Origin of the sequence: Aquimarina sp. TRL1 (genome assembly GCF_013365535.1) — a bacterium.
Taxonomy (GTDB): Bacteria; Bacteroidota; Bacteroidia; order Flavobacteriales; family Flavobacteriaceae; genus Aquimarina; species Aquimarina hainanensis.
Genome location: NZ_CP053590.1, coordinates 40001 through 155343, shown reverse-complemented (window position 1 = coordinate 155343; position 115343 = coordinate 40001). Strand labels below are relative to the sequence as shown.

Here is a 115343-nt window from a genome sequence, read left to right as displayed (position 1 = left end):
AAATTGTGTGTCAAAACTACCATAAACCCAATATAGCAGGTTGCTTTCTGGTGTATTTTTAACGATTATCAGGAAGTGGTAACATTATAAAATGATTGAAGAAAAGAATAGTTAGATTTCCTGGCTAATGTTTTGTGTGTTTGAATCAAGGGGATTTAATTATGAAGTGATTTAAACTTTTTCCAGCTTGCTAAAAAAATGTCTTCTTACGCTCATATTTCATAATTTTTGACTTCGTAGCCCTGCTGTACAACTAAAAAAATACTTCATCTGAACACAAAACCATTATTTTTTCACTTAACTCAAAAAAGTTTAAACCATTTCTATAAAAAAGAACTTCTGCTAGTTGTTTTATAGACTTCCAAGTTTTAGTATCTTCAACAATTCATTTGCAGAAAAAAGAAGTACATATGCAACGATGTATCACAGCACTGGATTGGATTAATAAAAAAATAGGAGTTTACGTAAGCTGGTTGGCAGTGGCTCTGGCTATTGTGATGACCATAGATGTTATTATCCGTTTTGTTTTTCAGACCACTTTTATCTGGGTTATTGAAATAGAAGTATATCTGTTTGGGATGTTATTTTTAATCGCTTCTGGCTATACTTTTTCAGAAAACAAACACGTTCGGGTTGATGTTTTTTATAGTCGCTTATCCGAAAAAGGAAAAGCCTGGATTGATTTATTAGGAGGTGTTTGTTTACTAATTCCCTGGTGTTATGTCGTGATCGTTACCTCCTGGTATTACGGGCTTACTTCCTGGATGATTGGCGAGCAATCTCCGCAACCGGGAGGATTACCAGCCTTGTATATTCTCAAGTTTTGTATCACAGTAGGTTTTACTTTTTTACTATTACAGGGGATTTCTCATATCCTCAAATGTCTTCATACTTTATTGACACCGTCAAAGGGTATAAAACCTAGAGGCTTGCCTTGAAATTTAAAATTTGTTTCTAACGAATGCTTTGTGGGTTTGTCCCGAGGTAGTTTACTTAATAAAAAATACTAATGGAATTTTTAGCAATTATCCTTTTTGTGGTCGTATTCATCCTTATTCTCAAAGGGTATCCGGTAGCATTTACACTGGGCGGAATATCAGTAGCTTTTGCTTTTGGGGTTTCCATATTTGCCCCTTCTCAATTCGATATGTCTACATTCTATTTATTGCCTTCTCGTATTATGGGAGTAGTCAATAACTATGTACTAATGGCAGTTCCCTTATTTATCTTTATGGGGATTATGCTCGAGAAATCAGGATTGGCACAAAGCCTGTTAGAGACCATGGCGATGATGTTTGGTCGTATCCGGGGAGGATTGGCGATTTCTGTAGTTGTCGTAGGTGCTCTTTTGGCAGCTTCTACAGGAATCGTAGGAGCTACAGTGGTAACGATGGGGCTGATCAGCCTTCCTACGATGCTTAAACGCGGATATAAAACAGAATTAGCAACAGGAGTTATAGCCTCCTCAGGAACCCTGGGGCAGATCATTCCTCCTTCTATTGTATTAGTGTTATTAGCTGATACAATTAATTCTTCTTCCAGAGGATCAGGAGCTGTAGATGTAGGGGCGCTCTTCTCAGCAGCTTTATATCCAGGTTTGTTACTGGTAGGATTGTATATAGCATACATCTTGATCCGTTCCTATTTGAAAAAAGAAGAAGCTCCTAGTATTCCGGCAGAAGAAATTGCTGAGTTTAAAGGAACAGATTATGGAAAAAAAGTCATAAAAGTATTACTGTTACCAGTTTTACTGATCTTATTGGTCTTGGGATCGATATTTGCAGGAGTTGCTTCACCTACTGAAGCTTCGGGAATAGGTGCTGTCGGAGCGGTTATTCTCAGTGTTATACAGAAGAAGTTTTCTTTTTCTGTCTTAAAAGAAGTTGCTAAAGAAACTACCAAATTGACTTCCATGGTCTTTTTTATCCTTTTAGGAGCGACTACTTTTACCTTGGTTTTTAGAACCCTGGGAGGGGATGGGTATTTACAGGAGCTGATCGTGTCTTCCAGACTGACGCCTATGTTATTTTTAGTATTGGTAATGGCTGTTATTTTTGTCGCTGGTTTTTTTATTGATTTTATAGAAATTATATTTATCATTGTTCCGGTAGTTACTCCGATTTTTAATGCTTTCCATATGGATATGTTGTGGGTAGGGGTATTAATGGCGTTGAATCTGCAAACCTCTTTTCTAACTCCGCCTTTTGGGTTTGCTTTATTTTATCTCAAAGGAGTGGCACCTCCCTCGGTACAAACGAACCAGATTTATAGAGGTATTATTCCTTTTATTATCATTCAGATAGGAATTGTAGGGCTTATTTTGTTTTTCCCGGAAGTTGTATTCCTATCTAAATAAATGAATTTATATACACAAATCAGTACATATTAAAAAATAAGCATATTATTATGAGACAGTATCATGAGCTAAGAAAGAATATAGGGTTCCTGATCGGAATGCTATGCATAGGATTATGTAGTTCCTGTTTAGGAGATCCCCCGGGGACGATGCGTGAAGTCTCCTATGATGTTACCAAACCAAAAAAAGTATATCATTGGAAAATGACTACTACCTGGCCTCCTAATTTCCCTGTATTGGGGGAAGTAGCAGAGAAATATGCACAATGGGTAGAGGAGTTATCCAATGGGCAATTAAAAATCAAAGTATATGGAGGAGGAGAACTGGTTCCTCCACTGGAAGCATTTGATGCAGTATCCAATGGTACTATAGAAATGGGGTGTGGGGCTGCGTATTATTGGGCAGGAAAAACACCAGCAGCTCAATTTTTTGCAGCAGTTCCGTTTGGGATGAATAGCCAGCAATTAACCGCTTGGATGGAAACAGGAGGGGGGTATGAATTATGGCGAAAAGCGTATGCTCAATTTAATCTGGTTCCTTTTTTAGGAGGAAATACCGGGGTGCAAATGGGCGGATGGTTTAATAAGGAAGTAAACAGTGTCGAAGACCTGAAAGGATTAAAGATGCGATTACCAGGAATTGGGGGCAAGGTATTGGAAAAAGCAGGAGGAGCTGCTATTCTGGTTGCAGGGGGAGAGATCTATACCAGTCTGGAACGAGGAGTAATTGATGCTACGGAGTGGATAGGTCCCTATCACGATTATAAAATGGGTTTCCATAAAATCGCCAAATATTATTACACCCCAGGGTGGCATGAACCAGGAACTCAGATGGAGTTTTTTATCAATAAACGATTATATGATGGATTGCCTCCGCACTTACAGGCAGCTATGGAAGCGGCTTCCAGGAGGGCACATTTATGGGTGTTGGCAGAGTTTGATAAACAAAATGGAATTTTTCTGGATAAACTGATCCATGAAGAAGGTGTGGAGATCAGAGAATTTTCCAAAGAAACGTTGGATGCATTACGGGGATATACAGATGAAGCAATAAAAGAATTGATAGGAGATGACCCTCTGTCTAGAGAAGTGTATGAAAGTTATGCTGCTTTCCAGAAACGCCTTGCTCCCTGGTCTGCTGTAACCGAAAAAGCGTATTATAATAAGATTCAGCAACAAAAGTAAATGAATATTTGATGTGTTTTGTAAGAGCACAAGAAGATTAGTAGTGCAAACAGCTGGGAAAATTTTTAATACAGGGGAGGAAGTGTATTTTTTGTTAATAATTTCTTAAATTTACTATGAGAATTTAATGAGATATTATGTCAAAAAAAATACCCCTTCTTCTTCTTCTTTTTATAAGCCATCTTACTGCCCAGATTGATAGGGATGCCGTATTAGGATTACCAACAGCAACGACGGCAGAGATGTTGAGTATCGTTAGTCCCTATACAGGTAGTGTTCTTTATAATACGACTGATGATTTGATCTATCGATATACAGGAACAGAATGGAGAGCAACAGAAGTTGCTATTTCTAGTGCAGAGCAATTGCGATTTGTTCGAGGAAATGTAAATGCCAATGGAACCATTGCTCAGGGAGCTGGATTTACAGTTACTAAACTTACATCGAGTAGGTATCAAATTGATTTTACAACCTCTTTTGGAGGGTTGCCAAGTGTAACCTTTACAACAGGAGACTTAGCTGCTTTAAACTCGTATGAGGATAACTTCGCTAATATCATTTTTCTATCTAATAGCAGAGTGGTGATTGTTACTGCGGATAACACAGGAGAAAATGCCCGGGAAGATTCCTGGTTTTCTTTTATTGCAGTAGGACCGGAATAATAACTAAACAGTCTTGTTCTGTATTCTGATCTTGAGATAGAAGGTCAGAACAATGATTGTATCTTCTAATGAGTTGTAGAAAGGGCAGGATTCGTTATTTTTACCTGGTATGTGAATAAAAACAAATTATATGCTAGAGGTGAAAATTGCCTTTTTTGTGATAGGTGCCTTTTTTGGCATGCAAAATGCTCGTATAGTAGCAGAAAAAACCGTAGTAACCCTTCATCCAGAGCAGCAGCTGATCGAGTTCGAACAGCAAAATTTATATGCAGTTTTAATGCGTAAAGAAGATAGTTTGCTTCTCAATGAAGAATGGAAAATATTAAATACTCCGGAAAATCGTAGTTGGGTTAAGGAAGTTTCTGATAAGGATACAGCTGTTTTGGAATTTAGAAAAGAAGATAAGTCGATTACAGCTTACATCGCATTTACCTATTCAGAGGAGAAAGTACTACAGCCTTTTGGACTCTATAAGAATAAAGAAGGGAAGTGGTGTATAAAAAACATTCCGGATTGGAATATAGAATCAAAAGAAGGAACCTTAAAAGGGGGGTATTGGGTGTTTGATGCTCAACAAAAGATCAGGTTTTCTGTTCGTCCCTATTTTGAAACGATTGAGAAGCAGGGGTATACAAAGCAGGATATATACAGTTATATCGTTCGTTCTCAATAAAAAAGTTTAGGGAGATATTTGAACTTGCTATCTCCAAAAAGCAAAGGTTACACTATAGAAATTCCATAATATCATCTATTACTGTAGATAGAAAACAAGGAAGACTCCCTTTTGGGAATAGGTTTTAGCCCGTAGAAAAGCAGCTCGAAACATTAAAATACGATTTCACAATAATACCTTATGGGCTAACAACCTAGATGATAAGAGTTGGTTGCCCAAAATAATAGAAAAAAGGTTTATAAGATGAGGTATCCAAATTTATGGGGTAAGGAGCCATTAATTTAATGTTTTGAATGCGAATATGTTGATGGGATGTAAAATTAATAATGGAGCCAGTAAACTATTGCAATATAAATGACGTTATACGAGATTAGAGAACAATACCCCGGAATAGAGATGAAAAATTACTGATTTAAGTTTTTTTTAACCCTTATCACACGGATTACGATATAATTAGCAGTAGATTTACCAGATGAGTATGATATAAATATGGCAAAGTTTTCTTGGTAGGTGCTCCAAAATAATTTACTGACACAATACGTATATGTATTATATTGGGTATATTTATATCGGAAATTGGATATGTGAAAACTCTTAAAAACCATCAATATGGATGATTTTTCTTCTGGCGATCTGATCAGGCGCATGGAAAAAGTGCTTAAAAGAGCCATTAAAAATGTATTAGAAAACATGGATCCTGATCATCAGGATTTCAAACGTGAACTGGTAAAAAGTGTAAACAAAAAAATGAGGGTGTTAACCAGTCAATTATCGTTTCACTATACACCTTTTAGCACGATAGCGATTAATAATTTTTCATATACTCCCGGTAGGTGTAATGAAGAGGGAGTGATGATAGGAGAATTGGTAGCGACCTATACTCAGAAACCGGATCACACTAAATATGGAGGTCCTGGTTACCCGGGAAAAGAAAATGGACAACTCTGTGAACATCCAAAAGGCAGTAAGAAATTCTATAAGTGGAATGCTTTTTTATGTCGTTGGGAAGATGTGTATAAAGATATTCCCCGCACAAGTCAGGAACCAGACTGGTATGATAAACTGACCAACAATGCAGCTTTTGAACCCTGGTGGGGTAATAATACTTCTGGAGGGAATTATCTAAGGAGCGATCGCAAACGAAATGGAGCTGATAATCTATGGGGTGATCCCGGTGTAGGAAGTAGAATGGGGACTTTTAAACAAATATCAGGAAATGTAATGCAATCTATTTACAGGTTTACCTTAAACTTAAAATCAGCCATCGGGCATTATGAAAAACTAAGCAACGCTTTTGGATTTGAAAATGAAATAGAGGAAAAATCAGAAAAAAAGAGAAAAAGTGGTGAAGAAGATACAATTACTCATATTCTGGAAGCAGATAAATTTAAACTGAAAACAGATAAGAAACTTAATGGATTTATTAGTGAAATTAAGGGGTATAAAAATGCACAAAGAGATTCTGCTTACCACGTTAGCCAAGCCAGGCTGCAAGGAGATATTAGGATAGAAATCACGATAAAAAAGAAATATGAATAAGCTTTTTTTTGTAGTAGGGATTATTTTATTGGTCATAACCGGGTGCCAACAACCTAGAAAAATAACAAAATACTATGAGGATGGGCAGCTAAAAGAAACCTATTATATAGATCGTAAGTATAGAAAACAAGGAGCGAATATAGAATATTATCCTAGTGGAAATATTTCTTTTGAGAGTTATTATACAAATGGAAAGTTTTTAGATACTCTATATTTTTATTTTGATAATATTGAAAAGCAAATTGAAGAAACTCAATTTTATTTAATGAATAACTCAATTTTTTATAAAAAATATCACAAAAGTGGGAAATTACATAGAGTAGGGGTATTTGATAAAAATGATCAAAAAACAGGTGTCTGGAAAAATTATGATAAGGATGGGCATCATACATTTACCAAAGAGTATAAAATTATTGACGGGAAGGAATATACGAACCAAATGTGGGTAACACTCCCAGGGGGCGATACGCTTACAGAAAGTGTAAGTATTCACTATCATTTTGATAAAAAAAGAGTACAACTTACGGATTCTATCTATTGTTTTTTTCAGATAGAGAATTCTGCCTTTAGCAAGGAAGAAGCCAAAACGGCAACAGTCAGTGTCACACTTCCTAAAGACTATACACAGGAGAATTTTACTGCCGATTTTTCTAATCGCCCTAAAAGTTCTTTCGGAACAACGGAAAAGAATGATACTACAGTAATCAATATTCCAAGTTTAGATAAGCAACAGATGATTCCTATAAAAGCGGCAGGAACTCCAAAAGAAGCCCTTCATCAAACAGTGGCTTTTTACTGGAGGCCTAAACGAATGGGCAGGGATACGATACGCGGATATGTTAGAGAAATGATTTCTTTTATAGATAAAAATGACCCTGAAAATAAAGAAGAAGATAATATCAGGACAGAGCTAAGTAAAATTATTTACTTCGATACTCCTATTGAAGTTATAAAATAAGACTAAGGTGATGAAGAGAGGTGATGCATCCATCTTGTAAATGAATTATAATATGCTGAAATAATTTACAAATCTGATATTATGGATACCATAGAATTATCACAAAAAGATCTTAGAATGGTAACCTTTCACTTTGGAATATTTAAAAAAATCTTATGAAATCCAAGAATTACAAGGAAAAATAACTGAATCTTATGGGGATCAAAAGGCAGTATAATCCCTTTTGAAATTCAGATAAATGAAATAGGAGATTTTGCTATTGATGGTTAAATAGAAGAAATTGTCTATTTAGATAATTATTAGAAGAATGAGAAGTTAAGAGTACTTACCGATCAAGTTAAGATACGTAAAAAACAAGAGTGGTTGACAAGTAAGCTTTTTCGTTGTATATAGTGATGTAGAAAGGTTTTAAATCCACAATTTCAGATTACACAATAAAGAATCTCACAAAATATTAATTGATGACAAATGAAATAGTATTAGAGAGTAGATTTACTATTCACCAAAAAATTCATATAATTTTATCAATAGGAGCTCCATTTATAATTATAATATTCCTCCTAATAGTTAATATGCCCTTAAACTTTTTAGGATACCTGGTCTTGCTAGGGTTTATGAGCCTTTATACATTATTAGTTTGCTTAGCCTTGACTAAAAGAGGGCTGTTAAAAGTAAATGATAATTTATATCGTGGATTATACTTTAGAAAAAAATTGATTTTAAAAAAGAAAATTGATTTAACTCATAAAACGAAAGTATCAATACTTAAATTCAAACGAAGCCAAAAAATGGCTTGGTTTACGGTTGCTAATCCTGATTTAAGTACTGTTTTTAATAGTTTTGATGTGACCTTGTTAAATGATAAACACACTATAAAAGATCCATTAGTCTCATTAAATAGTAATGATCTAGCAGAAAAATCTATTGAATTCCTAGAACAAAATTTTGATTTAAAATTTGAAATATACAGTCCAGACTTCTCATGAGCAACGTTGAAAAACGTCATATAAAAATATAGGAGGCAATGCTGTTATGTCTCCAACTATAAAATTTGCATTTCAAAGCATGAGATAAACATAAAATAGTTTATTGGCTTAATTACAAACGTGGAATTATAACTTTTTTATGCCCTGCAATTTTTATACTCAACAATATAAATAAGGTGTTTTTTATAGTAGAGGGCATGCTACATAGAAAGTGATTTGTAATTAGACCCTGACTCTAAAGAATTGGAACTGTAGAAGATATTAATATGATCTATGTAAAAGAATAACGAAATACTACATAACTACGGACTAATATGATGGCAGGTAGTTATGTAGTAAAGTAATCAGTTTTTGTACTGAACAATTTATGGATGTTTAACCTCTTGTATAATTTTTTTGTTCAGGCGGATAAAATCTTTATTGTTAGCTTTTTCAGAGAGCATTAATCCTCGTTTAGCAGCTGTCAGGGCTTCTTTATTTTTATCTAGATCTTTTAGTATCATTGCTTCTCTTGTTACCTGAAAAAATAAGGCATCCGTAGAAGCAGTAACCTTTTGTATGTATTCCAGTGCTTTGTGGAGATCTTTTTTAGATTCATGCAGGTAGACAGCAGCATTAAAATATGCTATCGGTGCAGGACCGGTTAGTGTTTTTTTGATGGAGGTCATAATTTGTTCATGATCGTTTACCTGAATAGGGATGGTTAGTAAAGTGTATTCCCATTCTAGTAGTAAGGAGGCTCCCTGAAGTGTTATGTCCTGAAAATGAATTTCAAAAGTCTCTTTATAAGAGGTGTTTTTTTGTACAGGGAGTTCCAGTGTGAGTATAGGAGTTTGTTTTCGATAAGATGTCCAATTGCGTTTTGAATAGGGGTACCAAAGCAATTGCCAGGTAGTGATTCCGGGAATACTGATTAGTGTATAACTTCCTTTCTCTAATAGATGACCGTTAATAAGAATCGTGTTGGATATGGTAAGCTTTGTTGCAGAATTAGCTCCGGTACGCCACATTTCGTTATAAGGGAGTAATCCTTTTTCACCAAAAATCGTTCGTCCTTTGGCACTGGGTCGGGAATACTCTACGGTAATATCCGTAATGCCTACAGTTTGCTTAATCATAGCTGCAGGGCTCAAGGAAGGAGTTTTTAATTGAGAATGTCCCAGAATAGGAATGATAAATATCAAAGCGAATAACGCTATTTTTAAGTATTGCGAGCTCGTAACTATATTTTCTCCATGATCAATTTTTGGAATGGAATTCGAAAATTTCTCCCAGATATGATGATAAGGAATAAAGCCATAAAAATGTACAACGGTTCTTGTAATAGTGTGAGGTTTAGAAGCAGTGCTTCCTTTTTTTACAAGGTTGTTTAATTGTCGATAGTATCTAGAAATAACAATTAAGAATAGTATATATAGAATATTAATTTTCATCGTATGTGTTTTGATTAAAATAAGCAGAGGGAGAGGTTCCCGTTAGCTTTTTAAATGATTTATTAAAGGTGGTTTTGGAATTAAAACCAGCTTCCTGAGCTAATCCAAAAAAAGTAAGTTGTTTGGCTTTTTCTGTTTTTGCCAGATTGATAAACTCTTTTATTCGGTAATAATTAACGTATTCAAAAAAATTCATGCCTATATTCTCATTGAGTAAGCGGGCTAGTTCAGGGTTGTTGATTCCCAGCATCTGAGCGACTTCGGCTTTTAGTAATTTGCTGTTCAGATAGGGCTTTTTTTCCTGCATCAACGTATCTAATTCTTGTTTTAATCGCTCCATATCGGATACGGTCAATTTGGATTGCGCATATTTTTTGGAGGTAATATCTGGTACAAAATGAAAAACCTGTGGCGAAATGATACCGTAGTAATTGATAAAAAGGATGATCAGCGTAAGAATTCCCCAGATATAAGGTCGGGCATTACGCTCAATCATATCATAACCTAGTAAACTGGTAATATAGAGAATCGTCCATATAAGTAAACAAGCACCGACTACATATAAGAACCGAACAATAAAAGCGGTATGTAGCTCATAAGAAACCTCATTTCTGATGCGTTTATAAAAATCTTGTAATACCTTCCAGCTGAGGTACCAGTATATACCATTAACCAGCACTCCTATGGCATGACAGGCAAAAATAGCACGTTTGATTTCTCCTGTAGCTGCACGGGCTCTGGATATTTCATCGCTGGGTAGCATGAAATATACTAAAATAAAGAGCGAATAAGCAAGCCCGGGGATGTAATGAATCAAATCTTGCCTGGAGATTTTTCTTTTATTCAAAACAGATCGGGTAAATAAATAGACAGTAGAACCAAATAATAAAGCCGAGAACTCAGAAAAAGCGATAAGCCTGAAATTTTGATTCCATACTCCCATACTGTGTAATACTTTTCCTGATAATCCAATTAGAAGCACAAAGATGAGAAAGGCCATATACGGATTGACATTCTTTCGCTTTGCAGGCGATAGTATGTAAATAAGAAAAAAGAATAGTCCTTGCGAAAAACCAAAGTACGTAAGTTGATTCAGGATTGTTTGCATCATTTTTAGGAGCATATAGAATTAACAGTATTATTTAATAGCGAATTGGTGTACATGTCGTAAGGAATCATACATAGATAAAGAGTTGTTTTTGGCAAATTCCCTAAAATTAGATTGATGATTCCATGTGATGATATAAAGCATATCAGGGTTGTAATAATATCCTGTAGGGGATTGTCCATTTTTTAATTGTAAAATAACTTTTCCTCCGGCATTTGTCACTTTTTCTTTCCATCTTTTTAGAAAATTAATGAATTTTTTGTTGTCTTTTTTCCAAAAAGCAGTAACACTGGTATATTTTTTTGTGTTAATGCTGAATTGAATATCTTCAGAAATCTGATAATAGGTAAGACTAAAATATTGAAATATATTTCTCCGCTGTTCATGGAAGTCAGGAACACGGGATGTGATAGCAGTTAAAAAACCTTCTCTTTTTTCTTTGGTTGCCCACTTGCCAAAAATAAAACTACTGGGAGTGTGATTTCCTAATGTCAGTTCCTGTATGGCAAAACCCGGTTGCGGTTGAAAGGAGTATTCAAATGCTACGGGAAAAGCGGTTTTTCTATACCGGTCAAATAACGTATCGACAGCTGCATTCTGACGCAGCAGGATAATATCCATAATTTCTCCTTTCTTAAAGGAAAAAGATTTTGTCGACCCCTGAGCAAATAACATAGGGGTAAAGAGTAAGAAACATATATACGGGAATATTTTTTTCATAAAAATCATTTTTTTTAAAGTGAGTGACAAAAGAAAAAAACAGAACATCCTCAGACAAGAAAATAAGCAGAATAGAAGTACGCATACGGTATATGGTCCCTGTTTATAGCGGTTTTGAGATTTCTTTCCCTTAGAAAATATTTGCGAACACACATTGTTTTTGGTAGAATATTACGTGTATTAGTATCGAGGAGGTAGTAGTTTTTAGACAAATATGGTCAATAAGAGAATAGCAAATAGAAAGATATCACACTTCAGGATACGGAATTGTATTACGGTTTTTGAGTATCGATAAAATGATATGGTTTTAGAGAAATGGTAATTTTTGGCAAAAGGTCAAAAGTAAATAAAACAAAGAGTAAGTATATGTTATATAATTAACAAAAAAATATTAGTAATTACAGTGTTTTATTGTTAATAGTTTAATGAATAGGTATATTAGCGAGGATTTTTTATAAAAAATTCAATTTTGAATAATGAATAGCAACATTTTTATAAACAAACATAAAACACGCCATCATAAAAACAATAGGAACCATTTGGTAGGTTTTATGTGATATCTAAAGCAATATTGTAAACACATGAAAATTAAAAAAGTTTTAGTCGCCAATAGGGGTGAAATCGCGATTCGAATTTTTAGGGCTTGTACAGAGATCGGACTGGAAACCGTAGGGATTTATACCTACGAAGACCGATACTCCCTTCATCGTTACAAAGCAGATGAAGCCTATCAGATAGGAAAGGATAATGAACCGTTAAAACCTTATCTGAATATTGAAGAAATCATTAAGGTAGCCAAAAAAAATCATGTAGATGCCATTCATCCGGGATATGGATTCTTGTCGGAGAATGCAAATTTTGCACAACGCTGTCTCGATAACGGAATTATTTTTATAGGACCTGATGTATCAGTGTTACAATCGTTAGGGGATAAAATTACGGCAAAACAGGTCGCTATAGCAAATGATATTCCAATTATAGAAAGTAATAAAGAATCTCTGGATACTATCGATATTGCGATACAAGAGGCAGAACGGATAGGGTACCCTGTAATGCTCAAAGCAGCTTCTGGAGGAGGAGGAAGAGGAATGCGAGTGATTAGAAAAGAAGAAGAATTGCGAAAAGCGTATCCTGAATCCAGAAGAGAAGCATTAAATGCTTTTGGAGATGATACTGTTTTTCTTGAGAAATTTGTAGAAAATCCCAAGCATATAGAAATCCAGATTGTAGCCGATCATCATGGGAATATGGTGCACCTGTTCGAACGAGACTGTTCTGTACAGAGAAGATATCAAAAAGTAATTGAATACGCACCTTCCTATGGATTAGCGACACAGATCAAAGAAGATTTATATAGATATGCTCTTTCTATCTGTAAGGCAGTGAATTATAATAATATTGGAACTGTAGAGTTTCTGGTAGATGAAGATGGAAGTATTTACTTTATAGAGGTAAATCCACGGGTACAGGTAGAACATACCGTTACTGAGATTGTAACGGGAATTGATCTGATTAAGGCCCAGATTTTTATTGCAGGAGGTTATAAATTATCAGATCAGCAGATCAAAATAGAAAATCAGGAGAGCCTGAAAACAACAGGATATGCACTACAGTGTAGAATTACAACAGAAGATCCGGAAAATGATTTCAAGCCGGACTATGGAACCATTACTACCTATAGAAGTGCGTCTGGTTTTGGAATTCGACTTGATGCCGGGAGTGTATATCAAGGAGTGACGATTTCTCCGTTTTTTGATTCAATGTTGGTAAAGGTATCTGCTAATAGTAGAACTTTAGATGGAGCTTGCAGGAAAATGAGAAGAGCGCTTTCTGAATTTAGAATTAGAGGAGTAAAAACCAATATGCCCTTTCTGGACAATATACTGAATCACGATACATTTAGAAAAGGAGCGGTAACCGTCAATTTTATTCAAAATACTAAAGAGTTATTTGCTATAAAAGAGCCTAAAAACCGGGCAACTAAATTGGCAAACTTCTTAGGCGATATAATTGTCAATGGAAACCCAGACGTAAAGAAAGTAGATCCAACCAGGAAATTTGTAATACCTAAAGTACCTGCTTTTGATACTTCATTAGAATATCCTAAAGGAACAAAGGATCTGTTGACAGAGTTAGGTCCTGAACAATTTGCACAGTGGTTAAAAAAAGAACAAAAGATTCAGTATACAGATACTACGATGCGGGATGCGCATCAGAGTTTACTGGCTACCAGAATGCGGACATTTGACATGCTAAAAGTTGCAGAAGGATATGCCAAAAACCATCCCGAAATATTCAGTATGGAAGTCTGGGGAGGAGCAACTTTTGATGTGTGTTTGCGTTTTTTGAGAGAAAACCCATGGGAACGTCTTCGCTCCTTGCGCAAAGCGATTCCTAATATTCTGCTACAAATGTTAATTAGGGGATCCAACGGGGTTGGGTATACTGCCTATCCGGATAACCTGATCGGAGCTTTTGTAGAACAATCCTGGGAAAATGGGGTCGATGTATTCCGGGTTTTTGACTCTCTCAACTGGATGGAGTCTATTGCTCCATGCATAGAACATGTACGTACCAGAACTAAAGGATTGGCAGAAGGTTCGCTGTGTTATACAGGAGATATTCTGGATACCTCCCGAACGAAGTATACATTGTCTTATTATATCCAGCTGGCAAAAGATATAGAAAATGCCGGGGCACATATTCTGGGGATAAAAGATATGGCAGGATTATTAAAACCTTATGCTGCATATGAATTGATCAGTGCTTTGAAATCAGAAATAAAAATTCCGATACACCTGCATACACATGATACTTCTTCTGTACAGTCGGCTACCTATCTCAAAGCAATAGAAGCGGGAGTTGATGTGGTTGATGTAGCATTAGGAGGGTTATCAGGTTTGACCTCACAGCCTAATTTTAATGCGGTTCATGAAATGCTAAAGTTTCACGAAAGAGAAAATCCATTGGATATTAGTAAGCTTAATGAGTATTCAAACTATTGGGAGGCTGTTAGAGAATACTATTACCCATTCGAATCCGGTCTGAAAGCTGGAACCGGGGAAGTCTATCAACATGAAATTCCGGGAGGACAATACTCGAATCTAAAACCGCAGGCAGCAGGTCTGGGATTATCAGATCGTTTTCATGAAATTACCAAAATGTATGGAGAAGTAAATGAACTATTCGGAGATATTGTCAAAGTAACTCCTAGCTCAAAAGTAGTAGGGGATATGGCGCAGTATCTGGTAAGTAATGATTTGACAATAGCAGATGTTAAGGAGCGGGGAGAAACGCTTTCTTTTCCACAGTCAGTAGTTAATTTGTTTAAAGGAGAATTAGGACAACCAGCCGGCGGATTCCCAAAAGACCTGCAGGTAGCTGTATTAAAAGATCAGCAACCATTTACCAATCGACCTAATGCCCATTTGGAGCCAATCGATTTTGAAGCTGAGTATGAGGAATTTGTAAAACTCTTCAAAAAAGGAATGGGGCGTTCGTTGGATATCACTGATTTTATTTCGTATAAATTATATCCGAAAGTTTTTACCGGAGCTTATAATCATCACCTGAAATACGGAAATGTCGTAACGATACCGACAAAAAACTTCTTTTATGGAATGAGCCCGGGAGAAGAAATTATCGTGCAGTTGGATAAAGGGAAAATACTACTGATAGAATTAATATCGGTAGGAGAAGCAAATGAAGAAGGAAAGGTAACTGTCTTTTTTAAAGTCAATGGGCAAACCCGAAATGTAGAAATTCAGGATGCTTCGATTAAAGTTGCTAAGAAAGTACATGAAAAAGCAGACAAATCTGATAGCAAACAAATTGGGGCTCCACTACAGGGATCATTATCTTCGGTGCTGGTCAAAAAAGGACAAGAAGTACAGAAGAATACCCCTCTTTTTATTATCGAAGCGATGAAAATGGAAACGACAATTACAGCAAATGAAACAGGTGTTGTTGATAGTATTGTACTAAAATCAGGAACAATGGTGCAGGCAGATGATTTAGTACTGAAAATGAAGTAGGAAGGGGAGTTGTATCACAAAAAATAAAACCTGTTAGGGAATTACTGACCTGACAGGTTTTTTTATGGAGTATAAGTTTCTGTAAAGGAAAGCCAGGGATTGTGGTGGCAGTTTCTAAAAACTTTCTATTTTTACATAAAACACTAAAAATCCAAATCAACTTTGAATAGTAAACCCATACAGATAGCTCTTTTTATTATTGTAGTACTGGGCATTTTATTCGGTCTTACCTTTTTAAGTGAAAAAGGAGGGATTCAGAAAGGCATAACTGAAGAAGATGGGTTTTCTTTTTCAGGGTTCTCGATTAAGTATCCGACTGAGGAGCAATTTCTGGGACTCGAAGTAGATTCAACCATCACGAAAGAAGAAGTCTTGGAAGTAACCCAAACAGTTACCCCTGTAGCCGATGAGGTTACAGACGAACCAGAAGGCTTGTCTATGGCATTTATGAAGAACGATAGTCTGCAACGTCCCGATTTTTCAAAGATTGATACTACTAAAATTGTACGGATTCAATATCCTCCTGATAGTCTTGATTTGATAGGTACCTTACAGAAAAAAATAGCATCAGGTGCTTGTCGAATTATTCATTATGGAGATTCTCAGATAGAAGGAGATCGGATTTCAGCTTATCTAAGAAACCGCTTGCAAGGAATTTATGGAGGCGGAGGTCCTGGTTTTATACCGATTAAACAGGTATATGATCAGGTGAGTGCCGTAGTAATTCCCAGTGATAACTGGAAACGATATGCCTTGTTTGATCCGACACAATCGAAATTCCCGCATAGGAAATATGGAGCTTATATGTCGGTGTCTCGTTTTACAGAATACCGGGACCCTAAAAAAGATAGTACGATTGTAGATTCATTACCACTAACCAAAGCGACCATTACGATTGGTAAATCTAAGAAAACATATTTTAAGTTCAGACGATTTAACTCCATAGGACTTCACTATGGAAATGCGACAACTCCCATACAAATAAAAGTGTATAATGACGGAGCATTATTGCAGCAAGGAACATTGATAGCAGATGAGAACTATCATATATATACTATTAAAACAGCAGTAGCACCTACAAATCTTACAATAGAGCTGGAAGGAAGAGAAAGTGCTGATTTTTATGGAGTCACCCTGGATGCACCTTCGGGGATACAGATTGATAATGTAGCCATGAGAGGAGCTTCAGGAACGGTATTTACTACGTCTAATGCAGCTTCATATGCGCGAATGGCTCGTGTATTAAAACCTAAAATAGTGATTATGCAGTATGGAGGGAATACCATGCCATATCTAAAAGATTCTACCAAAGTCGATAATTATGCCAAAAGGATTTTAGGGCAGATCAACTGGATTCGAAGACGAACAAAAAATGTGAGTTTTATCTTTATTGGTCCGACAGATATGTGCCTTCCTGTTAATGGAAAAATGGAGACCTATCCGCTGTTACCATACCTAAACCAAAAGTTAATGGAAACCTGTACACAGAACAATGTTGCATATTGGAGTATGTACGATGCTATGGGAGGAAAAGGATCTATGAAATTTTGGGTAGAAGAAAAACTAACAGGAAGTGATTATATGCACTTTACACATAAAGGAACAAAAATTATATCTGAGCTGTTTTTTACAGCCTTATACCTGGATTTAATGGAAAAAAAGGAGAATGTTCCGGAGCTATAATGAAATGATTTTTAGTAATTGGTATACCCCTTGCAATAGTACAAACCAACAATTAACATTAGATACGTGAATTTTAGAAACCTGCTTATTATGATTTTGATGTATAGTATCCCTGCCTTATCTCAGGAGTATATGCTGGATACGATACAAGATGATTATCCCTTTATAAACTGGGAGGCGAATAGCCTGAAGTTTGCAGAGGAATCCCCTGCTTTTCAGAAACTATACCAAAAACTACAAACGATTGCGGAAGGAAAGAAAGAAGATGTACATATTTTTCATATCGGAGGTTCCCACATTCAGGCAGATATTTACTCTAACAGAGTACGCTCATATTTACAGCGGATGAATCCAACAGCCAAGGGACAACGAGGATTTTTATTCCCGTACCGAATGGCTAGAACTAATAACCCTTCGAATTATAAAGTAACCTTTGATGGAGCATGGAAAGGGTATCGATGTTCTATTCGTAAAGATAGTATCGCCTGGGGATTATCAGGAGTTACTGCAGTTTTTAAAGATTCGGTTTCGAATATAAAAGTAAAAGCTAATCATAATAATTACCACAATGATATGTATGATTTTAACGCCATGCGGGTATTTTATGATGCCTGGGATGGAGATGATTATGATATCAGTTTTAAAAATGATTCACTGGTAGTAGGAGTAGAAGAGAATAAAGAAGCTCATTTTATACAATTTCAATTTAATAAAACACTAGAGGAAGTTGAGTTTTGTATACAACGTAAAGATAGTACAGCTACCTCGGAATTTTTAATGATGGGTATCGAATTAATGAATGATAATAACGGGATTGAGTATACGTCTATAGGAGTTAATGGAGGGAGTTTTGCATACTATGACAGATGCAGGTATTTTCAGGAGCAGTTATCTCTGTATTCTCCCGATCTGTTTATTATATCGATTGGTACGAATGATACCTATACAACAGATTTTAAGCCAGAAGAGTTTAGAACTTATTACAAGAATATGATTGAAAATATTCAGAAAGTGAATCCTGATTGTGCGGTTTTACTAACGGTACCAAATGATTCCTATTATAAGAAACAGTATGCAAACCCTAATACGAAGGTAGCCAGAGACGTGATTTATGAATTGGCGAAAGAATACAAAATGGCTGTTTGGGATTTTTATGAGATTATGGGAGGGTTTAATGCTTCTATGAAGTGGTACCGTCATAAACTCATGCCCAGAGATCGGGTACATTTTACAGTAAAAGGGTATCGTATCAAAGCGGATTTAATGGTGCAGGCACTAGCTGATTCCTGGGAAAAAAGCTTAGGATTGACACCAAATAGTATTCTGAATCAGATTATTAATGAATAGATTAAAAAATATATTTTCTTTTTCAGAGGACTTCCCTCTGATCTTTACACAGGCAGATTTCTGGATCTTTTTTGCTGTTATCTATTTTGTATATGCGTTACTTTATAAAAACAAGCATGTCCGAAGCGCCTACCTCTTTGCCATTAGCTTACTGTTTTACTACAAAACGAGCGGTTTTTTTATAGGAATCCTTCTGTTTAGTACCATTAATGACTTTTTTCTGGGGAAAGCCATTTATAAGAGCACTTCTGATATAAAAAAGAAGTTGCTGGTAACGATAAGTGTGGTGATCAACCTGGGGACTCTATGTTACTTTAAATATGCGTATTTCTTTACGGATTCATACAATGCAATATTCGATACGGATTATAAGGTGTTTAATTACCTGGCACACTGGTCGAATAGCTGGGCACAAATGGATTATTTTACAGTCGATTCTATTATTCTGCCCGTAGGGATTTCGTTTTATACATTTCAGACCATTAGTTATAGTGTCGATATTTATAGAAAGCAATTAAAACCTCTGGATTCTATTATAGATTTTGGCTTTTTTGTCAGCTTTTTTCCGCAATTGGTGGCAGGTCCTATCGTTAGGGCTTCTGACTTTGTTCCTCAGATCAGGAAAAAAATTGAGATTAGCAGAGAACAGTTTGGATCTGCATCTTTTATGATTCTCAAAGGGTTGATAAAGAAAATGCTTTTTGCAGATTATATAGCCATGAATTTTATGGATCGTGTTTTTGATATTCCCGAGATGTTTTCAGGTTTCACCAATATTATGGCATTGTTTGGGTATTCACTACAGATCTACGGGGATTTTTCCGGATATACAGATATTGCGATAGGATTAGCACTACTCTTGGGGTATCAATTACCTAAAAATTTTAATTCACCCTATAAAGCAATTCATTGTGGGGATTTCTGGAAACGGTGGCATATTTCTTTATCAAGTTGGTTAAAAGACTATCTGTATATTCCCATAGGAGGAAATCGTAACGGGAGTTTGTTTTCCTATATTTTTGTGATGGCATTTACATTTTTAGGGGTCTATGCAGCGTTTAGAAATTATGCAATAGCACTACTGAGTATTTCATTGATAGGAGGATTGTTAATCATTACGTTGTTTTCATCAAAACTAGCCAAACATTTTAATACGAATGTCAATATTTTGATCACTATGTTGATCGGGGGATTATGGCATGGAGCTTCCTGGAAGTTTGTTGTTTGGGGAGGTCTTAATGGAATTGGGATCGTATTTTATAAATACTGGAGAAAAATAAGTCCATATGAATCCTCTACAGCCTGGTATACGATGATATGGAAAATCGGAATTACATTTTTGTTTATTACGTTTACACGTATCTATTTTAGAGGAAATAGCATGGAACATATTGCGCAGTTCTACCATCAGGTAATGACGAATATGGATTGGGGGAATGCATTGGCTGTTTTATGGGAATATAGAATGGTATTTTTTATTATGTTATTGGGCTATATCACTCATTGGCTACCATATGCTGCAAAAGATAAAATAGAAAACCTATTTATAAATAGTCATATTGTTGTAAAAGGAGGTATTGCCGTTATTGTCGGAATTATTTGTTATCAGACATATGCGGCGGATTTTCAGCCCTTCATTTATTTTCAATTCTAAAAAAAAGTAACCTGTATCCAGCTCTCTAGCATAAAGAGATCGATAAAGGTTACTTTGGCATAATTCTCAATCCGAAGTTAGTATAGGGATGCGTATAAATGCTCCCCTTTTTTACTTTACTTGGTAAACGTAGAGAATATGTTTTTATTTTGTGTAATTTGTTGTCAATATGAATGTTACGGTTTATGCGTAATTTAATTATAGTGTTAATATATGTTTATACATACACATCCATATGAACCTTTTATTCCAGAAGGAACTACTAAGTTGATCGTAGGGACATTACCGCCTCCACGGTTCACCACTGGTGATTTGAATGATAAAGATGTGGATTTTTGTTATGGGAGTAGTAATGGGCTGTTGTGGCCGGTACTGGATCGAATTTTTCAGTTGGGATTGCGATATGAAACAACAGAAGCGGCAGCTATGCAGCGCAAGCAATTTTTACTTTCCAAAAATATTGGGGTATGTGATATCGTACAAAGTTGTAAACGGGATAAAGTTGATGCATCTGATCTAGGAATGCAGGAAGTAATCCTACGTGATCTAATTGGATATCTGAAAAAACACAAGACGATTGATACCTTGATTTTTACAGGAGGAAATAGTAAAAACGGACCGGAATATTTTTTTAGGAAACATTTAAAAACATATGGAATTCCTTTAACAGTGGTTTCTGATATTGTGCCGAGAATTCACCGTTTTCAATTAGGAAGAGCCTCAAAAAAACAGGGAAACAATAGATATATTAAAACGGTATCCCTAACAGCGCCTTCAGGTGCAGCAAATCGATCTATTGGAAGTCTGCCTCTGTATAAGATGCTTAAAAAAGAAAATCCGAATTTTAATACACTTGATTTTAGAGTAATGCAATACAGGGAGTTTTTTTAAGATATTGTCAAATAGTTTTACCATAAAAAAGTATAGTTACAAAGATTTTTCCCCTGTTGTTTTAGCTCTAAAAAAAGAAATGAATCTAAGGGTTTTGTTATTAGTTGTTTATGTTTTTTTAGCACCATGATAAAACTGCTGCAAAACCAATATTTGGAAAAACCCCTAAACAGCACATTTTTTTCACTTATTTTTATATAGAACTTTTCAATTAGAGATGTTACTTTTTACGAAGTCTTCCTTTATAATTTTGCCCCTTCAAAAAAAGTAACATTTAAAATAATCTCATTTGGAAAAAAAATTACTTCTACTATTAATTGTATGTATAGGTATTCGATCGATTGCCCAGGAAGCAAAAAGATATACGGTAAGCGCTAATGGGGGTGCATTCCCCATAACCATCGCTAATAAGAAATACATACTTCATCAAAGTATAGGACAATCAGGAAACCTGGGAACAGCATCATCAGCAGACTTAATATTCCGACAAGGATATATTCAGCCAGAAAATATGTATATGAATCTGGTATCTTTTCCAGATCCGAAGTTTCCCAAAGCAAACGTATATCCAAATACGTTTGATAATAAACTATTTATAGATATAAAAGACAAAGAGAGAATCCCTGTGTTGATTATAATATCTGAGATTTCAGGAAAACGGGTGTATAAAAAACAAAAGACTTCCGGGGGGATAATTACCCTTGATACTTCATTTTTATCTGGAGGGAATTATGTATTGCAACTCTTTTATAAAAATGTCGCCTCCAGTCATATTGTAATTAAGAAAAAATAATTTTCAACTTTTATTCGATAATCGAGCTATAAATGCTCCGGGACTTATCTCGGAATCTAAATCATTTTCAGCTTAATACCTCGTAGATGTACTCCGAGGACAACTTACTTTAACCCCTCTATTTTATGAAAAAAAAATACTATTATCTTTTCTTTTTTTGTCTATTTATTTCTTCGAAAATTAGTAGCCAAAATAGATTTAATTCGACATTTCTAGGTCAAAATTTTTATATGGAAACCGGTTCCTCCGTAGCAACTTTTGAGTTTAAAAATTCTATGGGAACATCATTGGACAATTTATTGCCAAAAACGAACACCTATATAGCTATTGGATATAAACATTCTTTTATGACAAACGCTATAAGAAGTTATAAGAAGTCTAGCTTTTTTGATAAAGGAGTTAATATTGTATTTGGGGTTAGTTATACCCCTTATGGAGCATCAGGAAGTGATACAAACAACAGTTTTGAATGGGATGTTAACTACCTGGGAGCAAATCTGGGAGTGGAATACGGTGTTTTTTCAGTTAATGATTTTACTTTTTATATAAAAGCGGCTACTTCGTTTGAATACCTCCTTAATGGAACACAGCGAATCAATAATCAAGTGTTTAATGTATTTAGAGAGGAAGAGTTTAAAAGTTTAGCTGTATTCATACGAACAGGTGTAGGGATAAACTATCCTATTTCCAATAAATCTAACCTGTTTGCTCAATATACCTATGGAAAAAGCTTCGCTCTGAAAGATAGAGGGAGCAGTAGTGATGAGCAACTACACATAAAGAATCATATGATCGGTATAGGAATTACCATCAATATTCTGAAATACTAATTAATTAGGCTTTTTCCTTTTAACTATTTATATGCTATTATGAAAAAAAATATTCTTTTTATACTTTTTTATTTTCTTATTTGTCAGGTGTTTTCCCAAACAGATGGATTTACATATCAGGCAGTGATTCTAAATTCAACTCCGCAGGAATTGCCGGGAAAAGATAATGTTAGTTCCAGTAATGTATTATCTAATAAAAGTATTACGGTTCGTTTTTCTATTATTTCTGAACAGGTAGAAACCCTTTATCAGGAAACACAGCAAACGATGACAGACCCTTACGGAATGATTCACCTGACGGTAGGGCAGGGAATACCAACCATTGGGACGTTTGAAGCAATTCATTGGGATGGCAGTGATAAAAATCTCAAAGTAGAAATTAATGTGGATGGGAGTTTTAAAGAATTAAGTAATCAACCTTTATTCTTTATTCCTTATGAGTTTCATAGAGATATTACAGCTACAGGTAATCTTTCGGTTGATGGAACTTTTTTATTGGGAAGTGATCTGACTGTTGATGGTTCTACACAATTGAATAATACGCTTACAGTAGAAGAAGCTGTTACTTTACGTAATTCTTTATCGGTAACGAATCAGAGTCCTGTAGATTTATCAGGGGACTTGACTGTTGATGGTCATACACAATTGAATAATACACTTACAGTAGGTGATGCTACTACTTTGCATAATTCTTTATCGGTAACGAATCAGAGCCCTGTGGACTTATCAGGGGACTTGACTGTTGATGGTCATACACAATTGAATAATACGCTTACAGTAGGTGATGCTACTACTTTGCATAATTCTTTATCGGTAACGAATCAGAGTCCTGTGGACTTGTCAGGAGACCTGACTGTTGATGGTCATACGCAATTGAATAATACGCTTACAGTAGGTGATGCTACTACTTTGCATAATTCTTTATCGGTAACGAATCAAAGTCCAGTAGACTTATCAGGAGACCTGACTGTTGATGGTCATACGCAATTGAATAATACGCTTACAGTAGGTGATGCTACTACTTTGCATAATTCTTTATCGGTAACGAATCAGAGTCCTGTAGACTTGTCAGGAGACCTGACTGTTGACGGTCATACGCAATTGAATAATACACTTACAGTAGAAGAGGCTACTACTTTGCATAATTCTTTATCGGTAACGAATCAGAGTCCTGTAGACTTGTCAGGAGACCTGACTGTTGACGGTCATACGCAATTGAATAATACACTTACAGTAGAAGAGGCTACTACTTTGCATAATTCTTTATCGGTAACGAATCAAAGTCCTGTAGACTTATCAGGCAGCCTACTCGTCGAAGGACAAACGACAATTAATGATATCCTAAATGCAAATGGACAGGTCACCATTAATGCATCAGGATTAACAGGAGGAGAAGAAAATTATAATGCATATCCACTACGGGTCGAAGGAGGAGACCAGGGAATCGTCATAAAGGTCACTAATACAACTCCTGATAATAGTAATGATTTTATTACTTTTCTTGATAGTAATGATGAAGCAAGAGGAAGGATAGAAGGGCAGACGCAAGGAGAATTATCAAATGATCCAGAATATGCATATGAGATTGCTGCTTTTATTGCAGAAGCAGCCATAGCAGGAGCAGCTGTTGGGCTTGCAGCTATTCCAGACCCAATTCCAGATGCAAGTGAAATAGCGATTGCTTCAGCGGATCTAGCTGGGATTTTAGCCAATAGAGTAGCTTATGAGAGTTTTACAAGAACAAGTATTGGAGTAACCTATGAATCTGGAGCTGCTGATTATGCCGAATGGCTGGAGCGTATGGAAAATTCAGAGAAGATGAACCCGGGGGATATTGTAGGAGTGATTGGAGGAAAAATAACTAAAAACACTGAAACAACCAATCATTACTTAGTGATTTCTACCAATCCGGCGATGTTGGGAAATATGCCGGAAACGAATAGAGAAGCTGCTTATGAAAAAGTAGCATTTTTAGGGCAGATTCCTGTAAAAGTACGCGGAAAGGTTCAAATAGGGGATTTTATTATTCCTTCTGGATTCAATGACGGGACCGGAAAAGCGGTTTCTCCGGATGCAATGCAGGCAGAAACCTATGATCAGGTAGTAGGAATTGCATGGAGTAGTTCAAAAAACAATACCCTTTCTTATATTAATATGGCAATAGGGTTAAATAATAAGGATATCATTCCTTTAGTAATCAAACAACAGCAACGGATACAACAGCTAGAAACTTCATTAGCTTCATTAGACCAGAGGATTTCTCTTCTCGAAGAACACCTTAGTATACCAAAAACTGAAGAAATTCCTGTGGTAGATATAGAAGCGGTAACTACAGAACCAACTATCAGAACAGCAGAGATTCCAGATTTTGATAGGGCGTTCTTTGAAAAACAATTAATGAAATCCGAAAAGATTATGAAATCCAGAGGGATTGATATTGAGAAAGTTCCTTTTCTTAAAAAGATTTATGGAGATGAGAAGGCAAGGAAAACCTTTATTGAACAAATAGAAAAGGAATATGAAGTGATGATGGAGATGGAGTAGAAGCATAAAAAAGTAACCTTCATTTTTGAAGGTTACTTTTTATCTCATAGATAGAGAGATACCCCCAGAGCTTCTGATTCGACAATGGATTGATTATGTATAGAATGGTTGGGGGTCGTGATTTCTGATTACATTTTTGAATGCAAGCCAATTGTATTTCCTTCTGTATCTTGTATTAAAGAGATGAAACCAAATTCTCCGATAGATGTTTTGGATTGGATGATTTTTCCTCCGGCATTTTCAACTCTGGTTTCTTCTGTAATGCAATCTTCAGAAGAAAAATAGACAACAGTATTATTGTTATTTGCTACATGTGCTTCTTTTTCGACCAAAGCTCCTGTAGCGTTTACTCCGTTATTATCAAAAGGAAAAGTGGCTTGTTTCCCCCATTCCAAAGGCAAATCAACCAAGGAAATAGTAAAAACAGTTTCATAAAATTTTTTGGCACGTTCTAAGTCTGCTACGTGAATATCAAACCAACAAACAGGATTAATACTTTTCATCTCTTTTTTTATTTTAAGTTTGATGGCAAAATTGCAAAGCAATTAGTTCTTAAAATTGTAAAAATGGGACAAGGCTATTTTTGCGAATCAAAAATTAATGACATTTTTAAACTATTACCATAAAACTCTTTGGGGGTTACTCCTGTAAATTCTTTAAAATCTTTTATAAAGTGAGCTTGATCAAAGTAGCTGTTTTCAAGAGCTACTTGGGTTAGTTTTGTTTCTTTTTTGTGTAAAAGTGTTTTTAAGGTTGCTTGTAACCGAACAATTTTAGAGAGTTGCTTTGGGCTTAAACCAACTGATGAAGAAAATTTTCGAGATAGGATTCTTCGGTTTAGATTGCGTTGTTTGGAAAGTTCATGTATAGAAATGTGACCATTAGTTGTTGCGATCGTTTCGATAGCGGCTTTCACAATTCGATCGGCGACTTCTTCCGTGTTTAATTGGGTACGTAAAAAAGATTCAATATGATGTATTCTTTCAGAGTTGCTACTTGCAGTTAATATATCGTTTTCAATTTCCATTCCCTTTTCTCCAAACAATTTGTGTAATGGAACAGCTGTGTTTTCCATTTGATGTATCGGAATACTGGTAAATGGGAGAAAACCATTAGGGTGAAAACGGACGATAAACGTTCCTGTGATTCCTGTAGGTTCTACGATATAGGGTTGTGTAAGTTGCCCTATAAGAAAACATCTGGGGAGTAAAAAACTGTTCCCGGTTTTTGGGTGGTGTTTATACAGATCCCCAAAGTGAAAAATCAATTTCATGGTTCCATCAGGGATAATCGTATTTTTTGTTGGAGTAAGGTCTTGCGAACTTTCTAAGATCCAGTAAGACATTACAAAATCGACTAAATCGCTGCTGGGACTATGTATTGTTGGCTTCATTTTATTCCGGGGATAGGATCTTTCTTAATCTAGTATCCACCTGACTTATATTTAATCCAATATTCATATCAGGATGATACAATAATCGAATCACATCTTTATCAATAGGAGCATATTCGGTAGTAGTTGTCCATGCAGACTGAAAAATACTTTCCATATATTTTGGAGAATCTCTAGCCAGCCCCAGAGATTGAGTTAATTCTTCACGTAATAAGTGTTTTTGAGCAGTAGTATCTGCTCGTTCGATATCGACATACATGTGCCCAGAAGTAAGTTGATTTTGATTATTCCAAAATACGGAAAATAAGCCCCAGTTAGAAGTAACTAAATTAGATTGACTCGGAAATAAGCTCGCGTATGTGTCTCCGGAACCAAAAAAGATATAATAATTAGATTGTAACGAATCATTCACAATGTTCATGCTGAAACCATCGGTGGCTAATTCATTTATTTCTCCTTTTACAGTTTCTAGTTCATTTAATATTTCAGAAGTAGGGTTCCCTCCAATATAGATGTTTAATTCATTTTCCCATTTTCGTGTTATCTTACTCGCATTCCCAAATTCAAACCCTAGTGCAATACTTTTAAAATAATCGATAAGACTTACTTCATATTCACTTAATGTTGATTTTGGAATGGTGATGTCTTCATCATCATTAGAACATGAAGATACCAGTACTAGTGTTATAAGCAACAATAAAAATCGATTTGCCATATTTTCTTGAATTTACAGTTCATATTTAGTAATCTCGAAATAAGATATTTTTATGGTGTATGCTTTGTCTCTATAGTTTAAAAAAAGACGATAGGGAATGCATTTTTACAAATTTAATATTTTCCTGAACAGGATATACAGATCGAAGTATATCTAAAGAAAATTATAAGGTGTAAAAGGCTATGATGAAAGGTTATATATAACCCCCCTCCGGATGATTTACTAATTTTAGCGATATCATCCGAAGAGAGAAATAATTTTGAACCAAGTTTACTTTCTGTTGGTTAGTGTACAGTTTCAAGAGCGTACAATCGTTAATGTTATCAGACAGGAGCTATTTTATATTAATTTTCTACCTGTTGAGGTATAATACCTGCCACAAATTGATCAATAGCTTGTATCCCATGTTTATTGAGATGTTTAATAAAAGCAGAACCGATAATAGCACCTTTAGTCATAGCGGTAGCCTGTGTGAATGTTTCTTGGTTACTGATTCCAAAACCGACAATTTGAGGATTTTTTAATTGCAGATTTTTTACACGTGTAAAATAGGTTTTTTGTTCAGTTCCAAAGGAGTTTTTAGCTCCGGTGGTACTGGCTGAACTAACCATATAGATAAAACCATTAGAAACACTATCGATAAATCGAATGCGTTCATCAGAGGTTTGAGGTGTTATTAAAAATACATTGACCAGTCCATATTTCTCAAAAATCTCTTGATAATGTTCGTGATATTCTGCTACGGGAAGATCCGGGATAATTAATCCATCGATTCCAATATCAGCACATTTAGCACAGAAAGCCTCTACTCCATATTGGAGCATAGGGTTAAAATATCCCATGATGATTAATGGGATTTTTACGGATTGGCGAATGTCCTGTAATTGATTAAACAAAAGCTCTGTAGTCATTCCGTTTTTTAAAGCCTGGGTAGAACTCTCCTGGATAGTTGGTCCATCGGCAAGCGGATCGCTAAAAGGCAATCCGATTTCTATCATATCAACTCCGTTTTTTTCTAGTTCCCGGATGATGGTAGTGGTATCATTAATTGCAGGAAAGCCTGCTGTAAAATAAACAGATAATATCTTTTTGTCTTCGCTTAGTTTTTGTTGAATACGGTTCATGTTATTAGCGTATTTTTGAATCTTTGGTAAAAGATGATGATTATAATTGAAAGTAATCGATATAGGTATTTAGATCTTTATCTCCTCGTCCTGATAAGTTGACAACAACGATATCTTCCGGAGTGAATGTTCGTTTTTCAAAAATTGCCAGCGCATGCGAAGATTCTATTGCAGGGATAATTCCTTCTAGTTTACAGAGTTCCAGACCTGCCTTCATTGCATCCTCATCGGTAATAGAAATAAACTCTCCTCTCCCTGTACGGAACAAGTTCGCGTGCATAGGACCAACCCCTGGATAATCCAGTCCGGCTGAGATGGAATAGGGTTCTGTGATTTGTCCATCAGGAGTTTGCATTAACAAGGTTTTACTACCGTGGATAATTCCTTCTTTTCCCAATGCAGAAGTTGCAGCACTTTCTCCTGTATCAATTCCTTTTCCGGCAGCTTCTACAGCTATAATCCCTACATCAGGTTGATCGAGGTAATGATAAAAAGCCCCAGCTGCATTACTTCCTCCTCCAACACAAGCAACAACATAATCAGGATTTTCTCTTCCTTCTTTTTCTTGTAATTGAGATTTGATTTCTTCTGATATTACGGACTGGAATCGGGCTACCATATCCGGATAAGGATGTGGTCCTACCACAGAACCTATAATATAATGCGTATCTACCGGGTTATTGATCCAATCCCTGATAGCTTCATTGGTTGCATCTTTTAAGGTTCGGCTTCCTGACATGGCAGGAATAACAGTTGCCCCCAACATTTTCATACGGGCTACATTAGGAGCCTGGCGCTGGATATCAATGGCTCCCATATAAACAACGCACTCAATTCCCATCAAGGCGCACACGGTAGCTGTGGCAACACCATGCTGTCCAGCTCCAGTTTCTGCGATAATTCTATTTTTCCCCAGTTTTTTAGCCATAAGGATTTGCCCAATGGTGTTATTGACCTTATGGGCTCCGGTATGATTCAGATCTTCTCTTTTTAGGTAGATATTGGTCGAGTATTTTTCCGAAAGACGTTTTGCATAGTAGAGAGGAGTGGGGCGCCCTACATAATCTCTCAATAATTGATCGAATTCTTCCCGGAAAGAAGGTTCGTTCATAATTTGTATATATTGTTGGCGTAGTTCTTCTACGTTAGGATATAACATTTCGGGGATATAAGCTCCTCCAAAATCTCCGTAATATCCTTTTTCGTCTGCTTGATAACTGATCATGTTTTTAGTTTTAACGGTTTTTAGATGTGGTGTTAGAAGGGGATGTGATTTTTTTGATTTCGGTTATAAATTCAGCAACTAGTGCGTGGTCTTTGATTCCCGGTTGTATTTCGAACTTACTGTTGACATCCAATGCGTGTAACAAAGCTGCCTGTGGCTCTCTTAAAAAATCTTTGATAGCAGAGATTTCCATAATTCCAATACCTCCACTTAATATAAATGGAATGGAAGCAGTATATCCTTTTAAAACATTCCAGTCAAAGGTGTACCCGTTACCTCCTTTTTCTTTGCCCTTGGTGTCAAATAGAAAATAGTCCACACTCTTTTCATAAGGAGTCAGCACACTAAAATCAAATTGATCCTTGATAGAAAACACCTTGAATATTTCGATTGTAGGGTGATGTTCTTTGAGTTGATGACAGAGTACCGGACTTTCTGTTCCGTGAAGCTGAACTGCTTGAAAATCAAATTGCTTGATTTTATCGAGAATAAAAGCAATTGGAGCATCTACAAAGACTCCTGTTTTTTTTATAGATTTTGGTATTTCGGGAATGGAGCCTGTAAAATTTCTCGGAGATTTTTCATAAAAGATAAATCCGAGATAAGCAGGGGCTAATTGAGCCACTTCTTTTATGTTTTCAGGGGTTGTCATCCCGCAGACCTTAATATTCATTGTTGTAACTCATTTATGAAATTCACAGCACTATCTCCCGGAACTTCTGTTTTCATAAAGTTTTCTCCAATTAAAAATCCTTTATATCCATAGGGTTGCAATTCTTTTATAGCCTCAATGGTACTGATACCACTTTCTGATACTTTTACGAAGTCATCAGGGATCGCAGTACTCAATTCTTTACTTACCTGAATACTGACATCGAAGGTTTTTAAGTTTCTGTTATTGACTCCCAGCATATCTATAGAAGGCATGATGGATTTTTCTAATTCTTCGCTATTGTGAACCTCCAATAAGACATCGAGATCCAGACTTTTGGCTAGTTGAGATAAAGAGGTAATCTCTTCCCGGGTTAATACAGCTGCAATTAATAAGATAACATCAGCTCCATAGGCTTTAGCTTCGATTACCTGATAGGGATCAATGATAAACTCTTTGCGTAACAAAGGAATATCAGTAGTTGCTCTGGCAAGTAATAAGTCATCTAATGATCCTCCAAAGTATTTTCCATCGGTAAGAACAGACATTCCGCAAGCTCCTGCGATGGTATATCCATTAGCTACGTCCTGAACACTTACTTTTTGATTAATAACAGCCTTAGATGGAGACCTTCTTTTATGTTCTGCTATAATCCCGGTAGGGCTGTTTTTTAAAGCAATAGCCAGCGAGTTGCCAGGACGATCAAACAGTACGGATTGTTCTAACTGTGATACGGGAATGATTTCTTTTTTTAAACGCACTTCGATACGCTTATCAGCAATTATTTTGTCTAATATATTCATAGATGATAAATTATGCGATCACACTGCTTAGTTCTTGTACTTTTCGTAATGCCTGTAACCCTTTTCCGGATTGTAAGGATTCTTTAGCTTTTTCGAAACCTTCGAGAGGGCTACTATTTTCCACAGTAGCAATTGCCATTCCTGCATTGGCACATACAACGTTGTTTTGCGCTTCAGTTCCTTTTCCTTCTAAAATATTCATAAAGATATTAGCAGATGCTTCGATAGATTCTCCTCCCTGTATTTCTGTTTGTGATAAGGTATGTACTCCAAAGTCTTTAGGACTGAGCATCCCCTCGGTACGATTAGAAATTGTTTTGGTACTTCCGGTTAATGATATTTCATCATATCCATCCAATGCATGAATGATGGTAAAGTTTTTATCGGTATTCTGATAGAGATACCCGTACATTCTGGCGAGTTCTAGGTTAAAAACTCCTACAATTTGATTTTTAGGAAATGCAGGATTAACCATTGGTCCTAACATATTAAAAAATGTTTTTACTCCCAGTTCTCTTCTGATTGGTGCTACATTTTTCATAGCGGGGTGGAATAGGGGAGCGTGTAACACACAGATACCTGCTTCGTCAATACTACGCTTTAAAAAATCCTTGTCATTACTGAATTTTATTCCCAGATGCTCCATTACATTGGAACTTCCGCATTTAGAAGAAACTCCATAATTGCCATGTTTGGTGACCTTGATCCCCGCTCCAGCCGCTACAAAAGAAGAAAGTGTAGAGATATTGAAGGTGTCTTTTCCGTCTCCTCCGGTTCCACAGAGATCAATAGGATTGTATTCGCTGAGGTCTACGGCAATGCATAGCTCCAGAAGTGCGTCCCTAAAGCCTTCAAGTTCTTCGATGGTAATACTTCTCATCATATATACCGTGAGAAAGGCAGCGATTTGACTTTGATTATAAAGTCCCTGAGAGATATTAACCAACACATTTTTAGCCTCTTCTTTGCTAATGGTTTCATGGTTGATTAAGCGATTTAATATCTTTTTCATGAGTGAATATTTTTTGTTGATATCAGGGAATCTACCTGATAATCATATTTTTGTGTTGCAACATTCTTGTGCTAGTTATTCATTTTTTATTTGATACTTCCTGTATTTTTACAGTGATAGTATTGTGTAAAAACATTAATTGTTAACCCAGTTTTGCAGCATTTTTTTTCCATCAGGAGTCAGGACAGACTCTGGATGAAATTGAACACCTCTAACATCGAGTTCTTTATGACGTAGAGACATGATTTGCCCGTTTTCATCGTATGAAGTGGCTTCTAAACATGCGGGTAAATTTTTATCTGTAACAACCCAGGAATGGTATCTTCCTACTTCAAAAGAGGTTTCTAATCCCTGAAACAGCACTTCATCATCTACGGATACTGTTACGGGAGTCGCAACACCATGATATACTTGATCCAGGTTAGTAAGTGCTCCTCCAAATACTTCTCCGATAGCTTGCTGTCCTAGGCATACTCCAAAGATACTTTTGGTATCGGCATATTTTTCGATAATTTTTTTTAGTAAGCCTGCTTCATCCGGAATACCTGGACCGGGAGATAACAATATTTTTTGATAAGGGGCTATTTCTTCAAGTGCTAACTGATCATTTCGTTTTACTGTGACTTCACATCCAAGGTCTTCCAGGTAATGAACAAGGTTATAGACAAAGGAGTCGTAATTGTCGATGACTAATATCTTTTGCATGTTATTTCTTTTTTGTGTTCAAAGGTTGTACTTGATTATATGCTTTCTGCGAGTTTTAATGCTTTTGTCAAAGCACCAAGTTTATTATAGACTTCTTGTAGTTCACTTTCTTCGTTGGATTCATTTACTAATCCGGCTCCTGCCTGCCAGTGAAGCTTATGGTTTTTACTTAAAAAAGTTCGGATCATAATGGCGTGATTAAAGTTTCCTGAGAAGTCCATAAATCCTATAGCACCTCCGTAAAAGTCGCGATTAACGGTTTCATATTTTTCAATCAATTGCATAGCTCTGTGTTTCGGAGCACCACTGAGTGTTCCTGCCGGAAAGGTATCTGCTACGACTTGCATGGTGGTTGTATCAGCATGTTTTTTTCCGGTTACTTTGCTGACTAAGTGGATCACATGCGAATAGAATTGGACTTCTCTGTAGGTTTCTACGGTAACATTATTTCCATTTCTACTCAGGTCATTTCTGGCTAGATCTACAAGCATAACGTGTTCTGCGTTTTCTTTTTCGTCAGCAGCTAGTTTTTTTGCTAATTCGGCATCTTGCTCATCATTTCCAGTTCGTTTAAAAGTTCCTGCTATTGGGTGAATTTCGGCGATATCGTCTTTAACAACTAATTGTGCTTCGGGAGAACTCCCGAAAATTTTAAAATCACCATAATCAAAGTAGAACAAGTATGGAGAAGGATTTACACTTCGCAATGCTCTATATACATTAAATTCATCTCCTTTGAATTCTTGTGTAAAACGTTTGGATAATACCAATTGGAATACATCTCCGCGCTGACAGTGTTTTTTAGCCAGGGCTACATGTTTTTTGTACTCCTCATCATTTAGATTAGAGACGGTTTCTCCCTGAGTGGTAAAATTATAGGATGCGAAATTCTTAACCTGGAGAAGGGATTCGATTTCGGCAATATTACTATCAGTATGATAGCAATGAGAGAAGATATATGCTTCATTATTAAAGTGATTGATGGCTATAATGTTTTGATATACATTATAGATCATATCAGGGATTTCGAGAGAACCTTCCTTTTTGGTAATCGATATATTTTCGAAATAGCGAACAGCATCATAAGAAATATATCCAAAAAGACCATTATTTATGAATTTAAAATCACTTTCAGAAACCTCAAAATTGTTTCCAAACTGTTCTATAAGTTGAGGAACATTTGTAGTTTCTGTTATCGGTAATTCTTTGGTGGTTTTATCAGGGAATGATTGGTAGATGGTTTCATTTTCTATTTTAATAGAGGCAATTGGATTAAAGCAGATATATGAAAAACTATTCTCAGTTCCCCTGTAATCACTACTTTCCAGCAATAAACTATTAGGGAACCGGTCTCTGATTTTTAAATAAACACTTACTGGGGTTATGGTATCAGCCAGAATTTGCTTGTAATCAGTTATTAATTTATACATAATTTATTTTTTTGTCAGAATAATATTGTTCCTCGATCATCGAGTTTTTTTGGAATTAAAAAACTATTTTTTATTTAGATATAGCCAATAAAAAAAGGCTTGTCGTGATTGACAAGCCTTTTTATTATTGTTACTTAACTTTAGGGTATAGGGCTATCTCACGACATTTTCGTTTTGATAACTCCACCACCACTTATTTGTTAAAATTATTTTCATTTCTAAATTTGTTCCGCCAAATATATGAAAATATTATAATTAGAAAAAAAATAAATTATATTTTTAAGCTAATCGCTAATTCGAATTTGTCGTGTATTGCTTTGTCTCCTAGATTGTCAAAGAAACTTCCTGATCCGTATTTAATATCGTATTTTGTTCTATCTACAGCCAGATTAGATGTAGCAGTTGATCCATTAACGACCAGATCAAAAGTTACAGGGTTTGTTTTTCCCTTGATTGTCAGATCTGCAGTAACGGTGTACTTATCTCCTTTTTTAGTAGCATTTTTGATAACTAATGTAGCTGTTTTATGAGTAGTGATTCCAAAGAAATCATCAGAAGATAAGTGTCCCTCTAGATCTTCTTTTCCTTTTCCTGCTTTTAAGTCAGTTACGGCAAGACTACTCATATCTACAGTAAATTCTCCTCCGGTTAATTCATTGTTTTTGAATTGAAGGAATCCTTTAGAGAAGGAAAGAGTTCCTGTATGTGATCCTGTTACTTTTTTTCCTGTCCATATAATAGAACTCTCAGTAGTATTAATCGTTTTTTTCTGAGCAAAAGAAATTGATGTAATGCTTATCGCAAGGATCAAGGTTAGTGTTCTTAATTTGTTTTTCATTTTTGCAAATTTTAATTGAATATTTATAGTTATTGAGTTTTTAATTTATCTAATAAAAGATTTAGGGTTTCTTGTTCTTTTTTAGTCAACTTACTCGTTAGTCGTTTTTCTGTGGCAATTATTATAGGGTGTATAATTTCCAAAAGAGAAAGCCCTTCTCTGGTGATGGTAATCTCTATTTTTCTTCTGTTAGTAGGACACGTTATTCGGGTTACTAGTCCTTTTGTTACAAGTTTATCAATAAGTCGTGTCGTATTAGACATTTTGCTGATCATTCGCTCTTGTATGGTTGAGAGGTTTGCAGCCTTTCCATTTTGCCCTTTTAGTATACGCAGTACATTGAATTGCTGAATAGAAATATCGAAGGCTTTTAAGGTATTGCTGATATTTTCATTTGCCCAGTTTCCTGTATATAAAAGATTGACAATTACTTTTTGTTCGATAGGGAATTCTCCTTTGACTTTTAATAGTTCTTCGATTTTCACTTGTATGTACGATATTTGTATATACAAATGTATAACTTTTTGATAATACAGATATTAATTCTTTGTTAAAGTTGAAGGCAAGACCAGCTTAAATAGTAATATTGTCCCATTGAATTATTATTTTTTATGTAGGAAACTATATACCAGGTTTATTCCATGTGTTGTTTGTATGCGATGAAAATAATTTTGATAAAGATAGGAGTCTTAGCATCTCACGCAGTGAATAAAGGACTTCAATAAATTGCTTTTAGCATTATAAATGTGATTAATAAAGATTGTACGTATAATTATATGAAGAGGAGCGTATTACTTATTGCGATAATACTATTGTTTTCCGGATGTAAAGGAGAACAACAATTGACTATGACTCCTAAAGAAGTGCTTGTCAAAGGAGGAGTAGAGATCCCTATATATGATTTTAAGAGTTTTGAATCGTTATTGCATATTGATGATGGAAAAGTAAGATTGATTAATTTTTGGGCAACATGGTGTAAACCATGTATAGCTGAGCTCCCTTATTTTGAATTGATTAATAGTGAGTATAAAGAAAAAGGGGTAGAGGTATTATTAGTAAGTTTGGATTTGCCAACAGATGTAGAATCTAAGCTGATTCCTTTTTTGAAAAAACAACAGATAAAAAGTAAAGTGGTATTACTTGATGATCCGGATGCCAATACCTGGATTCCGAAGGTTAGTGAGGAATGGTCAGGTTCTATTCCTGCAACAATCATTTATAAGGGGAAGACGCGTTATTTTTATGAACGGTCTTTTACTTATAACGAGTTAAAAACAGAATTGAGAAAAATGATGTAGTAAATATAGGATATACTGTATTTTAAACATTATATTAACCAAAAAAAGCATTGATATGAAAACACTTAAGTTTCTTGTGGTTGTTGCAGCAATTATTGCAATTGGTGCCTTTGCTTGGGGAAAGGTACAAAAAAGACAAAATAAAAGAGGATACACAGTAGGGGATGTAGCTACTGATTTTAGTTTAAAGAATATTGATGATTCAATGGTCTCTTTACAAGATTATAAAGAAGCAAAGGGCTTTATTGTCATTTTTACGTGTAATCACTGTCCGTATTCGGTGGCTTATGAAGATCGAATTATAGCATTGGATGGAAAGTTTAAAGAAAAAGGATACCCGGTGATTGCTATTAATCCTAATAATTCCAAAGCATACCCTGAGGATAGTTTCGAAAATATGAAAATAAGAGCAAAAGAAAAAGGGTTTACTTTTCCTTATTTATATGATAACGGACAACAAATTTATCCTCTTTATGGAGCTAAGAAAACACCTCATGTATACGTTTTGCAAAAAACGGCTAAAGGAAATATTGTTCAATACATAGGAGCTATTGATAATAACTATAAAGATGCCTCATTGGCAAATGAGAAGTACGTCGAAGACGCAATTACAGCTTTGCTCAAAGGAGAGGAAATAAAAATAAAAACTACAAAAGCAATTGGTTGTAGTATAAAAGTATGATATGGGACGATAAAGTTTTAAAATAACAAATCGACTGTAGTATATTTGTATAGTAATAAATTTATAGTAAATTAAAATTAAATAGAATGGCAGATTATACACAAGAAGAATGGCAGGAAGGTATCGCTACCGATACAGATGTTGTAATCTTGGATGTAAGAACAGAAGATGAGGTGGAGGAAGGACATATTCCAAATATGATTAATATTGATATTAGACAAGGACAAGGATTTTTGGATGAAATCGAAAAACTGGATAAATCCAAAAAGTATTACGTTTATTGTCGTTCCGGAGCTCGAAGCGCACAAGCATGTGCATTAATGAATCAAATGGGATTTGAAACTACGTACAATCTTCTAGGAGGTTTTATGGAGTGGGAAGGAGAAATTGTAGAAGAGTAGTTATATTGGCTTTTTTAATAAATCATACCTACCTTTCCTAAATTTAATTTAGTCCCTATGAACCTTAGATTTTTTCCTACTATATTGTTGTGCCTCTTATTGGTAAATTGTAATACTACACCTCAGAAAGATACTGCAGTTATAAAAGTAATCTCTGTTGAAGAAATGACCTCTTTATTAGAAGCAGAAAAAGTACAGTTAATAGATGTTAGAACTCCGAGAGAATATGCCTCTGGACATATAGAAGGAGCTATTAATATTGATGTTAATGATAAGGATTTTGAGAAAAAAATTCAGCAAATTGATAAATCAAAACCCGTAGCTGTATATTGTAAACGAGGAAGAAGAAGTAATAAGTGTGCTACGTATATGGAAAAAGCTGGTTATACTAAAGTGTATGATCTGAAAGGTGGATTAACTAAATGGACATACGAAGGGAAACCAGTTCTGATGAAAGAATAAAAAGATAAGTGCTGTAAATAATACAGATAGTCAATAAAAAAACACAGCCTAGAAGCTGTGTTTTTTATTTTTTTAATTATTATGTGTATATTTACGTAACTGATTACGTAAATATATTTATACTATGAATTTTTTTGAAAGAGTAGGTAAAATGGCATTAGGAACAAGGTTGAGGATGCTAAGCGAGCTTTTGATGGATGATGCAAAACTGGTTTATGATATGTATGGGGTTTCTCTAAAACCAAAATGGTTTCCTGTTTTTTATGTTATTTCTCAGGAAGAGAGTGCATCAATAACAGAAATAGCCAAAGAAATAGGACATTCTCACCCTTCTGTTAGTAAGACCGTAAAGGAAATGATCAAAGAGGGGATCCTAAAAGAAAAAAAAGATCAGGAAGATGGAAGGCGAACTATTTTACTGTTGTCAGAAAAAGGAAAAGAAATAGCTATAACAATTAAGGATCAGTATATAGATGTAGAGAATGCAGTAGAGGAAATGCTAAAAGATACCAGACATAATATCTGGAAGGCTATTGAGGAATTAGAATATTTAGTAGAACAACAATCAATGGTATCAAGAGTCATGAAACAAAAGAAAATCAGGGAATCAAAAAATGTAAAGATCATTCCGTATGAGGGGAAGTATAAAGAAGATTTCAAGGCACTTAATAAATCCTGGATAGAGAAATATTTCAAAATGGAGGAGATGGATTATAAGTCTCTGGATAATCCAGAGTCGTATATATTGAATAGGGGAGGAGCTATTTTAGTTGCATTGTATAAAGACAAGCCTGTAGGAGTTTGCGCATTGATAAAGCCAGATGATGAATATTATGATTTTGAATTGGCCAAAATGGCAGTATCTTCTGAAGTACAGGGGATGGGAATTGGTAAGTTATTAGGGCAAGCTGTTATAGAACATGCAAAGTCACTGGGAGCTAAAAAAATATATTTAGAGAGTAATACAGTTCTAAAAGCAGCTATTTCCTTGTATCAAAAATTAAACTTTAAGAAAATACCAGGGAGAGTAACTCCTTATGAACGGAGTAATATCCAAATGGAGTTAGAGATAACTTAAAATGGTTCTAATAGGAACCACTTTAAGTTATTATTTTTTTTAATGATTGTATTTGTTTAGAAATTTACTGCTGTTAGACATTTCTAGTCGAGAACCAGTGTTCCCTTTTACAGACCATTCTACAGCATATATATCAGCCGCAGTAGAAAAAACAGCATATATAATAGTTTCTCCACTTTTCTTTTCAATAAAAGAAATTCTGCGCTTCGTTCCTTCATTTATTTGCTCTCCTACCCAAGGATTATAGATATTAGAACAAGCTAGATCAATTGTATTCCCCTGATGGGTTACATAGGCTTTTTCTAATGTATAGGTAGGTTCACTTCCTTTTAAAAGTTCTTTAGCTGTAATATCTAGCTTTTCTCCTTTATACTTCTTTCGTATTAAAAAAAGAGTCATGTCCTTATGTGTCACTTTTAGCGTGTCAGAAGGATTACTAATACGTTTGGTAACGGGGGCATTCATGTTATTTTTCGCATTTCCTTGATAGGATAGGAAAAATGTAGCGATAACTAAGATAGATAGGTATTTCATATCATTTTGTTTTGTTCGGGGATTTCTATAGTTCTTATGCTTTGAATTCTCTTTATTATTAAAAAAGAAAGCTTTTGCATAAGTTTTAACAGAACTAAAATAAAAAATAAAAATTAAAACGAGGCTAAAAAGGAGCTTTGTCTATTATATATTGAGTTAATTGGTGTTGTCTACGCTTAATTTAATAATCAATTTATCAGAAATAATAAAGTCTCTTAATTGGATAATATATCCATTACAATCATAACTGTCGTATCTTTCTTCCTCGGTGAGACCATCTTCTTCTTTTGTTTTTCCTTGTATTCCGTGAACAGATAACTCAGTAAATTCAAAAAAAGAATCAGCTTCTATTAATAAATGAATTCTGGATTGAATAGGTTCTCCATCTTTTTTCCGTTTATGAGAAACTCCCATAAACTTGATTGAAAAACAATCAGGAAAGATCGCTTTTTCCAATAAGTCGAGAGAGGTCACCTCACAGTATACAGCAGTTGATTCTGTTGATTTAATGAGATGGTTGTTCTTTTGACTATAAAGGGTTAACGAAGTCAATACAACTGAAAAAAACAACAAAACACGAATGTTTTTTAATGTAGTATCGGGAGCTTTCTTTTTCAATGATATACTTTCTCAGGTTAATGTTTCCTAGTACTGCAAAAGAACTAAAATATATACATTTTTACTATTTAATCAGAGGCTTTATTTTCACGGATCATTTTTATAGAGAACCAACCCAGAATAAGAATGATACCTCCCATTATACTCCATAACCATAATTTGTTTTGGAATAGAGGAGTAGCGGTTGTCGTCGTTGATCGCGGGATTTTTTTCTCTTCATTTGCAGTGATGGCAACTAAAGAGTCCGGAATAGTGTGTTTAAATTGCAAAATATCATACCGTGGAGCTGCTATTTTTGTATTTCCGTAGACGAGATAATAGTTCGCCTCTTTATCATAAGCAGGAAATCTCGGGATTATTTCATGGTGATATCCTTGGGCAATTATTTTAGCAATTGTTATCGGCGTATTATCATGATTGTTAATAGTAATTCTTATTTTTTGCGTGGTGACAGAGGGAAAAGAGAAACGGTTTGGCTCTACAGAGCTTAATGTTCCTGTCTGTATATTCTTAAAATTATATATATAGCCTTTTTCTGTTTGCACACTATCTGCCAAATAGGCTATAGTAATTGGCCTGTAGTAATCCAATGTATCTTTTATAGCTACACTTAGTAGGCTGACAGGAAGAGGTTTTTGTAACGATAGAAGTGCTGTAGTCGTTTTTGAAGAAGCATGTTCACTAATCTTGATTGAGGAGATAGCAAAAGTGTCATAAATAGCTTTCTTCTCTCTACGGCTCAAAACTGTTGCTTCCTTTAGTATGGGTTTTTCTTTGCTGGCAATTTTTAATCGTAAAAAAGTAAAATTGACAGGAGGGAAAGTAAGCGTAGAGAAGTGGTAATTTGTTTGTTTATTTTTTATAGATACAATTCTATAATCTTCAAGAATAGAAAACCATTCTTTTTGATCATGACTTCCTTCCAAAACTACTTTCCAGTCATAGTTTACTTGTCGAAAGGACAATTGAATTTGATTACTTTGTTGCTTGTTGGGTGTTTTTAATGTAATGTAATGATTATTTCCTTGACTTACAGTGTTTAAGATAGAAGAAGGCAAGGTTTGGATTGTGGTTTTTCTTTTGGCAATTTTTGTGATATAAGGGATTTCTGTTGTATCTGTATTTTTAAGAACTTTATATATTCTAATATCAGACAAATCCTTTTTTGTTTTTGCAAAAATATCATTAGGAATTTTTAGTGTATGCCAGGTGTCATTTATTCCATTTAATGTTCTCGAATATTCAAAAGACTCCATTTGTGCTTTCCCTGAAAAAGGAAGAAGCGCAGTAATAATTAGTGAAATAAAAACTGAATTAATCTTCATTTTCTTCGGATATAATGTGTTTGTATTTATTGTATAAGAAAGAAATAATGAGCAATAGAATTCCCAGAGAGACAAAGACAATTGTTTTGGCGATGGTTCCCAGGTGTGAGATGTCATATAGAAATAGTTTGATGAGTGTAATCCCAAATAATACGATAGCTCCAATACGGAGGTGTTTTTTCTTTTTCCAAATTCCCAGCGTTATGAGAAATAGTGAATATATCCCCCATAAAATACTCAGTCCTAATTTATAAGATTGCTCTGCAGATGACATATCCAGCCAATGAATAAGTTCACTGCTAGCAACCCAAATAATCACAAAATGAATAAAAAGCTCTGTTAAAGGGCGTAGGAATCCGATATTGAATTCAGAGATCAAATGTTGTGTTTGTTTGTATAGCGCATATATTGCCCCTCCAAGGATAACAAGAGCGATGTATCGAATCAATATAGTGAAGTAACTAATAGTGTAATACTCCGAGATCTCTTTATTCAGATAGCTTTCTCGTAATTCACTAATAGTATACAGTCCTATTGTCAAAAATAGGAAAATACATAACCCATTAAAAAGGGTGTTTACAATAGAGAGATACTTATTCTTTATTATATAGGTATTTAATAAAGAAAGCAGGGATATAAAGATGAGAGAATATAAAATACTCCAAATATTTTTAAATAAAATAAGGGTTTCATTGGTTTTATACAGATCCCCTTTATGAATATGAGAATCTTGATATAATTGATCCCAATATGCATTGATTTCTAATAAGAATGAATTGTAGCAAATAATAATGAGGATCGCAGGGATTAAAAAGGAAGCAATTTTAGGGATTAGGCTTCCTTTTTTTAAAGGTGATGTATCGTTTTTGTATTGGTCTAAGAATGATATAAATCCATAACCAGCCATACAGATAATTGCCGTTAGGAAACAACTGTTCAGAATAGGAGTAATCTTCTTTTCTGGAGCGTGTAAAGAATAATGACCATAGAAATTCCCCCAATCATGAAGTAAACTAAAGAAACCAATCAACATGAGGATATATGATAAGATTTCATAAAAAGAAATCTGTTTTGTTCTTCCAATCCAGAAAAGTAAAGCAGCTTCAGTAATCCATAATAATGTTACCCAGTTTCCATCGAGTTGTACAGGTATGGCAATTGTGATAAAAACCAAAACAAGACCTAAGACAAAATATAATAAGCTTTTGTTTCCTAGTTTGAGTCTATGGATAATAACTCCAGGGATAAAGTGTAAAACAGCATTTCCTAAGGTAAAAAGTCCTAATAAATGTTTCCCGGTAGGATGATCAACCAGGATAGCATATCCTACTCCGTAGAATATAAAGGAATTGAGAAAAGGAAGAATAGCATCTCTGTTTTTATAGGCTTCTTTTTGTAAGAGTTTATATCCGAGAAAAGTAGTGTAGAAAATAACAAAAAATAGCAACGCAAAAATAAGGGCGATACTGAAATTTTTTTCTACTGAGAATTCGCTTATATGCCAACTGAGGTAAATTAACCAGGTAAAACCAAAAGAAACATAATAAAGTGGTTTCCAGTATTTCTTAAAAGAGATTATGAGAATACCTATATTGACAATCGCCATATAACTAAACAAAATTTCTACCTTACCAGATCCGTCACTAAGAAGAAAAGGAACCGCATATGCTCCTACTAATCCAATATGCGCAATAAGTTGTTTGTTATATTGAATAGCAGTAATAACAGCAAAGGCAGTAAAAATAAGCATCAATATAAAAGCTAAAATCTGAGGAAATAATTGATACAAATCATAGGCAGCATAGGTGATAAAATAAAGAACAGCAATGGCTCCACTGACTAAAACTGCACTATAATTTTTATATTTTTTCTTTAGTTTGATTCCAAAGAAGAGCAATCCCGCACCAGCAAGATATCCTAATATGATTCGGGTTATCGGATTGATCAGGTTATTTTCAATAGAATACTTTGCTCCGATACCTACTCCGATAATGGTAATTAAAATACCGATTTTACTAATGAGGTTTTCGCCTATGAATTTTTCAAGATTAGATTTCTTTTTTACCCGGGGAGTTTTTCTAATTGTATGAGGAGTAGCAGGTTGTTGCTGTATTTGTTTTTTAGGAGGTGTTTCCGTTTTTACAGGAGTAGTGCGTATACTTTGTGTAGTATGCGTACTTTTGGGTTCTTTCTGAACAGCTGATTTTAATTCTTTTAATTCATCTCTGAGCTGAATAATTTCCTTAGTAAAAACCTGATGTTTTTTTATGAGTGCATTCATCTTTTCAGAAAGAATGGCTATTTTCTCTTGATTTGTATTCATAGTATATCCGCTTGAGAAGTTATAGAGGGTTTATAGCTATATACAATATACATAAATACTTCTTATCTCATGAATAGTACTCACAAGGTAAGATGTTAATGTCTCAAAGCTTTCCTTAATGTGTAATACGTTTTATTTCGAATAGATCTCCTTTTGCTAATTAATCGGAGTTGACATTGATAAAAAACTACATTTTCTAAATACCTATTTATAAATATTCCCGGTTAACTTCTCTTATTTTGGTAAAGATGATGAATTTTATAAAGAATCATTACCCTGTTTATAGGGAAAAGTAATAAATACTATTATCCTTTTTGTTGTTGTATTTTGCTTTGTAACATCTTTATTTCATCGCGTAATCTGGCAGCAGTCAAAAAGTCTAATTCTTTGGCAGCTTTTTCCATTTCTTTTCGGACTTCTCTGATTCTGCTTTCTAATTGATCAACCGTGAAATAAGCAACTTCTTCTTCGGCTGCCTGTAAGCTAGGGGCTCTTTCAATAGTATATGAGTCCTCCTTTTTTCCAACTAAGGCGCTGTCTTTGGATTTTTTTATTGCCTTAGGTGTAATTCCGTTCTCTGTATTGTATGCAATTTGTTTGCTTCTTCTGTAATTGGTTTCATCAATTGTTTTTTGCATACTGTCAGTGATTTTATCAGCATACATAATGGCTTTTCCATTGATATTTCGAGCAGCTCTCCCTACTGTTTGCGTCAGCGATCGAGTACTTCGTAAAAAACCTTCTTTGTCTGCATCTAAAATTGCAACTAGAGAAACTTCCGGAAGGTCTAATCCTTCTCGTAATAAGTTTACACCAATAAGTACATCAAAAATTCCTTTGCGCAGATCCTGCATAATCTCTACACGTTCTAAGGTGTCCACATCACTATGGATATAACGACAACGGATATCGATTCTAGATAGATATTTTGTGAGTTCTTCTGCCATTCTCTTGGTCAATGTAGTTACCAGTACTCGTTCGTCTTTGTCGATTCTTTTTTGCATTTCTTCAATCAGATCATCAATCTGGTTGAGGCTGGGGCGTACTTCTATTTCAGGGTCTAATAAACCTGTAGGTCTTATAAGCTGTTCTATATAGATTCCTTCTGTTTTCTGTAATTCATAATCGGCAGGAGTAGCACTTACATAGATTACCTGATTTTGTAAAGATTCAAATTCCTCGAATTTTAGTGGACGATTATCCATTGCTGCGGGAAGGCGGAATCCGTATTCTACTAGGTTTTCTTTTCTCGAGCGATCTCCTCCATACATGGCATGCACCTGTGATACAGTAACATGACTTTCATCGATAACCATCAGGTAATCATCCGGGAAATAATCTAGCAGGCAGAAAGGCCTGGTACCGGGATCTCTCCCGTCCAGATAGCGGGAATAATTTTCAATCCCTGAACAGTATCCCAATTCACGGATCATTTCCAGATCAAAATTAGTACGTTCTTCCAATCTTTTTGCTTCCAGAGGTTTTCCTATTTCTTGAAAATAAGACACCTGTTTTCCTAAGTCCAGGCTAATTTGTGTAATAGCATTGTTCAGAACATCCGGAGAGGTAACAAACATATTAGCTGGATAGATGGTCAACCGATCGTATTTTTCGATAATCTCATTTGTTTTGACATCAAAAGCTTCAATTTCTTCGATTTCATCTCCAAAAAAATGAATTCTAAAAGCATCATCTGCATATCCAGGATAGATGTCGACAGTATCTCCTTTAATTCTGAAATTACCTCTGAGGAATTCCGCTTCTGTTCTGGAGTATAAACTTTGAACCAAGCGGTGTAATAGTTTTGTTCTTGAGATTTCCTGTCCTTGCTGTAAACTAATAACATTTTTTTGAAACTCAATAGGGTTTCCGATTCCATATAAGCAGGAAACAGAAGCTACAACAAGTACATCTCGTCGTCCAGAAAGTAAGGAAGAGGTAGTACTTAATCGCAATTTTTCTATTTCATCATTGATAGATAAATCCTTTTCGATATAGGTGCCGGAGGTAGGAATATATGCTTCCGGTTGATAGTAATCATAGTATGAGACGAAGTATTCTACCGCATTATCAGGGAAAAACTGTTTAAACTCTGAATACAACTGGGCAGCAAGGGTTTTGTTATGTGCTAATACCAGTGTTGGTCGTTGCACTTCTGCAATAACATTAGCGGTAGTAAATGTCTTTCCGGAACCGGTCACTCCGAGTAAAGTATGATACCTTTCTCCAGATTCAATACCGGTGACTAATTGCTTTATTGCTTGTGGTTGATCTCCTGTGGGGTTAAATTCTGATTGCAGTGAAAACTTCATGAATCGCTCTTTCTTTTTGGCTAAATATACATAGAAAACAAATATAGATTAGTGAGTTTTTATTCGTTTTTTTAATGTTCAAGACAGAATGTTGTTTTCAGTCAAAAAAGAATTACAATTTTTATAATTGCAGGGATTACCATAAGTAGTTATTTATCGGATCAGCGAAAAACTTCCTGTAATTACTCTTCCGTCATCTAATTTGGTTTTGAACCAATACTCACTGGAGGGAAGTGTTTTTCCTCCATAAGTTCCATCCCAGCCATTTCCTCCGGGGCGTATTTGTTTTAAGAGTTTTCCATGACGGTTAAATATAAAAATCAAAGCATTGGATGTAAATTCATCAGAAACCCCTTCCATAGTCCACTTATCATGAAAGCCATCCCCATTCGGTGTAAAATATGAGGGAAAGCCCACAACTGCTATTTTTTGTTTGGTAACAGGGAGGCAACCATTTTTATCGCGAACCAATACGGTATGAATTCCAGAGGGGACATTTGTAAACAGAGGATCATCCTGATATGTTGCGATATTGTCCGTTCCCAAGATTGCATATTCGTAATTCCCTTTGCCTTCAGCAAAAACAAGAACAGTGTTATTGGTCTGTGCGTCTTTGATTTCTATGGATTGAATTGTAGCTGTATTGGAGGGGATTACAATGACGGTCCTTTCTTTAGAACATCCTGTAGTATTATTTGTCACAGTCACTCGGTAGCTCCCGGCATTTGTTACTGCTATGGTTTCGGTTGTTTCTCCTGTAGACCAGTTATAGGAATAATTTGTAGTAAGTTCTCCAGGGGCTAAACCCGCTCCAACCTGTATGTTTATTTGGTGATCACAAAGAAAAAAATCTTCTTCAACTGTAATGTCTGGCAGAGGATATAATTGCAAGGAGACTCGATTAATTCCATAACATTGGTTTCTGTTATCTTCTATTCTTGCATAAATAGTTTCATCTTCAATCGTCAATGGACTTTCGTTAATGAATGTTGTTATTTCATTGATCTCAGCTAATGCTTCTTCATGGGTTTCATAATATTTTACAGTAAGGTTAGGGCTACTAATTCCATTTAGAATTAAGCTATTCGCCTCTGAAAGTATGAATTCTTTATAGCCATCTTCAATTCCATCGTCATCACAGTTTTCTAAGATCACATCATTAGCAGAGGTGTTACTAACTTCCAGGTTTAAAGTAGCTATTCTGTAGCATTCGGTATGGGTATCGATTACTCGTACAAAAAGTTGTTGATTGGGAGAAGTATTGGTATAGGTGATAGGGTTGCTAATGGGAAAAGTTCCTGAAATTGCAGCTGTGGCACTTGTATAGAATTCAGCTCTTCGGTTTTCGGTAGTGCCGGCTAGTTGTTCTAAGGCTTGATTTAAATTAAAAACAGAAGTAGTAGCATCACTGGTAGTATCATTACATTGAACTAATTTTTCATTTGTGACAGTAGGTAATGCATTCACGACAAGATTAAAGGATACTGTACTATAGCAGATACTGTTTGTTTTGTTTTCTACCCGGGCATAGATCCTTTGAGGGTTTACTGTATTCGTATAAGAAACTGTTTTGTCAATAGGAGCTGTATTAGTATCAGCATCTGTCTCATCTAAGTGGTATGTTATTGTATATTCAGAAGGAGAAAGGTTGTTGAGAATTTCTTGATCTTTGTTTTGTAAAATAAAAGAAGCAATTCCATTTGTATCACTCCCATCGGTGGTATCATCACAGATTTCATAAGCATCAGGTGTTGTTATAGCAGGTCCTTCTGTTGTTGTAAGTGTAAAACTATCCAGGATAAAACAATTGGTGATGGTGTTTTCTATACGAATGTAAATCGTTTCTATGGTTTGTTGACTAAGATAAGGGCTTGAAAGTGGGTTTTCTCCCAGACTGGCATCTTGCTCCGAATTGTGATATGTAATAGCAGTATTAGATTGAGATCCTAAAATAATAGCGGTATTTTGTTCTAGATTATAATGGGTCATACCATCTGTAGTGTCTCCTGTAACATCACATTCGGTAAGGTTTATAGCTGTAGAGTTTGTTGTTTGATTCGTTGGAGCATCCGGGAAGGTAGCGGTACCGGTAAATTCGATATCAAATCCTCCGTTTTGAGAAAAGTTATCGACAAGAATGTAATATTCTTCCCCTGCCTGAGCATCAATAGATTTTACAAATCCATTCCCTTGTCCACCAGGTCCTTCGGTAAGGTCATTTTCAGAATCTGATAATCCTGTTCTGGTTGATATTCCTGCTGCTGTTGGATTGGAGGACGAACACCTGATAGAACTTCCTAATGCATCACAGGTTACATTAGGACCATATACTGCAAAATCATAATCCTCATCAGGATTAGAGGATTCTGGAGTAATAACAAACGCTAGAGTTCCTGCCTGAACAATATTTACTTTTAACCAAAGACTTTGACTTTCATTAAAAGAACAAGCAGGAGGGTTGCTGTTTGGAGAGGCAAAATCATTTATCCCTGTACCATTAGAATTGAGCTCCAGGTTAATATTACCACATACGATTACTGAATTTACACAATCTGTCGGTCTGTTTTGAGAAAATCCGTGAAATGAACATATAAGTGTAAGGAGAAGTGTAAAAGGGTAAAAGAATTTCATGGTTATATAAATAGATCATTGCTACTGTATGGGGTTACTAAGTGACATTAAAAAACGGAACTCATATTTTCAAGGAGGGGTTGATGAGAGTTTTACTTTTTGTCATAGTATAAAAAATAAAAGTAATCTGATGTTTATGATTTTTTTGTGAATATACTCAAAATTATGGTTTTACAGTAGAGATAGAAAAAAGAGACACTAAAAATTATACCTTTATAGTGTCTCTTTTTTTACTCGATAAACGAGATGTGTATGCTTGTAATGCCTACCAGGAAATAAATGTTTATTTCCTATATAGCGTATTTATCCCGAAGTTTTTTTGATGTTTTCTTCCTTATAAATCTCTTCTTTTTAGGAGTTGGTAAGAAAGAAAAACAAACAAACTAGTCCATCCCAATACAATAAGACATTGATACCAATGTACAGAATAGTCTTTAGATAGTTCGGTTCCAAGCTGATTAGCTGCGGATTGTATGAAATTAAGTCTGCTAAACGGTTCGATAATCAGATTACTCATTGATTCCAGTGGAAAAAATTGAACAATTTTTTCAGCGATGTCTTGTCCTTTGAAAACTTTAAATTTTAGAATAAGAAAAGTAATATTTTCCAATCCCCACCATATAAATAAGAAACCAAGGGCAAAAGCAGATCTTTTTATTAGTATTCCAAGAAACATACAGAAAGCAAAGAAACCAGTTAGTTTTAGAAAATAAGCTATGATATATTGTAAGTATTGCTGATCCTTAAATATAGCATAAGGCTCCAGGAAATCAGAAAATGAGAGTCCCAGAATCATTGTCAGAATAATGAGGAAAATGGTGGATATAGTAGAAAATGCCATTACTGTAAGAAACTTAGAAGCTATAAACTCTTTTTTACTCAATCCATCAATGAGATTTTGCTTTAAAGTTCGGTTACTATATTCATTTGCCATCATAGAGACAATCACAATTGCCAGGAATAATTTAGCCCATGCTGCGATATAGGTGTTAAAATGCCAGATATACGGGAAGTTGAATATTCCCTGATCGGCAATTCTGAATTTAGAACCAGCGAAATTGAATTCTATAGAAGCAATTAAAGCTATGAATGAGATAAGTACAAAATAAGCAATGGAAATCACCTTAGATGCTTTACTATATCTCAATTTGTGAAATTCTATGGTTAGTAATCGTAGCATCTGTATCTTATTTTAGGTTATTAGTAAGTTGTAAAAATTGTTCTTCCAGGCTTTCTTTCTTCTTCTCTAAATGTGTAAGTGTAATTCCCGAAGTATAGAGCTGTTCATTGAGGTGAGCAGCTTCGACTGTTGTATTGAGATGGGCAGTAATTTTACCATTTAATTCAGTTATTTTATGAAAGCTTTGGTGATTGAGCAGCCAGTTTTTTAATTTCTCATTATCAGTGGCTTGCAGTAAGAAATACCCATGACTATTATTCATCTGATCGACCGGACCGGAATATAGCTTAACCCCTCTTCTAATGATAACAACATGATTACATACTTTCTCTACTTCATCTAATAAGTGAGAAGCCAGTAATATAGTTGTTCCCTGAGAGGCAATTACCTTGATAATTTCTCTGATTTGATGAATCCCTTGTGGATCAAGCCCGTTAGTAGGTTCATCAAGGATGAGTATTTCAGGGTCATTTAACAAGGCTGATGCAATGGCTAGTCGTTGTTTCATTCCTAGAGAAAAGGTTCTGAACTTACTGTTTTTACGCTCTAGCAATCCTACTATTTTTAACTTCTCATCTATTTTTTGCGAAGAAACTCCTTTGATTTTACATACAAGATGAAGATTCTGGGCAGCAGTCATATAAGGATAAAAATTAGGGCGCTCAATGATGGCTCCTACTTTTTTTAATGCGTTATGAGTTGAGGTACTTCCGTCAAACCAGGTGAAATTACCTGATGTTTTGTTTACAACATTGAGGATGATACCAAGAGTTGTAGATTTACCACTCCCATTTGGTCCCAAAATACCATAAACATTTCCCTTCTGGATAGTAAAGGATAAATTATCTACAGCAGTAAGGTTTCCAAATTTTTTGGTAAGGTTGTTTATACTGAGTATGGTTTCCAAATTGATGATTTTTTTGATAGGTTATATAAAACTAGACGAGGGACTCTCTTTTTTGTTACAGGAAGCAGGTGGATGTTAGATTTTGTATAGAGTTTTTTTATATAATTTAGAAATAAAAAGTAAGTTTTTTAGGATGCATATTAATTTCTTATATTGAGCGTATTGGTATTAATGTCAATAGAGAAAGTATAGCCCAGATATGGATGAAGAATTAATGTCCCGAAAGAAACCTACCTATCCGATTAATACAGCATTGGATCAGTACCTCAAAGAATGTAATAGAACGATTAAAATTCCGGTTTTCTATGATGATCTTTTGCGATTTTCAGGCTCTGTCGTTGTTTATGATAGTAATGATGAAGATACATTATGGGTTCGGGTATATTATGATGAGCACGAACGACCAGAGATTGAAAGTAGCTTAAAAAAAGTATATACGATCCTGCATTCGGATGGAAATGAAGATGCGATTGAGTTTTTGAACATTGATGCAATTGATTATTGCACCTTTGGTAATTCTAAGCCATTTAGGGTTAAGGTCAGGAATATATTGAATGACAACTATACGTACATTTATGTCAAAAAAGCGGATGCTTCCAGGATATATGGTCTGGAGTTAGAGCATATGTTCTCTCCTAATCGCATTAATTTTTTGGTGTATAAAAATACTTTGATAGAAGAACACATTGCCGGGGTTCCCGGAGATGTATTTATCAGAGATTTTTTGCCAGATCTGAGCGATCGTGCAAAATCACAAATTGCTAAGGAGTTTGTAAAGTTTAATGAGCGCTGCCAGATGCGATTATTAGGAGATATGCGATCCTATAACTATGTTATTATTCCGATTCATGATTTTGATCATGTAGAGTATAAAATACGAGCTATCGATTTTGATCAGCAGTGCTATGAAGGGAAATTGAAGGTATATCAACCTCAGTTTTTTAAAGAGAATTATAAGATGGTTGATCTGGTAATGAACCGGTTACAGAATAATTCCATAGAGCAATATAAAAAAGAAGAGCGATCGATTTTAGCCAAAAGGATGTTGAATGCCCGGTCAAGGTATGAAACACTTATTGGGTGTATGTGTAATGATACAATTTCAACAAAAGAGAATCAGTTGGCATTGAGGGAACATCTCTATAGTTTTACGCTGGACCTTAAATTCAGAAGGAGTAATTCTATGGGAGAAGTTTTAAAAACTGCATTGGATTTCGTGAGGAGAAACTACGAAAATGTAAATATGAAACGCCTGTTAGGAGGTTGAAAATCGTTTTTGAAAAATATTGAGACAGTATCATCAGATACTATCTCAATATATATAATTATAGGGATTAATCTTTTTGTTCTTTGTCGAAGTATATAAGATAGTAATACATTGGTTTTTCTTCATTTCATCCTGTTTCTACAAATTTTCTGCAGATTTTGGGTTGATGAAATTCATTTTTACTTAAATATACGTTTTCGAAGCGGTTTTCGGTCGATGTCATATTTGTACTCATCGATTAGATGTCGAAATTTCTGAGCTACAAAGTTGAATGAGATCTGATCATTGATACCACACTGATTAATATTTTGATGCCAGGCTTTTTGAATGTTTTCGGTTTCAGAGGCTTTCATATTATACAGTAGATAACCGCACTGATAATGATCATCGGATTGACTGGAAAGTCCTTCGTTTACTCGGTCTTTGATGTATCTTGTATATTGTTCTTTTTCTATCACATAACGCTCCTGTAACATAGATTCCTCAAATTCACCATCAATATTCTTTAGTACGGGATGCCTATGGAGCATCATGGCGATATCGGGATTCCAGTTATTAACCACTTTTATGGTATCCTTGTAGTTTATATCAAACTTATTGTCAGACCAGACTAGGTAGTCATATTTTTTTTTCAAAAAGTGTTGTGGGTATACTTTTAGAGGTTTACAAGCTGTAGTATAGTACCTTTGAGCAGTCACCTTATCTGTGGTTATAGCCTCTTCAGAGAAATTGTTTACAGGACTTTCAGGAGAAAATTGAGCGATTAATGCTGCAGTATCTTTTATAAAAACAGGCTTCCATCGGGTAAACTTTAGTCTGTAATAGACCCATTTGTTATCGGTAATAAAATAACTGTCATGTCTAGGAGGTTTTTTAGGGATTCTCGCATGTTTCTTTTTCCCGACATACCCAGAAACAAAAGCAAGCGTTTTAGTGGTATTTTTTTTAGGGTTAGAATTCATATAATATTGTTTTAATGTACTTATTGATATGATCAAATAAGATATGCTATGAAAGATCTCGGTTTTCGAATCTGAATGTGGCTTAAAAAACGACGACTATAGTATATTATTGATCTCAATAGTTCATAGCTGATCGACTAGTCTTTTTGTTCTTTGTTGAAGTATACCAGATAGTAATACATTTGTTTTTCTTCGTCCCATCCTTTTTCTACAAACTTTTCTGCAGATTCCGGATTGATGAAATCCATTTTTATCTGAATATTAGTATCGAGATTGATCACGTTTTTTATTTTTTTTCGCGCTTCTGATACAGCAGTATTTGCAATAGGGAAGGAGGTAAGGTCTTCTATTTGATATTTAGGAGCTTTTTCTACTTTATAGTGTTTGAATTCAGGAATTAATTCCGGATTATCAATAACGTCATTTAAAAAAGCTGTTTCTTCAAAGTTATCGTTTTTTGCGAAGTGATTGATAGCTCTGTTCATAAACATAACTTCTTCTTTCTTATCTTCAGCAGGTAATACAACCTCTTTGGCAAAGTCCTGACAGAACTTCATGTATTTTTTAGTATGAAAATTATCATCTGCAAAAGCAGCAACACCTAAGAAATGTTCCAGCCAATATTTAGTATCGTATCGGTTAGAATCGATCGATAAAATTTTATATCCTTCTTCTTTTTTGTGATTAAAAATAAGACAACCTTTATCGAGTTTATTTAGGTTTACTCCTTGCTGAAGTAACAGATTGATATTGGATCCACTTTCCTCAAATTGAAGAAAGTCGTGTTTTAATTCTGATTTGAAAATTCCAATAGCATCTACTTTTTCATTGTCGATGGTAACATTCTCTAAATACGAGACATATAATTCTCCACTTTTAATATGAGGATGTTGTGATTGTTCGTATAGTAAAGAAGCAATTCTTTTAGATTTTTCGTGTACACTGGAAGGAGTGTTGAAAATTTCTGAAATAATCTTATAAAGAGGATTGAACTCTACATCTACTTCATTGACGAACTGAAAATAGTTTTCTTCTTTTTCTCTAAATGGTTTGAAAAAATACTCTTTAAGTAAGGCTGTAAGTTCATCATTTAAAGCGTAAGGAGCATCCGAAAGAAAAATGTTTTCGTTTCTGCTTTTATTTCCAATTTTGTGTACAGAAAGGGATTCAATCTGAGTACTATATAAGTTAATCATTGTGTTGTTTTCTAGATTGTATTGTTTCGAGTTTTACCTCGAAATTAAGTGTTTGTTTTTAACGAAATTCTCATAACCCTGATTATGAGTTGATCTCCTAAATTTAAAAAAATCTTTTGTTAAAAATAGTTTTTAAAATTGATTTGAGTCGAGAAGGAGGTTAATTCCAATTTTCATCAAAACTAATATCATCGTAATTATCGAGATCTATAAAATCCTCATTATCGTCTAATGAATGATGCTCATCCTCAGATACGAATTCTTTATCAGGTGCCTGATCTGGAATTTGTCCGTGGACAAACATAATATTCGGATATTCTCTTCCACTTTCATATTCAGCTATTTCGGCAAGCTCAACAAGAAACGTCCACATATTTAGGAAGTCATAAATATATATGAGTTTAGGAGAACTTTCATTGACAACATCAGATAAGGTCGTTTCATTCATTAAACGCACGGATTGTAACCCATCGCTCATATCAAACAGGGAAATTTCCTCTCCCTGATTCCATTCTTCATCACTGATATAAAAAGAAGCCATTTCGGCACCATCAAAACCAAAAGATTGCGTAATGGTGTTGTGAAACTCTTCTAATGTAGTATCTTCTTCAATCTCAATATCTCTAAATACATCTTCTTCTGTATCCAGAATTATTCTAAATCTATAGATCATTCTCTGTTAATTATATTCGACAAAGATAGTGTAACCGCTGGTATTGACCAATTTATATATATCGGGTTCTATCTCAAATTATTTTATTATTTACTAAATCTGTGAAGAGAAAATGTCATCCCTCCCAGTAGAAAGAAAGCAACTACCTGGTGGAGAATTCCCAAGGTTAAAGGTACTCTGAATAAGAGGGTGAAAACGCCTAATAAGAATTGAGTACATACCAAAACCAGTAGGATTTTAATGGATGTAGCTTGTTGGCTGTCTTTGGGTATTTTTTTACTTCTGTACCAGATAAGTCCAACGATAAATACAACTACATATGCCAAAGAGCGATGTATAAACTGAACACCGCTTTTTCCTTCAAAAAAATTCATGATGAAAGGAGATTGTTCTATAAAGACTGCTTCGTGAATAAACTGCCCGTCATTCATCAAAGGCCAGTGGTTATGTAGAAAACCAGCATCAAGACCAGCCACAAAAGCTCCATAGATAATCTGAATAATAAGAATCACTAATCCGACCCGAAGTAAGTTTCTAAAGCGGATATTTACAGTTTCTTTTTTTATAGGAAATATCAGATCGAGAGCAACCCAAAATGAGTAAGCGAAAGTAATAAAAGCAGTAGTGAGATGCATCGCTAATCTATAATGACTTACATCAGGTCGATCAACTAGTCCGCTTTTAACCATAAACCAGCCTAAAAACCCCTGAAACCCTCCAAGAAATAATAAGAGCATTGATTTCTTGATGGTAGGCTTGGATAATTGTTTTGTGAAAAGAAAATAGATAAAGGGGATAATAAAAACAATCCCGATAAATCGACCAATCACTCGATGGATCCATTCCCAAAAATAAATATCTTTAAAATCCTGTAGAGAGAATTGATGATTTATTTTCTGATATTCTGGATACTGTTTATACAGATCAAAGGCTGCATTCCACTCTTCTTCATTCATAGGAGGGATGGTACCAGAAATTAATTTGTAATTAGAAATAGAAAGTCCGGAATGTGTCAGGCGGGTAATTCCTCCAACAACTACCATGATAAAAATCAAAAAACAACCTGTCAATAACCAATATATTACCCTTTTGTTATCCTGTTTCATGTTCTATAGTTTACTCGATAATCGAGATTTAAAATGCCTCGAGGATACCCTCGAAATTAAAATTTAATCCCTTGTACGTTTATACCTAGGGAGGTTATTCTTTTGAGAAAGTGAAATTGAGTAGTATGCTGAAGAAACTTCCTGATATTAAAATATAAATATCGGTTTTATAGCATTTATGCAACGAATTTGTTACCTGTCAATATTATTTGCGTTTGCCTTCAGCGACAACTAATCCCAGTTCTTCTCCTTTCTTTAACATTAGGTCAAAAGCAGCTTGATGTTCATTAGGGATTTCCCCTTCCAGAATAGCTTCTTTGATAGCCTCCTTAATAATTCCAATTTCTTTAGAAGGTTTGATATCGAAGGTGTTCATAATTTCTTCTCCACTAACGGGGGGTTGAAAATTCCGAATACGATCTCTTTCTTCTACTTCTTCTATTTTATGTCTGACAATTTTAAAATTGTTGTGATATTTCTTAAATCGTTTTGGGTTTTTAGTAGTAATATCTGCTTCACATAAGGTCATTAATTGTTCGATATGATCTCCGGCATCAAAAACCAATCTCCTTACGGCAGAATCGGTCACATCAGATGCAATAACGATTGGTCTGGAGCTCATTAATACCATTTTTTGAACAAATTTCATTTTGTCGTTTAATGGCATTTTTAATCGTTTGAAAAGTTTATAGACCATTTTGGAACCTACGAACTCATGTCCGTGGAAGGTCCATCCGATTTTTTTGTGAAACTTTTTAGTTGGAGCTTTACCAATGTCGTGTAATAGGGCAGCCCATCTGAGCCATAAGTCATCAGTATGTTGACAGATGTTATCAACTACCTCTAGGCTATGATAGAAATTGTCTTTATGACGCTGACCTTCTACCTCATCGATCCCTTTGAGTGCTGTTATTTCGGGAAGAATATATTCCAGAAGCCCCGTTTTTTCCAATAATTTGAATCCGTATGAAGGTACATTACAAAGTAATATTTTGTTCAATTCTTCGACGATTCTTTCTTTGGTGATTATTTTTATCCGATCCTTGTTTTTTGTAATAGCTGCTAATGACTTTTCTTCTATATTAAAATTGAGCTGAGAGGCAAATCGGATTGCTCTCATCATTCGCAATGGATCATCAGAATAGGTGATGTCGGGATCCAAAGGCGTTTGAATTGTTTTAGTCGTTAGATCATCTAACCCTCCAAAAGGATCCAGTAAATTGCCAAAATGCTTTTCTGAGAGGTTTAATGCCAGTGTATTAATGTTGAAATCTCTACGGTTTTGATCATCTTCCAGCGTTCCATCTTCTACAATAGGATTGCGACTATGCCTCTGATAAGATTCTTTTCGAGCACCAACAAATTCAATCTCGATAGCTTCTGTTCTTAACATAGCTGTTCCGTATGTTTTAAAAACCTGAACTTTTGGCTTGTCAGGTAAGAGTCGGGACACTTCTTTGGCAAGCTCAATGCCACTCCCTACAGCAACGATGTCAATATCTTTTACAATGCCTCTTTGTAATAAATAATCTCTGACAAAACCTCCTATGACATAACATTCTACATTTAGATTCGCTGCTGCTTTTGAAATAATACTAAAAATAGGTAGCGTTAATGCTTCTTTATAATTCTTAATTTCCGACATCTATCGATCAACTCACTAAGTGAGGTTTTAATACTCCGAGGCGTTGCTCTGAGGTAGTTTACTTCCTGATAATTTTTACCGTGCTATCACTTCCTATCTTAATAATAGAAGAAGGTTTTGCATTTTTATTTGGTAAGGGCAAATTTACGACATAGTCTACGCCTTCCAAAATCTCTTGACTAATTTCTTTTAGATGTTTGGGGGTTGGTTGATTACTGATATTTGCCGAAGTAGAGACAATGGGCCTTTTGAATTTGCGAATTAATTTACCGCAAAAAGGATCTCTAACAACTCTAATTCCCAGGGTGTTGTCTTCTCTTATAATGTTCTCAGCTACCCGTAGTGGTTTATCATAGATAATGGTGGTTGCTTTGGTAGCATATTTAAGGATGTCATATGCGACTTCTGGAACTTCTTCTACGTACTGTCCCAGCATCTTAAAATCACTGACCAGACAAATAAGGGATTTTTCTTCAGAACGATTTTTTAATCGGTTCAGTTTGTCAATAGCTTCTGCATTTGTAGCATCACATCCCAATCCCCACACAGTGTCCGTTGGATATAGAATAATTCCTCCTTTTTTTAGAATAGCTATTGTTTTTTCTATTTCATCTTTATGATCTGCCATTATTTTTCTAATTGATGCTATTTTTGATTTCTAAAGTGGCAAAAATAAGAGTTTCATTTGTTTTGTGCCATATTTATGTAGGAGATCCGATCATAATTATTTGGCGATTAAAGACTCTATTGTTTCTTAAGCAAATGAAGGATATAGGAAACGGTATCATGATTTTATCTATAACTAATTAGCAATGTTTAGTGTTGAAGCGTTAGTAAATAAAGGCAAGTTTATTTTTGAATGTAAAAGGGTACTAAACAATATTTTTATAGAGTTGTAATGTTTCTAAAGCCATGTTTTTACTAGAGTAATTATTGATTACTTTTTCATAACCGTTTTTGATAAACTTTTCTTTGAGAACATCATCTTCTGATAAGCTGATGATCTGTTCAGCTTGCTTGTCAGGAGAGTGCATAGGAGATAATAGCCCATTTATGTTGTGTTCTATTATCTCGGGGATTCCTCCTACATCGGTACTGACTACTGCAGTTTTGTGCAGTAACGATTCATAGATTACTAATGGCATTCCCTCGCTTTGAGAGGTGATTAGGTTAATGTCGAATTGTGGTAAAAAACTCGAAGCATTCGGGGTGAATCCGGAAAATACCAGATGTTGTTCTAACTGTAATTCTTTTGCTCTTTGAAGGAGAGGTTCAGTTCTTTCTGTGTAATTCCCCATTTGGATAAAGAAGAAGTTCTTTTTATTTTCTTTATTGATGATGATATCTACAATATCAATAAGAGTGTCAAGGTGTTTTGCTCTGATATGATTCGCAATATTTCCAACGATGACGGTATCTTCTTTTAGATTAAACTTTTCCCGTATTGCAAACGAAGGCTTTTTAAGAGGAGTTTCGATGTCAGTTCCATCGTATATAGTGACAATTTTGTGATTATCAACAATGCTTTTAGCAGCGATTTCTTTGGTTTTTTTAGAGACACAAATAACCTTTTTTATTTTAGGATAGTTGTATTTAAATAGCGTTTTCTTTCTGTTTTTAATAGGGAAAGATGTCTTTTTACTATAAATAAAAGGAGGGAGATTAAAGATTTTATCCGATAGAATGGCTAGTAGGATGGCACTTGGATCGTGAATGTGAATCAAATCAACCTTTTCTCTTTTACAAATGATTCCTAGTTTTATAAAAAAACGAGGATCTACCTTGATAGATAAGGGAGCTGTAATATAATTTATTTGTTGTGTTTTTAGGTGTTTATGAAAATCCCCATTTTTCGCACAAAAAATAGTGTTTTTAACTTCTGGAGCTAACTCTGATAATTCATTGTATAGCGTTTCTATATGTTTTTCTCCTCCTCCCCAATTTGTTACGGCAGATAAATGTAGGATATGCATTTTATTATTTTTTATGGATCATTTGTTTCATTTTTAAAGAAGCACTGAGAGGGGCTCCTTTTAAAAAGAAGAGAAACAGATCAAAATTCTTAGGCTTTATAATGGATTTAAAAAAGAATTTACCAGTTAATACAAATCGCATCACCTGGAATGGTATATAACCTGCATGTTTTCTTAAAACATACAATAATGATAGTTTTAGCTCTTTTTTAATAGCGTTGCTTTTTTTGGTTGATTGCCCTTCGAAGTGAAGGTACTGTCCTTCTGGAACTAAATAACTATTACCATCAGAAAAGGCTTTTTTTATTCTGTAGCATAGATCTGTTTCTTCATAGTAAAGAAAAATGTTAGTATCAAAGCCTCCAACTTGATCGAAGGCACTTGCTTTTGTTACTAAAAAAGATCCAGGAACACATTCTACTTTTAGAGGAGAGGTATATACTTTTTTTCTTTTTGGATATCTTTTCGGGTTTGTTTTTTCTAATATTTTTCGACCGAATAATTCTCTTTTTAATGAAAGAAAGTGGTCAAAAGACATTTGTACATGATCATTAGCATCGTACTGCTGTGGGCAACAAATTGATGCGTCTTTAGCATTTTCCAAAAAATTATAAGAAATGGAAATACAATCGTTTTTCAGAATAGTATCATTATTGACAAATGCGTAGTATTTCGCATTGGCAAATTGAACCCCAAACATATTACCTCCTCCAAATCCAGTATTTAATTTACTTCTCTGTATCGTTATTTTTTGATTGTCTAAGGCAGTAATTTCTTTGAGTAATTTACTGTAGTCGTCATAATGAGATGCATTATCTATTACGATGATATCATAGTTTATTGAAGGAGATGTTTTTTCTATAATTGACTGAATACATTGAATTGTGTATGAAGATGAATTATAGTTTATGATTATAATCGATATATCTCTCATATTTTCTGTAATAAGAAGCCTCAAAAGTACTTTTTTTTACCTTTAGTTTTTAAAATTAATGACAAAAAATCACAGATGATAATTTCTGTTTTTAAGAGTAAGTGTATTATGTGTCTGTTAAAAAGCAAGTTTTTGTTTTTTTGGGTTAAAGCATGAGGGATGAATGTTTATCTCTTGTATTAATAATAAGATGAGAACGACGGCTTGAATGGGTATAGATAAAGCAGTAAGTAATGCGGTTGTTTATTGATTTATGAGTATAATTATTACGAAATAAGTACCTTTGTGTCTATTTTAAGGTACATATGAAAAATAATATCGTTGTCGACGATTTAAATGATTCTTTACGGGCAGATATAGAGGCATCAATAGCCAATTTTGATAATTATAAAGAAATATTAGGAGCAGCGGAACGAAATGTTATCAAAATAGCTTCTATTGGGGGTAAAAGATATACAATTAAGTCGTTTAAGATTCCTAATTTTATCAATCAGGTAGTGTATCGATTTTTTAGGAAATCAAAAGCGGAAAGATCATATCGTTATGCACGAAAATTGTTGGGATTGGGAATTAATACCCCTTTCCCATTAGCATATAGTACGAGTACTACACTTTTTCTTTTTAAAAACAGTTATTATGTTAGTGAGTTGGTTACTCCGGATTTGACATATAGAGAATTAGTGCATCAACCTGATTTTCCAGATCATGAAACGATTTTAAGAGCTTTTACAAGATTTACTTTTGAGCTTCATGAACAAGGAGTGTTGTTTTTAGATCATTCCCCTGGAAATACTTTAATACTCAATAAGGGAGGGAAGTATGAATTTTATCTGGTTGATCTTAATAGGATGAAATTCAAAACACTGAGTTTAGATGAGCGAATTCATAATTTTGCCAGATTAACACCCAAAAAAGAAATGGTACAGGTAATGTCTAATGAGTATTCGAAACTAACAGGAAAGGATGAGCAATACATTTTTGAAAAAATGTGGAGCTTAACCGAGGCTTTTCAGCATAAGTATCATAAAAAGATAGCACTAAAAAGAAAAGTGTTTTTCTGGAAAAAGAAGTACCGGGAAAAATAATGATTTTAACTTATTTTAGGTTTCGTCTCAATAACCATAGTTTTACATATCTCATAAATACGGTATATCCTTGTATGTATCCTATGGTAAGCCCAACAAAACCATCTCTGAACCCTTGTTGTATTATGTAATGTTTGAAAAACCCCCAGAAAGGTTTTAGGATAAAATGGTAGGGAGTTAATCTTCCGGTTTTATCATTGTAATCTTCTGCTTGCCAGGTAGCATATTTATTCAGCTTGGCAAAGTGACGATCTAGAGTTACATAGGTATTGTGGTAGAATTTTTCTTTTAGAATCCCCAATTTACCATCAGTTTCGATTTCTTCATGGACATGTTTTTTGTCGTATCGACACTTGTCTCTATGGAATAATCTAATAACTTTATCATTTCTCCAGCCACTATAATGAATACGTTGCCCCATAAAGTGATTCATTCGCTTTATCCAATATCCGACTGTGTCATTTACTCCTGGGTTTTTTAAGATCTCTAAAATTTCATCTCTAAGGCTGGGAGTAACCCTTTCGTCTGCATCGACAAGAATAATCCATTCATTATTTGCTTGTGGGATGGCCCAGTTTTTTTGAAAACTAGGATAATCAAACTCTCGCTGAACTATAAAGTCTGTATATTCTCGTGCTATTTCAACAGTTTTATCAGTACTATATGAATCAACTACCATAATTTCATCTGCAAAGGATACAGACTCAAGAACCCCACGGATATTATGTTCTTCATTAAATGTAGGGATGATAGCCGTTACTTTTTCTCTTTGTAGGCTTAGAGAAGAAGTAATCGCATTTTTGTTTTTTAAATAGGTTTCAGGAATGTTTTTTTGAAGAAATGCCTCCATTTTATTAAGAAATAATTGAGGTTTGAAATATGTATACAGATTTAAAGAAGCTTTTTTTAGTTCTTTTGTGTCTTTGTCTGTAAAAAGTTCAGGGAGAAAATCAGAAAGATGGACAGAAGTATATTTTTTGTCATCGTCAAACATATTCCAGTTGTTTTTGATAATCCAGGGAGAAAAAATGGTAAAAGTAGGTGTGCCTAATGCTTTTGCCATATTTACAGCACCTCCTTCATTTCCAATAAGTGCATCACAATGGGATAGCAAAGAAATAAAATCTCTCAAGCTTTTTCCAAATACATCGAAAAAAATATGTTTTTGGGTTTTAGGTTGTGTCAGGTTATATATTTTTTTTGCGTCTTCTTCTTGGTTAGGAATGTAGTTGAATAATAATTGTGCATCACATGTAGTGACAATCTTGTCAATTACTTCAGCCATATATTCAAAAGGTAATGTCTTTCTTTTCTCACTCCCCAATACACTTATCATAAGAACCGGTCGATCAAATGTTATTCCGTGGTTGGTTAAAAAAGTCTTGGCATTTTCTTTTTCCTGTTCGGTTAAGAAAATTTTCGGTTTGATAATATTAGACTCTATTTTACCTTCTTCAAATACCAATCGAAGCCTGTTTTCAATAGATGTACTCGCAGTAGTAATGGGTTTTGAAACCCTTTTTATGGTTTTTGAATATAAAAAATAAGTATACCATTTATGATAAGAAATCCTTCTTTTTGCACCAGAAAATTGCGTAATCAGATTACTTTCTAATTTTCCGTAGGCATCTATAGCGATATCGTAATTAGCCTTTTTTAAGCTTTTCAGGAATGCATAGAATTTCTTTTTGTCGTCCCTGTATTCCTGTTTGAATTCAATAATGTTATCAAAAAAAGGATTCTCTTTAATAACCGGAAGTGTATTTGTATTAACCAGGTAATCTATTGTCGAGTTTGGATGTCTTTTTTTTAGCGCTTCACATATTACAGTACTGGCTAAAACGTCTCCAATCATTTTATGTTGAATGACAAGTATTTTCAAGCTTTATAAATTTACAAGGTTAATTTTTTTAAAAAAAAGAAGAGTTTTGAATAAGAATGACAGGGATAAAAAATAGAAAAACAAAGAACCATGAATCTATAACGATAGTTCTTTGTTTTTTTTAGAATGTTTTATACAGCTACATCATATTCTCTCAAGGCGTCATTTAATGATGTCTTTTTATCAGTACTTTCTTTTCTTTTTCCAATAATCAAAGCACAAGGAACATTGTATTCTCCTGCTGCAAATTTTTTAGTATAACTTCCCGGAATAACAACAGATCCGGCAGGAACAACTCCTTTTCTTTCTACAGGAGTGTCTCCAGTTACATCTATAATTTTTGTAGACGCAGTAAGAACTACATTAGCACCAAGTACTGCTTCTTTTTCTACACGAACTCCTTCTACAACAATACATCTGGAGCCAATAAAGGCGTTGTCTTCTATGATCACAGGGGCAGCTTGAAGAGGTTCTAAAACACCTCCAATACCTACACCCCCGCTAAGGTGTACATTTTTACCTATCTGTGCACAACTTCCCACAGTAGCCCAGGTATCTACCATTGTTCCTTTATCAACATAGGCACCGATATTTACATAACTAGGCATTAGAATTGTACCAGGTGATATATAAGCTCCATGTCGGGCTACTGCATTAGGTACTACACGAATCCCTTTTTCTTCATATCCTCTTTTTAATGGTATTTTATCATGGTATTCAAAAATACCAGCTTCCAAAGTTTCCATTTGTTGAATAGGGAAGTAGAGAACAACTGCTTTTTTTACCCATTCGTTTACTTGCCATCCCGATGCTGTTGGCTCAGCAACTCTTAATTCTCCGTTGTCGAGTAAATTGATTATTTCGCGTATTGTTTCTTGGGTTTTGGATTCTTTTAATAGCTCCCTATTGTCCCAAGCGTTTTCTATTATTTCTCTGAGTTGCTTCATCGATTAAAAAATTTTGGTAAAGATAATAGCTTAGATTGAAAAAAGTAATGATTAATTATTTTTTGCCTGCTATTTATAATTAGGGGGTTTTTATAATTAATCCTATTTTTGCAGAAAAACTGAATGGCAAGAATTTTGGCGATTGATTATGGAGGCAAACGATGTGGTATTGCAATTACCGATGAATCTCAAATTATAGCATCGGGATTAACCACTGTAGATACGAAGGAGTTAATAACTTGGCTAAAGGACTATACAGAAAAAGAAGAAGTAGAACTTTTTGTGGTAGGTGAGCCCAAAAGATTACATGGAGCGCCTTCTGAAAGTGAACAATTAATTCAGTCATTCTTAAAAAAAATAGAAAAACTGTTTCCAGAAATACCAGTTCATAGAATTGATGAGCGTTTTACTTCTAAAATTGCTTTTGATACAATGATATCCAGTGGTATTTCCAAAAAGAAAAGAAGGGATAAAGCGCTTGTCGATCAGATAAGTGCCACAATTATACTTCAAGACTATTTGTATAATAGAAAATAGAAGCTAAAAAATAAAATTCAAGGAGGTTATAAATATGATTTTACCCATTGTAGCATACGGGAGTCCGGTATTAAAGAAAAAAGCAATAGATATAACAGCTGATTATGAAGGCTTATCAGCGCTGATAACAAATATGTTTGAGACGATGTATAATGCCCATGGAGTAGGGTTGGCAGCTCCACAGATAGGGCTTTCGATTCGCTTATTTATTGTAGATGCAGCGCCTTTTTCAGACGATGAGGAATTATCAGAAGAGGAACAAAGGCAACTAAAATCTTTAAAAAAGGTATTTATAAACCCTGTAATTATTGAAGAAACAGGAGAAGAATGGGCTTTTTCAGAAGGGTGTCTCAGTATCCCTGATGTAAGAGAAGATGTTTTTAGAAAAGAGAAAATAAAGATTCGTTATTACGATGAAAACTTTAATGAGATCACAGAAGAATATGACGGTCTCGGAGCAAGGGTTATTCAGCATGAATATGACCATATCGAAGGAATTTTATTTACGGATAAACTATCTAGCCTAAAAAAGCGTTTAATAAAAAGTAAGCTGACAAATATTTCTAAAGGAAAAGTGGGAGCAGATTATAAGATGAAATTTCCTTTACTAAAGAAGAAACGATAATAAGAAATAAACCATTTGGTATGGTATTTAAGTAGTAAGATGTTTGAATTTTTAAAAGGAACTACAGATATTTGCCAAGGTTGAAAACAAAATATATGAGTTTAGATAAAATATTAGCTATTTCTGGAAAACCAGGATTGTACGAATTAAAAGCTCAAACCCGAAGTGGTTTTGTTGCAGAGTCCCTAGCAGATGGAAAAAAATTATCTGTCAATATGAGACATAATGTAAGTGTACTTAGTGAAATAGCAATCTATACAATGACAGAAGAAGTCCCGTTAAAAGAAATTTTCAGAAGAATTCAAGAAAAAGAAAATGGGGAACAAGCGATTAGTCATAAAGAATCCAAAAAAGCAATAGAAGCTTATTTTAGAGAAGTTCTTCCTGATTATGATGAAGACAGAGTATATGCCAGTGATATGAAAAAAGTGATTAGCTGGTATAATATTGTACAATCGAAAGGAATAACAGACTTTTCCGAAAAGGAAGCAGAAGCTTCGGAAGAAGAATAGAAGAAGAAAAAAAATATTGTATGAATCCTGCCATAAGGCAGGATTTGTTTTTTCTATTCTATTTGGAGTTAATTCTTACGGGAAATAAATATTGACTCAAATTTCAATAAATTGTTTCACTACTTCTTCGTACTTTTGCGCAAATTTAAAAAGACAACCCTACAAATTTTTAGTATACATGGCTAATACAAAGTATGTTTTTGTTACTGGAGGAGTATCTTCTTCTTTGGGAAAAGGAATTATTGCGGCTTCATTGGCGAAACTTTTGCAAGCAAGAGGATATAGAGTGACTATTCAGAAATTTGATCCGTATATTAATGTAGATCCGGGGACATTAAATCCTTATGAACACGGAGAATGTTATGTCACTGACGATGGAGCTGAAACAGATCTTGATTTAGGGCATTATGAACGATTTCTTAATACACCGACTTCACAAGCGAATAATGTTACTACAGGAAGGATTTATCAGAGTGTAATTGAGAAAGAAAGAAGAGGAGAATTTTTAGGAAAAACAGTACAGGTGGTTCCTCATATTACAAATGAGATTAAAGAGAGAATCCAGATTTTGGGTAAAACTGGGGATTATGATATCGTTATTACCGAAATAGGAGGAACTGTTGGAGATATTGAATCATTACCATACATAGAAGCAGTACGACAGCTAAAATGGGAATTAGGAGATACCAATGCATTGGTCATTCACCTGACCTTAATTCCATATTTATCAGCAGCAGGAGAGCTCAAAACAAAACCGACGCAGCATAGTGTAAAAACACTAATGGAAAGTGGAATTAAAGCTGATATTTTAGTGTGTAGAACAGAGCATGAATTGTCAGACGATTTAAGACGTAAATTAGCACTATTCTGTAATGTTAAAAAAGAAGCTGTAATTCAGTCAATAGACGCATCTACTATTTATGATGTGCCAAACCTTATGTTAGAAGAAGGGCTGGATACAGTGGTATTAAAACAATTAGTCCTTAGGGATGACGACCAACCGAATCTGGATAAATGGAATAATTTCCTCAAGAGACATAAAAATCCAACTTGCGAAGTGACGATAGGATTGATAGGGAAATATGTGGAATTACAGGATTCTTATAAGTCAATTTTAGAAGCATTTATTCACGCAGGAGCACATAATGAAGTAAAAGTAAAAGTAGAAAGCATTCATTCGGAATATATAGATGATCAAACCATCAGTGAAAAAATAGCCCATTTGGATGGGATTCTGGTTGCTCCCGGTTTTGGAGAACGAGGGATTGAAGGAAAGATAAAGGCAGTTCAGTTTGCAAGAGAGCACAAGTTACCGTTTTTTGGAATCTGTTTAGGGATGCAGATGGCAGTGATAGAATACGCTAGGAATGTTCTAAAACTGGAAGGGGCAATTTCCGTGGAGATGAATGAAAATACAGCACATCCTGTTATAAACCTGATGGAAGAGCAAAAAAACATTACGGATATGGGAGGAACGATGCGTTTAGGTGCTTGGGATTGTGAATTGATAAAAGATAGTAAAGTATATGAAGCCTATCAGACAAACCTGATAACAGAACGTCATAGACATAGATACGAATATAATAATGCTTATAAAGAACAATTAGAAGCAGCTGGATTAAAAACAACAGGGATAAACCCTAAAACAGGTTTGGTGGAAATTATAGAATTACCTGAACACCCTTGGTTTGTCGGAGTGCAATATCATCCAGAATATAAGAGTACCGTAGCAAATCCACATCCTCTTTTTGTAGCGTTTGTAAAAGCAGCGGTCGCGTATGCTAAATCCAAATAATGTCAATCTGACATAGTTTTGGGGAATGGCTAGATAATTGACATTAAAACAATAAAAAATAATGAAGAGAGTCTTTCTTGCTATAAAAAGAAGACTCTTTTATACTTACATCAATGGAAGAAAATAAATTTGATTTAAAATCTATAATTGGATTTGTCCTGATTGGAATTATTTTAGTTTGGATGCTTTATAATAATGCTCCTACACAAGAAGAAATAGATGCAGAAAAAGCAAAACAAGAACAAGTAGATAAAAATACGGATACAGATAAGCAAACAGTCGAAACCGATTTTGTTTCAAATTCTGAAGCGATTGTAGCTACTGATTCTCTAGCACTGGAACAAGCAAAATCTCAATTAGGAGCCTTTGCTTATTCAGCATCACTTCCTTCTGCTAAGAATGCCACTACTACAATAGAAAATGAAGTGCTTCGCCTTAAAGTTAATAACAGAGGAGGGTATATTGAAGAGGCATTGCTTAAGAATTTTAAGACATACGATTCTGTTCCGGTATATTTAATAAAAGATGGTAAAAATGCCTCGTTGAATATTAATTTTGCAACTACAGATAACAGAACCCTTAATACAAAAGATTTATTTTTTGAGCCGGAACTATCTAAAAATGGAGAGAATCAAGTGCTGTCAATGAAATTGAAAGTTTCTCAAGATAAATTTTTAGAATACAGATATGAGCTGAAGCCAGGTGAATACATGGTTGATTTTGCGATTCGATCTCAGGGAATGGGAAATGTATTTAATAGTAGTCAAAAAATAACACTGGATTGGAAACTTCAGGGAATCAGACATGCTAAGAGTGCATCTTACGAAAATCGTTATACCGAATTATTATATGAGTATGAAGGAGGAAAAGATGATTATTTAGGACATAGTGAATTTACTGATGATCAGGAAGAAGATGTTAGTTGGATAGCTTTTAAACAACATTTCTTTACATCAATTTTGCTGACGGATACTCCTTTCAAAGAAGCTTCTTTTTCGTCTAAAAATATAATGCAGGCTAATAAAGAGATAGAAGATAAGGATGTGAAAGTAACCAAGGAATTTGCCGCTTCTATGCCATTAGAATTACAAGGAGGAGATCTTAATTATGGAATGGATTGGTATTACGGACCAACAGATTTTAAGATCCTTAATGGGTATGATAGAAACCTTGACGAAGTGGTACCTCTTGGATGGGGAATTTTTGGGTGGATTAATAGGTATCTCTTTATTCCATTATTCGGATTCTTAAGCAGTTTTATATCATCTTATGGGGTGGTTATCATCTTGATGACTGTATTGGTGAAATTATTACTGTCTCCCGTTCAATACAAACAGTATGTATCGCAGGCTAAAATGAAAGTATTACGCCCTGAGATCAATGAAATTAACGAAAAGTATAAGGATAATGCCATGAAAAAGCAGCAAGAAACTATGGCATTGTATAACAAAGCAGGAGCGAATCCGATGAGTGGATGTTTACCTTCATTAATGCAGATTCCTGTATTCTATGCATTGTTTAACTTTTTCCCAAGTGCATTCCAATTACGACAAAAAAGCTTTTTATGGGCAGATGACCTGTCTAGTTATGATGTAATAGCAGAATTACCATTTACTATTCCTTTCTATGGAGATCATGTGAGCTTATTCCCATTATTAGCATCTGTAGCTATATTTATTTATATGACAATGACTACAGGACAGACTATGCAAGCACAGCAGCCAGGAATGCCAAATATGAAATTTATCATGTATTTATCTCCATTGATGATGCTATTCTTCTTTAATAATTATGCGAGTGGATTATCACTATATTATTTTGTGTCGAATTTGATTACTATAGGGATTATGTTAGTCATTAAAAATGTAATCATCGATGACGATAAAATCCATGCAAAAATTCAAGAGAATAAGAAAAAGCCTAAAAGACAAGGACGTTTTCAGAAGAAAATGAAAGAAATCATGGAACAGGCAGAACAACAGCAGAAAGCAAGAAATAAGTAGAAGCTGTTGAGATATTAAACAAAAAAGCCTCATCCTTTGATAAGAATGAGGCTTTTTTGTCAAATTAAAATATTTTAAAAAATTAATTGTTCTTGTAACATAAGAGTTCTATTTTAGATAGAAATAATTAATGGTATATTTCTTGGTAATATACTTTTACCAAAGCTACATAAGTGATGAAGTATAATTTTATTTTTTTTGTATTTATAATGATTCCGTTAGTATCCTTAGCTCAAAAGTATAATGCTTATGACCAGGAAGGGAAACGACATGGGAAATGGCTGAAGAAATATGAGAATTCAGATCAAATCCGATATGAAGGAACATTTGAACATGGTAGAGAAGTAGGAGAGTTTAAGTTTTATAAACCCACTAGTGGAAATAAACCTACTGCTATTAAGGTATTTTCTAAAGAGAATGATACCGTAAAAGTGTCTTATTTTACATCGACAGGAAATGTGATAAGTAAAGGAGGAATGATCGGAAAAAAACGAGTAGGAGTTTGGAAGTATTATCACAAGAATTCGACAAAGATTATGATGACAGAAGTATATAAAAATGGGAAACTGAACGGAAAGCAGCTAACTTATTTTTTAAATGGTCAGTTGACAGAGAAAACAAACTATGTCGAAGGGAAAATAGAAGGAATCAGAATTGTATATGCAGAAGATGGAACCAAACTTAAAGAGTATACTTATGAAAAAGACCAGTTACACGGATCTACCAAATATTATGATGCAGAAGGTAAAATAAGTATAGAAGGGAATTATAAAAGAGATAAAAAAGATGGTATCTGGAATTATTACAAGGATGGTAAGCTATCTGAACAAAAATTATTTCCGGTAAAGAACAGAGGAATGTAAAGTACATTGCTGTATAATAGATAATATATAAAGCAATACATTAGTGTTGCTTTTTTTATTTGTTACTTTTGCCCTAGCAAAATAGAGGCTTTATAACAAGAAAATACGAGTCAAAAAGAATTGTAAATGAAGCGAGTAATTGTAGGACTATCTGGAGGAGTTGATTCCAGCGTAACAGCCTATTTATTAAAAGAACAAGGATACGAGGTGATCGGATTATTCATGAAAAACTGGCATGATGATTCTGTTACTATTTCAGATGAATGTCCCTGGTTGGATGATAGTAATGATGCACTATTGGTAGCAGAGAAATTAGGGATTCCTTTTCAGACAGTAGATTTGAGCGAAGACTATAAAGAACGTATAGTTGATTATATGTTTAATGAATATGAAAAAGGGAGAACACCAAATCCAGATGTATTGTGTAATAGAGAGATTAAGTTTGATGTCTTTTTAAAAATAGCACTGTCGCTTGGAGCAGATTATGTAGCTACAGGTCATTATTGTAGAAAAGATACCATACTTTCTGAAGGAAAGGAAGTACATCGCTTGTTAGCAGGAAAAGATGGCAATAAAGACCAATCCTATTTCTTATGTCAGTTGTCTCAGGATCAATTGTCAAAAACCTTATTTCCTATTGGAGAGTTATTAAAATCAGAAGTAAGAGAGATTGCTAAAGAGCAAAACCTGATTACAGCCGATAAGAAAGACTCTCAGGGATTGTGTTTCATCGGAAAAGTAAGATTACCTGAGTTTTTACAACAAAAATTAAAGCCTAAAAAAGGTAAAATAGTTGAAATTCCTGCATCAATAGCAAAGTATAAAAAAACAATTCCTTCTTTCGTATCCAAAGAAGAAGAATTATTGTTTAAGTCTTCTAAGTATGAATATCAGCTATCCGATGGACATGTTGTAGGAGAGCATCAGGGAGCACATTATTTTACAAAAGGTCAACGAAAAGGATTGGGGGTTGGTGGAACCCCAGAACCATTATTTGTGATAGAAACAGATGTAGATACTAATATCATTTATACGGGGCAGGGAAAAAGCCACCCTGGATTATATCGAAATGTGTTGTTTATTCGTAATGATGAATTGCATTGGGTAAGAGAAGATTTGCAATTAAAAGAAGGAGAGAAGATGAATGTTCTTGCTAGAATTCGATATAGACAGCCTTTAGATATAGCTGTTTTGCATAAAACAAAAGAAGGAATGTATGTAGAGTTTGAGACAGATCAAAGTGCTATCACAGAAGGACAATTCGTAGCCTGGTATCAGGAGGATGAATTAATTGGTTCCGGAGTTATTTCTTAAGAAGTTATATGACAATAAAATATCCTAACCAGATAAAAAATATTCATGAATAAAATAAAAGAACTTTTCAAAATACAATACCCGATTATTCAAGGAGGAATGATATGGGCAAGTGGATGGAAATTAGCAAGTGCAGTAAGTAATGCAGGTGGATTAGGGCTGATAGGCGCAGGATCGATGTATCCGGAGGTTTTGAGGGAGCATATCCAGAAATGTAAAAAAGCAACTCAACGCCCTTTTGGAGTTAATATTCCTATGTTGTATCCGGATTTAGATCAAATCATAAATATTATTCTGGAAGAAAATGTAAAAATTGTTTTTACATCAGCAGGAAATCCTAAAACATATACAGCTTTTCTGAAAGAAAAAGGAGTAACAGTTGTTCATGTTGTGAGTAGCTTAAAATTTGCGTTAAAAGCGCAGGATGCCGGAGTAGACGCTGTGGTAGTAGAAGGGTTTGAGGCAGGAGGTCATAATGGAAGAGATGAGACGACTACGTTGACGTTAATCCCCATGGTACGAGGGCAGGTACATATTCCGGTAATAGCAGCAGGAGGAATTGCTACGGGAGCTGCCATGTATGCAGTGATGGCATTAGGTGCAGATGGAGTACAGATAGGAAGTCGTTTTGTAGCTAGTGAAGAAGCTTCTTCTCATGATCTTTTTAAACAAAAAATCGTAGCAGCAAAAGAAGGAGATACTCAATTGACATTAAAAGAATTAGCACCGGTAAGACTGCTGAAAAACAAGTTTTACCAAGATGTACAAGAATTATATGGTAGAGGGACTACGGTAGATGAGTTAAAAGAATTACTAGGAAGAGGGAGAGCGAAAAAAGGGATGTTTGAAGGAGATCTAGTAGAGGGAGAATTGGAGATAGGACAAGTATCTGGACTGATTCATGATATAAAGCCTGTTTCAGAAATTGTAGAAAATCTGGTAAGTTCTTTTCAGGAAACAAAAGAGCGAATGTATCAAATAGAAATATAAAAACGGGAAAGAGATATGAATTCCAGAACAGATCAATTAAAAGCAATTGACAGGTTGTTGACGATAATGGATGAGCTGAGAGAACAATGCCCTTGGGATAAAAAACAAACGATTCAATCTTTACGACACCTGACAATAGAAGAGACTTATGAGCTCGGTGACGCTATCCTGGATAATGATCTTGATGAAGTGAAGAAGGAATTAGGGGATCTCTTGTTGCACATTGTTTTTTATGCAAAAATAGGAAGCGAAACAAAAGACTTTGATATAGCAGATGTAGCTAATGAAATTTGTGAAAAGTTAATTCACAGACACCCTCATATATACGGAGATGTCAAAGTAGAAAGTGAGGAAGATGTCAAACGTAACTGGGAAGCATTAAAGCTAAAAGAAGGAAAAAAAAGTGTTTTGGAAGGTGTGCCGAGATCTTTACCAGCTTTGGTAAAGGCAAGTCGAATACAAGATAAAGTGGCCGGAGTAGGTTTTGACTGGGAAGAACCACAACAGGTTTTCGAAAAATTACAGGAAGAACTTAGTGAATTGCAAGAAGAAGTAGCAAAACAAGATACAGATAAGATAGAAGCAGAATTCGGAGATGTTTTATTTTCAATGATCAATTATGCTCGTTTTCTAAAAGTAAATCCAGAGAATGCATTGGAAAGAACCAATAAGAAATTCATAAAAAGATTTCAATTCCTAGAAGAAAAAGCAAAATCACTGGATAAGAGCCTAAAAGAAATGACACTTGCAGAGATGGACGTTTTTTGGGAAGAAGCTAAAAAACTATGATTTTTTTGTGAATAACGGCTGTTTTTTTATTTAAAAATAGAACAGAGGTTGTTTTTTAAGATTTTATTAAGAAGTGTAAGTAGTTGATTTATAGTTTTTTTAAAGGTTTTGTGTGTAATAAAATGCTTTTTTTGTAGTTAAAACACAAACACATAACTCATTAACTAATGTATTATATCATTAGTAACTAAAACTTTAACTAACAATGTACACAAACTCAACGCACCGATTAACACGGATCGGTTATCTGTGTACTCTTATTTTTTTATGTTGCACATTTCTTATAAATGCACAGGAAAAACATTACAGAGTACAAATCTATGCAGATAAAACTCAATTGACATCTTTTCACGATCAAGGTTTTGAAGCAGATCATTTTCATTTCGAAAATGGTGCTGTAATTACAGAAATTTCCGCTAAGGATTTGCAGTTTTTAAAAAAAAATAAAATAAAGCACAAAATCCTGATTCGTAATCTGGAAAAAAGAATTCCCAGAAGAAATAAAAAAATAGATAGAAAAAATGCAAAACAAAAGAATAAGGTAGCAGCCCAACAAGTTCCTACACCCTCTAATTTTTCGTTGGGAAGCATTGCTGGTTTTCATTCTCATGATGAGGCAGTAGCGATGTTGGATAAGATGAGACAACTGTATCCAAACCTGATAACAGCTAAGTCTTCTATAGGAACCTCTATAGAGGGGCGATCCATTTATATGGTAAAAATCAGTGACAATCCTACCCAGGATGAAAATGAGGATGAAATGCTTTTTACTTCTATTCATCATGCCAGAGAGCCAATAGGGTTATCACAGACATTATTTTATATGTGGTATTTGTTAGAAAACTATGAAACAAACGATGAAATAAAAACGCTGGTAGATAATATGGAACTGTATTTTATTCCTATTGTTAATCCGGATGGATACATTCACAATCAGAACACAAATCCTAATGGAGGAGGGTACTGGAGAAAAAATAGAAGACGCAATTCTGGAGGATCCTATGGGGTAGACCTTAATCGTAATTATGGATATAAATGGGGAACTCAATCTTCTAGTAACCCCAGAAGTGATACTTATCACGGGACATCCGGGTTTTCTGAACCTGAAACAAAAGCTCTGAGAGATTTTAGTAATCAACATAACTTTATAGCAGCATTGAACTATCATTCTTACGGGAACTTATTAATCCACCCCTGGGGATATAAAGCAAATACGTTTACTCCAGATCAGGATACCTTTGTAGCGATGTGTAAGTATATGACGGAAGAAAATAATTATAAATATGGAACACCTAACCAAACGGTTAATTATTCTGGGTCCGGAAGCTCGGATGATTGGATGTATGGGGAACAAAATTCCAAGTCTAAAATGATGGCTATGACACCTGAAGTTGGAAGTGGTAATGATGGATTCTGGCCTGCTTCCAGTAGGATTATACCTTTGTGTAACCAGGCATTTCCGTTGAATATTAAAGTAATGAGAATGGTCGCTAGGTATGCAGTAATCACTCCATCTACTGCCTCTCAAACAATAACTACTTTATCCGGAAATATTGATTTTTCTATAAAACGTTATAGTCTGAAACAAGCAAATTGGAAAGTAAGCTTGGCATCAGATTCACCATATATCAGCTCCTTAGGGCAACCTAAAGAATATAGTAACCTTACGCTTTTAGGAACATCAACAGGAAGTATATCTTATCAATTGAAAGCAAATACTCCCAAAGGAACAAAAATTCCAATTCGGGTAGTAGTGTCAAATGGAAGTTGGGAATATACTAAAGAAGTGATCATTACTTATAATGGTGATGGTGGAGGAGATACACAATCACCTACTATTCCTGCGGGGTTAGAAGTAACCAATGTTACAGCTACTTCAGTTGGGTTATCCTGGAATCCTTCTACGGATAATGTTGGCGTTACGGGATATGATGTATATCAGGGGAATTCTCTGGCAACCTCAGTAACTCAGACAACAGCAGTTATAAATGGATTGTCGCCGAATACCACGTATACATTTAAAGTTAGAGCAAAAGATGCTGCAGGAAATGTATCCGGTTTTAGCACAGAAGTTAGAACGACTACTACTGGAGGAGGGACTACTTACTGTGAGGCAAAATCCAATAATGCAACTGACGAGTATATTGGGAGAGTTCAATTGGGAGATATTGATAATACTACCGCTGCAGGTAGTGGTTATAATGATCATACTGCTTTGCAAACCAATCTGACGAAAAATAATTCATATACGATTACCATCACACCAAAGTGGAAAGGAACCCAATATAGAGAAGCCTATTCAGTATGGATTGATTATAATAAAGATGGAGATTTTAAAGATCAGGGAGAGCAGGTGTGGACTAAAAATGCGAGCACTACCAGCCCCGTTAGTGGAGATTTTGTAGTGCCATCCAATGCCACAGACGGAGCAACGAGAATGCGGGTCATAATGCGCTATAGTAAACTACCTTCTTCTTGTGGAGTGTTTGATTATGGAGAGGTAGAAGATTATACAGTAGTTATAACTGGTATTGTAGGTAATGACACTCAGGCTCCTTCAATTCCTAAAAGTCTGATTGCGAATAATGTGACAGAGAGTTCCCTGTCATTATCATGGGATGCATCAACTGACAATGTTGGAGTTACAGCATATGAGGTATTTCAGGGGAATTCTTTAGTAAAAACAGAGACAACTACTACCTCTGATATTACAGGATTAACAGCTGCAACAGCATATCAGTTTAAGGTTAGAGCTAAGGATGCTGCAGGTAATATTTCTGATTTTAGTACGGCTCTTGCAGTTACAACCCAAGGAAATTCAGGAGATCCCTGTGCAGGAGTAGCCCCATATGATAGTAATCAAACTTACCAGGTAGGAGAGCGAGTAGTTTATTTTGGAAGATTATATGAAAAAACAGCGACTAGCTGGAAATTTATAGCACTATGTGGAGCAGCTTCTAAATCGCACGCTAAAGAAATATCAGACCTTTCTTCGTTAGCAGATGAAATTATATTGTTTCCTTCTCCTACTAAGAATAAATTATTCGTAATGTTACCTTATTTGGATAAAGAAACACCGTATAAAATACTGGATTTGAAAGGGAAAGTTGTTAAAAAAGGATTTGTAAAAGAATATATAGAATTAGAAGCAATTGCTTCCGGAACATATGTTATACAAATTAAAACAGAAACAAAAACTGTTAATAAACGATTTATAAAAGTTGATTGATAATTCAATTAGTGAAAAAGAGGCTGTAAGGGCGCAATACTTACGGCCTCTATTTATTTATTGTAAGTTAAGTTGCATAATATACTGGTCACCTATAGGACCTGTAGCAGTTTTTTGAGTATCTGAAAAACCGCATTTTAAGTAAAAATGATAAGCATCGATATTTCTTTTGTTAACAACCAAAAATACGTTCTTGATATTTTCAAAATAAGAATTGATAAACTCGGGCAATTCTAGCATGGCTTTTTTTGTAAACCCTTTTCCCTGAAAAGAAGGATTAACCGATAAAGCTCTAAGAAGTAGTACATTCTTTTGATCTGTATAGGATTTAATATCATTTCCACTATCCAAAATAAAAAGCCCGATAGCCGTATCCTTATAAAGTATAGAAATAAGCTTCTTTTGAGGGGCATTCACTATAGCGGTATCAGTTAGGAGATCACTTGGTAATGCAGTGAACTGAAGTTGCTCCTCATTCAATGTATATGTTTTTAAATCAGTATCGTGTTTTGGAGAATAGAGTTGTAAGGTAATCATTTGTCATTGGGGTTAATACAATGTTTTTTTAGAAAATTAGAAAATAATGCCTCTATAGAAGTAATTGCGTCAGTCAATCTGTGGTCTCCATTAATAAGATGTAAATCACAATGAAGTGATTGAGCAAACCGAAGTGAATGGTTAGGAGAGATAACAGTATCTTTCCACCCATGAACAATCTCAATATGTTTTGTTTTTGGTATAAAATGTTGTTTTTGATACCCGTTAATATACAAAGCAGGAGCCATCAAAAAAATAGCTTTGGGAGAAATCGTTTCAGAAGCAGCTAAGGATACATATCCCCCCATGCTGGAACCAACTAATATGTAAGGTGTTCCTTTCTCCTGTAATTGAATATACTTAATCAGAAGATCAGCTCTCTTTTCAGGGCATGAAATAGCAGTATAATCAATACTGTAGATGCCACACCCCATATCTTTTGCAATAGCAGAAAGCCTCTTTATTTTATATCCTTTCGGACCACTTTCCTTACCGTGAGAGAAATAGATATTCATTAATTAAAGAATGATAAATGTTATAGAAGAGTAACAAATTTAAGGTGTTTTTTTAATAGAGAAAACAATATTATGAATATTATCAGCATCTTTTTTATCAGTAATCAACGAGAAATTATTTTTAGTTAATAACCTCTTGGAAGCAATATTTTCTCGATGCGTATAAGCTTCTATTTTCTGAAGATTCAAAACCTGAAAACCATATGTAAGTATAGTCTGTAGGGCTTCTGTCATAATACCTTTGTTTTGATAAGTAGGGAAAAGATCATATCCAACCTCTGCGGTAGTGTAATCTTTTGAGAAATTCCATAGACAGATAGAACCGATCATTTTATTTTGCTCATCTTTCGAGGTAATCCCCCAATAGATATTCTTTTTTTGCTTAAAACCAGTTGATATTTTATAAATAAATAACTGTGCTTCTTTTTTGTTTGTAGCAGCAGGTCGAATTACATACTTATTTACCTCCTTATCAGATCGCAAACCGATAAGAGCTTCATAATCGTCAAAGGTTGTCTGTTTTAATAATAATCGTTCGGTACTTAATGTGGGGAAAGATGTAGGGATCATTGATTTGTTATCATTTGTAAAAATCACTAAAAACAATAGAATTGAATTACTTGGTTTTTTAAGTTGTGGATATGTAGGTTTTTATGTTGTTAGTGATAGGTTAATTAATACAGGGTTTTAAGTTAATAGTCAAATGACTAATTATTGTTAGTTCTTTATATGTTGATAACGTATAACGGTTTACCTACTAGTTAATTGTTGTCAGGGAAAATAGTTTTTTAGGACTATTAAATTAAATAGTAATATTTGATATGTTTTTTTAAATGAAAAAACGATAGGATAGGAATATTTAAAAATTTTACGTAGGTTAGAGTAGTCAGTTGAAAGAATTTTTTTTAAAGAAACTAATATTAATATAAATTGATTATTGGTAGTTATGTGGGGGCATAAAGTTTTCGACTCTAAAAAAAAGATCTTTTTTATTTTTTATTTTTTATTTTTTTTGATTTGTAAAAGTCATGGTTCTATAGGACATGTTATTAACAAAAAAAATGATAGATATGTACAATCTTTTTCTAAAGAATTGGGCATTACGAAAGAGGAGAATAATTCTTCTGTAGATTCATTAGTTTTTTTCAAAAATATGGCATTGTATTATGCCAATAAAGAAAACGAGTTGTTGGCATGTAAGTATATTGATAACTACATAAAATACAGCTCGGATTTTTCTTTTGTTTCTAACGATACTTTTTCAAAAATAAAAACTTCGACTGCATTTAAGAAGCTGGAGAAATTATATCTTAAAAAGATAGATATTTGGGCATTACTTTGTTTGTATATAGGGTTTGTTGGAATGTTTATTGCTATTGTGTTAAATTTCAGAAAGAAATCAGATAAAATAGCCAGTTTTTTAATTAGTGTATTGGTTTTTCTGTATTCAATATACAGTATTGAGATCGCTTTAGTAATAACCAATTATAATCTTGAATATCCTAACTCTCTTTATTTTTCTGCTTGGTCTTCTATGTTATATGGTCCTCTGTTTTACTTCTATTTTAAAAGAATTATAATAGGATACGAATTTAGAAAGTATGATATTTTACATGGAGTTCCAGTGATTGTGTGTATTTTATTTTTGTTACCTATATACAGTTTGCCTTCTCAAGATAAGTTACAAATACTGATAACAAACGAATGGTCCCATGCTACGATTCTTTTTATTTCAAAGTGGGTGTCTTTAAGCATTTATGGAGGGATGGTTCTAAGACTTTTTAATAAGGAAGAGAAGGAGGTTGATAAAGACCTAAATGGTTTAGGTAAATGGAAAAGAAATATTATTTTCATTTGGGGAGGGCACATTATCTTTTATGGTATTTACGTGATATTATTTATAAATAATCTAGCAGAAGAAATATTATTTTATGGACTGATAGTGTCAATAATATGTTTTATTGTTTACATAGGATATATAGCTTATGTAAATCCAGATGCTTTAGGGAGGATAAACTCAAAGGTGTTATTTAGGGGGTTAAAAATAAAGTCATTAGAGTTATCTGGAGATATGGAGTATAGCTCGTTTAAGAAATATAAGAAATCGGGACTTACTCAAAGTTATTCATTAGAATTAAAAGCAAAATTATTGATCTTGTTAGATGAAGAAAAGGTTTTTAAACAAAATAATATCACACTTCAGAAATTGTCTGAAATGTTAGGAACTAACAGGCATAATACTTCTCAGATTATTAATGAGCATTTCAATCTCAATTTTTTTGAATTAATGAACACATATCGAATAAGGGAAGCAAAAATAATTTTAAGAAGTGAGGGGTATAAAAATATAAATATTATTGATGTAGCTTATGAAGTGGGGTTTAATAATAAAGTTACGTTTAATAAATCATTCAAAAAGTATAATCATATCACTCCTTCAGAATATATGAAATCTTTAGTAGTGGCGTGAAATGTGGTGTTTTACTAATATATAACCAACCAAAATTTCTATTGATGAATCCCTTGTTTGTAGAAGAATACGATGTTAATATTATTTTTTTAACAAAGTGAATTCTCTTTTTAGAGGATTTGATCCAGTTATTTTAATAAATACATTGATTACTATTTAGAGTTTATTTTCATTTCATTATAAAGTAAACCCGTTTTATTTCTTGAGAACTTCCTAAAAATTACTGGTAAATATTTGTCGGCAAAGGTAAAACCTGATAAGGATTCCCTTAATTATTAAGGGGGATCTGTTTTTTTGTATAGTAGATAATTAAAAAGGACAGGTTGGAAATTCATCGAATGTTTGTGATGTGATTTTTGTTTAGATTTTTTAATTAGCCAAAAGAAAAATCACCAGTCCTTTTTAATTATCTGCAAAAATAACAAAACATAACTTAATTTTTTTGAAATTTTTATTTATGAGAGTACATGTACATCATTACAAATTATTGTTGCTAGCATTATTTACGTCCTGTATGATATTCGCTCAACAAAAAAGTATTTCTGGAATGGTTACCGATGATAATGGACAACCTTTACCAGGAGTAAATATTCTTATTAAGAATATGAATAAAGGGGCACAAACAGATTTTGACGGTAACTATTCGCTAGAGGTTAATAAAGGAGCTGTAGTATCTTTTAGTTATGTAGGGTTTAATACAAAAGAAATTGTTATAGGGGATAAAGATGTTATTAATGTGAAATTATCAATTAATACATCTGAATTAGAGGAAGTAGTTGTGACCGCTTTAGGTATTGAGCGTTCATCTAGATCATTAGGGTATGCTGTTTCCAAAATAAAATCAGAAGATTTAAATGAAGTAAGAGAGACAAATTTACTAAGTGCTTTACAAGGGAAAACTTCAGGAGTTGTCATTCAGAATCAAAGTGGAAATGTAGGGGGGTCAACAAGAATATTGATTCGTGGTATTTCTAGTTTACAAGGAGATCAACAACCATTATTTGTTGTTGATGGGGTTCCTATTTCTAATCAAAATATATCTACTGGATCTAGAATTTCTGGAGGGTTTGATTTTGGAAACAGAGCGCAAGATATTAATCCGGATGATATAGAGAGTGTTTCTGTTCTAAAAGGAGCTTCTGCCGCAGCTTTATATGGATCTAGAGCTTCGGGAGGTGTTATTGTAATAACAACTAAAAAAGGAAAAATAAACCAAAAGGCCAATATAACAGTAAGCACAAGTTTACGATTCGATAGACCGTTAAGGTTGCCTGATTTTCAGAATACATATATAAGTGGAGATGAGGGGGGTTACGATTTTGCACAACCCAATGGAGGACAGGTAACCAGTGGTTGGGGTCCCAGTATTAATGACTCTTCTTTACAAGGACAGACATTTACTAATTTAAGAGGGGAACAAGTACCTTTTCAAATTTATAAAGATGGGGTAAAAGACTTTTATGATACAGGAATTACTAAGATTAATAGTTTTACAGTTTCAGGAGCATCTCAGGAAGGAGATGATTATAGGTTAAGTGTTTCATATACTGATCAAGAAGGGACAGTTCCTAATTCAGCATTAAACAGGGCTAATATAGGGTTGAACGCAGGAAAGTCATTTAGTGATAAACTAAGTTCCAGATTTAATGTTAATTATGTGAGAACAAATACACAAGGTACCGCAGCAGCAGGAGCCAATGACCCTAATATTCTAACTAATATAGTAAATGGCCTGTCTCGAATTACAGATTTTTCATTGTTTGACCCAGATGTAGATGAGTTTGGAAATCAAATAAATGACCCAGGGGGACAAACCAATAATCCACTGTTTATTGCTCGTCAGAATGCAACACAAACCACTGTTCAACGCTTTTTTGGGAACGCTTCTTTACAATATAGACCGATAAGTGAGTTTGATGTTTTAGGGAGAGTTGGATATGATACATATACCGATAGAAGACTTATTCATAATAGTATAGGTACAATAGGTCAACTTAGAGGAAATTACAGAGATGATTTTATAGAAAACAGAGAGTTGACACTCGATCTTATAGGAACCTATGATAAAGATCTAAATGATGATTTTGATTTAACCTTGAGAGGAGGAATGCAATGGAATGAAAGGATTTTTGAGCGAATAGGGAATCAAGGTCAAAACTTAACTGTTCCGGAGCTGTTTGCGCCAGGAAATGCAGAAGTAAATACACCAACTAAGGATTTCGGTAAGCGAAGAATTTTTGGAGCTTTTGGGGATGTAACGTTAGGGTTTAGAAATTGGCTGATACTAAATGTTACAGGTAGGAATGACTGGTCATCTACATTACCAGAGGTTAATAATAGTTTCTTTTATCCTTCAGTTTCGTTAAGTTGGGTATTTTCAGATGCATTGGATATTCAGAATGATTTTTTAAGTTATGGTAAACTCCGTGGGAGTTGGGCCAATGTAGGGGTCGATACAGGGGCTTATCTTTTGGATTTTACATTTAATCCTGATACTGGATTTTTTCAACAATTTAGTCAAAATGGAACTTTTCCATTTGGAGGAGCTTTAGCTTTTAATTCAGATGGGATATTAGCAAATCAAAACCTTAAACCAGAGAATCAAGAAAACTTTGAAATAGGTATTGAATTAGGTCTGTTTAACAATAGATTATTAATTGATGCAACCTACTATGAGAACTTTACCGAAGATCAGATTATACAAGTACCTACGGCACAAACTTCAGGTTTTTCTAATTTTTTAACAAATGTAGGGCAGATTAGTAATAAAGGGGTTGAATTACAGGTGAATGCAAAAGTTATTAAACATCAGGATTTTAATTGGGACCTTGATTATAACTTTACGACCAATAAATTTAATGTAGATGATTTAGGTGGTATTGAAGGGTTAAATCTGGCAACAGGTTTTGATGGAATCGCTGTACGGGCATTAGAAGGAGAAGATCTGCAATTGTTCGGACCAAGATTTCTCAGGGCAACAGATGAAAATGGAGAAGAAATTGAAGATCAGATTTTAGTTGATGAAAATGGGATTAGACAGATAGGACAAAATGGAAAACTCGGAAGTATTTTTCCTGATTTCACTATGGGGATAACTTCTACTTTTAGATATAAAGGTTGGAGGCTCTCTACTACTTTTGATTATAGAAAAGGAGGGAAAATTTTCTCTAATACTGTCGGGCAACTTAGACGTACAGGTCTAGCAGAAGAAACTGCTGTTAATAACAGAGAGGTTTTTGTGGATCCCAATACATATATTGATGATGGCACAGGAAATATTATTCCTAATACAACACCTGTAGCAAGTTTACAGAGATATTGGAACGGGTATGCGAATTCTGGTATTGTAGAAGGAAATGTTTTTGATGCAACTTTTATAAAATGGAGAGAGATTAGTTTAGCATACACTTTTTCTCCTGAAGTTCTTAAAAGAACACCTTTAAAATCATTACAAATAGCTTTAGAAGGTAGGAATTTAGCAATATTTAATACAGATGTACCTCATATAGATCCAGAAGCAGGTCTTGGAGGTTCAGCAAGTAACCTACAAGGAATAGAAAGAGGGGGAGTTCCTTCTACGAGAAGTTTTGGATTCAATATTCAAGCTAATTTCTAAAATTTTAAAAGAGAAAAAATGAAAAATATTTTTAAAAACAAATTTGGTGTTTTCTTAGTATCGATTCTTGTTTTGTTAAATACAGGATGTGATGATTCTATAGAAGGAATAAATAAAGATCCATTAGCAGCTATAGATATAAGCCCAGAACTTCTTTTACCTCAGGTATTATTAGGAGGTATTACATCCAGTAGAACAGTAGAAGCTTTTCAGATGAGTACACATTCCCAACAGTGGTCTTTTTCTGCTCCGTTTGGTGTTTTTGTCGGACCGGAGAGAGGTACAATAAGTACTAATACGATTAATAATATGTGGTTTTTTAATTATACAACTGGATTAAGAAATTTACAGCAAATTCGTGTCCTTACAGAAAGAAATAATCCTACTGCAACAAATATTATTGGTCAGGCCAAAACGTTGGAAGCTTTTACATACTTGAATTTGACACAGACTTTTGGAGATATACCATTTAGTGAGGCATTAAATGTAAAAGAATTTCCTAATCCTAATTTTGATACACAAGAAGAAGTATTGAGAGGAATTCCTTCACTAGTAGATGAAGCAGTTATGGCCTTGTCTACTGAAACCGCTATTATGGGAGCTCCCGCAGACTTGCTTTATGGAGGAGATAGAGAAAGCTGGATTCGTTTTGCTAATTCAATTAAGTTAAAAGCATTAATGTTAATTGCTAATGTCGATCCAACTTCTGTAGCAAGTGAAATACAAGAGGTAGCGAATCAACCACTTATCACTTCAAATATTTATGAAGCAAAAATAGATTATTTTGATGAAGCAGGGAATCAAAACCCTCAATATACATTAGTTGTTCAGTTTGCTGGAGGACAGAATACTTTTTATGCAGGGGGGACTACGTTGATTAACTTAATGAATAATAATAATGACCCTAGAAGAGCTACTTATTTTGATTCAGTAGAAGGGAATTACATAGGTTTGCCTCAAGGTGTTTTTACCGGAGGAGCATCCCAGGTTTCATTAAACATCATTCGTCCGGAAATGCCTGATAGATATATGACAGCTTCAGAAGTAAATTTCTATTTGGCAGAGGCAGCTTTAAAAGGATGGATTAGTGGAGATGCAGATAGTTTTTACAGAGCAGGGATAGCTTCTTCATTAGATTTTTATAATGGAATTCCAGGGGAAATTCCTCAGGCAGATAAGGATGCTTACCTAGGATCTCCAAGAGGTTCAATTAGTGGGGATTCTGAAGATGATGCATTACGGAAAATTCATGAAGAACATTATATAGCAGATTTTACTAGGCATATGGAATCCTGGACAGATATAAGAAGAAATAAAGTACCTGCATATGAGTCGATAGAAGGAACAGTTTTAACAGATAATATAAGAAGATACCAGGTGCCATTAAGTGAGAATACGGCGAATCCTAATGCTCCTGATTTAAAGCCGCTTATAGAGGCAATGTACTTCGAAAAATAATCCAAAGAGAACCAATGGAAAGAAAGCTTTTATTCGTGGAATAATGTAATCACTTATTTAAACTAATTTTCATTTTAAAATAAGGTGACTCTACTGAGTCACCTTATTTTTTGTGATATACTACAGAAAGTCGATTGGTGGGAAAAGGAAAATACTATATATTATAATAGAACTCTTATGAATCTATTTTAGAAAGGTAATAAGATTTTTTGTCAGAAATAGCTCAGAAAACCCTATGTTTTTTTGTATCCATAGTAAGGTGTTCTCTGAATAAAAAAAGACATGAGTAGGGTCGTTTTTATACCACCAGGTTTCGAATTTTACACCCGGTTGATAGAGAGTTGTTTTACAGAATAAGCGACCACCAGGAACTAATAAAGAATGGAGCATATTAAACTCCTTAAAAGGGGTGTAAAAATGCTCCATTACTTCACAGCATACAATATAGTCGTAATTACCGGATAAAGCGTTTTGGTTTGGATCAAAATAAGGGTCATAGGTCGTAATATCATACTTAGAATCTCTAAGTAAACTTGTAATCACCGGACCACTTCCACTTCCATAGTCTAATCCTTTGTGTTGTTTTGAATAATGTGTACGTACGTCTTCTACTATAGGGCTAACAAATTTCTGGTAGCCTATATTATGGATATCATTATTATGTAATTCATACCGGGCTTTTTCTTCCTCAGCAGATAAAAAATAGATAGCATCTAAGAATACCCCATTGCATGTAGGGCAATTATAATATGTTTTTTGCTGAATTTTGGAAAAAATATCAAGACAGGCTGTATTACATAATGGACAGCACGGCATAGATATTTATAAGGCTTTTAGCTTATTTAGCTTCGTTTTCCAAACCTCAAGACTTTCTCGGTGTTTCGCAATGTTTTTCTTAACATCTAATACCATAGGATTGTCATCCTTAGCATTTTTGAAGAACTGTAAGTTGTTTTCTAACTGCCGGATCTCATTGTGTACTTCTTCGATTTTTTTACGAATGAAGTTTTGTTCATTTCTAATAGCACGCTCGTCATTCTGATTAGAAAGTGCATTTAGCTTGTTTTCATACTTAATAAGTTCAGTTTCCTTTCGGCTCATATTCAGTTGACCAAATAAATCATCCAGGATTTTATTATAATCGTTCTCAATACTTTTTTTGTTAAAAGGAACTCTTCCTATTTCTTTCCAAGCAGCAATATTTTCTTTTATAGTAGCCAGATCGCTTTCAGGATTACCAGATAAAGTAAGGTCTTTTAAAGCTTCTATATGTTGCTTCTTTTTCTCATAAGCAGCAGTTTCTTCTTTATTAGCTTCGTCTCTTTCTGCATGAATACGGTCGAAATAAAAGTTACAAGCATCTTTAAAGCGTTTCCATATTTTATCACTCTCTTTTCTGGGAACATGTCCGATTTTCTTCCAGTCAGACTGGATTTTTTTCATTAGAGGAGTAGTAGAGGAGAAATCATCATTATCCTTATTGTCCTCTGCAATTTTGATCAGCTCTAATTTTTTATTTAGATTCTCGAATTGATCTTTCTTTAAATTTTTATAAAAAGCATTTTTCTCTCGGTTAAAATCCCGAATGGATGTTTTGAAGAGCGTCCAGGTTTCTTCATTGACATTACTAGGGACTTTTCCAGCTTTAAAAAACGCTTCTCTGAGAGCCTCTATTTCCTTAATTTTTTGTTGCCAATCATTATGACTTTTAGAAGGTTTAGCCGCAATTTCCTTTATTGAATTGATGATCTCAGTTTTAACTTCCAGGTTTTTTTCATAGACTTTATCCTGTTCTCTGAAATAGCCTTGTCTGTTCTCATGGATTTGTTTGGTAAGAGCACTAAATTTCTCCCAGATAGGTTCTCTGTATTCTTTTGCCACAGGACCTAGATCTTCTTTCCACATTTTATGTAAGAGCTGTAATTCTCTAAAAGCGCGATTTACATCTGTTTCCTGAGCTAATTCAGTAGCCCTTTCTATAATTTTTAATTTCTGATCCAGATTGTGTTTAAAATCTAAATCGCGAAATTCTCTGTTGAGGTGTAAGAAGTCATAAAAGTTCTCAGTATGGTGATGATACGTATTCCAGACTGTGTTATACTTATCTCTTGGGATTGCTCCGGCATTACGCCATCTTTCCTGTATACTTTTGAAATGATTATAGGTAGAATTGATATTCTCATCAGCATTGAGTAGCCCTTTTAATTCTTCTATGAGGTCAAGTCTCTTTTGTAAGTTAGCCTGAAGATCTTTTTTGAGATTTTGATAAAATGCATTTCGCTTTTCTTTATAATCAAAATACACAGAATTAAATTCTTTCTTTACAGGGGTAGAATAATAGAAATCAATCAAATTTCCACCATCAGCAATAAATTCCTCTCTTTTTTGTTCGAATTCTTCATTGAATTTATTGTTGAATTCCAGTTTTATTTCTTCTACATGTTCTTTTATTGCCTGAACCTTTTCATTTTTGATTAAAAGCCTAAGCTCTTTAATCAATTCTTCTTTGCTCATGGCATGATAATCCTTTTTTTCGATGTCATGTTTTTCGGAAATTCCTTCATCTTCACTTTCTTCAGCAACAGCATTATCCATTTGCGCTTGAATCTCATCGTTGTTTTTGTCCGCTTTTTCCATTTCCTCGTCATTTGTAGGAGAAACTGCTTCAGGAGCGGTATTGTCAATATTGTCAGTTTGTTCTGCATTTGCAGAAGAAATCTCATTAGCTGAATTATCGACAGTAGCTTCTATTGTTTCTACCTTATTATCCTTATTTCCATCTGCTTCAGGCAGGTTATCATGTGTTGACATCGCTTAAAATGTTTATTGTTTGTCTTAACTTACTGATTGACTAAGATACTAACATCTGCTAAAAACTCAAAAGGAATTCTTTTATTTGGCATTTGTATCTTTTTGATTTTTATGTTCTAAAGAGGTTTTGAAGAGCTATTCTGTTACGAATTCCAGATTTCCCAACCTTTTTGTGCTTGTAAAATTAACATTTGCAAACCATTAGAGGTTGTGGCTCCCCTTTCTTTCCCTTTTTTCATGAATTCAGTCTCTTCAGGGTTGTAGATGAGATCGTATAAAACGTGTTTTTCAGAAATGAATTCATAAGGTATATCCGGATAATTATAAATGTTAGGGTGTGTTCCCAAAGGGGTGCAATTTATAATGAGTTTGTATGCCCGAATAATATCTTCATCCAGATCTTTGTAATGAAGTTCTTTAAAATCGGGATTTCTGGAAACAAAGGAGTATTGAATGTTTAATTGTTCCAAAGCATAGGCAATCGCTTTGGAAGCTCCTCCAGTACCTAGGATTAATGCTTTTTTTATTTCGCTATGGAGTAATGGTTTTAGCGATTCGGTAAAACCATAATAATCACTATTATAGCCGATAAGCTTGTTGTCAGCAGTAAATTTGATCACATTTACAGCTCCTATTTCCTTTGCTGTCGGATCGAGGGCATCCAGAAAATGAATAATTTCCTCCTTGTAGGGAATTGTTACATTAAGACCTTTTATTTCATCCGAGTCTAATATTTCTTTTACATCATTAATTTGAGCAATATCAAAATTTCTATACTCGCATGATAAATTTTCGTTTTTGAATTTTTCAGAAAAAAAACTCCGAGAGAAAGAATACCCTATGTTCTTACCCAATAAACCAAATGTTTTCATTTTTTAGAAGATTTACGCGTTTGTTGCCCATACCATTCCAAGTATATAACGATACCAATACCGAATATGATGAAAAAGAGAGCGATATATGTTTGAAGAATTGAAAAATCTGGGAGATAACGATTGTAGTTATCCAGAATTGGGTTGCCATTCGCATCCAAGATATGAGAATTGGTAGTATCCATTTTGAAAACTTTTGTTTTCCAGGGCCATACAACACCTAAAGAGCCCGTTATGAAACCAATAATGATGGCAAAAGTAGCATTTTTATAACGTTTCAATACATATCCCAGAATATGAGAGAGTGAGACTAGACCTGTTATAGATCCCAGGCTAAATACAATAAGAACTTTGAGGAGTCGAATGCGTTCCCCGTCTTCCAAAAAAGAAGTATCCGCATTTATTAAGTCTTTGATAGTATCAAAAAGGGCATTGACAGAGTCAACGAGCAATAGTACATAGTTGCCTAGCAAAATAAGGATAAAAGAACCGGAGAGTCCAGGTAATGTCATTCCAGAAACTCCTATAATCCCGCAAATAAATACAAACCATAAATTGTCATTTTCTTTGGCAGGTTCTAATAAACTAATGCTAACTCCTACAATAACCCCTACCAGAATAAAACAAATATTTTGCTTACTCCAGTCGTTAAAATCTTTAATGATATAATAGATTGATCCGATAATCATCCCAAAAAATGAAGACCAGACAAATAATTCATAGTGAACAATTAGGTAATCTAACAGCTTAGAGACACTAAAATAACTAATCAGCATTCCTAAGATTAATAAACCTAGAAATTTTCCGTTTATATACCGCCAAAAACTGGAAAATCTAAAATTGATTAGAAGTTTAAAAGCTTTTAGGTTTATTTTTTGCAAAGAGTAAATAAACTCTTCGTAAAAACCAGCCACAAAAGCAACAACCCCTCCGGATACCCCAGGCACTTTATTAGCAGCGCCCATTAATAATCCTTTTATCACTAAGAAAAATTTATCCCGAAGCGTACGAGTATCCTGTGGCATAGTAATGAGTTATTGTTCTTTTTTTACGGCAAGGCGTTCCAGTGTAAAAATTAATAAAAAACCTAAAGAAACTAGTAGAATAACCAGAAATATTTTAGGATCTCCTTCATATGTTGTAGGAAGAATACTTTTCTCTATAAATGGAACTTTAATTCCTTCTGAATTTACTCTCCAGGAAAGTACTTTTTTCCAGGGCCATAATTTATTCAGAGAACCGATCATAAAACCTGTAAGAATTGCTAATGTGATGTTATTGTGGTTCTTAAACATCCAGTTTAGGATTTTGGAGAATAGTTTTAACCCTATAAGGGCTCCAATACCGATAATGATAATTTTACTTAGCGATTGGTAAACGGCATCAAAGTCTAGGTTGATAATCCCATTTCTCAATTGATTTAATATATCGATAAATGTTTGATAAGCCCCAAGTATTAAGAGAATAAAAGCTCCGGATACTCCCGGTAAAATCATAGCAATAATTGCTATAAACCCACAAAATAATAAATACCAGTTATTTTCAGGGGAACTTAGCGGTTCTGCAACTGTTAGAAAATAAGATAGAACTGCTGCTACAATAACACTGATTATCGTTTTTGGACTCCAGGAATTTATTTGTTTTCCTATATATAAAATACTAGCGATAACTAAACCAAAAAAGAAAGCCCATAAGAGTAAAGGCTGATGATGTAACAACCATTTTATAAGTTTAGCAAGAGACAATATACTAATCACTATCCCTAAAAATAAGGCGACTAAAAATGATAAGTTATAGGATTCCCAGGCAGAGAATAGCCCGTCTTTTCTCCAGGTTTTGAAAAATTTAATGTCCAGTCTATGAATGGTTTCTATAAGTTCTTCATAAATTCCGGAAATAAAAGCGATGGTACCTCCAGATACTCCAGGAACCACATCGGCAGCTCCCATGGCTAGTCCCTTTAATGTAATTATAAGGTAGTCCTTAAGACTTCGTTGCATTCTCTTTGTTTTTAAAGATTAAATGTCAAACAAATGTATGCAATTTTCAGGGGAAACCTCTGATGAAAAAAGAGGCTTTTTATTGAGGAGGTAAGATTTTTATACCAGAAAACTGAGGGAACGATTTACTACAGGTTTTAGCAGTATGTTTACTATGCGTAATCTTTATCTAGTTATGAGATAATTGGTATATAAACAGCTTGTGAGCTGATTCGGGCTGATACTATTTTTAATATTTGTCTATAAGATGTTTACTGATATTCAGAAATTATATTTTTTACTAATGATAGGTTGTAAACTGTTTCGAATAATTCTTCAAGAACAATGGTGTACTCTCTATCCAGGCGCAACGCTTTTCTCAAATGGGATTCTCCTTTGGACAGTTCTTGCGTTTCATAGTACATACCGGCTAATCGATAGTGGATTTCTGCGTTATCAGGATAAAACTCGATCGCTTGCTTTAGGTTGATAATAGCAGCGTTAGATTCCCCCAGAAATCGTAAAATATCAGAGCGATTGAGCCAGGTATCTAATTCATAATTTCCAAGTTCAATTGCTTTTTGGTAACCCGTTTCTGCTTCTTCAAAGAATGCGAGTCGATTATTGATCTTAGCATATCTTTTCCAATACAACACATTTTCACTATCAATACTAATAGCCTTATTTATATAATAGAGTGCTTTTTGATAATTGCGCTTTCTCATATAAAAATCAGTAATTGCAATCCAACCTTTATCCAGTAGGGGGTCTTCATGAACCGTTTTGGAATAATGCTGTATAGCCAGGTCATCACTTCCCAGTTTTTCAAAACACTTTCCTATACGCAATAAAGCAAAAGAGGTAGGGTCATCTAGTTCGAGTGTGATTCTATAGTTTTCAATAGCTTCGTTATAGCGTTTTAATTTTTCCAGTACTTTTCCTTTTTCCAGATAGGCACCGATAAAGTATTCATCACTGATGATCGCAAAATCAAAAGCTGCTAATGCTTTTTTGAACATTCCCAGGTCATAGTATTGCTTTCCTATTTGATGCCATGCAACTTCGCAATATGGGTTTTTGTCAAGAAATCGATTCAGGTATTCTATAGCTTCTTCATGTTGTTCGAGGAAATCAAAGCAATAGATGATATTGTATAAGGCAGAGTAATCTTCTCCATCAGCCTCCAGGCATTTCATGAAGTTAATTTTGGCATTCTCAAAATCATCCATAAAAAGATATTCCATTCCTAATAAAGAAAATACATCGGCTTCATTAGAAGTGTAACTCAGCGCCATAAATAATAAATCAATGGCTTCTTTATGTTTGTTTTGTTTGGAAAGGATATTTGCTTTTTGGATATAAATTTCTTCGTTTTCAGGCTCAATAGCATGGAGTTGAGCAAGTAAGGTATCTGCTTTTTCCAAGCGATCCTCAAATACCAATACCTCTACCTGTAAGAGTTTTAAATTAACGGATGAAGGATGTTGAGAAAGACTTAAGGAAATAGCTTTTTTAGCTTTGGCTATTTTTCCGTTTTCTAAATAATGATGAATAATTGATTCAAATTCATTAGAGTCAAAGAATTTGACATCATTCGATCGTAACATGGATTCGTATCGTGTAAGTGATAAGTTATCCTCTTCTTCGTGGTTAAATTTCATACATCTTAAGTATTAGGTCATTATCTAAGATGAATAGTGAAATAAAATGACTTTTAACCGTTAGGAAAAATCTAGCCCCTGTAAATATTCCTTATTAAGTTACTATTTTTATTTCGCTTTCCAAAATAAATTTTGGTGATACTGCTCTATTTCTTATTTAAAATTACAAATGATTTTTATTGAAAAATCAGCTGAATACTAATTGTTTTTAACAAACTAATTAACAAAAGATATACCACAGTTAGTCGATGTCAGTATGTATTTCATCTAAAATACTGAGAATGATATCACATCCCATTTTTATTTCCTCTTCACTTATTGTCAGCGGAGGGGTTATTCGAATTGCTTTGGGCTCGAAAAGAAGCCAGAAAAGTATGACTCCGGCTTCCTGGCATCTAAGGATAGCCTTAGAAGTAATGTCTTCGGATGGGGTCATTATTGCCAGCATAAGACCAGTGCCTCTTATTTCCTTGATTAAAGGATGGATTAGTAAGGATCGGAATAGTTTTTCTTTTTCAAGTGAAGCTGCCATTACGTCACTTTCGGTTATCTCTTGTAAAGTAGCTAGTGCGGCGGCGGCAATGACCGGATTTCCTCCAAAAGTGGTGATATGTCCTAGTTTAGGATTGTCTTGTAATAGGTTCATCGTCTTAGCGTCGGTTGTAAATGCTCCGATAGGCATACCTCCTCCCATACCTTTGCCCATAACCACAATATCTGGAACAATATCATAATGCATAAAACCAAATAACTTTCCGGTTCTTCCGAAACCAGGTTGAATTTCATCTAAAATTAACAAAGCACCTACTTCAGAACATCTATTGCGTACTTTTTTTAAGTAGTCATTTACAGGAGTTATAAAACCGGCTCCTCCCTGAATAGTTTCTAAAATAACGGCAGCAGTTTTAGTGGTGATTAGGGATAGCTCTTCTTCTTGGTTAAACGTTATGTAATTAACATCCGGAATTAAGGGTCTAAATGCCTGTTTCCGTTCTTCAAACCCCATAACACTCATGGCTCCCATAGTGTTTCCGTGATATGCTTTTTTTGCAGTGATAATCTGACTTCTTCCAGTGGCTCTTCTGGCAAGCTTTAAAGCTCCTTCGATCGCTTCTGTTCCTGAATTGGTCAGATAGGTTTTTTGAAGAGGGAATGGTAAGTGTTCTGCCAATAATTTCGTGAGTGTTACAGCTGGCTTTAGAATGTATTCCCCATATACCATTACATGCAGGTAACTGTCTACCTGCTCTTTGATAGCATTTATAACTCTAGGGTGTTGATGACCTAAACTACAAGCAGAAACTCCTGCTACAAAATCCAGATATTTTTTATGAGAAGTGTCATAAATAAAAGAGCCTTTGGCATATGATACTTCCATGGCCAATGGTGTAGAAGTCGTCTGTGCCTGATATGTGAAAAAATCCTTTTTCATTTTTTTAAAAAGCGTTTTAAAGCGTACGGTAATAAAAAGGTCAAGTCTTAATTATCCGGAGGAAGTGTTTCCTCATTTTCATCCTCGGGAGACGGATTTAGTTCTTTATTTGTCTTTTTGAGTTCTGCATCTTTTAGGTGTTGTTCCATAAGACGAGACCCTTCAGGGTTATTGTCTTCGAGTCTTTTTAATGTTTTTTCGTCGAAGAAATCCTCTTCTTCCTTTGGGAGAGGGATTCCTTTTATTTTAGTAAGTACAGGTTTTTTCTCTCCTTTGAATAAATCTTTTTTACTCATGATTTGTTCATCCCCCCTCCAGTGAAAACCGGATAGTTCTCGAGCATTTTCTGGTAGGTCAATTTCTCTATAGAGTGTGCCGTCTACATTTTGATAATAATAGACATCCTCAATTTCTCGATTGGTAAATAATAACCGTATTGAACTTGATAAAACTTTATTAATTCCAATGAGTTTTAAGTCTCCTTCACTTTCTCTTTGATAAAAGATAGTTTCTGTGTTTTTATCTATATCTACTTGATAGAGTTCGTTATCTTTGAATAAACCTGTTAGTGTTTGTCCTTTGACCTGATTATATCCTGCCTGTAAGGTGTCTTCCTGAACTAAAAATGCATTTTGATATACCAGAAGTGAATCTAGTTTTTCGGTTTCTGTATTAGATATTATTTTTATGGTATCTCCCGTCATTTGATTTTTTTCGGACCAGATGATAGGACGTCCGATTAATTTGGTATATCCTGTAGTTTGATTCACATTAATAGAATCACTTTTGCCGCTCATATTACTCTTGTATATTCTTACATCATAAAAACCATTCATGATCCGATGATTAGGTTTTCCTGTTACCATGAGTGTATCGCTATGTATGTATATAGAGTCGTTTTCCTGTAAGGTAGCTGCAAGTGCCCTTTTGGTAATAAAAACAGAGTCTTTGTCTTTAAAAACCTCGGCATAATGACCGGTAATGACCGATTTATTAGTGGTATCCAATACTTTAATATTATTAGTAGCCGAAGCAAACTGAATACTGCTGTTATAAAAAATACTATCCCCAAACACGGTGCGATTGTTATAGTCAATTCTAGCATTTTTTATCGCATATCCTACATTGACCTTTGTATCATAAAAACCCCTCTCACAATATAAAGTACTTTCTTTTCCTTTTACAGTAGAAGGTCCGTAAAGATATGTGTGACCATTTTCTGAAAAATAGTCCAAACGATCTGAATTGACTGTGTTTTCCGGGTTAATAATTTCTACATTAGTATTAAAAGAATATTGTTTTCTATCCATGTAATAGCGTCCAATCAGACTGGTCAATGTATTAGAAGAATCTTTGACCGTTCCTCCACTTCTGTAATATGCTTGTTGTTTTAAGCGGTCAAAAAAGAGCGTATCCGTTTGCAATGTATTTGATGGGGTTTCCATAAAAACATCATCACTGGCATAGGCAAACTGAGTATTACCATTGTATTCAGCATATTTACTAGTCATGGTAATTGTATCTCCTTGTTTCATTTTTACATTACCAAGTGCTTTTACAAACTTATTTTCGCTATAATGAATTGCTTGATCACACCAGATTTCAATTCCTTCGTGTTCCATATATACTTGCTTGTCTACTTTAGCAAGGATAGTTGCTCCAGGAAAACGTTCCTGATCCTTAATAGTACGATCCGATTGTACCTTTATTTTTTTGCCTTCCTGAGCCGAGGTAAAAAAAGAACATAAAAGGGCGAATACGATAAATATTGATGTGTTTTTCAAGTCTACTGAATTTGTGTGCAAAATAACGAAAATTGTATCTAATAGATGAATGTTCCAATGGTAAAAAATGGCTTAACAACACATTAAAAACGTCACAAAACAAAAAGTGTTACAAGGAATTCAATATAAATATACGTATCTTTAGAAAGTACTGATTGTGCCGTTTATCGGTTGAAAAAACATTTTTAACGTATAAATCATGCTTAAATTTATAAAATTAACATAATTTTACGATTTGGTAATTGTGGAATTATAATTTAAAAAAAGTAGATCCTCATGAGAAAAATAATACTTGGATTGTGTATTGGTTTTAGTCAGTTGATATTTTCGCAAGTTGACGCTGATGCCATTTTTGCGTTACAGCGAGTTACTACGACAGAAATGAATGCAATTGTTTCTCCTGCAGAAGGGGCTATGGTATATAATACTGATACGGAAAGAGTTTATGAGTACGATGGCGCACAATGGTTGAAATTGATGGTAGAAAAAAGTATTATTAAGAATGTAACCGCTAATTATACATTAGTATTAACGGATAATGGATGTGCTATCACAGCTAATAGTACTACAGATATGACGATTACGATTCCGGCAGGTTTGCCAGTAGGATATAATGTTAGTATTTATCAAATTGGAACAGGGGTGGTTACTATTCAGGGAGCAGCGGGAGTTACCGTTCGACACCGATTACTTCGTTTTAAAACAGCTGGACAAGATGCAGGAGTAGGGGTGTTGTCGACTGGCACAGATACATATCATATAACTGGAGATTTGACAAAATGAAAAAGATAATACTTTATATATGTATAGCACTTGTTATGTATGAAGGGAATACTCAGATAGCTTATTATAATCAATTCCCAACATTGAATTTACACCACGTATTAGACGATAAACTGGATAATATCAGTTTTGCTTTTTCTATGCGATTGGTGCATTCTGATTATACAGGTCCGCTGGTACGGTTGAGAAGGGTAAGTGATAATGCGGAACAAGATTTTTGTGCGGGACAAAATGATATTGTAGATATAGACTTAATCAATACCTGGAGAGGGGGAGCTAATGTATTTGTTGTGACCTGGTATGACCAAAGTGGCTTAGGAAGAAATGCAACCCAAACAGATATAAATAGACAGCCTCGTTTTTTTCCGGATGTTACAATCCCTCACTTTCAGGGTGATGGAACCAATGATTTTTTGATAATAGGAACCAGTATTCAGGTGTTGACTAATAATGGAGTTAATGGAACTGTATTGGGAGTTATGAGAGCGACTACGAAGTCACAGCACTCATTTGGAGTATTGACGAATAGAGATCGATGGTCAACTCATATTAATTGGAGTGATAACAGAATGTATTTTGATCCTGGTATTTGTTGTAATTCGAGTAGAAGTATTGCTAATGGAGCCAGAGTAAATGTATGGGATCATTATTCCTTTATGAAGACAGATACTAATGTGATTATCCGGGTAAAAGGGGTAGAGTTGCTAAATGGAGCACATACAACAGGTCGTTGTACAGTGAACACCAATTTCTCTATTTGCTGGGCTAATGGGAATGGAGTAAATAATTTTTCTACAACTTCTTTTAGTGAATTAATCATGTACAATACACATATCAGTGCGACTTTTTATGAGGGAATAGAAGATAATGCTGTTGAGTTTTGGGGGTTGTAATTAGAAAAGATAGAGATTTCTGAAAAAATAAAGGCTTTCTGAAATTCCAGAAAGCCTTTTTGTATGATAAAGGATCACTTTTTTATCTGTGAATTGTTTGTTTTCTGTCAGGTCCGACAGAAACAATTGTGATCGGTGTTTCAATTTCTTTTTCTATAAATGCTATATAGTCGTTTAATTCCTTAGGGAGTTGAGAAGCTTCAGTCATTTCTGTAAGATCTTCAGACCATCCTTTTAATTCTGTGTAAACAGGAGTTACATTTTCAGGTTCGATATTGTAAGGAAGGTGTGTGATAGGTTCTCCCTTATATTTATATGAAGTACATACTTTTAAGGTTTCAAACCCGCTAAGTACGTCTCCTTTCATCATCATTAATTGAGTGACTCCGTTTACCTGAACAGCGTATTTAAGAGCGACTAAATCTAACCATCCACATCGACGAGGTCTTCCGGTTGTTGCTCCAAATTCATGTCCTACAGTTGCCATGGTTTCCCCATCTTTATCAAATAATTCGGTAGGGAAGGGACCACTACCTACTCGGGTAGTATATGCCTTGAAAATACCAAATACATCCTTAATTTTATTAGGAGCAATTCCTAAACCAGTACATGCTCCGGCAGCAGTAGTATTCGATGAAGTCACAAATGGGTATGTACCAAAGTCAATATCCAGTAAAGATCCTTGTGCTCCTTCTGCTAATATTGTTTTTCCTTCTTTTTGCGCATTGTGAAGGTATTCTTCGCTATCTATAAATGTCAGTTTTTTGAGGTTCTCAATTGCTTCAAAAAACTTGCTTTCCAGCTCAGCTAGATTGTATTCAACTTTTACGTTGTAAAAAGCAATCATCGCTTCATGTTTATCCGCTAATGAACGATAACGATCTTTCCAGTCATCAAGCTCTAGATCTCCAATACGGATTCCGTTTCTTCCGGTTTTATCCATATAAGTAGGGCCAATTCCTTTTAGAGTCGAACCAATTTTTTCTTTACCCTTTGCTAATTCTGAAGCTTTATCAAGAATTTGATGGGTTGGCAGAATCAAGTGTGCTTTTCTGGAAATAAGAAGTTTTGATTTGTAATCAATATTATATTTGTCCAGATTTATTAATTCGTTATTGAATATTACAGGATCAATTACAACACCATTACCAACTACATTAATGGCTTTATCATGAAAAATACCACTAGGGATTGTGTGTAATACATGTTTTATACCATCAAACTCCAAGGTGTGTCCTGCATTTGGTCCTCCCTGAAATCTGGCTATTATATCATAATCTTTTGTAAGAACGTCTACAATCTTTCCTTTACCCTCGTCTCCCCATTGAAGACCAAGTAATAAATTTACCGCCATTAGTTATCTTGATTTGTTGATTTTTTTTTCGTTCCGTAGAAATACAAAGAATGATTTGTAATGTCTACTTCAAAAATTTCTTCGATTGTTTTTTTTATTGATTGAATCCTGGGATCACAAAATTCCAGTACTTCTCCAGAGTCTGTGAGGATTAAGTGATCGTGTTGTCTGTCGAAATACGATTTTTCGTATTGCGCCTGACTCTGACCAAATTGGTGCTTTCGTACCAATTTACACTCCATCAATAATTCGATAGTGTTGTATAAAGTCGCACGACTCACTCTGTAGTTTTTGTTTTTCATTTTGATATAAAGAGACTCTATATCAAAATGATCGTCACTCTCATATATCTCTTGAAGGATGGCATATCGCTCAGGCGTTTTTCTATGCCCTTTTTCTTCTAAGAAGCTTGTAAATACATTCTTTACAATATTCTGATCGTTTTGTGTGTTTGATTTATTGCCCATAGACCTAAAAAATGCAAATTTACATTATTTTTTATTCTCTTACTACTTTATCTATACCACTTATCTTAGAAAGATTATTTATGGCTGTTTTTAAGGTGTTTTGATTTTTGACTCCTACTGTAATTTTACCAGTAAAAACCCCATCATGCGTATCAAAGTTCATATTATAGATTGCAAGGTTCATATTGTTGGATATGATTTGCGTTACTTCATTAACGACTCCGATATTGTCAATTCCATTCAGACGAATTACAGCTTTGAATTCTTCCTGGCTAGAGTCAATCCATTTGGCTTGTATAATTCGATATGCGTAATTGCTCTGTAATTGGAGTGCGTTAGGACAGTCTTTTTTATGAACCTTTATTCCTTCATTGACAGTAATAAAACCAAAGACATTATCTCCCGCAATCGGATTACAACAGTTTGCTAGCTTATACTCTAATTTATCAGCATCTTTTCCAAAAACAATTAAGTCATATTTAGAAGTGATTTCTTCTTTATGAAGATCATTCGAATTGTTCCTTCTCATTTTATTCTTGATAAAATTCATGAAGGCATTACTCTTAGTGGTAGCGAATTCTTTGATCTTTTTATTGTCTATTGTACCAATACCAACTCTGTAAAAAAGGTCAAGACTGGTTTTAAGTTTAAAATACAATACGAGCTCATTAACTACTTTTTCATTAAGGGTAATTTTTTGAGATCGCAGTTTTCGTTTTAAAATGACTTTTCCTTCTTCAGCAATATGTTTTTTCTCTTCTCTTAGTGCTGATTTAATTCTTCCTCTTGCTCTGGCTGTGGTTGCATAATCCAACCAGTTAGAAGATGGTTTTGATTTTTCAGAGGTAATAATCTCTACCTGATCTCCACTTTTTAATTCGTGGCTGAGTGGCACGAGTTTACCATTAACTCTGGCGCCTCTGGTTCTAAGACCTATTTCTGTGTGGATAGAAAAACCAAAATCTAGAGCTGTAGCTCCTTTTGGAAGGGATTTTAAATCTCCATTCGGAGTAAAAACGAAAATTTCTTTGGCATAGAGATTCAATTTGAATTCCTCAACAAAATCCACCGCATTTGCTTCTGAATTTTCCAGGGCTTCTTGAAGTCGATTTAACCATTCATCTAATCCTCGATCTTGTTTTTCTCCTTTGTTCTTGTATTTGTAATGAGCAGCATATCCCTTTTCAGCGATCTCATGCATTCGCTCACTTCTGATTTGTACTTCTACCCACTTACTATCAGGTCCAATAACAGTGATGTGAAGAGCCTCGTATCCCGTGGATTTTGGTTGTGAAATCCAATCTCTTAATCGTATCGGATTAGGACGGTAATAATCAGTGACAATTGTATAGATTTTCCAGGCAATAAATTTTTCGTTTTCTAAATCCGATTTGTAGACAATTCGAATCGCAAATTTGTCATATACTTCATCAAACGCAATATTTTGCTTCACCATTTTTCTCCTGATAGAGAAAATAGATTTAGGGCGTCCTTTGATATCATAATTAAGCCCTTCCCGGTCTAAACCTTCTTTGATTTTGTCTGAGAATCGTTTTATATATGCATCCTGTTCTTCTTTACTTTCTGTTATTTTTTCCAGGATATCATTATATACTTCTGGTTCAGTATATTTTAATCCCAGATCTTCCAGTTCTGTCTTGATGTTATATAAGCCAATTCTATGTGCTAAAGGAGCGTATATATACAGCGTTTCAGAGGCTATCTTTACTTGTTTGTCAGATCGCATAGCATCCATGGTCTGCATGTTGTGCAATCGATCTGCTATTTTGATAATAATAACCCGGACATCATCATTTAATGTGAGAAGCATTTTTCTGAAGTTCTCTGCCTGAAGTGAAATGTCCTTATCCTTTTTTAAAGAAGATATTTTAGTAAGACCATCTACAATTCGAGCTACGGTTTCCCCAAACATTTGTTCAATGTCTACCAGTGTATATTCCGTATCTTCTACAACATCATGTAATAATGCAGCAGCAATAGAGGTCGCATCAAGACCAATTTCACTGGCAACTATTTTTGCAACTGCGATAGGGTGAAATATGTAGGCTTCTCCACTTTTTCTGCGTTGATTTTTATGTGCATCAACGGCAATATCGAACGCCTGTCTGATTAACTTTTTGTCTTCTTTAGAAAGATCACGATAACTAATGCGTAGCAGTTCTTTATACTGTTTGGCTATTTGTTTATTTTCTTCTTCTATATCCGCTTCTGTCATACATAAAAATTTCTTAGAAAGCCATGGTTAGTTGTTAGATGATTTGTGAAAATGTATCTAAAGTTAAAATAAAGTTAAACCTTCAATTAAGGAAGGTAAAATATTTATAGATAAATGTACGATTAAGAATCGTAACAACCAAGTTGCTTTTATAAGGTTTTACTTGTTTAAATTCCGAATTCGCTGCAATAGTGTTGGGTGTGAGTAATGTACGAAAACCGTTGCAGGGTGTGGGGTGAGGTTACTTAGGTTATTTTTGGATAATTTTTTTAAACTACTGATTAGCGCGTGGGCATTATAGGTTTCTTTGGCAAAATCATCGGCCTGATATTCAAATGCCCTGGAGATATAATTCATAACAAGTCCGGTGATTTCAGAAATTGGGCTATACAGTACCCCGAATGCAACTAGTCCTATGTGGAATGAAGGCTGTTCAACGCCTAATGCTTCTGAGAGTATCGGATTATTTATAAATAAAGAAAGAATCCAAAGTGTAATTCCTGTTACAATGATAGATAGTACAAGGTTGTATATGATATGTTTTTTCTTGTAATGTCCCACTTCATGTGCCAGTACGGCAACGATTTCTTCATTAGAAAGATTTTTGATAAGTGTATCGTAAAGCGTAATTCGTTTTTCACTCCCTAAGCCTGAAAAATAAGCATTCGCTTTTGTACTTCTTTTAGATCCATCGATAACAAATATATTTTTTAATCGAAACCCTACTTTTTCGGAATACGCTTCAATTATATCTTTTAATTCTCCAGCAGCAAGAGGTGTTTGTTTATTAAATAGAGGCACGATAATTTTTGTGTAAAACATGTTCATGCATAATGTAAATAATGAAATCAATAGCCAGGAGTATATCCAGAATTGTTCGCCTGTTAGTTGGTAAAACCAAATTACCAGAAATAAAATTCCTCCTCCGATGAATATAATCATCAGGACTTCCTTTATTTTGTCAATAAAAAAAGTTTTAGTCGAAGTTCTGTTGAAACCAAATTTCTCTTCAATTACAAATGTTCTGTAATAAGAAGCAGGAATTGATAAAATATCACTAGCTACCATTATAATACCGAAGAAAATAAGACTAATGATAGTAGGGTTGGTAGAGATGCTGCGGGCAATAGTATCCAACCAGGAAAAACCATCCAAAAAGAAAAATAGTAAGGTAGCGATTAAGGTAATACTGGATTGTACTATTTTAAACCTGAAGTTCATTGTTTTGTAGGCAATGGATTTTTGATATTCTTCTTCTGGGTAGATGTCTTTTAATTCGTCAGGGATTTTGTTATTGTAATGACTGGCATTGAGTATATCCAGAATAGTGTCGAATAAAAATACGACGACTAGTATCATAATGAGTAGGTAGAAAAGGAGGTTGGGGGTCATATTTTTTGGGTTATGGTTATTTGTATTTAAGAGTAATCTTTTATGCTGATATTATATATATTAAAATTCAAAATTTCTTTGGCGCTTTGCCTCATAAATGAGAATACCGGCAGCAACCGAAACATTCATGGAATCGATTACACCATTCATCGGAATCTTTACATTTTTATTCGTGTTCTGTAACCACATGTCAGAAAGACCTGTTGCTTCTGTACCAACGATAATTGCACTAGGTTTAGTATAATCAATTGAATAGCAATTTACGGCATTTTCCAAGGCTGCCCCATATATATTAATATTTTGTTGCTTTAGAAAGTGGATAATTTCTTCAGAGGAACCTGTTGCAATATGATTTGTGAATATACAACCAACACTCGATCGTATAATATTTGGGTTGTAAATATCGGTTTTAGGGTTGGCAATAATCACTGCATCAATATTGGCAGCATCTGCCGTTCTTAGGATGGCTCCGATGTTTCCAGGTTTTTCAGGAGATTCAGCAATCAAAATAAGTGGGGTCTTGTTTTTGAAAGAGAGTGTGTTAATAGCATTGTCTTTGGATTGTGCAATGGCAATGATTCCTTCAGTGCTATCCCGATAAGCAACTTTTTTATACACGGTTGAAGTAATTTCGAATAAGGGAAGCGAAGCATTTTCTTTTTTTACAAGCGCAAGTGCCTCTTCTCTAGGGAGAATATCAGGGCAATAAAAGACTTGTATAAGAGTGTACCCTCCCTCAATTGCCAGAGTGATTTCTCTTTTGCCTTCTATGACAAAACAATTTTCTCTTTTTCGGACTCTGGATTTCTCTATTAACTGAGATAGAAATTTAATTTTACTATTCTGTGTACTGGTGATTTGTTCAAGCATATGACAAATATAGGCAGAGAATGCTAAAAAGAAGATGTTGAGGCTAAGAGTTTCTTTCTGTAAGAAGCGTTTTTATTTCTTGAATGATTAATGGGAAATCAGAATCTAATTTTTTTATTAATAAAGAATTCTTGTCTTGAGAAGTGATATTTTCAGAAGAATGTTCAATTTCTTTGAGTATTTCAGCTTCTCTGTTGAGACCTAGTGTTTTAAAGCTTGATTTTAATTTGTGAGCCATGCTTTGAGAAGTTAAGAGGTCCTTATCTTTGATCGCTTTCTGAAGAGTCTTGTAATCTTTGGTGCTTTCTTCTAGAAATATATTGAGAATAGATTTTATAATGTCAGGATCATTGTCAAAAGTCTGTTCCAATGAAGAGAAATCACAAAATGTTCTTGTAGGAATAGTACTAATAGTGGTATTGGGGGATAACGTCTTTTTTTGCAAAAGGGGAGAAGGGGACTGCAAACTTATGATGATCTCTTCCAGTGCTTTTTCACTAATGGGTTTGGTTAAATAAAAATTCATTCCTGATTCGATGGCAGCTTTCTTTGATTCGGGAAAAACATCTGCGGAACATGCAATGATTGGAATTTGATTGATTTTTGGATTGCTGGATTTTCGAATATTTATTGTTGTTTCTGGTCCATCCATAACAGGCATATGCATATCCATTAGAATTAGATCGTATGTATTGTTTTCTAATTTTTTTAAAGCAATTTTTCCATGATCCGCTATATCTGCTGCGATGTTCCAATTAGAAAATAATTGTTTGATAAAAAACTGATTCATTTTATTGTCTTCTACAACTAAAACATTTAGACCGGATAGATGTGAAAAATTAGAAATCTTTTGATTTTTTGATTTTTGATTTTTAATGTATGTCGATAGTTTACTTTTCTTATAGGTAATAGAAAACTCAAAAACAGATCCCTTGCCAGGCTCGCTTTTTACATTGAGATATCCATTTTGTAACTCGATCAATTGTTTAGAAATAGACAATCCAAGTCCAGTTCCTTCTATTTTGTTTTTACCCGGTTTATGAACCTGATAAAAACTTCGGAAGATGTTTTTTAACTTGTCTTCTGGGATACCGACCCCAGTGTCTTCTACAGCAAAATTAATAGTACAGGTGTCTTTTTCCTCCTCTTTGGTATATACATTAATACTAACTTCTCCTTTGTGGGTGAATTTAATAGCATTACCTAGTAAGTTTGTTAGTATTTGATTGAGACGAAACTGATCTCCTATGATAAATTTTGGGAGTTTAGAATCGATATTGGTGGTGTAGGTTAAGCCTTTTTCCTCAGCTTTTATGCTAAAACCTCTCGATAGGTTTGTGATTAATTCATGAATATTGAAATCCGTTTTATGTAGGGTGAGTTTCCCTGCTTCGATTTTAGAAAAGTCCAAAATATCATTAATGAGAACTAATAAATTCTCTGCGGAGAACTGAATTCCCTCTAGATTTTTTTTATCTGATTCAGGGTCTTCAAACTGTCCTTTTTTAATGATACTGGTAAGACCTAAAATTACATTAAGAGGGGTTCTTATTTCGTGACTCATATTAGATAAAAAAACAGATTTGGCCTTTGCAGATTTTTCAGCAGATACTTTGGCCTCCCTTATTTCATTATCAATAGTTTTCTTATTAGTAATATCTCTAAAGAACGCATTAAATAAGTAATCGTCTTTGATTTTTATAGCGATGATGGTAAGCTCTATATGAACAGTGGTTTTGTCTTTTCTTTGTACTGAAGTTTCAACTCTTCTGTTGATCAAGAGGTCATCTCCGGTATGGATGTAGTTATAAATACTACTTTTTAATTCTTGCCTGAGCTTGTAAGGAACTAGAGAGTATATACTTCTTCCAATGGTTTCTTTTCTTTTTACTTCTAAAATTGTCTCTGCCTGCTTATTCCAATTGAGTACTATTCCTTGACTATTGACCAGAATGATTCCATCCATAGCAGTTTCAAGGATATTAGCCTTTAGATGTTCACTGTGCTTTAATTCCTCTTCGATTTTCTTGCGCTCTATGATTTCTTTACTCAACTGATCATTTATATCCTGTAAATTATGCAATTGCTTTTTTAGCATTTTCAGCATTTGTTGTTTACTAGGAAAATTGATCAAATCCTTACTTAATATTTCCTCTGGGATTACATTGAGCGTGGCTGTAAAAGAGTCTAATAAGTGATAAGACTGAAAATGTTTTTGATAAATGAGTAAGTATATATTAGCAATTACATTTTCTCCCAGGGAATCTTTTATTTTCGAAAAAATTAATAACGAGTAATTGAGGAGTTTCTTCCGTTCACTGACCAGGTTTGTTACAAGTCCGTCATGTTGAGTAGTCAGGTATTGTTTGATTTGTAATATTTCGGAGTCATTAAAACTTCCGATTAATTCAGAAGCTTTTTTTAAAACTTCCGATAAAAAAATCTTACAGATAGTTAGTTCTTGTTCCTTTAGAGGTTGGAAAATAAGCTTGAAATTGGTGTATTTCCTTAATTCGCCATAAGAGTCTAGTACTTTTGTTCGAAGTTGTTGTTTGGAATAACGCTGAATAATGTTTTTTTCTATAAGATGTTCTTCCAGTAATAAATATATTTCGGTTAGTGAATCTATTTTATGGGTAAAAGATAATTCTTTAAAATAAGAAATTTTCGTTTTTAAATTTATGGCGTTAGAAGGTATGTCGATTTCTTTCCAAAGAAAGTCAATAAGTTCAATTATCTTCTTTTCTTCTGTGTTCTTTGGAAAGTCAACATTTTTATTGGGTGTTATGATTTTTCGAAACCAACGTCCAATCATAGAGGTGTCATATTTTACTGGCTTTATATATCTTATAGAATCCTAACGCTGAAAGTCCCCAGGTAATTATAAGAGCAATAAACCATACATAGTTGCCCAGTGTATCTCCCAGAAGTGTTTTGAATAAATTATATCCAAAAATATGAGCAATTTGCATATGTAGATGCCCAAGGGCCATAACAACAAACCCCCAGGCTAATAGAGCCATTCCTGCTCCTAATTTCCCGCCCTTTAATCGGGTTGCTGTAAGAAAACTAAAAATAAGCGCGATAGCTAGGAAGGGGAGTTCGAGTAGACCAAAAATTTGCTCAGCTCCAAGAGTGCCTTTCTCGTGTAATGATCCTGAATCTTGGGCGATTATGGGGATGCTGTTTAATAGCGAAAGTAATAATACAGGTAAGAGGTAATTTTTTTTCATACGATTCAAGTTTAGTTAAATGTAAGAAAAAAAAGTGTATAATGTGCTATGTTTAATAGATAAAACGCATGTTTTATCCGATAAAATGCATTTTTTTAAGATGAAATACAAAAAAAATCCTGTAGGTTTTACAGGATTTTTTTCTAAATGAGATTATATTTTTATTAAAAAAATTACTTTATTTTATCCGCAATAGCTTTAAAAGCTTCAGGGTTATTCATTGCTAAATCAGCAAGAACTTTACGATTAAGTTCTATGTTGTTAGCTTTTAATTTTCCCATAAATTGAGAATAAGATAAACCGTGTAAACGAGCACCTGCATTAATACGAGTGATCCATAGTGCACGGAAAGTTCTTTTCTTATTTCTACGGTCTCTATAAGCATATGACATTGCTTTGTCAACCGCATTTTTTGCTACAGTCCAAACATTTTTACGACGTCCGAAGTAACCTTTTGCTTGCTTAAGAACTCTTTTTCTTCTAGCTCTTTTAGCAACTGAATTTACTGATCTTGGCATAATTTTAAATTTTTTAGTAGTAGGCGTCTGCTTGCGCAGTACTTTTGTATATCATTTTTTTGATAAGAGCCTAACTCCTGGGTTTATAATAATTCTAACCGGATTAAAGAAGAAATTACTTAATACGTAATTGTTCTTTAATACTATTTTCATCGCTTTTGTGCACTAACGTAGAGTGCGTTAAAGCAAGCTTACGCTTTTTAGATTTTTTAGTCAATATATGACTCTTAAAAGCGTGCTTTCTTTTGATTTTACCAGTACCAGTAAGCTTAAAACGCTTCTTAGCACTAGATTTCGTTTTCATTTTAGGCATTGTATCCTTGTTTTTATAATAATCTCACTTATTATTTTTATTCTTTGTATTTAATGAAAAATAAAAGAAGGTTATTTTGTTTTCTTAGGTGCGATGAACATAATCATTCGCTTTCCTTCAAGTTTAGGCATTTGCTCTACTTTTCCATATTCCTCAAGTTCTTGAGCAAGTTTTAAAAGCAGAATCTGACCTTGGTCTTTGTAGATGATAGAACGTCCTTTAAAGAATACATAAGCCTTTAATTTGGAACCTTCACTTAAGAACTTAATAGCATGTTTCTTTTTAAACTCATAATCATGCTCATCTGTATTGGGTCCAAACCTGATCTCTTTGACAACAACTTTTGTTGCTTTAGATTTTAGGGCTTTGTCTCTTTTTTTCTGTTCGTATAAGAATTTTTTATAATCCATTATTTTACAAACAGGGGGTACTGCTTTTGGTGAGATTTCTACCAAATCTAATTCTTGCTCTTCAGCAAGTGCTAGAGCTTTTTTGGTAGGGTATACACCTACCTCTACGTTATCACCAACTAGACGTACTTCATCAACTCTAATTTTATGGTTGATTCTGTGAGCATCTTCTTTGATTACTCTTAGTGGCTTTTGAGACCTTTTTCTTCTTATTGCTATGACTTAAAAATTTAAATTAAACTTAGTTTATATTAAACATCAAATTTCTTCAATGTCTTATCAATTTCTTCTTTTATAATATTAGAGAACGCTTCGATATTAACAGTACCAATATTCTCTCCTCCATGTTTACGAACAGAAATTGTTCCGTCTTTTTCCTCTTGTTCTCCAACAATGATGATAAAAGGGAACTTGTTCATTTCTGCCTCTCTGATTTTTTTACCAATCGTCTCATTTCTATGATCGGCAAGGGCGCGAATTTCGTTATTTTCTAACAAATTTAAAACTTTTTCCGCGTATTTTTCATATTTCTCGCTGATAGAGAGGATAATGGCTTGTTCAGGCATAAGCCATAATGGGAAATTTCCACCTGTATGTTCTAGTAAAATTGCGATAAAGCGTTCCAGACTACCAAAAGGTGCTCTGTGGATCATAACAGGTCTGTGTAGCTCATTGTCACTGCCTTTGTAAGTGAGGTCAAATCGCTCAGGTAGGTTGTAGTCAACCTGAATAGTACCGAGTTGCCAACTTCTGCCCAAAGCATCTTTTACCATAAAATCAAGTTTAGGACCATAAAAAGCAGCTTCTCCTTCTTCTATGACGAAATTAAGTTCCTTGTCTTTTGCAGCATTAATAATAGCTTTTTCTGCCTTTTCCCAATTTTTTGCTTCTCCTATATATTTCTCCGGTTTCTTCGGGTCTCTTATAGAAACTTGTGCTGTAAAGTTCTCAAAGCCTAAAGAACCAAAAACGTACAATACTAAATCAACAACTTTTTTGAATTCTTCATCTAGTTGATCAGGGGTGCAAAAAATATGTGCATCGTCCTGAGTAAAACCTCTAACTCTGGTTAATCCGTGTAATTCTCCACTCTGCTCATATCTATATACGGTACCAAATTCAGCGTAGCGTTTCGGAAGATCCCTGTATGACCAGGGGTTATTGTTGTATATCTCACAGTGATGAGGACAATTCATAGGTTTTAATAAAAACTCTTCCCCATCAGCAGGAGTATTTATTGGCTGAAAGCTGTCTTCTCCATATTTGGCATAATGACCTGAAGTTACATAGAGCTCTTTTTGACCAATGTGTGGTGTTACGACCATTTCATAGCCTGCTTTCTTTTGGGCTTTCTTTAAGAATTGTTCCAGGCGTTCTCTGAGTGCAGCACCTTTAGGGAGCCATAAAGGAAGTCCTTGACCTACTCTGGATGAGAACGTAAATAAACCAAGCTCTTTACCTAATTTTCTATGATCCCTCTTTTTGGCTTCTTCTAAAAGTTCTAGATATTCTTTAAGCTCTTTTTGTTTAGGGAAAGAAGTACCATAAACACGAGTCAATTGCTTGTTATTTTCATCTCCTCTCCAGTAAGCACCCGCTACACTCATGATTTTTACAGCTTTGATAATTCCAGTGTTAGGAATGTGTCCTCCACGACATAAATCAGAGAATGTATCATGGTCACAGAAGGTAATGGTGCCGTCTTCCAGGTTTTCAATTAACTCTACTTTATACTCATTTCCTTCTTGCTTGTACTTTTCTAAAGCTTCCGTTTTTGAAACAGCTCTCATTTTAAACTCGTGTTTCCCACGGGCTATTTCAAGCATTTTATCTTCGATTTTTTTGAAATCTTTTTCGGAAATTGTCTGATCGCCAAGATCTACATCGTAATAGAATCCATTTTCGATTGCAGGACCAATAGAAAGTTTTACGCCAGGGTATAACTCTTCCAAAGCTTGTGCAAGGACATGAGAGCTTGAATGCCTAAAGGCATTTTTTCCTTCGTCATCTTTCCATGTGTATAAAATAAGATTACCATCGGTTGTCAATTCGGTAGAGGTCTCAATGGTATTGGTATTGAATTTAGCAGAAATAACATTTCTTGCGAAACCTTCACTGATGTCTTTAGCAACTTCCATAGCGGTTATTCCGCTGTTGTATTCTCTAACCGAGCCGTCTGGCAACGTAATTTTAATCATGTTTTTATTATATTATAAGAGACAAAGATAATACGATATTAAAATTCATACAACACTTAGGGGTTACATTTATTATATAAATGATTGATTTTTTTTACAGAAAACATTTAGTTTCTTACGAAGTGTATATATAGTAAGGTAAAAGGAGCGTTTTTGTTTTGGTTTGATCAGGAACTTTTTTATGTAAAGCTAAGTTTTTGTTTGATAGCGGATTGCTAAATAATTTAAAAAAAACGCAAAAAAAGTATTGCTGAATATGAAAAAGGTTGTATGTTTGCACCCGCTTAGCCGAGGGGCTGATGTTCATTGAAAACGGGGATTTTAAAGGAGTAAGTATTTAGAGATACTTGCTTTAAAAAATCATTAAAAAGCACACTTTTTTGTTTCGGTAAAATACATGTTTTCTTGTAAGAGTAGGTGTGAGTTATCGAGTAATTATAGTAAATTTTTTGTTAGGTAAACTATGGTTTATTTAAGATTTAAAAACTGTTATGAAAAAGTAAAAAAAACTTTAAAAAAAGTTTTGTGAGAAACAAAAAAGGTTTGTATGTTTGCACCCGCTTATCGAAAGGATAAGAGTTCATAAAAATAGTTATACTGGAGTAAAGTACTGATATACTTAATAAGGTTCGATTCCTATTTAACGTACGAAAAGACGGTTTAATTTTCGAATTAGACTTACGTTCATAAACATATTGATTGACAGCGCGTATATAGAAATATATAAGCATTAGAATTAAGACTAGAAACATCATTGAGAAGACAAAATTCCATAGTTGTTGAATCTAAATAATATTTAAGAATTCACGATGAAGAGTTTGATCCTGGCTCAGGATGAACGCTAGCGGCAGGCTTAACACATGCAAGTCGAGGGGTAACAGGAGATTGCTTGCAATCTTGCTGACGACCGGCGCACGGGTGCGTAACGCGTATAGAATCTACCTTTAAGTAAGGGATAGCCCAGAGAAATTTGGATTAATACCTTATAGTATTATTTGATTGCATAATTAAATAATTAAAGATTTATCGCTTAGAGATGGCTATGCGTTCTATTAGCTAGTTGGTATGGTAACGGCATACCAAGGCTACGATAGATAGGGGTCCTGAGAGGGAGATCCCCCACACTGGTACTGAGACACGGACCAGACTCCTACGGGAGGCAGCAGTGAGGAATATTGGACAATGGAGGCAACTCTGATCCAGCCATGCCGCGTGTAGGAAGACTGCCCTATGGGTTGTAAACTACTTTTATAGAGGAAGAAACCGCAATACGTGTATTGCTCTGACGGTACTCTACGAATAAGGATCGGCTAACTCCGTGCCAGCAGCCGCGGTAATACGGAGGATCCAAGCGTTATCCGGAATCATTGGGTTTAAAGGGTCCGTAGGCGGGCGTATAAGTCAGTGGTGAAAGTTTGCGGCTCAACCGTAAAATTGCCATTGATACTGTATGTCTTGAATAATTGTGAAGTGGTTAGAATATGTAGTGTAGCGGTGAAATGCATAGATATTACATAGAATACCGATTGCGAAGGCAGATCACTAACAATTTATTGACGCTGATGGACGAAAGCGTGGGTAGCGAACAGGATTAGATACCCTGGTAGTCCACGCCGTAAACGATGGTCACTAGCTGTTTGGTTTTCGGACTGAGTGGCTAAGCGAAAGTGATAAGTGACCCACCTGGGGAGTACGTTCGCAAGAATGAAACTCAAAGGAATTGACGGGGGCCCGCACAAGCGGTGGAGCATGTGGTTTAATTCGATGATACGCGAGGAACCTTACCAGGGCTTAAATGTAAGTTGCATGATTTAGAGATAGATCTTTCTTCGGACTACTTACAAGGTGCTGCATGGTTGTCGTCAGCTCGTGCCGTGAGGTGTCAGGTTAAGTCCTATAACGAGCGCAACCCCTGTTGTTAGTTGCTAGCAGGTTAAGCTGAGAACTCTAACAAGACTGCCGGTGCAAACCGTGAGGAAGGTGGGGATGACGTCAAATCATCACGGCCCTTACGTCCTGGGCTACACACGTGCTACAATGGTATATACAGAGAGCAGCCACTTGGTGACAAGGCGCGAATCTATAAAGTATATCACAGTTCGGATCGGAGTCTGCAACTCGACTCCGTGAAGCTGGAATCGCTAGTAATCGCATATCAGCCATGATGCGGTGAATACGTTCCCGGGCCTTGTACACACCGCCCGTCAAGCCATGGAAGCTGGGGGTACCTGAAGTCCGTCACCGCAAGGAGCGGCCTAGGGTAAAACTAGTAACTGGGGCTAAGTCGTAACAAGGTAGCCGTACCGGAAGGTGCGGCTGGAACACCTCCTTTCTAGAGATTACGATACAATTATGGTTATTCTTATTTGTTTTTAGTCTTAAGCTGTTAATTAAGATATGCAGTCTCATAGCTCAGCTGGTTAGAGCGCTACACTGATAATGTAGAGGTCGGCAGTTCGAGTCTGCCTGAGACTACGAAGTTCATATTTATAGATACTGGAAATTTTAGAAGTTGAGTTTAGCTACTTCATTTTGTAGGAGTTTTTAAGACGCTTCTTGGATATATGGGGGATTAGCTCAGCTGGCTAGAGCGCCTGCCTTGCACGCAGGAGGTCATCGGTTCGACTCCGATATTCTCCACAAGGTAGTATATTTATTATACTACAAGAATAGATATTGATTTTTAAAATTAATTATCTGTTTTATAACGTTCATTGACATATTGATCAAAATAATACGAGCGCACAAAAAAAGTGTGTTAAAAAAAATATAGTAAATAAAAACTAAAGAGCATAAAAGCAAAACGCATAAGCTAATTAAGGGCGTATGGGGAATGCCTAGGCTCTCAGAGGCGAAGAAGGACGTGATAAGCTGCGAAAAGCTACGGGGACTGGCACATACAGATTGATCCGTAGATATCCGAATGGGGCAACCCGGTATATTGAAGATATATCACTCCGTAAGGAGGGCAAACCCGGAGAACTGAAACATCTAAGTACCCGGAGGAGAAGAAAACAACAGTGATTCCGCTAGTAGTGGCGAGCGAACGCGGAGCAGCCCAAACCTATATAGCTACGGCTATATAGGGGTTATAGGACTACAATATTTGATAAGGATTGAATTAGAAATGTTTGGAAAGACATACCATAGAGGGTGATAGTCCCGTATAGGTAAGCTTCTTATTGATAGTAGTATCCTGAGTAGGTCGGGACACGTGTAATCCTGATTGAATTTGGCGGGCCCATCCGCTAAGGCTAAATACTCCTGAGAGACCGATAGTGAACCAGTACCGTGAGGGAAAGGTGAAAAGAACCCTAAATAAGGGAGTGAAAAAGATCCTGAAACCATACGCTTACAAGCGGTCGGAGCCTATTAAGGTGACGGCGTGCCTTTTGCATAATGAGCCTACGAGTTACTTTATCTAGCAAGGTTAAGGTGTTCAGCACTGTATCCGTAGCGAAAGCGAGTCTGAATAGGGCGTTTAAGTTAGGTTGAGTAGACGCGAAACCGTGTGATCTACCCTTGGGCAGGTTGAAGCTTTGTTAACCCAAAGTGGAGGACCGAACCCGTTGACGTTGAAAAGTCTTGGGATGACCTGAGGGTAGGGGTGAAAGGCCAATCAAACTCGGAAATAGCTCGTACTCCCCGAAATGCATTTAGGTGCAGCGTTGATATAGTTTTATAGAGGTAGAGCTACTGATTGGATGCGGGGGCTTCACCGCCTACCAATTCCTGACAAACTCCGAATGCTATAAAATGTTTATCAGCAGTGAGGGCATGGGTGCTAAGGTCCATGTCCGAGAGGGAAAGAACCCAGACCATCAGCTAAGGTCCCTAAATATATGTTAAGTTGAATAAACGCGGTTGAACTGCTTAGACAGCTAGGATGTTGGCTTGGAAGCAGCCATTCATTTAAAGAGTGCGTAACAGCTCACTAGTCGAGCGGTTTGGCATGGATAATAATCGGGCATAAACATATTACCGAAGCTATGGACAGAAATATCTGTGGTAGGGGAGCATTGTAGTTGCGTTGAAGGTGAGAGGCGATTCTTGCTGGAGTATCTACAAAAGAAAATGTAGGCATAAGTAACGATAAGGCAGGCGAGAAACCTGCCCACCGAAAGACTAAGGTTTCCTCAGCTATGCTAATCAGCTGAGGGTTAGTCGGGCC

The 115343-nt window shown here is 34.7% G+C and carries 93 protein-coding genes, 2 tRNA genes and 2 rRNA genes (1 of these 97 cut by a window edge); 42 read left to right on the top strand and 55 right to left on the bottom strand.

Translation table 11 applies throughout. The annotated features are described in order from the left end of the window. Window positions 1-410: 410 nt before the first annotated feature. From HN014_RS00665 to HN014_RS00630, 8 genes are all read left to right on the top strand, one after another. Entirely contained in the window at window positions 411-938 is a 528-nt protein-coding gene (locus tag HN014_RS00665; RefSeq protein WP_176026989.1) for a TRAP transporter small permease subunit, read from the top strand. 71 nt (window positions 939-1009) lie between these two features. After that, entirely contained in the window at window positions 1010-2356 is a 1347-nt protein-coding gene (locus HN014_RS00660; protein WP_176026988.1) for a TRAP transporter large permease subunit, read from the top strand. Window positions 2357-2406: 50 nt separating this feature from the next. Continuing rightward, window positions 2407-3540 (top strand): TRAP transporter substrate-binding protein, encoded by a 1134-nt coding sequence (locus HN014_RS00655; protein WP_254884067.1) that lies wholly within the window; start codon window positions 2407-2409, stop codon window positions 3538-3540. 137 nt (window positions 3541-3677) lie between these two features. Continuing rightward, the gene (locus HN014_RS00650; protein ID WP_176026987.1) at window positions 3678-4202 is read left to right on the top strand and encodes a hypothetical protein; all 525 of its coding nucleotides are present in this window, start codon (window positions 3678-3680) and stop codon (window positions 4200-4202) included. Window positions 4203-4332: 130 nt separating this feature from the next. Continuing rightward, window positions 4333-4875 (top strand): hypothetical protein, encoded by a 543-nt coding sequence (locus HN014_RS00645; RefSeq protein WP_176026986.1) that lies wholly within the window; start codon window positions 4333-4335, stop codon window positions 4873-4875. 609 nt (window positions 4876-5484) lie between these two features. After that, on the top strand, window positions 5485-6414 hold the full coding sequence (locus HN014_RS00640) for a hypothetical protein (RefSeq protein WP_176026985.1): 930 nt from the start codon (window positions 5485-5487) through the stop codon (window positions 6412-6414). Next, entirely contained in the window at window positions 6407-7372 is a 966-nt protein-coding gene (locus tag HN014_RS00635; RefSeq protein ID WP_176026984.1) for a toxin-antitoxin system YwqK family antitoxin, read from the top strand. Before HN014_RS00640 ends, HN014_RS00635 begins: the two co-directional genes overlap by 8 nt. Before the next feature lie 461 nt (window positions 7373-7833). Continuing rightward, on the top strand, window positions 7834-8358 hold the full coding sequence (locus HN014_RS00630; RefSeq protein WP_176026983.1) for a hypothetical protein: 525 nt from the start codon (window positions 7834-7836) through the stop codon (window positions 8356-8358). A gap of 365 nt (window positions 8359-8723) precedes the next feature. On the opposite strand, the gene HN014_RS00625 is transcribed toward HN014_RS00630, so the two are convergent. From HN014_RS00625 to HN014_RS00615, 3 genes are read right to left on the bottom strand one after another with little or no spacing between them, the layout of a single operon-like run. Continuing rightward, window positions 8724-9791 carry a DUF2911 domain-containing protein gene (locus tag HN014_RS00625; protein WP_176026982.1) on the bottom strand — a complete coding sequence of 356 codons (1068 nt, stop codon included), beginning with the start codon at window positions 9789-9791 and terminating at the stop codon, window positions 8724-8726. Then, window positions 9781-10902: a helix-turn-helix domain-containing protein gene (locus tag HN014_RS00620; RefSeq protein WP_254884066.1), complete on the bottom strand. Its 1122-nt coding sequence runs from the start codon at window positions 10900-10902 to the stop codon at window positions 9781-9783. Before HN014_RS00620 ends, HN014_RS00625 begins: the two co-directional genes overlap by 11 nt. A 27-nt stretch (window positions 10903-10929) precedes the next feature. After that, window positions 10930-11619: a hypothetical protein gene (locus HN014_RS00615; protein WP_176026981.1), complete on the bottom strand. Its 690-nt coding sequence runs from the start codon at window positions 11617-11619 to the stop codon at window positions 10930-10932. Window positions 11620-12200: 581 nt separating this feature from the next. Here HN014_RS00615 and HN014_RS00610 point away from each other — a divergent pair. The 8 genes from HN014_RS00610 (at window position 12201) to HN014_RS00575 (ending at window position 25395) form a co-directional block, all read left to right on the top strand. Next, a complete protein-coding gene (locus HN014_RS00610) occupies window positions 12201-15653 on the top strand; it encodes a pyruvate carboxylase (protein ID WP_176026980.1) in 3453 nt (1150 codons plus the stop codon). A gap of 162 nt (window positions 15654-15815) precedes the next feature. After that, window positions 15816-17336 (top strand): lipase, encoded by a 1521-nt coding sequence (locus tag HN014_RS00605; RefSeq protein ID WP_176026979.1) that lies wholly within the window; start codon window positions 15816-15818, stop codon window positions 17334-17336. A gap of 90 nt (window positions 17337-17426) precedes the next feature. Then, the gene (locus tag HN014_RS00600; RefSeq protein WP_176026978.1) at window positions 17427-18683 is read left to right on the top strand and encodes a GDSL-type esterase/lipase family protein; all 1257 of its coding nucleotides are present in this window, start codon (window positions 17427-17429) and stop codon (window positions 18681-18683) included. After that, complete coding sequence (locus HN014_RS00595) at window positions 18676-20337, top strand: MBOAT family protein (protein WP_176026977.1); 1662 nt, start codon at window positions 18676-18678, stop codon at window positions 20335-20337. Before HN014_RS00600 ends, HN014_RS00595 begins: the two co-directional genes overlap by 8 nt. A gap of 213 nt (window positions 20338-20550) precedes the next feature. Next, on the top strand, window positions 20551-21228 hold the full coding sequence (locus tag HN014_RS00590) for a uracil-DNA glycosylase family protein (RefSeq protein ID WP_176026976.1): 678 nt from the start codon (window positions 20551-20553) through the stop codon (window positions 21226-21228). 289 nt (window positions 21229-21517) lie between these two features. Next, window positions 21518-22021, top strand: a complete 504-nt coding sequence (locus HN014_RS00585) for a T9SS type A sorting domain-containing protein (protein ID WP_176026975.1) — start codon at window positions 21518-21520, stop codon at window positions 22019-22021. 230 nt (window positions 22022-22251) lie between these two features. Beyond that, complete coding sequence (locus HN014_RS00580) at window positions 22252-22851, top strand: hypothetical protein (protein ID WP_176026974.1); 600 nt, start codon at window positions 22252-22254, stop codon at window positions 22849-22851. A gap of 39 nt (window positions 22852-22890) precedes the next feature. Continuing rightward, window positions 22891-25395 carry a hypothetical protein gene (locus tag HN014_RS00575; protein ID WP_176026973.1) on the top strand — a complete coding sequence of 835 codons (2505 nt, stop codon included), beginning with the start codon at window positions 22891-22893 and terminating at the stop codon, window positions 25393-25395. 128 nt (window positions 25396-25523) lie between these two features. Here HN014_RS00575 and HN014_RS00570 read toward each other — a convergent pair whose 3' ends face one another. The 12 genes from HN014_RS00570 to HN014_RS00515 all read right to left on the bottom strand — a co-directional run bounded on the left by HN014_RS00570 (window position 25524) and on the right by HN014_RS00515 (window position 35777). Next, window positions 25524-25898, bottom strand: coding sequence for a VOC family protein (locus tag HN014_RS00570; RefSeq protein WP_176026972.1), 375 nt, complete (start codon window positions 25896-25898; stop codon window positions 25524-25526). Window positions 25899-25972: 74 nt separating this feature from the next. Further along, window positions 25973-26788: a helix-turn-helix domain-containing protein gene (locus HN014_RS00565; protein ID WP_176026971.1), complete on the bottom strand. Its 816-nt coding sequence runs from the start codon at window positions 26786-26788 to the stop codon at window positions 25973-25975. A gap of 1 nt (window position 26789) precedes the next feature. Next, window positions 26790-27503, bottom strand: coding sequence for a DUF2927 domain-containing protein (locus HN014_RS00560; RefSeq protein ID WP_176026970.1), 714 nt, complete (start codon window positions 27501-27503; stop codon window positions 26790-26792). 344 nt (window positions 27504-27847) lie between these two features. Then, window positions 27848-28627: a tryptophan synthase subunit alpha gene (gene trpA, locus HN014_RS00555; protein ID WP_176026969.1), complete on the bottom strand. Its 780-nt coding sequence runs from the start codon at window positions 28625-28627 to the stop codon at window positions 27848-27850. Window positions 28628-28667: 40 nt separating this feature from the next. Further along, a complete protein-coding gene (trpB, locus tag HN014_RS00550) occupies window positions 28668-29849 on the bottom strand; it encodes a tryptophan synthase subunit beta (RefSeq protein WP_176031002.1) in 1182 nt (393 codons plus the stop codon). A 13-nt stretch (window positions 29850-29862) separates the two neighbouring features. Beyond that, the gene (locus HN014_RS00545) at window positions 29863-30525 is read right to left on the bottom strand and encodes a phosphoribosylanthranilate isomerase (protein WP_254884065.1); all 663 of its coding nucleotides are present in this window, start codon (window positions 30523-30525) and stop codon (window positions 29863-29865) included. Continuing rightward, on the bottom strand, window positions 30522-31307 hold the full coding sequence (trpC, locus tag HN014_RS00540) for an indole-3-glycerol phosphate synthase TrpC (protein WP_176026968.1): 786 nt from the start codon (window positions 31305-31307) through the stop codon (window positions 30522-30524). Before trpC ends, HN014_RS00545 begins: the two co-directional genes overlap by 4 nt. A gap of 10 nt (window positions 31308-31317) precedes the next feature. Next, window positions 31318-32319 (bottom strand): anthranilate phosphoribosyltransferase, encoded by a 1002-nt coding sequence (gene trpD / locus HN014_RS00535; protein ID WP_176026967.1) that lies wholly within the window; start codon window positions 32317-32319, stop codon window positions 31318-31320. 135 nt (window positions 32320-32454) lie between these two features. Beyond that, on the bottom strand, window positions 32455-33024 hold the full coding sequence (locus HN014_RS00530; protein ID WP_176026966.1) for an aminodeoxychorismate/anthranilate synthase component II: 570 nt from the start codon (window positions 33022-33024) through the stop codon (window positions 32455-32457). Window positions 33025-33059: 35 nt separating this feature from the next. Next, window positions 33060-34454: an anthranilate synthase component I family protein gene (locus HN014_RS00525; protein WP_176026965.1), complete on the bottom strand. Its 1395-nt coding sequence runs from the start codon at window positions 34452-34454 to the stop codon at window positions 33060-33062. 271 nt (window positions 34455-34725) lie between these two features. Continuing rightward, the gene (locus HN014_RS00520; RefSeq protein ID WP_176026964.1) at window positions 34726-35292 is read right to left on the bottom strand and encodes a YceI family protein; all 567 of its coding nucleotides are present in this window, start codon (window positions 35290-35292) and stop codon (window positions 34726-34728) included. Window positions 35293-35321: 29 nt separating this feature from the next. Further along, a complete protein-coding gene (locus HN014_RS00515; protein WP_176026963.1) occupies window positions 35322-35777 on the bottom strand; it encodes a MarR family winged helix-turn-helix transcriptional regulator in 456 nt (151 codons plus the stop codon). 291 nt (window positions 35778-36068) lie between these two features. On the opposite strand from HN014_RS00515, the gene HN014_RS00510 reads away from it, so the two are divergent. The 5 genes from HN014_RS00510 to HN014_RS00490 all read left to right on the top strand — a co-directional run bounded on the left by HN014_RS00510 (window position 36069) and on the right by HN014_RS00490 (window position 39213). Further along, window positions 36069-36590, top strand: a complete 522-nt coding sequence (locus HN014_RS00510; protein WP_176026962.1) for a TlpA disulfide reductase family protein — start codon at window positions 36069-36071, stop codon at window positions 36588-36590. A 55-nt stretch (window positions 36591-36645) separates the two neighbouring features. After that, window positions 36646-37272, top strand: coding sequence for a thioredoxin family protein (locus tag HN014_RS00505; protein ID WP_176026961.1), 627 nt, complete (start codon window positions 36646-36648; stop codon window positions 37270-37272). 86 nt (window positions 37273-37358) lie between these two features. After that, window positions 37359-37673 (top strand): rhodanese-like domain-containing protein, encoded by a 315-nt coding sequence (locus HN014_RS00500; RefSeq protein WP_176026960.1) that lies wholly within the window; start codon window positions 37359-37361, stop codon window positions 37671-37673. A 57-nt stretch (window positions 37674-37730) separates the two neighbouring features. Further along, window positions 37731-38135 carry a rhodanese-like domain-containing protein gene (locus HN014_RS00495; protein ID WP_176026959.1) on the top strand — a complete coding sequence of 135 codons (405 nt, stop codon included), beginning with the start codon at window positions 37731-37733 and terminating at the stop codon, window positions 38133-38135. 124 nt (window positions 38136-38259) lie between these two features. Next, on the top strand, window positions 38260-39213 hold the full coding sequence (locus tag HN014_RS00490) for a GNAT family N-acetyltransferase (protein WP_176026958.1): 954 nt from the start codon (window positions 38260-38262) through the stop codon (window positions 39211-39213). Window positions 39214-39252: 39 nt separating this feature from the next. Here HN014_RS00490 and HN014_RS00485 read toward each other — a convergent pair whose 3' ends face one another. The 8 genes from HN014_RS00485 to HN014_RS00450 all read right to left on the bottom strand — a co-directional run bounded on the left by HN014_RS00485 (window position 39253) and on the right by HN014_RS00450 (window position 51043). After that, window positions 39253-39747 carry a hypothetical protein gene (locus HN014_RS00485; protein ID WP_176026957.1) on the bottom strand — a complete coding sequence of 165 codons (495 nt, stop codon included), beginning with the start codon at window positions 39745-39747 and terminating at the stop codon, window positions 39253-39255. A gap of 156 nt (window positions 39748-39903) precedes the next feature. Next, window positions 39904-40365: a hypothetical protein gene (locus HN014_RS00480; protein ID WP_176026956.1), complete on the bottom strand. Its 462-nt coding sequence runs from the start codon at window positions 40363-40365 to the stop codon at window positions 39904-39906. Window positions 40366-40433: 68 nt separating this feature from the next. Beyond that, window positions 40434-41690: a DUF3999 family protein gene (locus tag HN014_RS00475; RefSeq protein WP_176026955.1), complete on the bottom strand. Its 1257-nt coding sequence runs from the start codon at window positions 41688-41690 to the stop codon at window positions 40434-40436. After that, a complete protein-coding gene (locus HN014_RS00470) occupies window positions 41680-44013 on the bottom strand; it encodes a DUF2339 domain-containing protein (RefSeq protein ID WP_176026954.1) in 2334 nt (777 codons plus the stop codon). Before HN014_RS00470 ends, HN014_RS00475 begins: the two co-directional genes overlap by 11 nt. Window positions 44014-44318: 305 nt before the next feature. Then, entirely contained in the window at window positions 44319-46325 is a 2007-nt protein-coding gene (gene uvrB / locus HN014_RS00465) for an excinuclease ABC subunit UvrB (protein WP_176026953.1), read from the bottom strand. A 153-nt stretch (window positions 46326-46478) separates the two neighbouring features. Further along, the gene (locus HN014_RS00460) at window positions 46479-48956 is read right to left on the bottom strand and encodes a T9SS type B sorting domain-containing protein (RefSeq protein ID WP_176026952.1); all 2478 of its coding nucleotides are present in this window, start codon (window positions 48954-48956) and stop codon (window positions 46479-46481) included. Between the two features lie 334 nt (window positions 48957-49290). Beyond that, window positions 49291-50136, bottom strand: coding sequence for an ABC transporter permease (locus tag HN014_RS00455; RefSeq protein ID WP_176026951.1), 846 nt, complete (start codon window positions 50134-50136; stop codon window positions 49291-49293). 7 nt (window positions 50137-50143) lie between these two features. Continuing rightward, window positions 50144-51043 carry an ABC transporter ATP-binding protein gene (locus HN014_RS00450; protein WP_176026950.1) on the bottom strand — a complete coding sequence of 300 codons (900 nt, stop codon included), beginning with the start codon at window positions 51041-51043 and terminating at the stop codon, window positions 50144-50146. 199 nt (window positions 51044-51242) lie between these two features. Between HN014_RS00450 and HN014_RS00445 the strand changes: the two genes are divergently transcribed. Next, window positions 51243-52310 carry a hypothetical protein gene (locus tag HN014_RS00445; RefSeq protein ID WP_176026949.1) on the top strand — a complete coding sequence of 356 codons (1068 nt, stop codon included), beginning with the start codon at window positions 51243-51245 and terminating at the stop codon, window positions 52308-52310. Window positions 52311-52489: 179 nt separating this feature from the next. Here the strand turns inward: HN014_RS00445 and HN014_RS00440 are convergent, their stop codons facing one another. From HN014_RS00440 to HN014_RS00405, 8 genes are all read right to left on the bottom strand, one after another. Beyond that, window positions 52490-53272 (bottom strand): hypothetical protein, encoded by a 783-nt coding sequence (locus tag HN014_RS00440; RefSeq protein ID WP_176026948.1) that lies wholly within the window; start codon window positions 53270-53272, stop codon window positions 52490-52492. Window positions 53273-53409: 137 nt separating this feature from the next. Continuing rightward, entirely contained in the window at window positions 53410-54468 is a 1059-nt protein-coding gene (locus HN014_RS00435) for a nucleoid-associated protein (RefSeq protein ID WP_176026947.1), read from the bottom strand. A 160-nt stretch (window positions 54469-54628) separates the two neighbouring features. Then, complete coding sequence (locus HN014_RS00430; protein WP_176026946.1) at window positions 54629-55141, bottom strand: hypothetical protein; 513 nt, start codon at window positions 55139-55141, stop codon at window positions 54629-54631. An 86-nt stretch (window positions 55142-55227) separates the two neighbouring features. Beyond that, entirely contained in the window at window positions 55228-56247 is a 1020-nt protein-coding gene (locus HN014_RS00425; RefSeq protein WP_176026945.1) for a COX15/CtaA family protein, read from the bottom strand. Window positions 56248-56452: 205 nt separating this feature from the next. After that, the gene (locus tag HN014_RS00420) at window positions 56453-57892 is read right to left on the bottom strand and encodes a CCA tRNA nucleotidyltransferase (RefSeq protein ID WP_176026944.1); all 1440 of its coding nucleotides are present in this window, start codon (window positions 57890-57892) and stop codon (window positions 56453-56455) included. A gap of 58 nt (window positions 57893-57950) precedes the next feature. Further along, window positions 57951-58520 carry an L-threonylcarbamoyladenylate synthase gene (locus HN014_RS00415; protein ID WP_176026943.1) on the bottom strand — a complete coding sequence of 190 codons (570 nt, stop codon included), beginning with the start codon at window positions 58518-58520 and terminating at the stop codon, window positions 57951-57953. Window positions 58521-58764: 244 nt separating this feature from the next. After that, entirely contained in the window at window positions 58765-59865 is a 1101-nt protein-coding gene (locus HN014_RS00410) for a glycosyltransferase family 4 protein (RefSeq protein WP_176026942.1), read from the bottom strand. Between the two features lie 4 nt (window positions 59866-59869). Then, window positions 59870-60799, bottom strand: coding sequence for a glycosyltransferase (locus HN014_RS00405; RefSeq protein WP_176026941.1), 930 nt, complete (start codon window positions 60797-60799; stop codon window positions 59870-59872). A 305-nt stretch (window positions 60800-61104) separates the two neighbouring features. Between HN014_RS00405 and HN014_RS00400 the strand changes: the two genes are divergently transcribed. Beyond that, window positions 61105-61884 carry a lipopolysaccharide kinase InaA family protein gene (locus tag HN014_RS00400; RefSeq protein WP_176026940.1) on the top strand — a complete coding sequence of 260 codons (780 nt, stop codon included), beginning with the start codon at window positions 61105-61107 and terminating at the stop codon, window positions 61882-61884. A 10-nt stretch (window positions 61885-61894) separates the two neighbouring features. Here the strand turns inward: HN014_RS00400 and HN014_RS22770 are convergent, their stop codons facing one another. Together HN014_RS22770 and HN014_RS00385 are read right to left on the bottom strand one after the other, a co-directional pair. Further along, window positions 61895-63766 (bottom strand): glycosyltransferase family 9 protein, encoded by a 1872-nt coding sequence (locus HN014_RS22770; RefSeq protein ID WP_368660064.1) that lies wholly within the window; start codon window positions 63764-63766, stop codon window positions 61895-61897. 131 nt (window positions 63767-63897) lie between these two features. Continuing rightward, window positions 63898-64713, bottom strand: a complete 816-nt coding sequence (locus HN014_RS00385) for a 2,3,4,5-tetrahydropyridine-2,6-dicarboxylate N-succinyltransferase (RefSeq protein WP_176026939.1) — start codon at window positions 64711-64713, stop codon at window positions 63898-63900. A 123-nt stretch (window positions 64714-64836) separates the two neighbouring features. Between HN014_RS00385 and ruvX the strand changes: the two genes are divergently transcribed. The 10 genes from ruvX (at window position 64837) to HN014_RS00335 (ending at window position 77370) form a co-directional block, all read left to right on the top strand. Continuing rightward, the gene (gene ruvX / locus HN014_RS00380; protein ID WP_176026938.1) at window positions 64837-65250 is read left to right on the top strand and encodes a Holliday junction resolvase RuvX; all 414 of its coding nucleotides are present in this window, start codon (window positions 64837-64839) and stop codon (window positions 65248-65250) included. Window positions 65251-65284: 34 nt separating this feature from the next. Next, on the top strand, window positions 65285-65875 hold the full coding sequence (gene def / locus HN014_RS00375; RefSeq protein ID WP_176026937.1) for a peptide deformylase: 591 nt from the start codon (window positions 65285-65287) through the stop codon (window positions 65873-65875). Window positions 65876-65970: 95 nt separating this feature from the next. After that, on the top strand, window positions 65971-66387 hold the full coding sequence (locus tag HN014_RS00370) for a DUF5606 domain-containing protein (protein WP_176026936.1): 417 nt from the start codon (window positions 65971-65973) through the stop codon (window positions 66385-66387). A 178-nt stretch (window positions 66388-66565) separates the two neighbouring features. After that, window positions 66566-68182, top strand: a complete 1617-nt coding sequence (locus HN014_RS00365) for a CTP synthase (RefSeq protein WP_176026935.1) — start codon at window positions 66566-66568, stop codon at window positions 68180-68182. A gap of 113 nt (window positions 68183-68295) precedes the next feature. Continuing rightward, window positions 68296-70185 carry a membrane protein insertase YidC gene (gene yidC / locus HN014_RS00360; protein WP_176026934.1) on the top strand — a complete coding sequence of 630 codons (1890 nt, stop codon included), beginning with the start codon at window positions 68296-68298 and terminating at the stop codon, window positions 70183-70185. 176 nt (window positions 70186-70361) lie between these two features. Beyond that, window positions 70362-71048 (top strand): toxin-antitoxin system YwqK family antitoxin, encoded by a 687-nt coding sequence (locus HN014_RS00355; protein WP_176026933.1) that lies wholly within the window; start codon window positions 70362-70364, stop codon window positions 71046-71048. A 126-nt stretch (window positions 71049-71174) separates the two neighbouring features. Beyond that, entirely contained in the window at window positions 71175-72362 is a 1188-nt protein-coding gene (gene mnmA, locus HN014_RS00350; RefSeq protein WP_176026932.1) for a tRNA 2-thiouridine(34) synthase MnmA, read from the top strand. 45 nt (window positions 72363-72407) lie between these two features. Further along, the gene (locus tag HN014_RS00345; RefSeq protein ID WP_176026931.1) at window positions 72408-73352 is read left to right on the top strand and encodes a nitronate monooxygenase family protein; all 945 of its coding nucleotides are present in this window, start codon (window positions 72408-72410) and stop codon (window positions 73350-73352) included. A 15-nt stretch (window positions 73353-73367) separates the two neighbouring features. Continuing rightward, window positions 73368-74141: a nucleoside triphosphate pyrophosphohydrolase gene (gene mazG, locus HN014_RS00340; protein ID WP_176026930.1), complete on the top strand. Its 774-nt coding sequence runs from the start codon at window positions 73368-73370 to the stop codon at window positions 74139-74141. Between the two features lie 205 nt (window positions 74142-74346). Continuing rightward, window positions 74347-77370: a M14 family zinc carboxypeptidase gene (locus HN014_RS00335; protein ID WP_176026929.1), complete on the top strand. Its 3024-nt coding sequence runs from the start codon at window positions 74347-74349 to the stop codon at window positions 77368-77370. A 57-nt stretch (window positions 77371-77427) separates the two neighbouring features. On the opposite strand, the gene HN014_RS00330 is transcribed toward HN014_RS00335, so the two are convergent. The 3 genes from HN014_RS00330 to HN014_RS00320 are packed head-to-tail and all read right to left on the bottom strand — an operon-like array spanning window position 77428 to window position 78992. After that, the gene (locus tag HN014_RS00330) at window positions 77428-77907 is read right to left on the bottom strand and encodes an N-acetyltransferase (protein WP_176026928.1); all 480 of its coding nucleotides are present in this window, start codon (window positions 77905-77907) and stop codon (window positions 77428-77430) included. Next, window positions 77904-78422, bottom strand: a complete 519-nt coding sequence (locus HN014_RS00325; RefSeq protein WP_176026927.1) for an alpha/beta hydrolase — start codon at window positions 78420-78422, stop codon at window positions 77904-77906. The genes HN014_RS00330 and HN014_RS00325 overlap by 4 nt, the downstream gene beginning before the upstream one ends. 39 nt (window positions 78423-78461) lie before the next feature. Continuing rightward, window positions 78462-78992: a GNAT family N-acetyltransferase gene (locus tag HN014_RS00320; RefSeq protein WP_176026926.1), complete on the bottom strand. Its 531-nt coding sequence runs from the start codon at window positions 78990-78992 to the stop codon at window positions 78462-78464. Window positions 78993-79515: 523 nt separating this feature from the next. Here HN014_RS00320 and HN014_RS00315 point away from each other — a divergent pair. The 3 genes from HN014_RS00315 (at window position 79516) to HN014_RS00305 (ending at window position 85966) form a co-directional block, all read left to right on the top strand. Further along, window positions 79516-80892, top strand: coding sequence for an AraC family transcriptional regulator (locus HN014_RS00315; protein WP_217704354.1), 1377 nt, complete (start codon window positions 79516-79518; stop codon window positions 80890-80892). Window positions 80893-81349: 457 nt separating this feature from the next. Beyond that, window positions 81350-84508 carry a SusC/RagA family TonB-linked outer membrane protein gene (locus HN014_RS00310; protein ID WP_176026924.1) on the top strand — a complete coding sequence of 1053 codons (3159 nt, stop codon included), beginning with the start codon at window positions 81350-81352 and terminating at the stop codon, window positions 84506-84508. A gap of 18 nt (window positions 84509-84526) precedes the next feature. After that, on the top strand, window positions 84527-85966 hold the full coding sequence (locus HN014_RS00305; protein WP_176026923.1) for a SusD/RagB family nutrient-binding outer membrane lipoprotein: 1440 nt from the start codon (window positions 84527-84529) through the stop codon (window positions 85964-85966). Window positions 85967-86149: 183 nt separating this feature from the next. On the opposite strand, the gene HN014_RS00300 is transcribed toward HN014_RS00305, so the two are convergent. The 8 genes from HN014_RS00300 to HN014_RS00265 form a co-directional block, all read right to left on the bottom strand. Next, window positions 86150-86782 carry a class I SAM-dependent methyltransferase gene (locus HN014_RS00300; protein WP_176026922.1) on the bottom strand — a complete coding sequence of 211 codons (633 nt, stop codon included), beginning with the start codon at window positions 86780-86782 and terminating at the stop codon, window positions 86150-86152. A gap of 6 nt (window positions 86783-86788) precedes the next feature. Then, window positions 86789-88777: a DUF349 domain-containing protein gene (locus tag HN014_RS00295; protein WP_176026921.1), complete on the bottom strand. Its 1989-nt coding sequence runs from the start codon at window positions 88775-88777 to the stop codon at window positions 86789-86791. A 143-nt stretch (window positions 88778-88920) separates the two neighbouring features. Beyond that, window positions 88921-89649 carry a shikimate dehydrogenase gene (locus tag HN014_RS00290; protein WP_176026920.1) on the bottom strand — a complete coding sequence of 243 codons (729 nt, stop codon included), beginning with the start codon at window positions 89647-89649 and terminating at the stop codon, window positions 88921-88923. Continuing rightward, the gene (locus HN014_RS00285; protein WP_176026919.1) at window positions 89646-90674 is read right to left on the bottom strand and encodes a DUF368 domain-containing protein; all 1029 of its coding nucleotides are present in this window, start codon (window positions 90672-90674) and stop codon (window positions 89646-89648) included. Before HN014_RS00285 ends, HN014_RS00290 begins: the two co-directional genes overlap by 4 nt. A gap of 9 nt (window positions 90675-90683) precedes the next feature. Further along, window positions 90684-91649 carry a DUF368 domain-containing protein gene (locus HN014_RS00280; RefSeq protein WP_176026918.1) on the bottom strand — a complete coding sequence of 322 codons (966 nt, stop codon included), beginning with the start codon at window positions 91647-91649 and terminating at the stop codon, window positions 90684-90686. A gap of 251 nt (window positions 91650-91900) precedes the next feature. Beyond that, complete coding sequence (locus HN014_RS00275; protein WP_176026917.1) at window positions 91901-93289, bottom strand: tetratricopeptide repeat protein; 1389 nt, start codon at window positions 93287-93289, stop codon at window positions 91901-91903. 241 nt (window positions 93290-93530) lie between these two features. Next, on the bottom strand, window positions 93531-94721 hold the full coding sequence (locus HN014_RS00270; RefSeq protein ID WP_176026916.1) for an aspartate aminotransferase family protein: 1191 nt from the start codon (window positions 94719-94721) through the stop codon (window positions 93531-93533). 47 nt (window positions 94722-94768) lie between these two features. Beyond that, window positions 94769-96505, bottom strand: coding sequence for an OstA-like protein (locus HN014_RS00265; protein ID WP_176026915.1), 1737 nt, complete (start codon window positions 96503-96505; stop codon window positions 94769-94771). Between the two features lie 276 nt (window positions 96506-96781). Here HN014_RS00265 and HN014_RS00260 point away from each other — a divergent pair, with 276 nt between their 5' ends. Both HN014_RS00260 and HN014_RS00255 read left to right on the top strand, forming a co-directional pair. Further along, window positions 96782-97288, top strand: coding sequence for a hypothetical protein (locus HN014_RS00260; protein ID WP_176026914.1), 507 nt, complete (start codon window positions 96782-96784; stop codon window positions 97286-97288). Beyond that, on the top strand, window positions 97285-98181 hold the full coding sequence (locus HN014_RS00255) for a hypothetical protein (RefSeq protein WP_176026913.1): 897 nt from the start codon (window positions 97285-97287) through the stop codon (window positions 98179-98181). The genes HN014_RS00260 and HN014_RS00255 overlap by 4 nt, the downstream gene beginning before the upstream one ends. A gap of 82 nt (window positions 98182-98263) precedes the next feature. Here HN014_RS00255 and HN014_RS00250 read toward each other — a convergent pair whose 3' ends face one another. The 11 genes from HN014_RS00250 to thrS all read right to left on the bottom strand — a co-directional run bounded on the left by HN014_RS00250 (window position 98264) and on the right by thrS (window position 111172). Next, window positions 98264-99535, bottom strand: a complete 1272-nt coding sequence (locus HN014_RS00250; RefSeq protein WP_176026912.1) for an adenylosuccinate synthase — start codon at window positions 99533-99535, stop codon at window positions 98264-98266. Further along, complete coding sequence (locus tag HN014_RS00245) at window positions 99535-100002, bottom strand: Fur family transcriptional regulator (protein ID WP_176026911.1); 468 nt, start codon at window positions 100000-100002, stop codon at window positions 99535-99537. Before HN014_RS00245 ends, HN014_RS00250 begins: the two co-directional genes overlap by 1 nt. A 31-nt stretch (window positions 100003-100033) precedes the next feature. Continuing rightward, complete coding sequence (locus HN014_RS00240; protein ID WP_176026910.1) at window positions 100034-102238, bottom strand: bifunctional (p)ppGpp synthetase/guanosine-3',5'-bis(diphosphate) 3'-pyrophosphohydrolase; 2205 nt, start codon at window positions 102236-102238, stop codon at window positions 100034-100036. A gap of 159 nt (window positions 102239-102397) precedes the next feature. After that, a complete protein-coding gene (locus tag HN014_RS00235) occupies window positions 102398-103630 on the bottom strand; it encodes a M48 family metallopeptidase (protein WP_176026909.1) in 1233 nt (410 codons plus the stop codon). 60 nt (window positions 103631-103690) lie between these two features. After that, on the bottom strand, window positions 103691-104500 hold the full coding sequence (locus tag HN014_RS00230) for an RNA methyltransferase (RefSeq protein WP_176026908.1): 810 nt from the start codon (window positions 104498-104500) through the stop codon (window positions 103691-103693). A 43-nt stretch (window positions 104501-104543) separates the two neighbouring features. Then, a complete protein-coding gene (locus HN014_RS00225; RefSeq protein ID WP_176026907.1) occupies window positions 104544-107315 on the bottom strand; it encodes an ATP-binding protein in 2772 nt (923 codons plus the stop codon). A gap of 7 nt (window positions 107316-107322) precedes the next feature. Continuing rightward, entirely contained in the window at window positions 107323-107733 is a 411-nt protein-coding gene (locus tag HN014_RS00220; protein ID WP_176026906.1) for a hypothetical protein, read from the bottom strand. Window positions 107734-107906: 173 nt separating this feature from the next. After that, window positions 107907-108251 (bottom strand): 50S ribosomal protein L20, encoded by a 345-nt coding sequence (gene rplT / locus HN014_RS00215; RefSeq protein ID WP_176026905.1) that lies wholly within the window; start codon window positions 108249-108251, stop codon window positions 107907-107909. A gap of 115 nt (window positions 108252-108366) precedes the next feature. After that, window positions 108367-108564: a 50S ribosomal protein L35 gene (gene rpmI, locus HN014_RS00210; RefSeq protein ID WP_176026904.1), complete on the bottom strand. Its 198-nt coding sequence runs from the start codon at window positions 108562-108564 to the stop codon at window positions 108367-108369. Window positions 108565-108635: 71 nt separating this feature from the next. Further along, a complete protein-coding gene (infC, locus tag HN014_RS00205) occupies window positions 108636-109151 on the bottom strand; it encodes a translation initiation factor IF-3 (RefSeq protein WP_303246390.1) in 516 nt (171 codons plus the stop codon). Between the two features lie 74 nt (window positions 109152-109225). Next, window positions 109226-111172: a threonine--tRNA ligase gene (gene thrS, locus HN014_RS00200; protein WP_176026903.1), complete on the bottom strand. Its 1947-nt coding sequence runs from the start codon at window positions 111170-111172 to the stop codon at window positions 109226-109228. A gap of 806 nt (window positions 111173-111978) precedes the next feature. Here thrS and HN014_RS00195 point away from each other — a divergent pair. From HN014_RS00195 to HN014_RS00180, 4 genes are all read left to right on the top strand, one after another. Then, a 16S ribosomal RNA gene (locus HN014_RS00195) occupies window positions 111979-113504 on the top strand. Between the two features lie 69 nt (window positions 113505-113573). Continuing rightward, a tRNA-Ile gene (locus HN014_RS00190) sits at window positions 113574-113647 on the top strand. Between the two features lie 91 nt (window positions 113648-113738). Then, a tRNA-Ala gene (locus tag HN014_RS00185) sits at window positions 113739-113812 on the top strand. 165 nt (window positions 113813-113977) lie between these two features. Then, window positions 113978-115343 (top strand): 23S ribosomal RNA (locus HN014_RS00180) (it continues 1456 nt past the right edge of the window). Together the 16S and 23S rRNA genes with 2 tRNA genes alongside form the textbook arrangement of a ribosomal RNA operon.

Bases quoted from the DNA above. Each gene is read 5' to 3' on its own strand.
- HN014_RS00665 (WP_176026989.1), top strand. From the start codon at position 411: ATGCAACGATGTATCACAGCACTGGATTGGATTAATAAAAAAATAGGA.
- HN014_RS00660 (WP_176026988.1), top strand. From the start codon at position 1,010: ATGGAATTTTTAGCAATTATCCTTTTTGTGGTCGTATTCATCCTTATT.
- HN014_RS00655 (WP_254884067.1), top strand. From the start codon at position 2,407: ATGAGACAGTATCATGAGCTAAGAAAGAATATAGGGTTCCTGATCGGA.
- HN014_RS00650 (WP_176026987.1), top strand. From the start codon at position 3,678: ATGTCAAAAAAAATACCCCTTCTTCTTCTTCTTTTTATAAGCCATCTT.
- HN014_RS00645 (WP_176026986.1), top strand. From the start codon at position 4,333: ATGCTAGAGGTGAAAATTGCCTTTTTTGTGATAGGTGCCTTTTTTGGC.
- HN014_RS00640 (WP_176026985.1), top strand. From the start codon at position 5,485: ATGGATGATTTTTCTTCTGGCGATCTGATCAGGCGCATGGAAAAAGTG.
- HN014_RS00635 (WP_176026984.1), top strand. From the start codon at position 6,407: ATGAATAAGCTTTTTTTTGTAGTAGGGATTATTTTATTGGTCATAACC.
- HN014_RS00630 (WP_176026983.1), top strand. From the start codon at position 7,834: ATGACAAATGAAATAGTATTAGAGAGTAGATTTACTATTCACCAAAAA.
- HN014_RS00625 (WP_176026982.1), bottom strand. From the start codon at position 9,791: ATGAAAATTAATATTCTATATATACTATTCTTAATTGTTATTTCTAGA.
- HN014_RS00620 (WP_254884066.1), bottom strand. From the start codon at position 10,902: ATGATGCAAACAATCCTGAATCAACTTACGTACTTTGGTTTTTCGCAA.
- HN014_RS00615 (WP_176026981.1), bottom strand. From the start codon at position 11,619: ATGAAAAAAATATTCCCGTATATATGTTTCTTACTCTTTACCCCTATG.
- HN014_RS00610 (WP_176026980.1), top strand. From the start codon at position 12,201: ATGAAAATTAAAAAAGTTTTAGTCGCCAATAGGGGTGAAATCGCGATT.
- HN014_RS00600 (WP_176026978.1), top strand. From the start codon at position 17,427: ATGATTTTGATGTATAGTATCCCTGCCTTATCTCAGGAGTATATGCTG.
- HN014_RS00595 (WP_176026977.1), top strand. From the start codon at position 18,676: ATGAATAGATTAAAAAATATATTTTCTTTTTCAGAGGACTTCCCTCTG.
- HN014_RS00590 (WP_176026976.1), top strand. From the start codon at position 20,551: ATGTTTATACATACACATCCATATGAACCTTTTATTCCAGAAGGAACT.
- HN014_RS00580 (WP_176026974.1), top strand. From the start codon at position 22,252: ATGGAAACCGGTTCCTCCGTAGCAACTTTTGAGTTTAAAAATTCTATG.
- HN014_RS00575 (WP_176026973.1), top strand. From the start codon at position 22,891: ATGAAAAAAAATATTCTTTTTATACTTTTTTATTTTCTTATTTGTCAG.
- HN014_RS00570 (WP_176026972.1), bottom strand. From the start codon at position 25,898: ATGAAAAGTATTAATCCTGTTTGTTGGTTTGATATTCACGTAGCAGAC.
- HN014_RS00565 (WP_176026971.1), bottom strand. From the start codon at position 26,788: ATGAAGCCAACAATACATAGTCCCAGCAGCGATTTAGTCGATTTTGTA.
- HN014_RS00560 (WP_176026970.1), bottom strand. From the start codon at position 27,503: ATGGCAAATCGATTTTTATTGTTGCTTATAACACTAGTACTGGTATCT.
- trpA (WP_176026969.1), bottom strand. From the start codon at position 28,627: ATGAACCGTATTCAACAAAAACTAAGCGAAGACAAAAAGATATTATCT.
- HN014_RS00545 (WP_254884065.1), bottom strand. From the start codon at position 30,525: ATGAATATTAAGGTCTGCGGGATGACAACCCCTGAAAACATAAAAGAA.
- trpC (WP_176026968.1), bottom strand. From the start codon at position 31,307: ATGAATATATTAGACAAAATAATTGCTGATAAGCGTATCGAAGTGCGT.
- trpD (WP_176026967.1), bottom strand. From the start codon at position 32,319: ATGAAAAAGATATTAAATCGCTTAATCAACCATGAAACCATTAGCAAA.
- HN014_RS00530 (WP_176026966.1), bottom strand. From the start codon at position 33,024: ATGCAAAAGATATTAGTCATCGACAATTACGACTCCTTTGTCTATAAC.
- HN014_RS00525 (WP_176026965.1), bottom strand. From the start codon at position 34,454: ATGTATAAATTAATAACTGATTACAAGCAAATTCTGGCTGATACCATA.
- HN014_RS00520 (WP_176026964.1), bottom strand. From the start codon at position 35,292: ATGAAAAACAAATTAAGAACACTAACCTTGATCCTTGCGATAAGCATT.
- HN014_RS00510 (WP_176026962.1), top strand. From the start codon at position 36,069: ATGAAGAGGAGCGTATTACTTATTGCGATAATACTATTGTTTTCCGGA.
- HN014_RS00505 (WP_176026961.1), top strand. From the start codon at position 36,646: ATGAAAACACTTAAGTTTCTTGTGGTTGTTGCAGCAATTATTGCAATT.
- HN014_RS00500 (WP_176026960.1), top strand. From the start codon at position 37,359: ATGGCAGATTATACACAAGAAGAATGGCAGGAAGGTATCGCTACCGAT.
- HN014_RS00495 (WP_176026959.1), top strand. From the start codon at position 37,731: ATGAACCTTAGATTTTTTCCTACTATATTGTTGTGCCTCTTATTGGTA.
- HN014_RS00490 (WP_176026958.1), top strand. From the start codon at position 38,260: ATGAATTTTTTTGAAAGAGTAGGTAAAATGGCATTAGGAACAAGGTTG.
- HN014_RS00485 (WP_176026957.1), bottom strand. From the start codon at position 39,747: ATGAAATACCTATCTATCTTAGTTATCGCTACATTTTTCCTATCCTAT.
- HN014_RS00475 (WP_176026955.1), bottom strand. From the start codon at position 41,690: ATGAAGATTAATTCAGTTTTTATTTCACTAATTATTACTGCGCTTCTT.
- HN014_RS00470 (WP_176026954.1), bottom strand. From the start codon at position 44,013: ATGAATACAAATCAAGAGAAAATAGCCATTCTTTCTGAAAAGATGAAT.
- uvrB (WP_176026953.1), bottom strand. From the start codon at position 46,325: ATGAAGTTTTCACTGCAATCAGAATTTAACCCCACAGGAGATCAACCA.
- HN014_RS00460 (WP_176026952.1), bottom strand. From the start codon at position 48,956: ATGAAATTCTTTTACCCTTTTACACTTCTCCTTACACTTATATGTTCA.
- HN014_RS00455 (WP_176026951.1), bottom strand. From the start codon at position 50,136: ATGCTACGATTACTAACCATAGAATTTCACAAATTGAGATATAGTAAA.
- HN014_RS00445 (WP_176026949.1), top strand. From the start codon at position 51,243: ATGGATGAAGAATTAATGTCCCGAAAGAAACCTACCTATCCGATTAAT.
- HN014_RS00440 (WP_176026948.1), bottom strand. From the start codon at position 53,272: ATGAATTCTAACCCTAAAAAAAATACCACTAAAACGCTTGCTTTTGTT.
- HN014_RS00435 (WP_176026947.1), bottom strand. From the start codon at position 54,468: ATGATTAACTTATATAGTACTCAGATTGAATCCCTTTCTGTACACAAA.
- HN014_RS00430 (WP_176026946.1), bottom strand. From the start codon at position 55,141: ATGATCTATAGATTTAGAATAATTCTGGATACAGAAGAAGATGTATTT.
- HN014_RS00425 (WP_176026945.1), bottom strand. From the start codon at position 56,247: ATGAAACAGGATAACAAAAGGGTAATATATTGGTTATTGACAGGTTGT.
- HN014_RS00420 (WP_176026944.1), bottom strand. From the start codon at position 57,892: ATGTCGGAAATTAAGAATTATAAAGAAGCATTAACGCTACCTATTTTT.
- HN014_RS00415 (WP_176026943.1), bottom strand. From the start codon at position 58,520: ATGGCAGATCATAAAGATGAAATAGAAAAAACAATAGCTATTCTAAAA.
- HN014_RS00410 (WP_176026942.1), bottom strand. From the start codon at position 59,865: ATGCATATCCTACATTTATCTGCCGTAACAAATTGGGGAGGAGGAGAA.
- HN014_RS00405 (WP_176026941.1), bottom strand. From the start codon at position 60,799: ATGAGAGATATATCGATTATAATCATAAACTATAATTCATCTTCATAC.
- HN014_RS00400 (WP_176026940.1), top strand. From the start codon at position 61,105: ATGAAAAATAATATCGTTGTCGACGATTTAAATGATTCTTTACGGGCA.
- HN014_RS00385 (WP_176026939.1), bottom strand. From the start codon at position 64,713: ATGAAGCAACTCAGAGAAATAATAGAAAACGCTTGGGACAATAGGGAG.
- ruvX (WP_176026938.1), top strand. From the start codon at position 64,837: ATGGCAAGAATTTTGGCGATTGATTATGGAGGCAAACGATGTGGTATT.
- def (WP_176026937.1), top strand. From the start codon at position 65,285: ATGATTTTACCCATTGTAGCATACGGGAGTCCGGTATTAAAGAAAAAA.
- HN014_RS00370 (WP_176026936.1), top strand. From the start codon at position 65,971: ATGAGTTTAGATAAAATATTAGCTATTTCTGGAAAACCAGGATTGTAC.
- HN014_RS00365 (WP_176026935.1), top strand. From the start codon at position 66,566: ATGGCTAATACAAAGTATGTTTTTGTTACTGGAGGAGTATCTTCTTCT.
- yidC (WP_176026934.1), top strand. From the start codon at position 68,296: ATGGAAGAAAATAAATTTGATTTAAAATCTATAATTGGATTTGTCCTG.
- HN014_RS00355 (WP_176026933.1), top strand. From the start codon at position 70,362: ATGAAGTATAATTTTATTTTTTTTGTATTTATAATGATTCCGTTAGTA.
- mnmA (WP_176026932.1), top strand. From the start codon at position 71,175: ATGAAGCGAGTAATTGTAGGACTATCTGGAGGAGTTGATTCCAGCGTA.
- HN014_RS00345 (WP_176026931.1), top strand. From the start codon at position 72,408: ATGAATAAAATAAAAGAACTTTTCAAAATACAATACCCGATTATTCAA.
- mazG (WP_176026930.1), top strand. From the start codon at position 73,368: ATGAATTCCAGAACAGATCAATTAAAAGCAATTGACAGGTTGTTGACG.
- HN014_RS00335 (WP_176026929.1), top strand. From the start codon at position 74,347: ATGTACACAAACTCAACGCACCGATTAACACGGATCGGTTATCTGTGT.
- HN014_RS00330 (WP_176026928.1), bottom strand. From the start codon at position 77,907: ATGATTACCTTACAACTCTATTCTCCAAAACACGATACTGATTTAAAA.
- HN014_RS00325 (WP_176026927.1), bottom strand. From the start codon at position 78,422: ATGAATATCTATTTCTCTCACGGTAAGGAAAGTGGTCCGAAAGGATAT.
- HN014_RS00320 (WP_176026926.1), bottom strand. From the start codon at position 78,992: ATGATCCCTACATCTTTCCCCACATTAAGTACCGAACGATTATTATTA.
- HN014_RS00310 (WP_176026924.1), top strand. From the start codon at position 81,350: ATGAGAGTACATGTACATCATTACAAATTATTGTTGCTAGCATTATTT.
- HN014_RS00305 (WP_176026923.1), top strand. From the start codon at position 84,527: ATGAAAAATATTTTTAAAAACAAATTTGGTGTTTTCTTAGTATCGATT.
- HN014_RS00300 (WP_176026922.1), bottom strand. From the start codon at position 86,782: ATGCCGTGCTGTCCATTATGTAATACAGCCTGTCTTGATATTTTTTCC.
- HN014_RS00295 (WP_176026921.1), bottom strand. From the start codon at position 88,777: ATGTCAACACATGATAACCTGCCTGAAGCAGATGGAAATAAGGATAAT.
- HN014_RS00290 (WP_176026920.1), bottom strand. From the start codon at position 89,649: ATGAAAACATTTGGTTTATTGGGTAAGAACATAGGGTATTCTTTCTCT.
- HN014_RS00285 (WP_176026919.1), bottom strand. From the start codon at position 90,674: ATGCCACAGGATACTCGTACGCTTCGGGATAAATTTTTCTTAGTGATA.
- HN014_RS00280 (WP_176026918.1), bottom strand. From the start codon at position 91,649: ATGCAACGAAGTCTTAAGGACTACCTTATAATTACATTAAAGGGACTA.
- HN014_RS00275 (WP_176026917.1), bottom strand. From the start codon at position 93,289: ATGAAATTTAACCACGAAGAAGAGGATAACTTATCACTTACACGATAC.
- HN014_RS00270 (WP_176026916.1), bottom strand. From the start codon at position 94,721: ATGAAAAAGGATTTTTTCACATATCAGGCACAGACGACTTCTACACCA.
- HN014_RS00260 (WP_176026914.1), top strand. From the start codon at position 96,782: ATGAGAAAAATAATACTTGGATTGTGTATTGGTTTTAGTCAGTTGATA.
- HN014_RS00255 (WP_176026913.1), top strand. From the start codon at position 97,285: ATGAAAAAGATAATACTTTATATATGTATAGCACTTGTTATGTATGAA.
- HN014_RS00250 (WP_176026912.1), bottom strand. From the start codon at position 99,535: ATGGCGGTAAATTTATTACTTGGTCTTCAATGGGGAGACGAGGGTAAA.
- HN014_RS00245 (WP_176026911.1), bottom strand. From the start codon at position 100,002: ATGGGCAATAAATCAAACACACAAAACGATCAGAATATTGTAAAGAAT.
- HN014_RS00240 (WP_176026910.1), bottom strand. From the start codon at position 102,238: ATGACAGAAGCGGATATAGAAGAAGAAAATAAACAAATAGCCAAACAG.
- HN014_RS00235 (WP_176026909.1), bottom strand. From the start codon at position 103,630: ATGACCCCCAACCTCCTTTTCTACCTACTCATTATGATACTAGTCGTC.
- HN014_RS00230 (WP_176026908.1), bottom strand. From the start codon at position 104,500: ATGCTTGAACAAATCACCAGTACACAGAATAGTAAAATTAAATTTCTA.
- HN014_RS00225 (WP_176026907.1), bottom strand. From the start codon at position 107,315: ATGATTGGACGTTGGTTTCGAAAAATCATAACACCCAATAAAAATGTT.
- HN014_RS00220 (WP_176026906.1), bottom strand. From the start codon at position 107,733: ATGAAAAAAAATTACCTCTTACCTGTATTATTACTTTCGCTATTAAAC.
- rplT (WP_176026905.1), bottom strand. From the start codon at position 108,251: ATGCCAAGATCAGTAAATTCAGTTGCTAAAAGAGCTAGAAGAAAAAGA.
- rpmI (WP_176026904.1), bottom strand. From the start codon at position 108,564: ATGCCTAAAATGAAAACGAAATCTAGTGCTAAGAAGCGTTTTAAGCTT.
- thrS (WP_176026903.1), bottom strand. From the start codon at position 111,172: ATGATTAAAATTACGTTGCCAGACGGCTCGGTTAGAGAATACAACAGC.